Origin of the sequence: Micromonospora sp. NPDC049102 (assembly GCF_043197485.1) — a bacterium.
Lineage (GTDB): Bacteria > Actinomycetota > Actinomycetes > Mycobacteriales > Micromonosporaceae > Micromonospora.
The window spans coordinates 1-100,568 of sequence record NZ_JBICTE010000025.1 but is presented as its reverse complement, the minus strand read 5'-3'; the positions used below and the strand labels follow the sequence as shown (position 1 = coordinate 100,568).

Genomic DNA, 100,568 nt, shown 5'->3' with positions numbered 1-100,568 from the left:
GCATGCTCCGCCGTCTCACCCGAGGCGAACCCGCCACCCGCCAACAACGCCGCACCTTCAACACACCCGACTGACAGCAATGTGAAACGCGCTCTTAGCGAAGCGACGCGATGCGGATTTTGGCCACCCGGTCAAGGTTCGCGCAATTTTCGGCACCTTCAAGACATCCCCATCGCGTGGGAGAAAGGTCACGGCCCGTGACGGATCATTACGTGTGATCCATCACGGGCCCGACCAAATTTCTGGCGCCATCAAGCCATTAGCTGTTGCGGGCCAGGGTGTCTTGTTCACCAGCCGGGGATCTTCACCATGGGAAATCACCTCCTTGTTATTACGCAGACGAGTGGCATGGCTGCGGCGAGTGCCCACCGGGCTCCCGCCGTCAGCGACGAGATGCAAACAGGAGCGAGTGAAAAAACTCTTCATTGCTTCTGTACACAGTGAATCAAACATTAGCCGAATATAAATGGAAATTTTTCTATAAATTAGAATTTGCGCGGAGCCTAGGGCAAGGAGAAGCGAGTGTTTTCGCCGATATTCCGCAACGGAGAGTTCCGTGCTATGGCGGTCACCGAATCGCTGTCTGTCATCGGAGACCAACTCTCGCGGGTGGCGCTCGCGCTGCTGGTCTTCGGACGGACCGGATCAGCCATGCTGAGTGGCCTGACGTACGCGATGACATTCCTGCCGACCGTGGCGGGCGGCTTCCTGTTGTCGTCGCAGGCTGACCGTCGACCCCGCCGTGGGCTGCTGGTTGCGATCAACACGTTCAGGGCGGTGTTGGTGCTGGCGATGGCAGTCCCGGGTATGCCGCTTCCGGTTCTGTGCATACTGGTCGCAGCCTCGGCGTTTCTCACCGGACCGTACAACGCGGCCAACCTGTCGCTGCTTCGTGACGTGGTCCCGCAGGAGCAGTACGGAACGGCCATGGCCCTGCGGCAGGCGCTTTCCCAGACCGGTCAGCTCGTCGGCTTCGCCTCGGGTGGCTTCCTGGCCACGATCTTCAGCCCGGCAAGCTGCCTGCTGATCGACAGCGCGACGTTCGCACTCTGCGCACTGGGGATCCGACTGTTCGTCAAGAAGCGTCCGGCAGCTCTGTCCAAAGGGGATGAGCCCGCCGCCACCACGAGCATCGGCGTCGTGTGGGGGACACCAGCGCGACGCGTGATCATTCTGTCGACGTTCGCTGGCCTCTTTCTCACAGCTCCGGAGGCCCTCGCCGCACCTCTGGTGGCCGAACGCGGACTCGGTTCTCAGTGGGTCGGCATCTTCATGGCCTCCGGCGGACTGTGCTCCGTGGCCGCGCTGGCCATCTTCGCCAGGTTCGTGGCATCAGAACGGTACGCACGGGTGCTTCCCGCCGTGTTCCTGGTCCCGGGCCTGCCGCTACTACCGGTCGGTTGGCTGCACAACCCGATCCTGCTGCTGATTCTCATCGGAGCGAGCGGGGCCGCTTGGTCGCTCCTCACCGTCATCGCAGTGACGTCGTTCGCGGGCCTGTTGTCCGACGCCGAACGGGGCCGAGGGATGGGGGTCGCGGGGTCGATGAACCTGACTTCCGCAGGCGTCGGCGCCGCTCTCGCTGGCGTACTCGCCGACCAGGTGGGTTCCGCCATCGCCATCTCCATCCTCGGCGCTGCCGCGATCGTCTTCGCGCTGCGACCAGCCACGCGATGGCACCGCCTCGCTCCAGCCGCGCCCGTCTCTCAAGAGCTCGTGGCGCAGCCGTCCTGAGCTGTCGCCGGGTCGATGACGATCAGTCGAGAGCCCTTCGCACCGCCCGTTTTTGATCATCCGGGACGCTGCTGTGCAGGTTGGGCCAGTTCAGCCTGCTTGCTCGGTGAGCATCAGGCCGGCGGTGGCACGGTTATCCGCTGCGCCCCGGTGTAGACGTTCATCGTCGGACCGCGCAGGAAGCCGACGAGCGTCATCCCCGCCTCCTCGGCCAGCTCGACGGCGAGAGTGCTCGGCGCGGACACCGCGGCCAGCAGCGGCAGGCCCACCATCCACGCCTTCTGGGTCAGCTCGAAGCTCGCCCGGCCGGACACGAGCAGCAGATGCCCGGCCAACGGCAGGCGGCGTTCCCGTACCGCCCAGCCGATCACCTTGTCCACGGCGTTGTGCCGGCCCACGTCCTCCCGGAGCACCACCAGCTCACCGGTCGGGGTGAACAGCCCCGCCGCGTGCAGCCCGCCGGTGCGGTCGAAGGCGCGCTGGGCGGCACGCAGCCGGTCGGGCAGCTCCGCGAGGAGGGCGGCCGGCACGGCGAGCGGGTCCGCCGTGACGTCGAACAGCGACCGCGTCCGGATCGCGTCGATGCTGGCCTTGCCGCAGACCCCGCAGGAGCTGGTCGTGTAGAAGTTGCGGGACGGGTCGGTGGTCGGCTCCGGCACGCCCGGGGCGAGCACCACGTCCACCACGTTGTACGTGTTCGGGGTCTCCGCGCCGGCGCAGAGCTGCGCGGTCAGCACATCGTCGGTCGAGCGGATCAGCCCCTCGGCCAGCAGGAAACCGACCGCCAGGTCCAGGTCGTCCCCTGGGGTGCGCATGGTGACGGCGAGCGGCTTGCGTCGACCCGGGCCGCCCGGGCCGACCCGGATCTCCAGCGGCTCCTCCACCGAGAGGTTGTCGGGCCGCCGGACGGCTGCGCGCCCGTCGGCCGCGTCCAGGTCGATCCGCAGTACGCGCCGTCGGTCAGTCGCCCGTCCCATCCCGCCATCCTGCACCCAACACCGGCACGCCCGCACGGCCGCCGGTCATCGGGCACCGTGAGCAACCGGGCAGATCGCGCCAGGCACGCGCCGGCACCGGGCGGTCGAGCGTCGGCACGGCTACCGTGACCGGGTGGGGACGTACGCCGCCGTGGTGCTCGCGGGTGGGGCCGCCCGACGGATGGGCGGGGTGGACAAGCCCGCGCTTCCGGTCGGCGGCCGATCGATGCGTGACCGGGTGCTGGCTGCGGTCGGCGACGCCACGCCCTGCGTGCTGGTCGGTCCCGGTGGCGGCGTTCCGGACGGCGTGCGGGTGACCCGCGAGGATCCTCCCGGAGGCGGGCCCGTCGCCGCGACGGCGGCCGGCTTGGCGCTGCTCGACTTCGACACGACGCTTGTCGCGCTGCTCGCCGCCGACCTGCCGCTGCTCACCCGCGCCGCGATCGGCGACCTGCTCAACCACCTCGCCCCACCCACCACCCCGCCATCCGCCGGCCGGCCCGACAGCCTGTCCGGTCCGGGAGCCCTGGCCGACAGCCCGGCACCCGCCGCCCTGGCCGACAGCCCGTCCGGCCGGCGAGCCGGCGCTGTCCCCGACCGCGAGCGGCCGGCCGACGGGGTGTGCTTCGTCGACGCGAACGGCCGGCGGCAGTCACTCTGTGGGGTGTGGCGGGTCGACGCGCTGCGGGCCGGGCTGCTGCGGCTGGCCGCCGAACGGGGCGGCAGTCTGGTCGGTGCCTCGATGCGGGCGCTGTTCGCTGGTCTGGCGGTTCGCGAGGTGCCGTGGGCCGGTGACGGTCCACCGCCGTGGTTCGACTGCGACACTGACGAGGACGTACGCCGGGCGGAGGAGTGGGTGCGATGACGGTGTTGGACGACTGGGTCACGGCGGCCTGCGCCGAGGTGGGTCTGGACCCGACCGACGTGCCCGTGTCGGCGGTGCTGGACCTGGCCCGCGACGTTGCCCACCAGGTGGTGCGACCCGGTGCGCCGGTCAGCGCGTACCTCCTCGGGTTGGCCGTCGGTCGCGGCGCCGACCCGGCGGACGCGGCGGCCCGGCTCAGCGCTCTCGCGGCCGACTGGCCGGTCCGGCTGGACGCCGAACTCGCCGATCCCACGTCCTGACCTGCCGCGCCGCGCACCGAGGACGTGGCCGACTCCGGTGCGGGGCGACGGCCGGTGTCCGATCCCGGTCCGGGCTGATTCGACGCCCGGACGGCGTGGGTAGGGTGATCGGAACGGACGGAGGCGATCATGACGGCTGACCACCCCTCGGCGTCGGACGGAGAGCCCGGCGGTACACCCGAGCCGGCGGAGTCGATCCTGCTCGACGGCCCCAGCACCACCGACCTGCGCGCCAAGGTCACGGAGGCGTGGCGGGAGTTCGCCCGGATGCTCGCCCTGCGGCTGCGGGAACTGCCGGCTGGCGCGCACCTCGAACTGACCCTCGACCCCACCGCCTCCGGTACGGGGGACGCCGTCTACTCGATCAGCGTCGACGCGACCGAGGACGGCGGCCTCTCCGCTCGGGCGGTCGGTAACGCCGCCCTGCCGCAGGGCTACCGGCTGGACCGCGCGGCCGTGGCGGACATGGTGGCGCTCGGCTGGTCCCCGCCCGGCGTGGTGGCCGGCTCCGGCGGCTCGTTCGGGCTGGACGCCACGACGGCGGACGCCAACCGGATCGCTCCGCTGCTGTCCCGGACGCTGCGCGACGTGTACGGCGCACCGCACCCGGCCTTCCTCGTCTACCTGGTGCACGACGCCGAGGGTGAGCCGTTGGCCGTGGAGCCGTTGGGCACCGCGCGCAGCGAGTTCGGACCGGACGCCGACGTGGAGGGCGACCTCCAGGAGGCGCTGGCCGAGGCGGCTGCCGAGCGGGACGACGTGCTCGACCTGCCGGAGCGCGTCCGCACCGTGGTGTCCACGATGCTCAAGTCCGACGCCGAGCGGTTGCAGATCGACTCGGACGGCGACATCACCATCCGGGCCGGCTCGGCGATGGTCTTCGTACGGGTGCGGGACAACCCGCCCCTGGTGGACGTCTTCTCCCCGGTCCTCACCGAGGTCGAGCCGACCGAACGGCTCTACGTCAAGCTGTCGGAGCTGACCAACCGGATGCCGATCGGTCGGCTGTACTGCGCCGACGACACGGTCTGGGCCTCGATCCCGGTTTTCGGCCGTAACTTCCAGGCGACCCATCTCATGCTGGCGGTGCAGGTGATGACCGGTCTCGCCGACGAGTTGGACGATCGTCTCCACGGCGAGTTCGGGGGCAAGCGCTTCTTCGGCGAGGGCGACAAGTCGGTCCGCGGTGACGATTCCCAGCACCGCACCGGGATGTATCTCTAGCTCACGTCGAGCAGGGTCTTGCCGACCGTCGCCCGCCCCTCGACGGCGGCGTGCGCGTCGGCGGCCCGTTCGAGGGGGAAGCGCTGGCCGATGAGCGGCCGGAGCTGCCCGGCCGCCGCGTCCGCCAGGACTGCGACGGTGTACGCCCGTAGTCGCGCGGGTGGCACGTCCGGCCGGATCAGCGTGATCCGGCGTTCGGCGGCGGCATCCGGCGTCACGGGGGACCATTCGCCGCCGGCCAACCCGTAGCTGATCATCCGGCCGCCCGAGTCAGCAGCTCGAACGCCGTCCGGGCGACCGGACCGCCGACGCCGTCGAAGACCACGTCGACTCCGCCCATCTCCTCGCGGACGCGGTCGGCCCACTCCGGCTGCAGGTAGTCGACCGCCACGTCGGCGCCCAACCCGGGTAGCAGTGCCACCTTGCGCGGTCCGCCGGCCACGCCGACCACGCGTGCGCCGGCCCGTGTCGCGATCTGGACGAGCATGCTCCCCACGCCACCCGCCGCGGCCTCGGGACCGCCGAACTCACGTAACCAGATCGCCCGCATGGAATCTCCCTGGTGTCGTGCCAGGAAGCACGAGTCCAACACCTGAACCACGGTTGAGGTCAAGCGCCGGTGGACGGCCCGACGCCGGGGGATTCGACCAGCCGGGACAGCACGATGGTGCTGCGGGTGGACGTCACGAACGATTCGGCGCGCAGTCGCTCGAGTGCCGCCTCGAGATGGGCGATGTCGGCGGCCCGCAGGTGCACCAGCGCGTCCGCCTCGCCGGAGACGGTGTACGCGCCGACCACCTCGGGGTGACGGCGGGCGGCCACGCCGATCTGCGCGGGGGTGGTCCGGCCGGCGCAGAACAGCTCGACGAACGCCTCGGTGGTCCAGCCGACGGCCGCCGGGTCAACGACGGCGGTGAATCCCCGGATGACGCCGGTGGCGCGCAGTCGGTCGACCCGGCGCTTGACCGCCGGGGCGGAGAGTGACACCCGGGTGCCGATGTCGGCGTACGAGGCACGGGCATCAGCGACGAGCAACGCAATGATCCGCTGGTCAACGGCGTCTATCTGCAACGTTCCGCCTCTGGAAAGCAATGGTTGTGGCTGTTACGAAAGTTCAACGATACCTACTGTTGGTGACCGTGAACCAACAGCGAGTCCCGCGAAAGCGGACATATCTCATGTGCTCGCCGGAGCATTTCGCGGTCGAGTACACGATCAACCCGTGGATGGACGTGACCACCCCGGTCGACCGGGACCTGGCCGTCAAACAGTGGGACCGGCTGCGCGAGGCGCTGGTCGGCCTCGGCCACGAGGTGCACCTGCTCACGCCGGAGCCGGGGCTGCCCGACATGGTGTACGCCGCCAACGGCGCCTTCGTGGTCGACGGCAGCGTCTATGGCGCGCGGTTCAAGCACGAGCAGCGGGCTAGCGAGGCCGCCGCGCACCACGCGTTCTACGAGCAGCAGGGCTGGCGGTTCGTCGCGCCGAGCGAGACCAACGAGGGCGAGGGTGACTTCGCGTACGTGCCGGAGGCACACGGCGGGCTCGTCCTGGCCGGGCACGGCTTCCGGACCGAGATCCCGGCGCACGCGGAGGCCCAGGAGGCGTTGGGCCGGCCGGTGGTGTCGCTGCGCCTGATCGACCCGCGCTTCTACCACCTGGACGTGGCGCTCGCCGTGCTGGACGACGCGAACGTCGTGTACTTTCCGGGCGCGTTCTCCGCGGCGAGCCAGCGGGTGCTGACGCAACTCTTCCCGGACGCGGTGATCGCCGACGACGAGGACGCGATGGCCTTCGGGCTCAACCTGGTCAGCGACGGCGCGAACGTGGTGCTCAACAGCGAGGCGACCCGGCTGGCCGGCAAGCTCAAGGCGGCCGGCTACACCCCGGTCCCGGTCGAGCTGGCCGAGCTGAAGAAGGGCGGCGGCAGCGTGAAGTGCTGCATCGCCGAACTGCGGCACTGACCCGAACACTGCCGCGTACGGCAGGGGCCGGCCTCCCGTCGGAGGCCGGCCCCTGTTGCTTCGCCTGGTGGGCGCTCAGCCCAGCGTGGCCAGCTCGTTGATCAGCACGTTCGACATGACCTGACCGTCGCGCTGGACCTCCCGCAGGTACCACTTCTGCTGCGGGGTACGCGGCTGGTTGAACTGCCAGATGCCGCGCGGGCTGTCGATCTGGCCGATCCGGCCCAGCGCAAGGTTGACCTGTTGCGGGGTGGGCGCCCCGCCGGTCAGCTGGATCGCCTGGTCGAGCACCTGTGCCGCGTCGTACGACGCCATGGCGTAGGTGGTCGGGGTGGTCTGGTGTTTCTTGCGGTACGCCGAGGCGAAGACCCGGTTCGACGTGCTGTTGAGGTCGGCCGAGTAGTTCAGGGCGGTCTTTATGCCCAGCGCGTCCCGGTCCAGGCTCTCCAACACGGTGCCCTCGGTGAGGAAGCCGGGGGCGTAGACGGGCCCGGGGAACTGTTCGCGCAGTTGCTTGATGAACTCCACGGCGGCCGCGCCCGCGTAGAAGCAGAACACGGCGGTCGGCTTCTTGCGCAGCGCCTTCTCGATGTCCGCCGCGTAGGTGGTCTTGCCCGGGTTCGGGGTGGGGTTGGTGTTGGTGACCGGGTCCGCGATGCGCGGGTCGCTGGGGCCGAACTCCTGCCGGAAGCCACGCACGACGTCCGGGCTGCCCACGTTCTCCGGCACGATGATCGCGACCCGGCCGTTCGCCGGTAGCTGGTCGCGCAGGTAGCGGCCCAACGCGCGCCCGGCCTCGTCCAGCACGTACGAGGTACGCCAGATGTAGAGGACGCCCTGCAGGCTGCTCGGCGAGGCGTTGGACCCGATGAGCGGGATTCGGGCGTCCTCGACGGTGTCGCGGATGCCGACCATCACCGACGAGTTGACCACGCCGGTGAGCGCCAGCACGTTCTGCTTGAGGAGCTGGTCGACGGCGGCCTTACCGGTCTTGGCGGTCTCACCCTCGTCGGCCGTCAGCAGCTCGACCGGATGGCCGCCCAGTTGCTGGTTGTGCAAATCGAGGAAGAGCCGGAAGCCGTTGGTGATGTCGTCACCGATGGACTTGAAGCCGCCGGCCTTCGGTGCGATCAGACCGATCTTGATTGGACCCTTGGTTTGCGTCGGCTGGGGGTCGGTGTCGGAGCCGCACGCTGCGGCGAATCCGGTCGTACCGAGCGCGGCCAACAGTTGGAGCGCCCGCCTGCGATTCATCTGCGACACCGAATTCCTTCCCAGAAGCGTTGCAGGGCGAACAGCGCCCCACCGGCGTTCTACCTGCTCGGGCGACGCTGCGTCAATGGCTAGTGATCATCGTGCAAGGACCGCAATGCATCAAGCAGTCGGGGCCACGCCGGAGACTCCGGGTCGATCAGCCCGAAATGCTCGCATCCGGGCAGCTCAACAAGGGAAATATCGGACCCTGCGGCACGAGTAACCGTGACGAAATCCCGGCTCAGCGAGGCCGGTACCTGCTGATCCAGAGAGCCGTGCACGACTACTGTTCGTGTCCGCATCGGTACCAATGATCGTGGATCTGCCATCGCGTACCGCTCCGGCACCTCCGCTGGGCCACCGCCGAGCAGCGCGGCCACCGCCCCGGAGTCCAGGTCCAGCCGGTACGCCTCGGCGAGATCGGCCACCGGAGCCAGGGCCAGCACCCCCCGCACCGTCGACGGCGCGGTTGCCGCCGCGAACAGCGCCAAGTGGCCACCGGCGGAATGACCGATCAGGATCGGCGCGGACGCGCTCACCCGGTCGGGCAGAGCCTCGGCGACCAACTCCGGCAGCGCCGCGACCCCGGCCAGGACGTCGGTCAACGTGCCCGGCCAGCCACCGCCCGGCTGCCCGGTACGTCGGTACTCCAACTGCGCCACCGGGTACCCCTGGGCCGCCAGCGCGGCGGCCAGCGGCCCGGTGTGCCGTCGGTCGTACTCGGCCCGCCAGAAACCGCCGTGCACCACCACGACCAGCGGTCGGGCCGGGCCGTCACCCGCCGGACGGCGCAGGTCGGCAATCTGGTCGGGGTGGTCGCCGTAGGCCACCGTCAGGTCCGCCGCCGGCGCGGGCCGGGTCAGCACGGCGCGTGGGTCGGCAGGCATGGCGCGACGGTAGCGCGCCCCGCGCGGGTGGTTCGGTCCTGGGAGTCGGTCCCGGGCGGCATGGGTCACGCCGCCTGGGTAAAGATGGACCCCATGACCGCTGAGCAGAACGACCAGCCCGGCCCCGACGACTCCGGCCACTCCGGCACCGTGGTGGTGGTCGGTCCGGACGGGCGGCCGATCGGCACCGTGCAGACCGAGGAGGGGCAGGGCGAGGACCCAACCCGCCTGGTCGAGCAGCCGGCCAAGGTGATGCGGATCGGCAGCATGATCAAGCAGCTCCTGGAGGAGGTCAAGGCAGCCCCGCTGGACGACGCCAGCCGCCACCGGATGCGGGAGATCCACCAGCGCTCCATCGTCGAGCTGAAGGAGGGCCTCGCGCCCGAGCTGCGCGACGAGCTGGAGCGGATCTCGCTGCCCTTCACCGAGGACAAGGCGCCCAGCGAGAGCGAGCTGCGCATCGCACACGCCCAGCTCGTCGGCTGGCTGGAGGGCCTGTTCCACGGCATCCAGGCCGCCCTGGTCGCCCAGCAGATGGCCGCTCGGGTCCAGTTGGAGCAGATGCGCGGCGGCCGCCAGGCGCTGCCCAGCGGCCCCGGTGGCGTCGTCCCCGGCATGCCGGGCATCGGCCAGCCGGGCGGCGGTGAGGGTCACAACACCGGTCAGTACCTCTGACCGGTCACTCGACCCCGAAGACCTTCTCGAGGTACGCGGCCACGCCGTCCTCGGAGTTCGTACCGGTCACCTCGTCGGCGACCGCGAGGACGGCGGGGTGCGCGTTGGCCACCGCCACGCCGCGCCCCGCCCAACTCAGCATCGGCACGTCGTTGGGCATGTCGCCGAAGGCCACCACGTCCGCCGCGGCCACCCCGAGCCGGTCGCAGTACCAGTCGAGCCCGGCCGCCTTGGTCACCCCGGTCGCGGATATCTCCACCAGGCCCGACGACGACGAGTGCGTCGCCTCGGCCAGCCCCACCAGCGCCGCCGCCACCACCGCGACGAACGCGTCCGGATCCTGCTCGCCGGCGCGGGCGAGCAGCTTCACCGCCGGGAGCGAGAGCAACTCCTCCGGCGTCTCGATCGGCCGGATGGCGTTCGAGTCGGCGTCCCAGCGCAGCGGGTACTCCGTCTCGTGCCGCATCTCGCGGCTGTCCATGATCTCCACGGCGAAGCGGATACCGGGCACCTCGGCCCGCAGGCGCTCGGCCACCTCGGCCAGGTGCTGCGGCGCGAGCGGATCGGCCCGTAGCACCTCGTCCCGCACCGGGTCGTAGACCACCGCACCGTTGGCGCAGACCGCCGGCAGCGGCGCGTCCAGCTGGTCGTACACCATCTGCAGCCAACGGACCGGGCGGCCGGTGACCAGGACGACCGGCGTGTCTCGCGCGGTGAGCCGCGCGAGCATGGCGGCGGTGCGGGGGCTGAGCGTGTGGTCGTCGCGGATGAGCGTGCCGTCGATGTCGGTGGCTACCAGCCGAGGGGTGTCTCCCATCACCGGGACAGTAGCCGGTCCAGGTACACCGCCACCCCGTCGTCGTCGTTGCGCAGGGTCACCTCGTCGGCGGCGGCGCGGACGTCCGGGTGCGCGTTCGCCACCGCCACCCGCGACCAGCCAGCCCACTCGAACATCGGCAGGTCGTTGGGCATGTCACCGAAGACCAGGACGTCGGCCGGGTCGACGCCGAGACTCTGCGCCACCACCGTCAGCCCGGTCGCCTTGTCCGTCCCGGGCGGGCAGATCTCGATGAAGCCGAGCCCGGCCTGGGTGAGCGTGGCGACCTGCGGCGAGACGATCCGACGGGCCACCGCCAGCAGTTCGTCGACGTGGTGGTCGGCGGTCCGGGCGAACGCCTTGATCACGTCACAGGAGAGGCATTCAGCGCGGCTGCGCGCCTCGAACCGGTCCTGGTAGGGCCAGCTCTCGTGATAGTCACCCCAGAGCGGGGCGTCGTGCTCGTCGGACGCCTCGACCATCACGGTCAGCGGGCCGACCTCGGCCTCCAGATCGGCGAGCAGCCGGGCCAGCACCTCGGCGGGCAGGCGCTCGTCGCGGAGCACCACCGGGCCCGTCGGGTCGCTCTGGTCGACCACACGTCCGCCGCCGGCCATCACCAGGAAGTCGGCGGCGCGGATGTCGTTACGCGTCAGCTCGGTCAGTCGGGGGCCGCGTCCGGTCGCGCCGACCACCGGAATTCCGGCGGCCCGCACCCGGTCGAGCACCCCATGGGTGTACGCGGAGACGGTGTCATCGCTGCGGACGAGCGTTCCGTCGAGGTCGGTCGCGATCAGCTTGGGCAGTCCCGGGCGGGTCATCGTTCCTCCTTCGCCCACCGCCGTCGCAGCCAACCGTGCGGTCCTGGTGGAGACCCGGCGTGACGGCGGGCAGCAACCGTACCTCGCGGAACGGGTCGCAACCATGGCTTCCCGGCGAATCGGACACCAACGCGCGGCACCCGGCAGGTGTCCACCCCTACCCCGGGGTGGCATGCCGTGCGGGCGCTCAGGACGGGTGTTCGGGGCGGGCGAAGGGGGCGGCCGGTTGCACCGTCAGGTCGGCGGGCGCGGGTAGGCCACCGTCGCCCGGCACCGGATCCCGATGGCGGCGCCAGGATCGCATCACAGATACGTCGGCGCGAGCGTCATCGTCAGGCTGCCCGGCGGACGTGCCGGCCGGGACGGCCCACGTCAGGCGCAGAGCCGCGGCGAAGAGGACACACGTGACGAATGCCAGCACGAGGCCGCGGCCGTACTCGACCCGGAAGCCCTCCTGGGCGGAGTAGAGCAGGGTCCGCTCGCTGAGGTCGTCGAACGTCGCCGTGGCGGCCACCAGCAACGCCAGCAGCGCGCCGGCCAGCGTGACCCCGGCGAGTCGCGCGTTGGTACGGACCGTCGCCGTACCCCCCAACGCCAGGGCCACGGCGCAGGCCAGGCCGAGTAGTCCGGCCAGATAGGCGATCCCGAAGCCGCCGACCTCGGACACGCCGGCGGGCACCTCGATCGTGCTGGTCCCGTCCGGACCGGCGTTGGGCATGGTCGTCAGCACCCACTCGCCGAGCATCGACGCGACCCCGGCGACCGCGCCGAGGCCGGCCAGCAGCAGCGGCAGGCGAGGATCCCGGGTCAGACCGGCCAGGGGGTTGGCGAATCGGCGAGCCCGCGCGGGCTCGTCGCCACCCCACTCGATCACGGCCGGCGCGTCGGACGGCTCGCCCTGGCGCGGAATGGGCAGATCCTCGGGCATCGGCCATCCCTCCGCCGGTCACGGGCCTGCGTCGAATCATGGCACAGCCCTTCGCGGCGGCGCTGCCGTCGACGCCGCGCGGGTCCGCCCACGGTCGCCACGATCCGTCGGCGTCGCCGGTCGGGGTGACGGGAATCGCAGGGCGGTCGTCGGTGCCGGTCGGTCGCCCGCTGGTCACCTTTCCGCTAGCGTTCTCAACATGCCTATCCGTACCGCTTCCGCACAATGGCAGGGCAATCTCACCGAGGGTTCGGGCACCGTCCGCACCGGTAAGGGCGGCCTCTCCGGCAACTACTCCTTCAAGTCGCGCTTCGAGGAGGGTGAGGGCACCAACCCCGAGGAGCTGATCGCCGCCGCGCACGCGGGCTGCTTCTCGATGGCGTTCTCGAAGGCCCTCGCCGACGCCGGCACGACGCCCACCTCGGTCGAGACCACCGCGAAGGTCCACCTGGACAAGACCGACGCCGGGTTCAGCGTGACCCGGATCGACCTCGAGACCGTCGGCCAGGTGCCCGGCGTCGACGAGGCCGAGTTCACCAAGCTCGCCGAGGCCGCCAAGGCCAACTGCCCGATCTCCCGCCTGCTCTCGCCGGGCGCCGAGATCACCCTCACCGCCCGCCTGGCCTCCTGACCCGGCGACCCGCACACGTGGACCCCGGCCCGGGTCGCCGAGCGCGACCCGGCCGAGTGGTCCCGCGTCGGGCAGAATGGACGGCGTGCCGGTGGAGATGACCCGCGAGCGCTTCGAGGAGCTGGTCGCTGACGCCCTCGACGAGGTGCCCGAGGAACTTCTCGGCCTGATGAACAACGTGGTGATCCTGGTCGAGGACGACCCGCCCCCGGGTGAGTCCGACCTGCTCGGTCTCTACGAGGGGCACGCACTCACCAATCGGGGCTGGGACTACTCCGGCGTACTGCCGGACCGGATCTTCATCTACCGGCACCCGATCCTGCGGATCTGCGACACCGACGAGGACGTCGTCGACGAGGTCGCGGTGACCGTGGTGCACGAGATCGCCCACCACTTCGGCATCGACGACGCCCGGCTGCACGCCCTGGGTTGGGGCTGACGCGGCGGAACCCGTACGCCTCGCTGAACCGATCGCCTCCGGTTGCCGTGGTCACCTACGGTCGGTGCAGCGACCACGACCCTTTCAGGAGGCACCTTTCATGCGCAGCGAGCTGTTCTCGGCGGAGAACCTGGAGAAGGAGTCGGCGCAGGCGGGCATGCGCCTGCAGAACTCCAAGATGTTGAAGATCGAGCTCAACGGCGAGGCGATGGCCCGGGTCGGCTCGATGGTCGCCTACCAGGGCAACGTCCAGTTCCAGGCCCTGGGCTCGGGTGGCCTCGGCAAGTTCCTCAAGCAGAAGCTGACCGGCGAGGGCGTCCCGCTGATGAAGGTCACCGGCCAGGGTGACGTCTTCCTCGCCGAGCTGGCCAAGGACGTGCACATCATCGACCTGGAGCCGGGCGACGCGCTGTCCATCAACGGTTCCAGCGTTCTCGCGTTCGACTCGACCCTCCAGTACGACATCAGGATGGTCGGCGGCGCCGGCATGGCCTCCTCGTCGGGGCTGTTCAACTGCGTGTTCAGCGGGTACGGCCGAATCGCGATCACGACCAAGGGCACCCCGGTGGTGCTCAACGTGGACGCCCCGACGTACGTCGACCCGCAGGCTGCCGTCTGCTGGTCGGCCAACCTCCAGACCGGCTACCACCGCGCCGAGCAGCTTGGCCTCGGCACGCTGCTGGGCCGGCGCACCGGCGAGTCGTTCACGATGAGTTTCGCGGGCCAGGGCTTCGTGGTGGTGCAGCCGTCCGAGGAGCCGCCCGTCATGGGCAGCGGTCAGCAGCAGCAGGAGGGTGGTCTGCTCGGCGGTCTGTTGAGCTGAGCGCCGACCCGGAGGGGGCGCGCTTACCGGGCGTGTCCCCAGGGCCAGGCTGTCCGCCCGCTCAGCTCATCTCGCCGGCGCGCAGTCGGGCCAACCAGGCCGTCGAGTCGGCGTAGTCGACGTCCGAGAGGCCGGCCGGCGCGGGCACCCGCCGCTCGCCGGCCTCGACCCAACGGTGTCGGGGATAGGACCCCAGAAAACGGACGTCCGCGCACACCCGGCGCAGCCCCTGCAACGCCTCACCCAGGCGTACGTCGGCCACGTGCCCGGTGCAGTCGAGGAAGAAGACGTACCGGCCCAGCGCCTCCCCGGTCGGGCGGGACTCGATGCGGGTCAGGTTCACCCCCCGTACGGCCAGCTCCATCAACACCGACAGCAGCGCGCCGACCCGGTCGTGGGCGATGTAGACGGCCAGCGAGGTGAGGTCGTCGCCGGTCGGCGGCGGGGGTGGGCCGGGACGGGAGACCAGCACGAAACGGGTCACCGCGTCCGGATGGTCGGCGATCTTGTCGGCGAGCAACGCCAGCCGGTGCCGGGCCGCCCCGATCGGTGCGCAGATCGCCGCATCGTACTCGCCGGACCCGGCGCCGGCCGCTGCCGCGCCGTTGGAGAGGACGTCGACGACCGTGGCGTCGGGCAGATGGTTCCGCAGCCAGCCCCGACACTGGGTGGACGCCTGCGGGTGTGCCGCGATCGAGCGGACCGTCGACAGCGCGGTACCCGTACGCGCGGCGAGAACGAACTCGACCGGCAGGATCACCTCCCGGGTGATCACCAGCGGCTCGCCCTCGGCCATCTCGTCGAGGGTGACGCCGACCGCCCCGCCGATCGAGTTCTCCAGCGGTACGAGCGCCGCGTCGGCCTCCCCGGCCCGGATGCTGTCCAGAGCCTCCCCGACACTGCGCGCCGACGTACGGGTGCCGTGTTCGGCGGCGGGGATGGTGCGCAGGGCCTGCTCGGCGAAGGTCCCCTCGGGGCCGAGGTAGACGAAGCGCGAAGGTGGTGTTCCGGGCATGCCGCCCAGACTACGCACCCGGCCCGAGCGTCGAAGCAGCATCGCAGGCGAGCGTACGGATGCCGACCGGCCCGGTGGCCCGGACCTCGATGGTGCACACGTCCGTGCCGGCGGTGATCAACTCCAGGGCCTCCGACCGACCCTGGGTGACGACCTGGAGCTCCTCGTGCCCGGTGACCTCCACCACGGTGTACTGCCAATCGCCGGCGCACAGCGGCCCGCTGCGGACCCGGACCCCGACGTTGTCCGGGAGCACCGACGCCCGACCGCGCAGCAACTGCACCACCCGCTGCCCGGTCGGCCCGTTCCGGCAGGCCGTGGCCACCAGGCCGGGGTCCGGGGTGGCCGAGCCGGTGGTGGGTGGCGGCGCGGTCGGCGCGGACGAGGGTGTGCCCGTCGGGACGCCGGTCGGGCCGGACGCCGTCGGGCTGCCGGCCCCGGTGGGCACACCAACGGGGTCGCGCAGCTCGGGAGGTGCCCCGCAGCCGGTCAGCGCTCCGATCGCGAGGAGCGCCAGCAGCGCGGCCGCCGCTGGTGCGGCGGCGCTGGGGGCAGCGGGGTGACGGGGTGGGGTGAACGGCACGGGCCGATCCTCGGGACAATGGGGGTACGTCGCGGCCGGGGTGGCCGAGCCCATCGTATGGGGAGCGGCCGGCCGGGTGAAGGTCAGCCGAGGATGCGGTGTCCGGCGCGTTCCAACGCGGCGGTGCCCTCGGTCAGCCGGACGGCCGGCACGAGCACGTAGTCGGTGTCGAAGGTGGAGAAGGTGACCACGCTGACCCGGGCCGCGGCGAGCGGGTCGACGAGCGCCGCGAGCGTCCCCGTGCCGGCAACGCCCGTCGGGCCGGCGACGCGTAGGCAACGCCAGGTGGTCTCCACCACGGCGTCGGCGGGCACCCGGTCGGCAGGGCAGATGAGCGAGATCCCGTCGGCGGTCCAGCTCACCGTGACCACGTCAGCGCGGCCCAGTCCGCTCGACAACACGTCCGGGAGGGCGGTGCCGGCACCCAGCCGGCACACGGCGTACTTCCCGGGCAGCAGGGCGATATCGAGCATGAGGGCACCTTACGGCGTGGAGCCCAGCCCATCCGGGCATCGCCGCGTGCGGCGAACGACACATCCCGCCGCTGGTCAGACCTCGGAGAAGAAGGTGAGCGATCCGGCGACGGCACCGTCGGTGAGCAGCGGAGTGGAGATCGCGTCGACGGTCGCGTCAGGGCAGCCGGCGGAGGCGGCCTGTACCCGCAGCAGTCCACGGGCGAGGCGGCCGGAGGAGAGCGCCAGCAGGGGCGGGATCTTGTCGATCTCGGCCTCGGTCAGCTCGCCCCGGTTGGCGGTGAAATCCAGGAGGCGCAGGCCGCCGTCGAGCAGCGGGCGCCCGATCAGGCCGGCCGGTTCGCCCAGGCAGAGCAGCTGGCAGCCGGCCGTGGAGATGGCCACCACGCGGGTGTCGGCGTCGATCAGCAGGCAGGGCTCGTCGGCCCGGCCGACCGTCGAGGACCACTGGCCGACATTGTCCAACTCCAGCTCTGTCGAGGCTCGCGCCGACGGCACCAACACTTCCGAGAGCGAGAGTTCGACGTGGGCCACCGCGCCTCCTATGTACAACGACGGACTGTCCACGCTAGCCGGTCGACGACGGAATCACCGAGCGAGCCAGGTCACCGCGCCGCAGCGGAGAACCCGGGCGGCCGGCGACGGCGCGGGGGCCGGTGGGTAGGTGGGGGACCGGGGCCGCGTGGCGCCGCCGGTGACGTTACCGGCGGTGGGCCGCCTTGTCAGCGGCCGTTCGGCCCTCCTCGTACCACCGGTAGTCGGCCGATGGACGGTAAGTGCCGTTCAGCCACGTGCTCGGGTGCTGTGCCACCCGGGCCAGCTTCTCGGCGGTGATCGGACTGATCCGGTTGCCGCCGGCCACGAGGAGCCGGTCCAGTTCCCGGTGGGTGGCCATGAGGCAGTCCTTCGGGAGGCCGTAGACGCTGATCACGCCGGAACCCACGAAGGTCAGCACGGGCGTCACCGGGATGGTCAACCCGACCGCGTCGGAGAGGGCCTTGCTGGCCCGCTTGGCGTCGCGCCGGGCCTCCGTGACGTACGGGGGCCGCTTACCGTTGATCTGCACGACGTCCCCGGCGACGAGCACCCGGGCCCGGCCGTGGTCGGCGATGGTGACCGCGAACAGACCGCTCGGCCCGATGGCGAGGAAACCGGCGCGGTCGTCCTGGGAGCGGTCGAGCAGGACGTCCGCCACGTCGGTGCGGGGCCACTCGATGACGTGCCAGGACGGCCCGAGGTGGTCGAGCTGGCCGAGCGCCCGTGCACCGGCCGCCTCCAACCGACGGGCACCCCGCTCGGCGCGACGCCGGCGGGCCCATTCGAGTGGTGTGGGGCGGACCGGTTCGAGAGCCCCTGGCGCCTCGACGCGGGGGTGGGGCACCGCGATGGGCGGCAGTGCCCGGGCGGTCGGTACGGCTCGTCGTGCGGGAAAGACAGTCATCGTCGTCGACCTCCGGCAAAAGGTCCCTCGAAGTTATCTTCTCACTACCCTACGTTGCCACTCCGGGTGTTCTGCAAGCCGGAGCGCCGGAGTGACTGTGGATGAATGCCATATTCATCCACAGTTCTTTTCTCGGATGCCGCCAAACCCTGCCCTACGCTGCGGTGGTGACCCACTACGTCGACAGTGAAGTCGGCCGGCTCGGCACCGTGCTGCTGCACCGGCCCGGCCCGGAACTGGCCCGGCTCACCCCTCGCAACAACGACTCGCTCCTGTTCGACGCGATCCCCTGGGTCGGCCGCGCACAGGAGGAGCACGACGCCTTCGCGGCTGCGCTGCGCGAGCGCGGCGTCGAGGTGCTCTACCTCGCCACCCTGCTGGCCGAGACACTGGCCGTCGAGGACGCTCGCGCCGAACTGACCGAGCAGGTGCTGCGCTCGCGGCGGCTCGGCGACACGCTGCGCACCAGGGTCGCCGACCACCTGGCCTATCTGGACCCGGTCGCGTTGGCCGACGTCCTCACCGCCGGACTGGCCCACGAGGAGCTGCGGATCAGCTCGGAGCGGCCGGGCGGGCTCGTCTACACCCTGATGGACCGGCACGACTTCGTCATCGACCCGTTGCCCAACCTGCTCTTCACCCGGGACTCGTCGCTGTGGATCGGCGACCGCGTCGGTGTCACCAGCCTCGCCATGCCGGCCCGCCGTCGGGAGACCAGCCTGACCGACGCCATCTACCGACACCACCCACGGTTCGCCGGCACCGAGTTCGTCTACCGCCCCGACCTCGAACATCTGGAGGGCGGGGACGTGCTGCTGCTCGCACCCGGCGTGCTGGCGGTCGGCGTGGGCGAGCGGACCACCCCGGCGGGCGCGGAACGTCTCGGCCGGCAGGTCTTCGCCGCCGGGCTGGCGCACACCATCCTGGTCGTGCCGATCGCCCAGAAACGCGCCACGATGCACCTGGACACCGTCTGCACGATGGTCGACGTCGACGCCGTACTGATGTATCCGAACATCGCCAGCACCCTCTCGGCGTACACCGTCATCGCCGGCGCGGACGGCGAGGATCCGCGGGTGGACGGCCCGGCGCCGTTCCTGCGGGCCGCCGCCGACGCGATGGACCTGGACCAGCTCCGGGTCATCGACACCGGCCTGGACCCGGTCACCGCCGAACGTGAGCAGTGGGACGACGGCAACAACACCCTCGCCCTGGCGCCCCGGCTGACTGTCGGCTACGAACGCAACACCGAGACCAACGCCCAGTTGGAGCGGGCCGGCATCGAGGTCATCCCGATCGCCGGTTCGGAGCTGGGCTCCGGCCGGGGTGGCCCCCGCTGCATGTCCTGTCCGATGGACCGCGAACCGCTGCGCGGTGGGATCAGCGCAGGGTGAGCTGACGGCCGAGCAGCCCCTGGCGGGCGCGGCGGCCGGCGGCGTCCAACACCTCGGTGCTGGCGAGAGCCTCCGCGTACCGCTTGGCGAACTGCGCGACCGGGTCCTCCCACTCGGCGGCCGGCGTCTCCTCCGGCAGGTCCCACACGGGAACGAGCCGGCCGTGGGCGCGGAACATCCCGGCGAACCTGGTCTGGTCGCCGAGCGTCAGAGTGCCGGCGGCGCCGAGCCGGGCCAGCGCGTCGAGGGCGGCATCCTCGTCGTCCGGCAGCACCCAGCGCACGTGTGCCTTCTCGGGCACCCGGCACCAGTACGCGGCCTTCGCGGAGGTCATCCGCACGGTCGGGTAGATGGCGGCGTTGGCCCGCTCCAGGGACGCCTGGACGCCCGGATCGTCGGCCGCGCCAGGATCGAGCCAGAACTCGAACCCGTCGTGCATGCTGATCTCCAGCGGACCGTCCACGAGGATGTCCTGGAGTCGCGGTCCGGGGCCGGGCAGCGGCGGCACGGACACCTGACCGCCCGGCTCGGCCCGCAGGGCGCTGAGCAACGCGTCGGCCAGGTCTCGGGAGACGTCGCCGGACTGCTGGTGCCGCTGCAGGCCGATGAGCACCTGGCCGTCCGGCTTGCTCACGGCCGGCGCGGCCATCGGCAGCACCGTGGCCAGGGTGACCGACCGGTCGCCGAACTCCTCGACCAGGGCGGGCGCCAGTCGCAGCGGGGCGGACGCGGCGGGCACCAGCTCGCGCAGCGCGATCCACTCGGACTCGTCGACCAGCCCCTCGAACGGTCGCGGCACGAAGATGTCCCGCACCTTGTCCCGGCGGGGAGTGGTGTCGCTGGCTACTCGCTGGCTCTTTCGACGCTTGCTCACGGCGTCACAGCCTAGAGCCCTCGGCCCCGCACCGTGGCCCAGACCCGCCACCGGAGCCGGACCCACCCCGGGTGGTCAGTTCGCCGCGACCAGCCTGGGGCTGGGGTCGAACTCCGCCCAGACGCGCTGGCCCATGCCGTCACGCTCGACGCCCCAGCGGGTCGCCAGGCCGGCCACGATGTGCAGGCCGCGCCCGTCCGCCGCGTCCTGGCCGGCGATACGGATACGGGGGCCGGTGCTCGCGCCGCCGTCGGTCACCCGCAGCTGGATCCGTGGGCCCTCGCCCGACGGCCGCAGCCGCCACGCCACCCGGACCACGCCGCCGGGCAGTGGACGCGCGTGCCGGACCGAGTTGCCCACCAGCTCGGCGAGCACCGCGATGAGATCCGCGAGAAGCGCCGGGGGTACGACGTCGGCCAGATCGTTGGCGAGCCGATGCCGGGCCAGCCGTGCGCCGACGGGGTGATGGGGAACCACCACGCACCACGCCCGGTCCCTCGCCGCTGCCGCTGCCACCGTCGCCTCCACGTCGTGCCACCGCTGGTCAACCGCGCGGTAGGCGCACCTCTGCGACCGTACCGCCGTCGGTCCTCGGACGTAGGGATACCCATCCATTCTGTTGTTCAACGATCCGGCGGACGAGATAGAGGCCGAGCCCCGCTCCGGGATAGCCGCGTCGGTCACCGGACTCGCCCTGCCAGAACCGGTCGAACGCCCGTTCCACGTGCTCCGGCCGGATGCTGATGCCGCGGTCACTGACCCGGAACGCGACCAACTGGCCGTCGGCACCGGCGGTGACCTCGATGGGCGAGCCCGGCGGCGAGTACTTGCCGGCGTTCGTCACCAACTCGGTCAGCACGGTCGCCAGGCTGGGACGGTGGCCGAGCGCCTTGGGCAGGTCGGCCGGCAGGCGCAGCGTCAGCCGGTGCCGCAGCTCTGCCGGCAGGTCCACGATGGCGGCGCGCAGCGCCTCACCCAGGTCGAACGGGGTGGGCGGTTCGTCCCCCGGTCCCGTCTCGGCCGCCGAGGAGAGCAGACGGTCGACCAGCCGGGCCAGCTCGTTGGCCCGTTGCCCGATCACCCGGGCGGCCTGCCGCCGGTCGGCGTCGGTCAGCGACTCCCAGTGGTCGGTGAGGGTGTCCGCGTACCCCTTGATGACGGTGACCGGCGTGCGCAGCTCGTGGCTGGTCACGGCGACGAACAGCTCCCGGTCGTGATCGCGGCGCTGCTGGTCGGTGATGTCCCGGAAGGTGACCACCCGCAGCGCGCCCGGGCCGGGCAGATCACCGGAGGTGATGCGCAGCCAGCGCCCGTCCGGCAGCCGGTGGTCGCGGACCTGGCCCGAAGGTGGCAACGGAAACGGCAACGGCCCGTTCAACGCCTGCTCCGCCGTCCGACTGGTGACCTGCACGGCGGCCGGGTTCCACAGCCGGACGTGGCCGTCCCGGTCGACCACCGCCAGCCCGTCGGCGAGTGCCGCCACCACCGGCCCGTCGCCGTGCACCGGCAGCCCGCTCTGGTCGCCGTACCTGTGCGCGATGCACGAGGCGAGGTACGCGATCACTCCCTGCTGCTCGGCACCCGGCTCGTCGTCGCCCGGATAGAAGGCGTGCAGGCTGCCGACGGTGTGGCCGCCGATCTCGGCCCGGCCGACCACCATCCGGCGCAGTCCGCTGCCGGCCAGCTCGGCGGCGAGCTTGCCGCTCAGGTCGGTGACCCGGACCTGGCTCACCCGGGGCCCGGAGAGCAGACGGACGGTGTCCGGGTCGTCCGCCGCGAGCGGGCGGCCGACCGCCCACTCCGCCGCGCCGGTCGCCGCGATCACCCGCCCGCCGGTGGGACCGAACTCGACGAACGCCATTCCGCTCGCGCCCAGCGCCGGTTGGGTCAACCGGAGTAGCTGGATGAGGACCGGTAGGCCCGCTTCCCCAGCGTTGATCATCTCGATCACGACGGTGTGGCCGGCGAGAAGAGCGGGAAAATCGATACGCTCCGGCATGTGCCGAGTCTGCCCCGCCGGCCCGGCTTTCGGCACCCCCGGTCGTCGCCCAGGCGTAGGCGTAGGTGCTGTCGGCGGTCGGCACGCCGGACGGCCAGCTTGGCGTTGCGGCCCGTTCAGCGGTCCCGGCGGGCCAGAACGTGCGCGGGGCGGTCGGTGATGATCCCGTCCACCTCCTCGGCCAACACCATCTCCATGTCGGCCGGGTCGTTGACCGTCCAGACGTACACCTGGTTGCCGGCGGCGCGCAGCGCGGGCAGCAGGCGGGGGCGGGCCCGGAGCAGGCCGATGCCCGGCCCGGCGATGCGGGCGCCGAACGGCAGCCGGCCCAGCCGGAGCCAGGGCGGAAGCACCTCCAGCAGCAGCACCGTGGGCAGCGCCGGGGCCAGCTCCCGGACCCGCCGCACCGCCAGCGGTGAGAACGACATGACGGTCACCTGGACCGGGTCGTCCGGTGCCGGATCGGCCAGTCCGTACTGACGCAGCAGGTCGACCAGCCGCCGCTCCACCTGCGAGCCGTAGCGGGACGGGTGCTTCGTCTCCACCAGCAGCCGCACCGGCCGTCCGGCGGCGAGCACCGCGTCGAGCAGACGGGGCAGGGTCAACAGCCGGGTGTGTGACTCGTCCGGTGGCAGGTCACCGCTCGGCGCGCTGCCCGGATGCCACGAGCCGAAGTCCAGTGCCTCCAACTCGGCGAGGGTGCGCGCGCTGACCAGGCCGCGACCGTTGCTCGTACGGTCCAGCCGGCGGTCGTGTACGCAGACCAGATGCCCGTCCCGGGTCAGCCGGACGTCGCACTCCAGCCCGTCGGCACCCTCGTCGAGGGCGCGCAGGTAGGCGGCGAGGGTGTGCTCCGGGAGGTCGTACGAGGCGCCGCGGTGCGCGAAGACCAGTGGTCCGCCCATCCCGCCCGCCTCAGATGACCTGGCCGGGCTGCCCGTTCGCGTCGACCACTCCTCGGCCGACCGCTGCCCACTGGCGCATCCCGCCGTCGGCGTTGCGCACCTGCCCCCAGCCGTTGTTGACCAGGTAGGCGACGACCTGGGCGGAACGTCCGCCGGAGCGGCAGATGACGGCGACGTCCCGGTCGGTGGGCACCTCGGCCAGCCGCGCGGGCAGCTCCATCATCGGCAGGTGGTGGGCGGTGGGGGCGTGGCCGGCCGCCCATTCGTCGGCCTCCCGCACGTCGAGCAGGTAGGTGTCGTCGGTGATCTCGGTCACGGGCACGGTGGGAACCTGGGGTCCGAACACAGGAAGCAACACTAGATCCTCGCGGGCCGGATCGGCACCGACCCGGCCGTCGCCACTGTCACAACCGCGTCACCCAGCGCAGGTTGGCCTGCGCCCAGGCGGGTACGCGGGCGCGCCGGACCGCCTCGAACAGCCCGTTGCCGCCGTTGTCGAGCACCACGTACGAGACCTGGTCGATGGTCTGCGGCGACGAGGGCACCTGGACGCCGCGCATCCCGTCGGGCGGCAGCGCGCGGAGCGCGAGGAGCAGATCCTCCAGGGGTACGCCGTTGGTGTCGACCGTCAACGAGCCCCCCACCGCGCGGAGCACCTGGTCCAGCTTGACCGGGTTGTTGCGCAGGTCGGCGTCGCCGGCGCTGTCCAGCATCGCCCGCAGGAGCTGCTGCTGGTGGCGCTGCCGGTCGTAGTCGCCCCCGGGCAGGCCGTAGCGCTGTCGTACGTAGTCCAGCGCCTGTGCCCCGTCCATCCGCTGGCAGCCGGTCGAGAAGACCCGGTTGGTGTGGATCGAGCGGACCTCGGTGTCGACGCACATCTGCACCCCGCCGAGGAGGTCGATAACCTTCCGGAAGCCGGAGAAGTCGATGAGCGCGGCGCCGTCGAACCGGATGCCGGTGAGCCGGTTCAGGGTGGTCGAGAGCAGTCGGGTGCCGGCCGGCCCGCCGCCGCCGTGCTCGTACGCGGCGTTGATCTTGTCGGGGCCGCCGCCGAAGCCGTTCGCGGGCGGGATGGCGACCAGCAGGTCACGCGGGATGGAGACCAGGTACGCCTCGCGCCGCCCGGCGGGCACGTGCACGATGAGGATGGTGTCGGAGCGTTGGTCCGGTTCGCTGCTGCCGGCGCGTCGGTCGGTGCCGATCAGCAGGTAGTTGAGCGCCCCGTCCAGGTCGGTCCGGTCGGTGCGGGCGTCGGCGTCGAGCAACTGCTCCTTGGTCACCGTGCGTTCGTACCGGTGGGTCAGTGTCCTGAGGCCGACCACGGCGAGCCCGGCCAGCAGGACGAGGGCGAGGCCGATGCCGAGCAGGAAGCGTGGCCAGCGGGCGCGGTGTGGCCCGGCCGGGTGTGCCCGGCCGGCCGCGTTCCGTCCCCACCTGGGCGTGACCGCCTCCCCGCAGCCGATACATGAGGTCTCTTCACCTCAGGCTACGGAACGTGAGGGGGCGATCGTCGGGCTTTACGCGAACGCGGCTGGGTGAAAACTCTCGGTTACTTTCCCTGCCGTAGTCGGTGGGGAGTGCGCGCAGATCGGGAGCAGCACGGCAGAACACCTTGGTCCTGCGGCATTACGCCGATCACAGAGCGTAACCGCTTATATTGATGGATCAACTGTTCGTCTAGACCTTCGGCTTACTCTCAGTAACGGTGGCTACAAATCTGTCCACTGTCTCTGGGTGGCGCAGGGTTTGGTGGCCGTCGAGGATCGGCCGGCCGTTCCTTCACATGTGGGCAAGCAGGAGTATCGATGGCGATCAAGTGTCGCGAATTCGTGGCCACGTGGCTACCGCAGGGCATGTACGTGGGCCTGGAACAGGGCTCGGTGCCGCCCGAGGTGTTCGACGCCCAGGCAGTGCCCGGCGCGCACCTGCTGCACGTGGCACCGGAATCGGTCAACTCCGCAGCGGTCCGGGACATGCTGTTGGCGCAACCGCCGGGCGTGCTGGCACGGATGGTGGACGGGTCGGCGCGGTCGCTCGCCGTGGGGCTCGACAAGGCCGGCGCGTTCGCTCGTGCGGACGCACTGGGCCTTCCCGTGCTTGTTCCCGGCAACGCGCTCGCCGGGGGCAACAACGAGCGGATATTGGCGATCGACGCTCAAAACAGCCCCGCGTGGACCCCGGCCGATACGACAAACGTACTGGTGTTGCCGGAGTCCCACCTACTCACCGAACACCCCGCCACTAGCGGTGAGTTCGACGCCAGCCTGTCGCAGGTGCTGATCGGCCCCCCGATGCTCAGCCAGGTCCGATTTATCGATGCCGACAAGGCCGAATTGGGTATACCACCGCTGATCCTCGACACTCTCATCGACCGGGTCGGCGGCATCGTTGGTGTCGACGAACTCGCCACCTCAGCCGCGGAGGCGTCGCCCGTGCAGGGTGAGGGGATGGGGCTCTGGCGGGCCCTGGCAGTGCTCAAGATCGGCGAGGCCAGGGTGGTCACCGTCGGCGGCGCGCGCGGCGACGAGCCCGTGACGACCCTGCTGGCGCTGCGGTTCCCCGCCGGCGTCGGGCTCCTGCACGACACCCCGTCGGGCGTACGGGCCGCGACTCTGCCTCGGCGTCCGGCCGCGCTGAGCATTGCCCAGGCGGACGTGTCGGAGAAGGCGACCGCCCTGGTCGACGGTTCCGCGTTGGCGTATCCCTGGCTGAGAAGCGTCAATCCTGAGCGGGAGGCGGCTCCGACTGCTGATGCCTTCACGCTGAACTGCGTCATCACCGCGATCGCCGTCGACCTGTCGCTGATCGACGGCCACGGTCACCAGGCCAGCGGCGTGGACAACGCCACCGGACCGCGAGATCGGGGACTGCCGGAGACCTACCTGGCGAACTATCAGGCGCAGACGCTCGGCTTGCCCGACGGGGAGAGCCGGGTCTACTCGTACGGGAGCCTCGAAGCCGTCCGCGACGTGATGGCCGCCGCCCCGCAGGGTGCCCGTGGCCTCGTGCTGATCTACGGCGAGGACGCCCGCACGTCGCACGCGTTCAACGTGGTGCACGGCCCGTACGGCGTCAGATTCCTCGACGGTCAGCGCGGCGGCCTCGCCCGGCCCCCGCAGGTGATCACTGACGTCGCGTTCCTACCCCTCACCGACAACATCAAAGTCCCAAACGAACATCCGCTCACCGTCTTGTCACCGGACCGCCGCGCCGGCGCCATCGGATTTGAAGCGGAAACACGCTACAGCACCGATGTCCCGATCAGGATGGCCGCATACGAGGGCGTTGTGGAGATTGCGACCTCACGCAACCTCGACATTCATCTTGAACCTGAACCCCGCGCAAACGTAACAATGATTGAGTTGGTGTCGAAGCCGTACAATGTCCTCGACGGCGAGACCCGCCACCGGCCGCGCGACGAGGTGTGGCGTGACTTCACGCGGACGCTGCGACGAATGGCTGATGCGTCGCCGCTGCCCGCCCCACTGAATTCGGTGTTCGACGAGGGCAGCGGCTTCACGGACGCGGATGCTGGAATTCTCGACGATTACAATTTGAGAGAATATCTGCCGGAAGAGGATCGCGTCTTTGATCCGTCAGCGAGTATGTACGTGCAATACACCGTGGGTGTTCCGCTGGCAGGTGTCAGTCAATTGCTGCAATTCGCTGTGCAACGCACTGGGGTCATCGGCCGCATAAAACTGGTTCAGCGTGCGTTGGAGTTCGCCGATGGAGTGGCGGAGATCTATCGATCGCGGACGCGTACCACAGAGGTGACCGGCGGCGGACCACAACCCACCGCTGCCTCGCTGGCGCGTGACGTCATGGAGATTCGTGGCCTGGCGGCTCTGGTGTACGCGCACGTTGTCGCTCCCGTACTGGACCGTGTCGAACGGCTTGCGGAGAAGCGGTCGAGATTGGTCAAGAATCAGCTGCTGGTGGCCTCTCGAACTTCCCTGGCAGCTATCCGGGACCTACTGTCCGAACGGGCACAGAACTGGCTGGAGACGAATGCGAGTGAGCTGAGGAACCAGCTCACCAGGCACGCCATGGGATCGTTCGCTCAGCTTCAACCGTATGTGAATTCGGTCGGAGGTGGCAGTTTCCTCAACCACATCATGAAGGGATCCGACGGCGACTACCTCTTGAGTGGTCTGCTCGACAACGCGCTACTCAGGCAATCTGAGTCCAATCGCGAACTCACTCAGGACAAAGTTTTCGGCATTCGCACGCATGTCAGCGCGGCGGACTTGGCCCGCGCCGGTGATCGCCTCATTCTGATGGAACTCCGCAGGCACGGAAGCGTTCCACGTTCCGGTTTGGCCGACATTGTGCGTGACCTCGTTGGCCTTGAAACCCACGTCCGTCATGTTGCCCGTTCCACGGCAGCCATCCAGGCTGCGACTAGCAGCGAACAACACATCATCGGCTCGTTCCCCTTCAAGTGGCGCAGCAGTGACCTGACAGGTGAGCATCGTTCGGAGGTGGAGAGGGTCGCACGGCGGATCGTGCAGCGGATCGTGGCCAGCGGCTCGGCGGCGAAGGTCCTCGTGGAGGGCGGTGGAAAGAACAGCGGAAGCGAGGCCGGAGCGCAACGGGCGGAAGCCGTGGCCGAAGCTCTCGCGGCGTCCGCGCGAGCGCACCTGGACGGCGTGGGCCTGGCGCACTCATTGATCACCGTCCAGCACCTGAGCAGAGGCGATGGTGTCAGCGTAAGCCCGCACCCCGCGCAACGCGCTGCGGCCGCCGCGAACCAGCGCACCGTGGTGCTGTGGCTGGAGCCTCCGGCGGAGCAACAAACCACTCAGACGCGGGCGTGGGACATCCGAACCACACGTTTCGGCTCCGCGGGCGCCGACGTCGAGACACGGGAAGTGCCGTCGGACTACACCAACGAGTCACTGCGCACGGCGTACCCCTGGCTTGGCCAGATCAACCCGGGTCGTGCCGCCGGCGGCGAGTACGCGACCAACTGCATCATGGCCGCGCTCTCCCTGGACCTCTCGTTGCGCGAGGGGCAGGTCTATGAGACGGCCACCACCGAGCCGTTGGACGGCGGCGACCTGCTCAACTATCAGCAGCAGGTGCTGGATCTGGCCGATGATCAGCACCGGGTGTACGAAATTCCGACCATTGAGGCGGCCGTGGAGGCACTGCGGGCGGCTGCCCCCGAGTCGCGGGCGCTGATCGCCGTGCGCCGACCTGAGAGTCAGGTCAGCCACGTGTTCGTCGGCATCCGCGATGGGCGCGGAGTCGCCGTCGTCGACCCCCAAACGGGTCGTCTGGGGCGGCTGCCCCTGGACACGACCGGTCTGGCGCTCATTCCGCTGTCGCACGACATCGCGCCGTCGACGCTCACGTCGCGGGCCGTGGACGTCCCTCCGGTGATCGTGTCGGTGCAGTCGGACCCCTCAGGAGACGGTGCCCACCTGGACGCCGCTACCCGAGACCTATTGGCCACCCTTTCCGCCCGAGCCGTCGCCGCCGCGCGTCGGAGCGGTCCGATCGACGTTCAGGTCGACGGTGGCTGGAGCGGAACTACGCCAGGTGCCGGCAACGCCGCCGCGCCGTCCCAAGCCCTTCGTGTGCAAGCGGTACTTGATCATTTGATGCCCCTCATCCGGCGGGGCCTCGCGGAGCTCGGTCTACACCGAGACACGGTCACCGTCGACGTTGTCCGCCGCGGACCGCAGACGTCTTCGGCGACGACGGACGCGACCTCGGGTGCTGGCGTGGACCAGCACGCAGTCACGGTCCGGTTGCTACCCGCGCGACGGATGCCTGCGGCGGACCCGTCCAGTGCGGACCAGCACCTGGTTGTCAGCGTCAATGAGCTGCTGGTCCAGCACAACCGCAATGCCTCGGCCGCAGTGATTCTCGACGCCCGCGACGCGCATCCGATACGACAGACCGACGTCCGCGGGATCGCCAGCGCCGTGGCTGATCGGATCCGCTCCGGCGGTCTGTCCGATCGGATGCTCGGCGGATCACGGCGAGGCGTGGATCCGCAGGACGGCCTCCAACTGTCCGGTGCCGGGCAGGCGATCCGCGGGCCGCAACAGGCTCAGCTGGCGGGCGGCAGTTCGACGGCACCGCGGTCGCTCGCAGATATGCGGGCGCTCCCGCATCCGATGCGTGGACACCTGCTCGGGCTGGCGGCGGCTGATGGTTCGGTCTCGCTCCAGGCGGTGGCGGACGCACGGCCTGACGTGAGGACGCTCTTCCTTCGATTCACAAACAGTGGGGTGGACGTAGGGCCAATCGACGAGTTGACGCGTAACGAGCGGCGGCTGGGCATCCTTCCCGGAGGACGTAACAAGCCTCGCAGACCGGTGCGGATCATCATCAACACGCCTGACGGCGAGGCTGGTGAGGCGGTGCTAGACCAGCTTCGCCGCGCGTTCCGCGATACCGGCCGGGAGGCGTTCGTGCCGGCGCCCGGCAACAGAGTGGCGCTGTTTATGGGCGATCTGGCGGTTGTGAACAGCCAGCGGGAACCCGGACGATGGGTGTCGGTCGGCGCGAAACGGCCGGCTGAACCTCGCCACTACACAACGGACTCCGGTGGCCTACTGGGTCGGCCCATGACCGACCCGCGATTCCTGCCCACCGAGGACGAGCTTGTCTGGTGGATGGTTCGCGATTCGACGTTGCCGGCCTCGCTGGAGCGACCGGCTGGTGAGTCGATCAGGTCATTCGGGCTGGAGTTGGAATTCGCCTTAGAACCTGGGATGCCTGAGCAGGAGGCTGCCGTACGTCGAAGCCGGATGGTCGATGATCTGCGTGCCTTGGGATTGACTATGGAATACCTTTTCAGGGACGCACATTCTGCGCGAGAAGAGGGCTACAATTCGCGACGGTCTGGCTGGAATCTCGAGTTGGACGAATCTGTTTCTGGTGAATTGGTGTCGCCGATCCTTCCGTACCAGCGAGCTTCCGATGAAGAGCGCTCGCGAGTCTGGCGCGATGTCGCATTGGCGCTCGCCGTGATCCGCCGCCACGGCGGGAGGTCGAGCACCAAGGTCGGGGGCCACGTGCACCTCGGCGTTGGAGATTACCAACGCGACGTGGCTGTCATGCAGCGGCTGATCGACGTATTTCGGGGGCACCAGGATATCCTGTACCGGCTGGCCACCATACCAGGCCAGCGCCTGCACCGCGGCACATTTTACGCCGAGCCGCTCGCCCCACCCGCAGCGTCCGGCCAGCAACGCGATTGGCCCGAATTTGACCTTCGCCGCAACGGCGGGGTCATCACCCGCGACATCGCTCTCAACGCTACGCCGCTTTTCGATGCCCTCGCGGAGCATCGGCCAGCCAAGGACGACCACATTGAGGTCAGGATCTTCGACGGCGATCTGAGTCTCGGTGGAGTGCAACTGCGCACCGAGCTCAGCCGTGCCTTGGCGGACAAAGCCACCGAGCCTCCCGGTCCTGTTCCTCAGTATTCGACACTGGGTGAACACTTCCTACGCTGGGATCCGGATAAGTCGGAAGACAGAGCTGCCCTGGAGCAGATACTGGATTTGCTGCCGGCCGAAGCGACGGCAGCCCGCCTGCGCGTGACAGAGCTATGGCGGCAAACCGCCTGGCAGATGCCGATCACGGTACGTGCCCGTCACCTTGGCGGTCTCTTCTTTCCGAGGCAAAAGCCTGACCGCAGCGAGTGGCAAATCTTTTCGCCGATCGCCGAGCGCAATTTTCGTCAACCCACCATCGTCTACCAGCCAATGATCGGGAAATTCCAACCTGCGAACCCCGTTGCGCTCTCGAGCCTGCTAAATCAGTGGAGGCCAGCCGGTGCTGGGGCGACGCCGGCCATCGCCCACGGGGTCGTGATCGCCCTCGCAAGGACACCGGTCGATCATCTCGGGATATTGCCCAGGACTCTTGGTGTGTCGGTGGTCCAGCCGAGGGGCAATCAGTGGTCGGTCCAGGCGATATCCGGGCGAGGATGGCTGTCGGCGAGCGGATGGGAGTTGCTCACCCGAGACGTCGCCGGCTTCCCAATTACCCGGCCTCTCGGTAGGGAATTCGGCCCGCAGGAATTGGAGTGGGTGTTAGGCGAACTACTGACCATCGGTCCTGTGTCTTCGGCTCCGGTCGCCGGTACGACTACCGGCCGGCGCTTCGGTCTCCTCCTCGGTTCGGAGCAACCGCAACTGTCGCAGGGGGATCTGGCGGGGGTGCCCCGTGTGGACTCGGTCGGGGATGGCTCATGGCTGGGTGATGACGCGCAGCCGGTCATGTGGCAGCCCTTGCCAGGCGCTCGTGGTGGCTGGGCTCTGTTGCCTGATCATGAATTGGCGCAGGTCGGCGACCTTGAGCTTCCCGGCGAGGGTGCCAGCGTGCCGGTGGTGGTTCACCCGGCAGTGAACGGGACGGTCCGGGTGCCGGTACGCGATCTGGATGGTGTGGAGCAGGATGCTGCTGCGTCGACGCCGATGGTTGGCGGCTCGGTGCGGGAGGTGCGTCTGACTGCCGAGCAGTTGGCACCATTGCTGGATCGGCGGCTACCACCGGGTGCGCCGGTGGCGTTGCTGTCCTGCAGGGCCGGCGAGCTGTCGGACGGGTTCGCCCGCCAGCTCGCCACGGCCCTCGGACGAGACGTTGTCGCGCCGACCAGGGATCTGGTCGTCGAGCCGCCTGGCGGCCAGACACGCCTGTTCACCGTCGACGGCGAGAGTTGGGTGCTGTTCACTCCCGACTATGACGACGGTTGGGACGTCATCAACGACGAGATCGACGGTTTCGTCGACGATGACGGAGTGGCCCATTTGAGCGAACGCGCCAGCTATCCGTTCGACGGGATTGCCGCGGTCACCCTACCGCCGAGTTGGTCGGTGCGGTTGTCCGATGGGGTCACCGAGCAGCACCCTAACGTGTACGTGATCGGCGAGTCTGCCGCGCCTGCCTTGCAGAGGTTGATCAATGAGCTGGCGAAGGTGGCCAACGTCGATCACCCCGTGGTCGTGCTTGGCGCCCCGCATCCCGGCAAGCCCGCGCTCGCGTCCGACGTCGCCGGGTTGAACTACACGCTCGAGCAACTCGCTCAACGTGAGCGACTACCGGTGGTGGTCGCCCGTGGCATGATCACCAGTGAGTTGCTGACCGTGGTGCAGCGGTACGGTGCCACGATCCTGCACCCGACCACGCAACGGCCCGACAATGCGGGTATCGGTCTCGACATGTACTGGAAGGCAACCGCCTCCCGGAGAGACGAGCGTACGGCCGCCTCCGTGCATCTCTGGCCGGGGATCACCGCGGATGTCCTGCGTAGCGCTGTCACCCTCTCCCGTCCCACCTCGGCGGTCGCGCGGGTCGAGGACACCCTCGGTGAGCTGATCTGGGCCGCTGACCTCACCACCGCCCGCCGTGTCTTCGACACCGCTCGGCAACGCTGGTCACCTGAGCAGATGCGCGACAACCTCGCCCGCGTCGAGCAGATGATCGAACGGGTGCCCGACCAGCCCGACCTGAGCCGCTACGCGCCGGTCCTCGAGTTCGGCGCGACAGGCCACGCCGACATCGTCTTCGACTACGCCCTGGCCGACCCGGCGGACCAGCCCACAACACTGCTCACCGCCGTGGGCACCCTCGACACCGTCGGACTGCTCGACGCCGACCTCGACGGCGGCCTCAGCACCGGACGCTTGGTCGCCATGGTCACCGCGGTCGGCACCACCGACATCAGCGCATCCGTGCTCACCGTCATCGGCGACATCAAGGCAGGACGGTTCACCGACGCCAACACCTTCATCGAACGCAACCGCGACCGACTCACCATCGAACAGAAACAACACTGGGTCGACGCGATCACCAACCTGCGTGAGTTCCCCACCATGCAGAACATGCCCGAACAGCCAACAGCCGATCACCTCCTGCAACTCGCCCAAGGCGTGCTCAACTGCTGACCAAGCCCTGAACCCGAGCCTCCGGGTCGAACTCGCGCAGAGGGGGTCCTCGTTCCGTATCGAGGACCCCCTGCTGGGTGTGTTGCGTGAGAGCCGCGCCGCCGTCACTTGCGGCCGGAGATCACCTCGGGGTGGTTGAAGACGAACTCGGCGAGCTTGTCCTGCTTGACCGCCTCGAACATCTGCATGGTCTCCGCGTTCAACGCCTCACGGTTGTTGCTGTTGCCGTTGAAGCTGCCGTTGTTGGTCTTCAGCATCGTCAGCTCGTTCGCGGTGACCCCACGCATGGTGAAGATGAAGTCCTCGATCGGCACGCCGCCGGTGTCCAGGACGAAGGCCTTGCCGGCTGCCTTGATCAACGAGTTCATCTTGGCCGGGTTGGTCAGCATGCCGCCGTCGGTGGCCTTGCGGGCCATCGCCTTGATCAGCTGCTGCTGGTTCTGCTGCCGGTCGTAGTCGCCGCCGGGGAGGCCGTAGCGCTGCCGGGCGTAGTCGAGGGCGGCCCAGCCCTCCATCTCCTGGCAGCCCTTCTTGTGCACCACCGGGGTCATCGACTTGCCGGTCTTCTTGGCGTCGGCGTTCCACATCGGCTTGCCGTCGACGAACGACATGTGCTTCGACTTGACCTCGTGGCTGACGCAGATCTTGACCGTGCCCAGCGTGTCGATGACGTTCTTGAAGCCACCGAAGTTGATGATCGCCGCGCCGTCGAAGCTGACTCCGGTGAGGCGCTTGATCGTCTGGGCCATCAGCTGGGCGCCACCCTCCCAGCCGCCACCGTTGCGGGCGCCGGCTTGGAACGCGGCATTGATCTTGTCGGTGCCGCCGGCGAAGCCGCTCTTCTTGAAGGGCGGGATCTGCGCCTCGGTGTCCCGGGGAATCGAGATCAGGTACGCCTGGTCGTGCGAGGCCGGGATGTGCAGGATGATGATGCTGTCCGACCGGACGTCGTCGGCGGCCCACCGCTCCCGGGCGTCCACGCCCAGCAGCAGCATGTCGATCGGGCCGTCCAGGCTCGCGCCACCCTCGGCGTCGGACTTGCTGGCGTCACCGAGCAGGTTGCGCTGGGCGATGTCGCCGGTGGCCTGACCGATCAGCACCTTCGTGCCGACGATGGCCACCCCGCTGCTGAGCATCAGCACCGCACCGAAGATCACGGTCAGGCGGGCCCAGAGCGGGTCCTTGCGCCGGGGACGCTTCTTCGCCGGCCCCTTACCGCCTGTCCGGCTGTCGCCACCACCCGGTGGACGACCGCCCGGACCACCGCCCGACGGGCCTGGCTGCACCGGTATGGACGCGGCGATCCGGCCGCTCGGCGCGGCGGACCTGGTGGACGGAGGGCGACGGCTGGCCTGAACCGGCATTCGTGCTCCAGCTCGTGATCAGGAGGGGGCGGCACCACTGTACGTACATCGATTCGACTTTGCGAGTTCATCTGCACTCAATAGGACGACAGGCTCAGTCAACCGGGCGATCGGCTTCACTCGATGGCCGAAACGGTGAGTCCGTCTCGCGTCCAGCCGACCGCCCGTGCCGCCCCGGTGCTCAGCCGCCGTCGGTGCTCTTCGGCGGGTTGGCCTTCACCCAGTCCGCCATGGTGTCGGCCGACATCGCCTGGTACATCGCCAGCGCCTTCTCCCGGTTCGAGACCACCACCGACTCGCCGTTGATCGTGTCGCTGCCCGAGTTCGGGCTGGTCAGGAACGTGAGGTTCTCACCCCGCAGGTTGCGGAACTGCACCGCCATATCGGTCAACGAGAAGTCCTGGTCGACGGTCACCGCCGCGGTCACCGATTTGAGGAAGTCGTTGAGCTTCTTCGGGTTCGCCAGGGTGCCGGTGCTCGCCGCCTTGTCCATCAGCGCCCGCAGGAACTCCTGCTGGTGCCGCATCCGGGCGAAGTCACCCTCGGGGAACTGCTTACGCTGCCGGATCCAGTCCAGCGCCTCCGAGCCGTCCATGTGGTTGGTGCCCTTGGTGAACGTCCGGTACGGCTTGTGGATCGAGGTGATCGTCCGCTCCACCTTCAGGTCCACGCCGCCGAGGGCGTCGGTGACCTCCTTGAAGCCGCCGAAGTCGATTGCCATCACGTGGTCGATCCGGACGTCGGTGAAGCACTCCACGGTGCGGACCGCCAACGGCAGACCACCGAAGGCGAACGCCGCGTTGATCTTCGCGCGCTGGCCGGAGCCGCAGTCCGCGCCGGCGCTCTCCGGGATCGGCACGTACAGGTCGCGCGGAATGGAGACCAGGTACGCCTGCTGGTGGTCGGCCGAAATGTGCATCACGATGATCGTGTCGGCCCGCCACTGGCTCTTGGAGTCGACCGGCGCGTCCGGGTCCCGGGAGTCGCTGCCGACCAGCAGGATGTTCAACGCGCCGTCGACGGGCTTCGCCGGCCGACCGCCGGTGATCTGCGCGAACGGGTCGGTGCGGGCCAGGTCGTCGTTGAGGTTGCGCGCGTACAGCCACGCGCCCAGGCCGCCGAGCAGCGCCAGCACCAGCACCGCGACACCGGCCACCAGCCCGATCCGGCCCCACCGCGGCCGAGGGCCACGACGTCCGGGCCCGCCGGCGCCACCGGGCCCGCCAGGTCCCGTGGGCCCCGACGGCCCGCCCGGGCCGGGCTGCTGCTCGTCGTACGACGGATACCAGCGCGCCTCTGTCGGACGCGCACGTCCGGAGGCGCCCCGGTCGGGGCCGGGCACCGAGGCGCGCCCGGCGCTGCGGTGCAGATACGGATGAGGAACGCCGGCAGGGGTCGCTGACATGCAACTCAGGGTACGTAGCGGGAGCCACTACCGCCCTCAGGTGACACTCAGCGATCGGCGGCCTGCCGGGAGCTGGTTACCCTAGCCGCGCCCGGAAGTACTCGATCGTGCGTCGCAGGCCGTCTTCGGGCGTCACGGTCGGCTCGTATCCGAGCAGTTCACGGGCGAGGGTCAGATCGGGGCGGCGCATCTCCGGGTCGTCCGAACTGCGCGTGATGTACGTCACCTGCGAGCTGCTGTCGGAGAGCGACACGATCAACTCGGCGAGTTGACGCATGGACATCTCGTGTTCGGTGCCGCAGTTGACCGGGCCGGTCTCGGTCGAGTCGAGCAGCAGCAGGATGCCCCGCACCAGGTCCTCGACGAAGCAGATCGACCGGGTCTGGTTGCCGGTGCCGTGCACGGTGATCGGCTCGCCGCGCAGCGCCTGGGAGATGAAGGTGGGGATGGCGCGACCGTCGTCCGGGCGCATCCGCGGGCCGTACGTGTTGAAGATCCGCACGATCGCGGCGTCCAGCCCCCGGTACCGGTGGTACGCCATCGTGGCCGCCTCGGAGAAGCGCTTCGCCTCGTCGTAGACGCTGCGGACGCCGATGGGGTTGACGTTGCCCCAGTAGGTCTCGCGCTGCGGGTGCTCCTTCGGGTCCCCGTACGCCTCGGAGGTGGAGGCCATCAGGAACCGGGCGCCGTCGGCGACCGCCCGCTCCAGCAGATGCAGGGTGCCCACCGAGCCGACCCGGAGGATCTCCACGGGCAGTTGCGCGAAGTCGGTGGGGCTGGCCGGCGAGGCCATGTGCAGGATCGCGTCGAAGCGCTCGGCGAGGGCCGGGTGGTGCGTCGGCAGGCCGTCGGAGAGGTCGGCTTCGACCAGGGTGAAGGTTGGCCGGTCCAGCAGGTGGGCGACGTTCTCCTTGGACCCGGTGACGAAGTTGTCCAGGGCCACCACCGTGCAGCCCCGGGCGATCAGGGAGTCGACCAGGTGCGACGGGACGAACCCGGCGCCGCCGGTGACGAGAACGCGGTGACCGGAACCGAAGCGCTCAGCAACCTTCATGCCGGTCAGCCTACCGACCCTCCTGAACAGCGAGAGGCCCCCTGTTGACGCGTGGCGTCAACAGGGGGCCGTGCCGCGTGTCAGTGGGCGCCGGAGCCCGTGAGGGCGCGCACCTCCAGCTCCGCGTACTTCTCCTCGTCGTGCTCCTTGGAGATGACGGTGCCGATCCAGCCGCACAGGAACCCGAACGGGATGGACAGGATGCCCGGGTTGGACAGCGGGAACCACTGCCAGTCGTGGTCCGGGAACATCGACGTCGCCGCGCCCGAGACCACCGGTGAGAAGAACACCAGCACCACTGCCGAGACCAGACCGCCGTAGATCGCCCACACCGCTCCGGAGGTGTTGAACCGCCGCCAGAACAGGCTGTAGAGGATCGCTGGCAGGTTGCCCGAGGCGGCGACCGCGAAGGCCAGCGCCACGAGGAACGCCACGTTGAGGTTCTGCGCGTAGATCGACAGCAGGATGGAGATCGCGCCGATCACCAGGGCGGAGATCCGGGCGACTCGTACCTCCTGGCGCTCCGACGTCTCGCCCTTCTTCAGGACGTTGGCGTAGAAGTCGTGCGCCAGGCTGGACGAGGAGGCCAGGGTCAACCCGGCGACCACGGCCAGGATGGTGGCGAAGGCGACCGCCGCGATGATCGCCAGCAGGGCCGCGCCACCCAGTTCACCGCCGAAGAACTCCAGGCCGAGCGCCTCGGCCAGCTGCGGTGCGGCCGTGTTGCCGGCCTTGTCCTGCGCGATGATCGCCGGACCACCCACCATCGCCGCCGCGCCGAAGCCGAGGGCCAGGGTGAGCAGGTAGAAGGTGCCGATGATGCCGATCGCCCAGAGCACGCTCTTGCGGGCCGCCTTGGCGGTCGGCACGGTGTAGAAGCGGATCAGGATGTGCGGCAGGCCGGCCGTGCCGAGCACCAGCGCGATGCCGAGCGACAGCAGGTCCATCTTGTTGTAGAACGTCTGCGTGGAGTTCCCGGCGACCTCCACGCCGTACCGCAGGCCCGGTCCCAGGAGTTTGTCGCCCTTGCCGGAGGCCGCCGCGGCGGCGCCGAGCAGCTCCGACAGGTTGAAGTGGAACTTGGCCAGCACCAGCACGGTCATCAGCAGCGCGCCGGTCATCAGCAGGAACGCCTTGACGATCTGCACGTACGTGGTGCCCTTCATGCCACCCACGGTCACGTAAATGATCATCAGGGCGCCGACCATGATGATGGTTGCCACCTTGGCGGTGGCCGCGTCCATGCCGAGGAAGGTGGTGCCCGGCTTGATGCCCAGCAGCAGCGCGACAAGCGCGCCGGCGCCCACCATCTGGGCGAGCAGGTAGAAGATCGACACCGTGATGGTGGAGACCGCCGCCGCCGTCCGCACCGGACGCTGCCGCATCCGGAAGGCCAGCACGTCGGCCATCGTGTACCGGCCCGAGTTGCGCAGCAGCTCCGCGACCAGCAGGAGCGCCACCAGCCAGGCGACCAGGAAGCCGATCGAGTAGAGGAAGCCGTCGTAGCCGTAGAGCGCGATGATGCCGGCGATGCCGAGGAACGAGGCGGCCGACATGTAGTCGCCACCGATCGCCATGCCGTTCTGGAATCCGGAGAAGGACCGGCCGCCCGCGTAGAAGTCGGTGGCCGTCTTCGTCTGCCGGCTGGCCCAGATGGTGATGCCCAGCGTCACCGCCACGAACACCAGGAACAATGTGATGGTCAGATTGCGGGCCGTGTGGTTACCCGCCTCGGCCGCGAGGAGCAGGTCAGCCGCGTGGACCGTTCTCATGGGTCACCTCCCCGATCTCGGCACGGATCCGGTCGGCGACCGGGTCTATCTTCCGGTCCGCGTACCGGGAGTAGAGCCAGGCGATCACGAACGTCGAGACGAACTGGAGCAGGCCGAAGACCAGCGCAACGTTGATGTTGCTGCCGAACAGCTTCGTGCCCATGAAGCCCCGGGCGTAGGCGCAGAGAATGACGTAGAGCGCGTACCACAGGAAGAACGCGACGGTCATCGGGAAGACGAAGCCGCGCAGCGCGCGCCGCAGCCCGGCGAACTCGTCCGACTGTTGTACGGCCAGGTACTTGTCCGGCTGGGAAGCGGTAGGCGCGGGTGTGTCCGTGGACATCTGTGGATCACCACCTTCACAGGCGTCGGGGGTAGTTCCGCGCACCGTAGAGAGCACGCTCCCCGACAAGGAAGGTCGAGATCGACGCCGGTCGTCGAGTGCGCCGAGCGGTTGGCTGGGTGCGCCGAGTGACCCACGTCACCCCGGTGACCGGTCGCGCGTCGAAGGCCCCTGGTCAGGCCGGCAGCTCGTGGTACCGCCCCCGGTAGTGCAGCAGCGGCATGGTGTCCGCGCTCAGGTCGACGGCCTCGATGGTGGCCTCCACCAGCAGCCCCCAGCCGTACTCCCGGGCGGTGTCGAGCCGGCACCCCGCCCAGCCGCCGGCGTCGGACGGCACCGGCCCGTAGGGCGTGTCGGTCCACGAACCGGTGGCGAAGAGCCCTCCCGGCGCGGGAAAGAGGCCGGCGAAGCGATCGGCGAGCTGCCGGTGTGGCGGTCCGAGCGGCGCGACGGCGAACCGACCCGCCTCCTCGACGGCGGCCCAGAGGTCGGACTCCGGATCGATCAGCCCGAGCAGCCGGTCCGGCTCCCCCTCCGCGACAAGTGTCGACGAGACCGTCAGCCCCGCCGGACCGGGTGCCGTCCAGAGCGTGACCGGCGCGGCGAGCCGACCTCGCAGCCGGCGGGTCGGTGACCGCTGTCCGGTCGGCACCGCGAACGGATCGGTGTGGTGGATCTCGGCGCCCGGCTCATGATTCACGTGAAACATTGTGCCGCCCCGATCCCGCACCCAACCCAGGAAGCGCGCGTGCAGGTCGGCCGGTCGCCCGTTCAGCCGGGCGAGCTGGTCGCCCGCCTCCGCCATCAACGTGCCCAGGTAGAACAGCAGCGCCGTGCGGTCGTCCCGGTACTCGGCCAGCAACGCGAGCCGCGCCGGTTGGCAGGGCCACGGCGCGCCGCAGCCCCGGCACCGCCACAGCGGTCGCATGGGCAGGTGCGGCCGACTCAAGACGTACCCCCGGCGGGGTGTGTCCTGCCGGCGGCCCGCGTGTCTCCGGCGGCCTGCGTCGGGCCCGCCGCGCCGCCGCGTGCCGGCTCGATCGCGCCCGGCACGGCCGTCGCCGCCAGGTTCCTCATCGAGTACGACCACCGCGCCCCGCCCCGACCAGGGATGAATCCGAGCACGGGTGACCTCCTCCCAGTCGAGAAAGGGCCGCCCCGATCGGGGGAATGACCGGGGCGGCCCGACGCAGGACCGACCGCCGGGTCATCGCCTCCACCAGCCGGGCCGCGCGCCTTCCACCCTGGACGGCGCGGCGCGGACAGGGGAGGATTCCAGGGCTTACTACGCAGCGCGGTCACGTACTTACCAGAGAGGTAAGGATGAACATCGAGATGTGGGTACGGGCGCTGAAGGCCGCCCGAGCCGGTGCCGAGGTGTCCCAGGAGGCTTTGGCGACCCTCATCAGGTGGAGTCCGTCCACCGTGGCCGCCATCGAGACCGGCCGCCGCCGACCGACGATGGAATTCGCGGTGGCCGCCGACGAGGCCCTGGCCACCGGCGGCCTCCTCGCCGAACTCCTCAAGGCTGCGGATCAGGAGCACGGCCCGTCCTGGTTCGTCCCGTGGCGCGGCTACGAGCAGCGGGCCACGCGTCTGCGGGCCTTCGAGGCGTGTCTCGTGCCCGGCCTGGTGCAGACCGAGGAGTATGCCCGCGCCGTCATCTCGGCGGGTGGATTGCAGCCGCCAGCCGTGGTCGACGAACTTGTCGCCGTTCGCTTGGAACGTCAACGGCTCTTGTCCCAGGAGGTGCCGCCGCACTGCGTCTTCGTCGTGGACGAAATGGGCCTGCATCGCCCCGTGGGCGGTCACGCCGTGCTCAATGCCCAACTCGGTCGACTGCTCGAGGTGGCAGACCTTCCGTTCGTGCGATTGCACGTCATTCCATTGAGCGTCGGCGAGCATGTCGGGTTCGGTGGCGGCTTCGTGTTCGCCGACCTGCCCGACGGAGACCGGGTGCTCTACCTGGAGAATGCCGCTCGCGGACACGTCATGGACGACCCGCAGATGCTCCGATTGATTGATCGCAAATGGGATAGTCTGCTGGGCGAAGCACTGTCCACAGGTGCGTCGATGGACCTGATTCGGAAGCTGAAGGTGACACCATGATGATGATTGAGCCGCGCTGGCGCACCTCCACCCGGTCGACCGACTCCGGCGGCAACTGCGTCGAGGTGGCGGACAATCTGCCGGGTGTCGTGCTGGTGCGGGACAGCAAGGATCGGTCCGGGCCGGTGCTCACGTTCAGCCCGTCGGCCTGGGTCGATTTCCTCGCTGCCCACGCATCTCGCGGCCCGGCCGCCTAAATGACCCACCATCGCTGGCAATCTTGGACAGTTTCCGTTAGCAGCTAACGGAAACTGTCCAAGATCTACCCTGTCGGCTGCGAAATCGGTCGTCTAGCGACGCGGTGTGACGGTGGCGAGCAGTTCCGGCTGACGCCGGTCCAGGACGTCGCCGGCCAGGTACGCGCCGAGCAGCGCCGCGCCCAGCCCGTACGCCGTGCCGAACGGGAGGGCCAGCCAGAGCCAGGCGTCGCCGAGCAGCGCGGCGGCCACCACCATCGGCACTCCGACGACCGCCGTGGTGACCATGGCCAACAGGGTGAGCAGCCCCTTTGCCATGCCCGCGCCGCTGTTCATTCCGAACGGGTTGCTCGTCTCCGGCAGCGAGTACGCCCCGAGCACCGAGACGGTGCTGTTCACCGCCAACCCGGCGCCGTAGGTGGCGACCAGACTGCCCACCATGAGCCCGATCCACGCCGGTCGACTGAGCAGTACCGACAGCACCACCGCGACGAGCACCAGCATCGGCAGGACGTACAGCGAGAACGCGGTCATCCGCGCGCGCAGCTCGACCCGGCCGGGGACGCCGGCCACGACGTTCGCGGCGTACGCGCTGCCGTCGAAGCCGAACTGGTTGGCCAGGGTCGCCGAGGCGACTATGCCGACGATGAGCAGGGAGAGGGTGACCACGACCGGTGAGCTGTCGCCGGCAGCCGCCGTGAACCCGCCGTTCTCGGGGGACGCGAAGTCTCCACCCATGACGTTGACCAGGACGGGCACGAAGATGCCGACCACCGCGATCGTGATCAGGTTGGCTCGGCGGCGGGCGTCCCGCCACCAGTAACGGGCGTCCCGGGCGACAAGCGCGCCGAACCGGTCCCGCCGTACCCAGGCGGTGGCCCGGGGGAACAGTTGGGCGACCGCGCCCCCGCCGACTTCGCGTCGGGCCGGCGCCCTGCCAGCGGTCGCCGAGCCGACCATCGCCGACTCCAACGACCGCGACCACCAGGCCAGCAGGGCAGCGATCGTCGCCACCGTGATCAGCAGTTTGAGCGGGGCCGCCCACACCCGTCCCTGTGCCACGTCGATACCGGCGGTCCACGGAGCCCCGAACGGCGTCCACCCGAGCACCGAGGCCGGCCCGGTCAGTCGGTTCCAGTCCGTCTGGCGCAGCGCCGCCAGGCCGAAGACCTGCAACGGGCCGAGCAGCGCGGCGGTCACCGCCAGCAGCACGGCCGCCAGGTCCCGCACCCGGCGGGACCGCAGCATGCTGGCGAAGGCGCTGGTCACCGCCCGGCTGGCGGCCACACAGAGCAACAACCCGGCGAGTACGCCAAGCACGGCCACCAGGCCTGCGGACCAACCGCCCAGCGCCCACGCGGTCAGCACCAGCCCCAGCGAGGCGATCGACGCCGCCAGCACCGGCACGCTGACCAGCGCGGCGGCGAACAACCCGACGACCAGGGTGCGGCGCGGCAGCGGCAGCAGCGCGAACCGGGCCGGGTCCAGTGTCTCGTCCACCCCGAAGAAGACGAGTGGCAGCAGCAGCCAGCCGAGCACCAGCAGGCCACCGCCAGCGGCGGCGACCAGCACCGCGTACCGCCCGTTGCCCGTCATGCCGGGCGCGGCGAACAGGAAGAACCCACTGGCCGCGAACCAGAGGCCGACCAGCGCCCCGCCGACGAACATGGCGATCCGCCAGCCCTGGCCCCGGAAGTTGTTGCCCATCACCCGCAGCTTGAGCCGTACGAAGTGTCGCGCGGAGACCGTTCGCGCCGGAGCGGCGGGCGCGGCAGGCGCGGTGGCCGCGCTCACCTGGACAGCCACGACAACTCGTCACCGGTCGCGGTGCGCCCGCCGACCACCTCGACGAAGACCTGCTCCAGGGAACGGCCCCCGCGAACGTCGGCGATCGTGCCGACCCGCTTGATGGTGCCCTGGGCCAGGATCGCCACGTGCGAGCACAACCGCTCGACGACCTCCATCACGTGGCTGGAGAAGACCACCGTGCCGCCGCCGGCCGCGTAACGGGTGAGAATGTCGCGGATCAGCGCGGCCGACACCGGGTCGACCGCCTCGAACGGCTCGTCCAGCACCAGCACCCGCGGACCGTGCAGCAACGCGCACGCCAGCCCGATCTTCTTCTTCATGCCTGCCGAGTAGTCCACCACCAGCGTCCGGCCGGCGTCGCCGAGCGCCAGGACGTCCAGCAGTTCGGCGGCCCGCTGGTCGATCACCGCCGGGTCCATCCCCCGCAGCAGCCCGTTGTACGCCAACAGTTCGGCACCGCTGAGCCGGTCGAACAGCCGTACACCGTCGGGCATCACGCCGAGCAACTGCTTGGCCGCGACCGGATCGCGCCACACGTCCTGGCCTAGCACCCACGCCGACCCGGCGTCCGGGCGCAGCAGCCCGACCGCCATCGACAGGGTGGTGGTCTTACCGGCACCGTTCGGGCCGAGCAGCCCGTAGAAGGAGCCGGCCGGCACGTCCAGATCGACGCCGGCGACCGCGACCGTGCCGTCGAACCGTTTTGCCAGACCACGCAGCACGAGTGCGGGATGCTCACCAGTCATGGCCCGACGTTATCCGCCGACCGCCAGATCCGCCGTCCGGCGACAGGCGGATCCACGATCATTCCCAAGACGTAGTCCCTGTTCCGGCGTACAAGGCGTAGTTGTGCGATCCACCAACTTCTGAAGTAGTGTTGATGTCGTGTCGATGCCCTCGGAATCCGTGCCGTTCTCGGAGTTGCTGCGGCAGCCGGCCGAGACGACTGAGCGACTGGCTCGCGCTCGCGCTGTGCGTCTGCGCCGCCGGGACGCAGCCGATCTTGTCCTGATGTCGGCCGACCGGGCCGCAGCCGAGGGTGAGGTTGTGGATCTGACCGCCCGGTTGCTGGCCAGCGTGGTGCGCCGGGATCCCACCCTGGTGCGTGAGGCGCTGCCGACCGTGCTGCCGTGGGTGCGCTTCCTGCCGCCTGAAGATCGCGAGCAGATGGCCACCGAGTTCGTCGAGACGGCGGAGGCGGCTGCGGCGGTCGGGAACACCGCAGCCCTGTCGCAGTTGCTCAGCGAGTGGCGGCACAGCGCCGAGATCCACGCCGACCCCGATCTGCACCGCGTCCTTGCCGCGCCCAGCTTCGACGACTTCGGGGCGGTGCCCCGGCCGACCGCCGAGTGAGCGTCAAGCGCGGCGACCGGGCAGCGCCGCCACCCCGCCCTGGCGGTTACGCCCTGCGATTCGCCACCAACGACGCGGCCAAGGGCTGGGAGGAACTGTGCCGTCAGGCCGCCGCCAATACCCGGGCGGCCTTCGACGCCATCGAATCCGACCCCTGCCCGTCTCCGCCGACCAGTAGGCAGCACCCTCTCAAGGGCTCGCTCGCCACCGCCAGCCACAACGGGAGGGACGCTGTCACAGTGGCAGTACGAGGTCACCGCCGACGGTCGCATCTGGTATCTCCCCGACCATGACATCCGCACTTGTTGGGTCAAACACGCTGGCACGGGCCACCCCAGAGCCACCGACTGGACACCACCCGACAGTCACAGCCCCGGGTACGGGTGCGTCCGCCCGTTCTCGCTCTCCCACTCGACGACCGCTCGCGTGCGGTCCGGGTCCTCGGCGAGCAGCCGCCAGTAGACAGCAGCTCCGACATGGACCTGCTCAAATCCGAGGGGTTTGCCGCGATCAGCAGTGTAGTAATCCCGCGACCGTCACCTCAGCCCCGAAACCGCCCCACCCTCGCGCCGATCTTGCGCTTTCGGTTGCCCGAATGCGAAGAATGCCCGTCATGCCGCCACACAAAGTGCAAGATCGCGGGGGCGGCGGGGGTGGGGGGTGTTAGAGGCGTAGGGCTTCGGGGGTGTGGAGGCGGAGCATGGTGGCGGCTACGTCGGCCGGTGCTCGGCGGCGGGTCGCCATCGACACGACGACCATCACGGTGAACGCCAGTGGCACCGTCCAGGCGGCCGGTTGTGCGGTGAGGGTGGCGGGCCAACCCGACAGCGGCGGACCGAGGACGGTCACCAGCACCGCGCCGATCGCCGCCCCGCCGCCGACCAGCACACCGGCTGCCGCGCCCAGGTCGGTCAGCCCTCGCCACCAGATGCCGAGCACCAGCAGCGGGCAGAAGCTCGACGCGGCGACGGCGAAGGCCAACCCGACCACCTGTGACACGTCCAGGCCGGAGACGTGCAGGGCCAGCACCGCCGGTACGCCTCCGGCGATGACGGTCGCCAACCGGAAGCCGCGCACCGAGCCACGGCCGAGGACGTCCGTCGAGATCACCCCGGCGACGCTGGTCAGCAGGCCCGACGAGGTGGAGAGGAAGGCCGCGAACGCTCCCGCCGCGACCAGTGCGGCGAGCAGCCGCCCGGCCAGCCCGTCGCCGAGGACCGCGCCGGGTAGCAGGACCACCACCGCGTCGGTCTGCCCGCTGACGAGCAGTTGCGGTGTGTAGATCCGGCCCAGCACCCCGTACAGGGTGGGCAGCAGGTAGAACACACCGACCAGTGCCAGGACCACGAGCGTCGTCCGGCGCGCCGCCGCTCCGTCGGGGTTGGTGTAGAAGCGGACCAGCACGTGCGGCAGGCCCATCGTGCCCAGGAACGTGGCCAGGATCAGCGAGTACGTTCCGAACAGGCCCCGGTCGTCCGAGCCGGCGGCGCTGGGCAGCAGCCAGTCCGCCGCGTCGGTGGCCACCCCGGACACCTCCGGCACCGGGTCGCCCGCCGCGAAGGACAGTTCGTCGCCGGGGCGTACCTCACGGATGTCGCCATCGGCCAGGGTGAGGGTCGCGCGGTGCTCGACCACGACGGTGGTCGCGGTCCGGAACGTCGGCCCGTCCGGCGGCGTCACCGCCGGGCGGGCATCGGCCTGCCACTGCAGCGCCAGGAAGATCACGGGTACGGCGAGAGCGGTCAACTTGAGCCAGTACTGGAACGCCTGGACGAAGGTGATGGCCCGCATCCCGCCCAACGCCACGTTCGCGGTGACCACGGCCGCGACCAGAAGAGCACCCACGGGGTACGGGGAGCCGGCGACCGTGGCGAGGGTGAGGCCGGCACCCTGCAACTGCGGCACCAGGTAGAGCCAGCCGATGAAGATCACGAAGGTGGTGGCGAGGATGCGTAGGCGCCGTGATCCCAGTCGCAGCTCGCAGAAGTCGGGCAGTGTGAACGCGCCGGAGCGGCGCAGCGGCGCGGCCACGAACAGCAGCAGAGCCAGATAGCCGGCGGCGAAGCCGACCGGATACCAGAGCACGTCCACGCCGTACTTGAGAACCAGGCCCGCGATGCCGAGGAAGCTCGCCGCCGACAGGTACTCCCCACCGATGGCGGCGGCGTTCCAGGTCGGACTGATCGCCCGCGAGGCGACCAGGAAGTCGGACGTCGTCCGGGCCAGCCGCAGCCCGTAGAGGCCGATGCCGACGGTGACCAGGGTGACCGCGACGATGGCCGGAACCACGTAGTCGTTGCCCACGTCAGTGCTCCGGCCGCTGCACCAGGTCGGTGAAGTCCTGCTCGTTGCGTTCGGCCAGCCGCACGTACGCCCAGCCCACCGCGATCAGGAACGGGAACGCGGCCACCCCGAGCAGCAGCCACGGCAGGTTGACGCCGGCCACCGTGGTCCGGCCGAGCGACGGTGCGATGGCGAACAGCCAGGGCAAACCGCCCAGCCCGATGACGACCACCAACGACAGCCGCAACGCCAGCGCGAGCTGGGCCCGGACCAGGCCACGGACCAGCGCCTCGCCGACCTGGGTCTGCTGGGCCAGCTCGGCGCGGGTCCGCTCGGCGCGGGTGTCCTGCCGGGTGATGTCGGCCAACACGATCCGCGCCCGCCGGGGTGGCGGGACCGCACCGCCCGACCCCACGTCAGGGAGTTGCTTGGCCACCCCGGCAGTCTTGCCCGCCTCGCGCGATTGTCAAGCGTCACCGCTCACTGGTAGCGCAGGCCGAAGCAGTGCGACGCGGGGCCGGTCACCGGGATCCTGTCCAGCTCACGGCGGGCGCGCTCCCGTCCGACGTTCGTCGCCCACAGGCCGTCCCGGGGCAGGTCGGTCGCGAGCCGGTTCAGCGCGCAGATCCGTACCGGTTCGGGCAGCCGGGCCAGGGCCGGTACGGCGTCCGCCGACAGGCCGGACACGTAGCCGACGTCCAACCGGCCGGTCTCCAGGTACCGGTCGACGTTCCGGTCGGCGATGAGTCGGTCCGGGTTGACCAGGGCCAACCCGAGCAGTGCCAGCACCGCCGTGCCGATCACCAGGCGGGGCAGCCAGGTGGCCCGTAGCCGTACCACTGCCACGCCGACCAGCACGAACAGCAGACCGAGCCACAGCTCGACGGTCGCCACGACGAGCCGCAGTCGGGTGGCGCCGTACGCGTCGGCGTAGACCTGCATCCGGTACAGCGCCGAGGCCACGATCACCAGGCTGAGCGCGGTGAGCGCCCCGAGCAGGGCGCGGACCAGCAGTCGGTCGGTACGCGTGGCCTTCGGTGCGCGACGGGCGGCGACGGCGATCACCAGCAGGGTGAGCCCGGTGACGGCGAGCAGTTGCCAGAACCCGCTCCGCGCGTACTGCGCGTAGGTGAGCCCCGACGTGCGCAGCACGTGTCCCGCGCCGCCGAACAGCACCGCCAACTGGACCAGTACGAAAGCGGCGAACAGGGCGTCGAGCAGCACCAGCGGAAGGGTCCACTCCAGCCGGTGAGCCGGACGGGACGGTCCCGGCCGCAGCCCTTCCAGGTCGGGCGGCCGACTGACCAGGTACGCCGCCCCGAGCAGACCGCCGCCGATCAGCAGCAGACGGAACATCCAACCGGTGACACCGGGCACCGAGATGTCGGGCAGCAGACCGGTGACCAGGTCGGCGAAGACCGCGTCGGCCGACGCGAAGAGCAGCCCGAACAGCAGGAGCAGGCCGGCGGAGACGGTCAGGCTGGTCAGGACCCGTCCGACGCCGATGCCCGAGCCGGCCGGTCGGGTGTCGCGCAGCCCGCGTACCGCCCAGGGGAGCGCCCGTACCGTCGCGGCCGGCGGCAGCGTCGCCGCCAGCAGCATCCCGAGCGGGCTCCGCCCGCCGGTCACCGCGAGTGTCCCGGTGACCGCGGCACCGAGTAGGCAGAGGACGAAGAGCCAGCCGGCCGCGCGGACCGTGCCCACGCCCACCAGGGCGACCGTCGCGGCAGCCCAGACGACCTGGGCCGCCCGCCCCGATGCCCCCGTGGCATCGGGACGGACGGTGGCCGCCGCAGTGGTCGCGGTGGGTGGAGTTGCCGGGGTGGGCGGCGCGGTCTGCGGCCGGGATCGCACGACGGTGGCTGTGCCGAGCGCGGCGGTGGCGGCCAGCGCGGCCACCAGCCAACCGAGTCCGGGGCGAACCACCGTGAGCGTCGAGGCACCGACGACGGCCGCCACCGTCAGGGCCGCCAGGACCAGCGGACGTGCGGCCCCGGACGGGCCGGGCCAGCGCCGCGCGATCAGTGACGGTGGCCGGGGCACGACCGGTAGGGCAGCCATCGGCTGAGGCCACGCGGGCGCCGGTCGTCCCGCTGGCCCGGCGGCCGGCGGCGTCGCCGGGCCGGCCGTCGGCGGTGTCGCCGGGCCGGCCGTCGGCGGTGTCGCCGGGCCGGTGGTCGAAGGCGGATTGCTGCCAGGGGTGGTCATGCGACCTCTCCTCGGTGTGGTCTGTCATTCGGGATGGTGACCTGGATGCGGCAGCCCGGCCGGGGGCCCTTGACGGCGCCGACCGGGTCGAGGACCGCGATCCGACCGCCGTGCAGTTCGACGACCCAGCGGGCGATGGCGAGCCCGAGGCCGGTTCCACCGTCGGCTGCGCGGTCGCCACGGGTGAACCGCTCGAACACCCGGGAACGCTCGGCCGTCGGGATGCCCTGTCCCTCGTCGCTCACCTCGAAGTGGAGTTCGCCGGCGTGCTCCTCGGCGCTCACCCGGACGGTGCCGCCGGCTGGGCTGTGCCGCGCCGCGTTGTCGAGCAGGTTCGTGAACACCTGGTGCAGCCGCCACGGGTCCGCGTGCACGGTCAACGGCGTCGCCAACTCGCGGAGCCGGAAGTCGACGTCCAGCCCGGCGCCGGCCGCGCTCGCGGTGGCGTGCTCCACCGCCTCGTCGAGGAAGTCCCCCACGTCGATCTGGACCCGGCGCAGCGGCACCACCCCGGCGTCGAGACGGGACAGGTCGAGCAGGTCGGCGACGAGATGCCCGAGCCGCTCGGTCTGGGACAGCGCCGCGCGCAGGGCCGCCGGTTCCGGCTCGGCCACCCCGTCCACCATGTTCTCCAGGACACCCTGCAAGGCAGTGATCGGAGTACGCAGCTCGTGGGAGACGTTGGCGATCAGCTCACGCCGTCGCTGGTCCGCCGCGTGCAGATCCTCGGCCATCTTGTTGAACGCCTGGGCCAGCTCGCCCACCTCGTCGCGGGACGTGGCGCGTACCCGACGGGTGTAGTCGCCGCGGGCCATCACCCCGGCGGCGGCCGTCATCTCGCGCAGCGGCGAGGTCATCCCGTGGGCGAGCACCTGCGAGGTGACCAGCGCGATGCAGATGGCGGTGATCGCCGTGCCCGGTGGGAGCCAGCCGATGCCGTACCAGAAGTAGCCGATGGCCACGGCCCAGGAGGCGACCAGCAGGACACCGAGCTTCATCTTTATCGAGCGGACCGGATCGAGAGGCCGGGGAAGCACCCGCTCCAGCCAGTCCAGGAGCCGGCCGGTCACGCGGGCACCTCCAGGGCGTACCCGACACCGTGGACGGTCCGGATCAGGTCGGCGCCGAGCTTTCGGCGTAGCGCCTTGACGTGGCTGTCCACGGTGCGGGTGCCGGTGCCCTCGGCCCAACCCCACACGTCGGCGAGCAGCCGCTCCCGGGGGAGGACCGTGCGGGGTCGCCCGGCGAGGTGCAGCAGGAGGTCGAACTCGGTGGGCGTGAGGTGCACGTCCGCACCGGCGCGGCGAACCCGCCGCTCGGCTTCGTTGATCTCGATGTCGCCGAGGCGGATGGCGGGTGGCGCGGGGGTCGCGGCCCGTTCCATGCGGCGCAGCAGCACGTGTACGCGGGCAGCCAGCTCGCGCATCGAGAACGGCTTGGTGAGGTAGTCGTCCGCGCCGACCGCGAGCCCGACCAGCAGATCCGTCTCGTCGTCGCGGGCGGTGAGCATCAGCACCGGAACCGGCCGGACCGCCTGGATACGCCGGCACACCTCCAGGCCGTCGAAGCCGGGCAGCATCACGTCGAGGACGACGAGATCCGGCTGTCCGGCCCGGAACCGTTCGACGGCGCTGGGGCCGTCCGCGGCGATCTCCACGAGGAAGCCCTCGGCGCGGAGTCGGGCGGCGACCGACTCCGCGATGGTGCGTTCGTCCTCGACGACCAGGACGCGGCGTTCTTTCATGGGGTCTGACTGTAGGGAGCCACCGTGGAGATCAGTGGGTGGCATTGTGAATAACCTGTGGAGAACCGATCAGCCCTGTGGATAACTCGGTGGTGCTGCCGGTCGGCCTCTTTCGGCCGCTCCCGGGGTCAGTCCAGGCCGACGCGTTCCGGGCGGGCCGAGGCGGAGCCGAGCCAGGTGTGCGGGTTGCCGTACCAGCACCAGCCCAGCTTCGGCGCGCCCTGGCTGATCCACAGTGCCGGCACCCGCTTGTCACCGCAGCGCGAGCCGACCAGGGAGAAGCACCTGTTGCTGGCCAGTGCATCCGGGTACAGCGTGATGAAGGCGAGCCCCTCGTCGATGGTGAGCGGAAGTCGACCCTGGGCGGTCATGCCCTCCATCGCCGCGGCCGGGGCGAGGTTGCGGAACTCCTCGCCGCGGTCGACGTCGAAGAGGAGGTACGCCGGCCCGGCGGGCACCTCCAACTCCTTGATGGGGTCGAAGCGCGGCAGGTCGCCCTCGGCGTAGTGGCGGTCGAGGAAGCCGGGCTTGCGCTTGCCGGCCAGGGTGGTGAGTTCGAGTCGGGGCTCCACGCCGATCAGGTCCCGAGTGACGACCAGCAGGAAGGGCACCCGGGCGTCGGTGGGCGCGGGCAGGCCGGAGGCGCCGTCGACCGCTCGGGATCGCAGCGGGGCGACCAGGTCGCGGAAGGCGCTCTCGGGCATGCCGGCCAGGGCCGGGTAGCCCAGTTGCACCAGGCGGTCGAGTTGACTGTCGAACTCGGTCTCGGCGTCGAACAGGGTTGCGGTCACGGCGCGGCCTCCCGGATGTCGTACCAGTTATCGTACGACGTACGGGAACGGTGGGAGTATTCCCTCCTCAGCGACTCCAGTCCTGCTTCGCCGCCCTGACCAGCTTGTCCTTCAGCTCCCGCGTGTGCCGCCGGCTCACCGGCAGCTCGGTGGAGTCGACCACCACCACGTAGCCGGAGTTGACCAGGCGCAGCTCCGCGATCAACTTCAACTGCACCAGGTACGACCGGTGCACCCGCACGAAACCGGCATCCGCCCACCGCTCGGCGAGCGTGGCCAGTGAGACCCGCACCAGGTGCGACCCCTCGGCGGTGTGCAGCCGGGCGTAGTCACCCTGCGCCTCCACCCACCGCACCGCCGAGCGGGGCAGCATCCGGGTCGTACCGGCCAGCTCGATCGGAATGGTCGGGTCCTCCTCCGCCCGGGCCAGCGCCGCCGGATGCGACGGCACCACCCGCGACCCGATCACCCGCCGCAACGACTCGGCCAGCCGCTCGGCGCGTACCGGTTTGCGCACGTAGTCCGTGGCGCCCAGGTCGAAGGCGTCCACCGCGCCGTCGTCGTACGCGGTGACGAAGACGATCGCCGGCGGCCGGGCGAACCGTCGCAGCACCCGTGCCAGCTCCATGCCGTCCAGGCCGGGCATCCGGATGTCCAGGAAGACCACGTCCACGTCACCGTCGCGGAGCAGTCGCAGCGCCTCGGTGGCGTCCCCGGCGGTGTGCAGGCGGGCCACCCGAGGATCGGCCCGCAGGTGGTAAGCCAACTCGTCGAGCGCGGGCGGCTCGTCGTCCACCGCCAACACGCGCAAAAAACCGGAGGCGTTCACTGGGCTGCCCGCATTCGCTCGCTGCGCTCGCTCACGAACCGGCCCGTACGCCCGGGTGGAACTTCGGCACCCGCACGCTCACCCGCGTGCCCGACCCCAGCCCGGTCTCCACGACCAGACCGAACCGGTCACCGAAGACCGAGCGCAGCCGCTCGTCGACGTTCGAGAGGCCGACGTGCTGGTCCGTGTCGTCACCCGGGTCGCCGGTGCTGCGGGCCAGCTCGGCGATGCCGGCGGTCAGCGCGGTCGGATCCATACCCACCCCGTCGTCCTCCACCGTGATGTGGCATTCGGCGCCCGCGTCCCGGGCCTCGATGCTCACCATGCCCGTGCCCGGCTTGCGGGACAACCCGTGCCGGACGGCGTTCTCCACCAACGGCTGGAGACACAGGAACGGCAGTGTCACCGGCAGTACCTCCGGCGCGATCTGCAACCGCACCTGCAACCGGTCGCCGAAGCGGGCCCGCTCGATCGTCAGGTACCGGTCGATCGACCGCAGCTCCTCTGCGAGGGTGGTGAACTCCCCGTGCGCCCGGAACGAGTACCTCGTGAACTCCGCGAACTCCAGGATCAACTCCCGGGCGCGCTCCGGATCGGTGCGGACGAACGAGCCGATCGCGGTCAACGCGTTGTAGATGAAGTGCGGGCTGATCTGTGCCCGCAACGCCCGGATCTCAGCCCGCGCCAGCCGCTCCCGGGAGGAGTCCAGCTCGGCGAGGGCGAGCTGGTTGCCGGCCCAGTGCGCGGTCTCCAGGGTCGCCTGCACCAGCCCCGGCTCCGGCGCGTTGTCGGCGATCGCCACCAGCGCCCCGACCACCCGGGCGTCGGCGCCGTGCAGGGGCGCGACCACCGCACCCCGGATGGGGCAGTCCACCCGATCGCAGCGCAGGTCGGACTCCCCGAGCACAGTCGAACGCCCGGAGGTGATGGATCGCTGGGCCGCCGCGAGCAGTTGCTCGCCGTGGTGCGTGCCGCGTCCGTCGAGGGCGAGCACCTCGTCGGCGTCCGTGAGCGCCAGCCCGACCGCACCCACCAGGGCCCGCAGATGGCGTACGGCCTTCGCCGCCCCCGCCGCGCTCAGTCCCGCCCGCAGCGGCTCGGCGGCCAGTCCGGCGGTGTGCAGCACCTCGTAGGTGGCCCGCTGGGTGGCGGTGGCGATGCCGCGCCGGGCGCGTAGTCGCAGCACCGCCAGCAGGGCCGCGGTCAGCGCGGTGACCAGCGAGACGACGCCGACGACGGCGGAGAGGTTGCCACCCACGCAGCGATCCTGACGGCTCGCCGCGGTTCGCGCTAGTACGCGCCCTTGCGGGCGAGCACCACACCGACGGTGCGCCACAGAATGCTCAGGTCGTACGCCAGCGACCAGTTGTCGACGTAGTAGAGGTCCAGCCGGACCGCCTCGTCCCACGACAGGTCGGAGCGGCCGGAGACCTGCCACAGCCCGGTCATGCCCGGGCGCACCAGCAGGCGGCGTCGTACGTCGCCCAGGAAGTCGCCGTCGTCGGCCGGCAGCGGGCGTGGCCCGACCAGCGACATCTCACCCCAGAGCACGTTGATCAACTGCGGCAGCTCGTCCAGCGACGAGGCCCGCAGGAAGCGACCCACCGGGAAGACCCGAGGATCCTGCTTCATCTTGAACAGCATGCCGTCGGTCTCGTTCTGGTCGGTGAGGCTGGCCAGCCGGTCCTCGGCGTCGACGTACATCGTCCGGAACTTCCACACCCGGAACGTGCGCCCCTCGTGCCCCACCCGGGGCTGGCGGAAGAAGACCGGCCCGGGGTCGGAGATCCGGATCGCCACCGCGATCGAGATGAAGAGCGGGACCAGCAGCAGCAGGCCGAGGCCGGCGGCGACCCGGTCCATCAGGTTCTTGGCCAGCAGCGCCGGCCCGGAGAGCGTCGGCTCCTCGACGTGCAGCAGCGGCAGACCCTCGATCGGCCGGATGTGCACGCGCGGGCCAGCGATGTCGGTCAGCTGCGGGGCGACCACCAGATCAACCCCGGAGCCTTCGAGCTGCCAGGCCAGTCGGCGCAGCTCACCGGGCTCCGCGCTGGCCGACCCACAGACCGCGATGGTGTCCCCACCGACCTCACGGACCAGGGCCAGGACGTCGCGGCCGGCATGCACCGGCACCGGCGTGGGCACCCCGCGGGCCGCCGCGTAACCGTCGGTGATGTGGATGGCGACCGGCATCAGCCCGGCGGCGGGGCTTCGGGTGACCGCCGCGTAGACCTCCAGGCACTCCGGCAGGGTGCCGACCAGCACCATCCGGTGCGCGGCCTGACCGGCCCGCCGACGGATGTAGTGCAGCGCCCAGCGGGCCACGAATCGGCCCCACAGGATCAGGAGCAGCGCTCCGAGCAACGCCGTGCCGACCGTCCACCGCGACAGCGCGGTCTTGGTGGCGAAGGCGAGGAAGGAGACGCTGGCCGCGACCGTGACGGCGGCCCGGATCACCCGCTTGAACTCGTCCGGGCCGAGCCCCAGATAGCGCCGGTCGTACGCCCGGTTGCTCCAGAGGATGACCATCCAGCCGAGGGGGAGCAGCAGGTAGGAGATGGTGTGGAACCAGGTCGGGTCCTGGTTGGTGCCGGAGAAACCGGAGGCGGCCTGGTCGAAGAGTTGGATCGCGATCCAACTGGCGAACGCCGCCGCGCCGAAGTCGAGGAGCAGCAGGATCGCGGTGTAGGGGCGGTGCCACCGGGAGACGCGGCGTCGCGCCCTGGCCCACGCCGACCGAGGGACGCCGTTGTGTGACGGCGGCGTCGGCGGCTGGATCTCGAAGCTGTCGACGTGCCGCACGAGTCTGCTCCGGCCTTCGTTGGATACCGGGCGCTGGAGGCTTGCCGTCACCTCACCCATGTCCTCCCGCATGACACGTGCCGCTCACTCGCAGTGAGGGCCCGGGTCGCCCACCGTCCCAGTCTCCCACGCGGGTCCCAACTGGTCGCCGCCCCGCAGGAGATTGGCGACCGCTGGTGTCGGCGGGATCTGGCCGGCTCCGCACCATTTCAGAAGCCGGGGACCGGGCCACTATACCGATGGATGTGCGTGTGGCGAGAACGGTGGACGGGAGGTTCGACTCACTCGGGTCGATTCCGCTCCGTAGTCGCCACGTGGGCTTACTCACCGTACGAGTCGGGACAACCGTCGGTCAGCAAGCGGCTTGCCGCCCGTCTGACACGTCGCGCAGTACTGCAGGCTCGAGTCGGCGAACGAGACCTCTCGGACGGTGTCCCCACAGACCGGGCAGGGCAGCCCGGTGCGGGCGTGCACCTTCAGCCCGGACCGCTTCTCGCCCTTCAGTTCCGCCGCGCGCTGACCGAGGGACCGCTCGACCGCGTCGCCGAGCACCTGGCGGGTCGCCGCGTGCAGGGTGGCGAACTGGGCGTCCGTGAGCCGGTCGGTGATCGCGAACGGAGAGAGCTTCGCGGCGTGCAGGATCTCGTCGGAGTACGCGTTGCCCACCCCGGACAGCACCGACTGGTCGGTCAACACCCCCTTGACCTGCCCGCGCCGGCTGCGCAGCCGCTCGACGAAGGTGGGCAGGTCGGCGGCGAGCGCGTCCGGGCCCAGCTTGGCCACCCCGGGCACCGTCGCCGGATCGGTGACCAGATATGCGGCCAGCTTCTTCTGCGTACCGGCCTCGGTGAGGTCGAAGCCGGAGCCGTCGTCGAGCCGGACCCGGACGGCGATCGGACCCTTGCCCGGGCGCAGCGGCGTTGAGGACGGGAACGCCTCCCGGTAGTGCAGCCAGCCCGCCCGCGCCAGGTGCACCACGAGATGCAGGTCACCTTCGATGACGACGTCGAGGAACTTGCCGTGCCGACGGGCGTCGACCACCGTCCGCCCGGCGACCGCGGAGGGTGCCGGGTCGTACGTCTTCAGGGCGCTTATCGCGGCGATCTCCAGCCGGTCGACACGCCGCCCCACCGCGCGCTGTCGCAGGTAACCCGCGAGCGCTTCAACCTCCGGTAGTTCGGGCACCAGCCAACGGTAGCCTTCTTTCCCGTGAGCGTGAGGAATGAGCTTGCGAGTCCCGCAATCGCGAATGAAAGGCAAGCTCAGTGAGAATCGTGGTGGCGCACAACCGGTACCGGGAAGCCCAGCCCTCCGGTGAGAACACGATCGTCGACTCGGAGATCGCCCAGCTCACGGCCGCTGGCGTCGAGGTGCTGCCCTTCATCCGCAGCTCGGACGAGATCCCGTCGATGTCGAAGGCCGCCAAGGCGCTGCTGCCGATCTCACCGATCTGGGCGCCGCGTGCCCAGCAGGACCTGGGCCGGCTGCTCAACGAGCACCGACCGGACGTTCTGCACCTGCACAACCCGTACCCCCTGATTTCGCCCTGGGTGGTGCGGACCGCGCACCGGCACGGCGTGCCTGTCGTGCAGACGGTGCACAACTACCGGCAGGTCTGCTCGTCGGGGATCTACTTCCGCGACGGGGTGATCTGCCAGGACTGCAAGGGTCGGGCGCTGGGCGTGCCGGCGATCAAGCACCGGTGCTACCGCGACTCGGCGGCGCAGAGCGCGCTGATGGCGACCACCCTGGCCGTGCACCGGGGCACCTGGCGCTCGGTGGACCGCTACATCGCGCTCACCACGGCCATCGCCGACCACCTGCGGGACTACGGCATTCCGGACGAACGCATCGTGGTGAAGCCGAACTCCGTACCCGATCCGGGTCGGCCCGCGCCGCTGGGTGACGGCTTCCTCTACATGGCCCGGCTCTCGCCCGAGAAGGGTGTCGACCTGCTGCTGGACGCCTGGCGTCGCCATCCGGTGGGCACCCTGGGCACGCTGCGCGTGGCCGGAGACGGTGAGCTGCGCCCGCTGGTCGAGGCCGCCGCCGCCGCGCGACCCGACGTGCTCTACCTCGGCCAACTCGACCGCGCCGGAGTGCGCGCCGCCGTCGAGGCGAGCGCCGTGGTGATCGCGGCCTCGATGTGGCACGACGTGCTGCCTACCGTGATCATCGAGGCGTTGGCCAGCGGTCGGCCGGTGCTCGGCACCGCGCTGGGCGGCATCCCGTACCTCGTGGGTGCGGATGCTCCGCACGAGCCCGCCGGCACCGGCCCGGCCGAGACCGCTTCCGCCGTCGCCGGGCAGGGGCCGGCACCGCTGCCAGCCGGCGTGGTCACCGGCACCGCTGGCTGGGTGGTGCCGCCGGAGCCGGCGGCGCTGGCCGCTGCGCTCCCGGTCGCGCGGGCCGGTGCCGCCGCGCTCTCCGCGCGGGCCCGCCTGCGGTACGAGCAGACCTTCCACCCCGACGTGGTCACGAAGCGCCTCCTTGACGTCTATGCCGGGCTTTCCCCCGTTGCCTGATCTTCCGCTTCGCGGGGATCAGCGGCGGCGAAGATGACGTTTCGGGCGGCGATCGACACCGGGCAGTGCCTGGTCCGACAAACCCGACAGCTCCGGCCCAGGGCATTGGTTCAATTGCCAACGTCCTGGGCCGGAAGCAGGGTACGACCGCACAGGGCCGCGTCACTCGCAGATGGACTGCTTCGGGTCGCACGAGAGAGCCGCGGCGGAGGCCATGTCATTCATGTCCACAAAGGTCCCCCACGATTGCGGCGGGACGTAGACGTGCTTCCCCGGGGAAGCACCGCCGACATTCTCGTACACAGACAGGTAGAAGTCGGTAGCGTTCACCACGGACGAGGCAGAGTCATTCAGATTCGCAGGTAGACTGCTTCGGGTCGCACGAGAGAGCAGCGGCGGAGGCCATGTCATTCATCTCCACAAGGTTCCCCCACGCTCGCGGTCGGACGTAGACCCACTTCCCCGGGGAAGCACCGCCGACATTCTCGTACACGGACAGGTAGAAGTCGGTGTTGTTCACCACGGACGAGGCAGAGTCATTCAGATTCTTACCGTTGGTGTACAGCCCCTGCCTGAAGTCCAAGACCGCATTGGGGTAACCGCCCCCATGGCGCGGGCTGAGCGAGGCGAGGACCGCGACACTGCCTGTTTCGCCGCTGTGCTCGTAGAAGCAGACCTCGTCACTTCGGCACTGGTACACCGCCTGAGCAGGCGTGGCGGCCACCAATGTGCCGGCAGTAGCCACCACCCCCGCGACAAGGCTCCCCAGGACTCGGTTCCGCTTCATCAAATCCTCCGTTGCTTCTCGACAGCTCACACACGTGCAACTGCCACTCAAAGATGAAGCATCCCGATAAATAGATTCTGTAGTATTTCTTGATCCACTTAGGACAGAGTCGCGTCGTGGCCGCGGTCGGCATGACGTACCGCCGGCCGGACGTCTCCTGTCACCGGCAAGCGGGTGTTCGATCCTGGTGGACACCGTGTCCACGGTCGCGCCACAGGGTTCTCACAGGGAGGCGCGGGCGGAGAAGGCGATGCTGGCGAGCAGGAAACCGCCGTTGACGATGGTGAACGCGACCAGCACCCAGAGGACGAGCGCGGGGGCCACGGCCAGCACCAGGGCGGCCACGAAGACGACCGCGCCGTAGTCGCGGACCAGCTTCACGAGGCGTACGGGCAGCGAGGTCGAGGTGACCATGCTGGCGGCGTTCGGACCGGCCTGCATGACCGAGGTGACCAGGTTGACCATCCAGGTACCCGCGAAGGTGGCCACCAGCCAGGTCGGGGTGGACGGCTCCTGCGCCACGGCGGTGGCGGCGAGCGCCGCCACCAGGGCGATCTGCGCGGCCACGTCGCAGAGGATGTCGATCCGCGCACCGGCGGGGCTGCCCTGGCCGGTGACCCGGGCGAGCTGCCCGTCGGCGCAGTCCAGGGAGTATGCGACCTGCCAGCCGACGAGCGCGATCAGGCCGACCACCCAGGCCGGTACGTCCCCGTCGGCGACCGGCCCGGCGAGCGCGATCACGGAGACCGACGTGGCCAGCCCGAGCACCAGGTTGGTGAGGGTCAGCGCGGTCGGACGCAGCCCGAGCCGTTGCGCGACCAGCGCGAAGACGGCGCCCAGCCACTGGCTGATCGACTCGCTGAACAGGCCGCCACCCCGGTTCACCCGGTGGAAGTCGGCGACTGTGGGACGGGGCTCAGCCAAGCTGGTCGCGGATTGCACCGGCGTAGTCTGCCAGCCGCTCCCGCGTCTCGGTAGGCGACAGGGCCAGGTGCTCGAGGATCGTGTAGCGGTCCGGTCGGGTACGCGGCGCGAACCGCACCGCCTCGACGAACTGGTCGTCGGTGAGCGCCACCTCGGCGGGAAGCCGGGGCAGGCCGTGCCGGGCCAGGCAGGCCGACATCTCCCCGAAGCGGCGCAGGTCCCCGCGCAGCCAGGTGCAGAACAGCGCACCCAACCCGGCCAGTTCGCCGTGCGAGGCGGTCCCCGGAAAGAGCGAGTCGACCGCGTGCATGATCTCGTGGCAGCCGCCGCTGGACGGACGGCTGGTGCCGCAGACCGCCATCGCGAGGCCGCTGGAGATCAGTGCCTCGGCGAGCACTGTGACGAACGCGTCGTCGCTCATGTCGCCGGGGTGGTTGAGCACCGCTTCGGCGCCCGCCCGGGCCAGCGAGGCGGCCAGTCCGTCCACCGGCTCACCGCGTACCCGCCGGGCCAGCTCCCAGTCGGCGAGCGCGCTGATGTTGCTGATCACGTCGCCGATGCCGGCCCGGTTGTGTCGGTCCGGACCACTTTCCACGAAGTCGAGGTCGACGATCACCGCGATCGGGATGTGTACCCCGTAGGAGCCCTTGATCCCGTCGGTGATGAGGCTGGCGACCGGGGAGCCGATCCCGTCGTTGGCGAGGCTCGTCGCCACCGACACCATCGGCAGCCCTCGTCGGGTGGCCGCGTACTTGGCCACGTCTATCGTCTTGCCGCCGCCGATGCCGACGACCGCGTCGTACGAGCGGGCCCGGAGCTTGCCGCCCAGGTCGTCGGCGGCGTCCAGGGTCGCCCCGGCGACGGTGAACACGTCGGCGGACCGCAGGGACGGACGGATCAGGTCCGCGATCTGGGCACCCTGACCGGGGCCGACCACCACCGCGACGTCGCCCCCGGCGGAGATCCGTCCGTCGGCCAGGATCGCGCCCAGATCGGCGACCGCCCCGCGTCGCACGTCGATGTGCAGCGGGGTGAGGACGCTGCGAGCTAGTAGCGGCACGCGATCTCCCGCGCGCGGGCCAGGTCGGCGTGGTTGTCGACCTCCACCCACGGGACGTCGCCGATCGGCGCGGCGCGCACCTCGCCGCCCCGGTCGGCGAACTCCTGGTAGCCGTCCTCGTAGTAGAGGTTCGGGTCCCGCCGCCAGGTCGCCTCCAGCGCGTCGGCGAGGGCGTCGGCGACCTGCGGCTCGATCAGGGTCGCGCCGATGTACTCCCCGTACGCCTCGCCCGGGTCCATGATCTTGGTGATGCGGGTGAGCTGGCCGGCGGCGTCGAAGGTGGTCTTCATCTCCTCCTCGGCCAGCGGCTTGAGGGTGTCCACCGCGAGCAGGATGCCCGGGCCGCGCTCGGCAAGCAGGGTCTTCTCGATGCTCACCGGGTGCACGGTGTCCCCGTTGACAAGCAGCACCCCGCGCGCGAAGTACTCCCGGGCCAGCCAGAGGGAGTACGCGTTGTTCCACTCCTCGGCCTTGTCGTTGTGCACCAGGGTGAGCGTGACCCCGTACTTCTTCTCCAGGTCGGCCTGCCGCTCGCGGACCGCGTCCGCCGCGTAGCCGACCACGATCACGATGTCGGTGAGCCCGACCTCGGCGAGGTTGCCCAGCGCGATGTCCAGGATCGTGATCTCACCGTCCACCGGCACCAACGCCTTCGGCAGGGTGTCGGTGTACGGGCGCAGCCGGCGCCCTGCTCCGGCCGCGAGCACCATTCCGATCATCGCGAGATCCTCCCTCGTCCTGCTCCTGTCACCGGTGGAGGATAGCCCCGGGCGGGCCGGCGACTCCGGCCAACCGGTCAGCCCGGTAGGGCCGCCAGGTCGGCCAGCATGGTCAACCGCTCCTCGGCGGAGAGCACGGCGTACGGGCCGGCGGCCCGACGGTCGGTCTCCAGCTCGATGGCGAGCCGCTCGGGGCCGGCGGGCAGGGCGGTGACGCTCGACCCGGTGTGTCCGGCGGCCGTCCAGGCGGCGGCGTGCGCATCGGCACGGTGGTAGCGCAGCGTGCCGAGCCGGTTGAGCAGCAACACACCGGGCGGGATGCCGTCGGGCTCGTGCGGGGGCGCCATCGCGGTGAACGCCGGCCAGTCCCGGTCGTCGTCGGCGTCGACGAGCACCAGGGCGTACGTCAGCAGCCGGCCGAGAGCCGCGACGAGCCGCGCGACCCGTTCGTCGTGCCCCGCCCACAGCTCCTCGGTGACCTCGGCGTGCACCTGGTACAGCTCGCCGAGGAAGGTGGTGCCGCGCTCGGTGGCGGACAGTCGTCCGTCCGGGCGGCGGTGGATCGTGCCATATGCGACCTGCTTGTCCACCGTGCGGCGAGTGACGACGGGGTCGCGGTAGCGCGTGATGGCGGCGAATCCGGGTTCGTCGACGGCACCGCCCGGCGCTGCCAGGCGGGTCCGCAGCTCGACCAGGAGACCCGTGGCGGCCGGTCCGCCGTACCGCTGGCTCAGCTCGGCGCCACCCCAGTCGTGGCCGGCGAGCATGCCGGCGCGGAAGACCCGGTCCACGGCCGGGGCGAGCAGCCCGGCGGTCCGGTGCGGCGCAAGCTCGACGGTGTTCACCGACCGATCGACCGCAACGCGCCGGCGCGGCGCAGGGGCTCGGTGATCACGCCTCGACAGTAGCGAGCGCCGCCGCATCCCGACGATGTCCGGTCTTGTCCTGCAAACATCCACGGACGACCATGTCCGTACCGAATGCCACGGTCCCAAAGGGGTGATGCGTGATGCAGGTACGGGAAGCAATGTCCAGCCAGGTCCTCGTCGTCGGTCCGGAGCACACGCTCCGTCAGGCGGCCCGGATGATGTCGGCCCGCGGTGTCGGGTCGGCGGTCGTGATCGACCCCGAGTCCGAGGGGGTCGGCATCATGACCGAACGCGACGTGTTGAAGGCCATCGGCGCGGGTCTCGACTGCGACTGCCGGACCTGTACGCCCCGGAGGCGTTCTACTCCATGCCGGGTGCCACGGTCCGACCGATCGAGCTGCCCGCGCTGCTGCGGACCTGGACGGGGGCCTTTCCGGATCTGCGCATCGACCCGCTGGGCGCGGTGCGTACGTCCGGTGGCGCGGCCGTGGAGCTGCGCCTCAGCGGCACCCACACCGGCACGTTGCACTCGCCGTACGGCACCGTCGCTCCGACCGGCCGGTCGGTGAGCTGGGAGGTGGCCGACGTGGTCCGGGCGCGCCGGGGCAGGATCGTCGCCTGGCGCTCCTACTTCGACTGGAGTGTGCTCCTCGACTCGCTCGGCGTGCAGTTTGACGGCCTTTCCCGGGCGGCGCAGCACGACTCGCTCGCACTTCCGGTCTGATCTGCCGCCGACCGGAGGGGGAACGTCACCCGTCCCGGTGGCTCAGGATGCGGACATCGCCGTGCCGTCGGCGCGTCCCCCGCCGCCGCCCGTACGCTCAATATCCATGACCGCCGAGCAGTTGATCTCCTTTGCCCGTGGGGCCCCCTCGCTGGACATCGTCGATGTCGAAGGGCTCAAGGCCGCCGCCGTACGTGCCTTCGACGCCGATCCCGCGGGGGTCACGGCGTACGGCACCTCCGTCGGCTACGTTCCGCTGCGTAAGTGGATCGCCGAGAAGCACGGGGTCGCGGCCGACCAGGTGCTGGTCACGAACGGGTCGCTCCAGGCCGACGCCTTCCTCTTCGACCACCTGATCCGCCCCGGCGACGCGGTGGTCGTCGAGCGTCCGACGTACGACCGCACGCTGCTCAACCTCCAGCGGATGGGCAGCGAACTGCACGGCGTCACCGTGCAGCCGGACGGCCTGGACACCGCCGAGCTGCGCAAGCTGCTGGAGTCGGGCGTGCGCCCGCGGCTCGCGCACGTCATCCCGAACTACCAGAACCCGGCCGGCGTGACGCTGTCGCTGGACAAGCGCCGCGAGCTGCTCGACCTGGCCGCCGAGTACAACTTCACGATCTTCGAGGACGACCCGTACGCGGACATCCGCTTCCGGGGTGACGCTCTGCCGTCGATGCTCTCGCTGGACACCCGCAACGTCGTCGTGCACGCGTCGAGCTTCACGAAGACGGTCTGCCCGGGCGTACGCGTCGGCTACCTGGTCGGCCCGGCGGATCTGATCGCCGACATCGCCAAGAACGCCACGAGCCTCTACATCTCGCCCGGCATGGTGTCGCAGGCGATCGTGCACCAGTTCTGTGTCTCCGGCGACATCGACCGCTCGATCGAGACCGTCCGGGCGGCGCTCGGCGAGCGGGCCCAGGTGCTCGCCGAGTCGTTGCGCCGGCACCTGCCGCAGGCCCGGTTCGTCGAGCCCGACGGCGGCTACTTCCTGTGGGTGGAATTCCCCGAGGACGTGCTGGTGGACCGGCTCGCCCCGGCGGCGGCCGAGCGCGGCGTAGCCGTCGTCAAGGGCAGCGACTTCGTCGTCGACGGCGGGCGGCACGCCCTGCGGCTGGCCTTCTCGGCGGTGACGGCCGACCGGATCGACGAGGGCGTACGCCGGCTCGCCGAGGCCGTCGAGGCCAGCCGAAGCTGATCCTTCTGTCGGGTTTCCGACAGAAAGGCGATGCCGGCCGTCCCAGGGCTCCCCAGCGGGCGGCCGGCAGCCCCACAATGCTGCGAGCGTCATCCGTCAGGTGTAGCGGGGATCACCCCGACCACCTCCGGGTCACGCGCGCAGCAAAACCCCCGCCCCCACGGGCGCCGGGTGGGCCGTGTCGTCCCTTCACCCCCCTGATGCGGCCCGGCCCGCCCGGCGCCGCACCCGCGACCGCCGTCACACCTGCCGGTGGCCACCATCGGCGTAGCCTGCAAGCCGCAGGCGAGCGCGGGGAGGTGTCGCGATGACGGATCGGGCAGAGCGGGGCCGGACGGCGCCGTTGAACACATCTCGGGTGCTGCGACCCCGAGCGTGGCCGTCCCCGGTCCGGGCGGTGACCCGGATGCTCAACGCCGACGGTTCCCCACCCACCCCGTCGTCCACCGGCACCGGGCGCAGCGGGGTGGTCGACTGTGCGCTCTACATCGACGGCAAGCGGCAGCCCGGCGACTGGACGTACGCCGAGGCACTGGAGGCCGCACGCCGCGAGGAGCACGGCTTCGTCTGGATCGGGCTGCACCAGCCCGAGCTGGCCGAGATGACCGCCATCGCGGAGACGTACGGCCTGCACGAGCTGGCCGTCGAGGATGCCGTGAAGGCTGAGCAGCGGCCCAAGCTGGAGCGCTTCGGCGACGTCAGTTTCCTGGTGCTGCGCACTGCCCGCTACTGCGAGCACACCGAGCTGACCGAGACCTCCGAGGTGGTCGAGACCGGTCAGGTGATGCTCTTCATCGGCCCGAACTTCCTGATCAGTGTCCGGCACGGTGACGCCTGCCGGCTCTCCCCGGTCCGGGCGGACCTGGAGACCAAGCAGGAGCTGCTGCTCCAGGGCCCGTGGGCGGTGGCGTACGGGGTGACCGACCGGGTGGTCGACCTCTACCTCGAGGTGGCCGAGCAGCTCGAGGACGACCTGGACCAGCTTGAGGCCGAGGTCTTCGACCGCAACAGTCACGGGCGCATCCAGCGGATCTACCAGATGAAGCGTGAGCTGGTGGAGTTCAAGCGGGCGGTGATCCCCTTGCAGCGGCCGCTGATGAACCTGACCTCGCAGGTCAACCGGGACGTACCCAAGGAGATCCGCAAGTACTTCCGGGACGTGCAGGACCACCTGAGCCGCACGGTCGAGCAGGTGAACTCGTACGACGATCTGCTGAACTCGATCCTCCAGGCGCGGCTGGCCCAGGTGTCCGTCGACCAGAACAACGACATGCGCAAGATCGCCGCGTGGGCGGCCATTGCCGCCGTCTGGACCTCGATCGCCGGCGTCGAGGGCATGAACTTCGAGAACATGCCCGAGCTGAAGATGGTGTACGGCTATCCGGTGGCACTGGCCCTCATGCTCGGCGTCTCGCTAGCCCTCTACCGCTGGTTCCGCCGTAACGGCTGGCTCTGACCGGCCCGCACTGCCGACACGGGCAGCGCACGGAAAAAGTGCCGGCGACACACGCAGGGGAACGCGAAGAGCGCCGGCGCGCGGGGAAGGCCCGCGCTGCCGGCGCTCGGTGCGTTGCTGTCGGTGTCAGCGGCGGCCGTTGGTGCGGGCGGTGTCCTTGCCCAGCGCCTTGGTGAGATCGTCGGCCGGGCGTCCCGAAACGTCCTTGGCGCCCTCGGCGACCGACGGGATCTTGTCGGTCGGGCGAACGCTGGTCTGCTTGGTCGCGGTGGCCGGGCCGGTGGTGCTGGCGCTGTCGCCGCCGGCCACCGCCGAGCTGCCCGCGCCGGTCATACCGGAGATGGCGGACCCGTCCGACCCCTTGGTCGCCGCCGGGGTGCGCACCTCGATCGAGTCGACCTCGTTGCGCATCGGCTCCAGGGTGCGGGTCGGGTCGTACTCGGCCCACTCCTGCTGCTCGCGGCGGCGGCGCAGGGCGACGGCCCCGGCCAGGCCGGCGATGGCGCCCGCGGCCAGCAGGCCGGTCATCATCGAGCCACGACGGCGAGGCTGCTTCTTCTTACCGGTGATCCGCATGGTCTTCGACTTGGCCTTCCTGGTCAGCGGCCCTGCCTGCGCGGCGCCGTCACGGGCCGCCGCGGTCAGCGGTGCCAGCGTGGTGAGTGTCGTCCCCCAACCGGTCGACGCACGGTCGCGCACCTTCACCGCGGCCGGCCCGACGTAGCCCCGGGCCACCTGGACCCGCGGGCCGACGGTCGCGCCCGCGCCCTTGGCGGCGTGGTTGGCTGCCTGCATCAGGTGGCTGATGCTCTGGTTCAGCTCTGCCTTGGCGAGCTGGCCCTGGGACTTACGCCGCCTGATTCCAAACACGGTCCTACCTCCTGGGAGTTGTTCCTTCGTCATCCTCCACCTTCGGATGCCTCCGCGATGCCAGATCGGGCACATGGGAGGATCCGCATGGAACTGACCAACAAGTGAGGAGTACCCGTGGCCGAGGCTGTCTACGCCACCCTGCACACCAACGCTGGCCCGATCCGGCTGGAGCTCTTCCCGAACCACGCGCCGAAGACCGTCCGCAACTTCGTCGACCTGGCCGAGGGCAACCAGGAGTACACCGACCCGCGCACCGGTCAGCCGGGCAGCGGGCCGTACTACGACGGCACCATCTCGCACCGTGTGATCAGCGGTTTCATGGTCCAGATGGGCGACCCGACCGGCACCGGCCGGGGCGGGCCGGGCTACAAGTTCGCCGACGAGTTCCACCCGGACCTGCGGTTCGACCGTCCGTACCTGCTGGCGATGGCGAACGCCGGACCGGGCACCAACGGTTCGCAGTTCTTCATCACGGTGTCCCCGACGCCGCACCTCAACAACCGGCACACCATCTTCGGCCAGGTCGCCGACGAGGAGTCGGTGAAGGTCGTCGACTCGATCGCGAACACCCCGACCGGCCCGAGCGACCGTCCGTTGCAGGACGTCGTCATCGAGCGGGTCGAGATCGAGCGGTCTGCTGCCTGACGGCAGCGCGAGGTACCTTTGCTCGCATGATTGAGCGCTCCGGAGCACCGAGCCGGCCGGCGTCGGTGCGTGGCGCGGTGGCGGACGGAGGGTCGACCCGGTGAGCGAGTCCCCGCCGACCACCCCGGTCTGCTACCGGCACCCCGGTCGGGAGACCTACATCCGGTGCACCCGCTGCGACCGGCCGATCTGTCCGGAGTGCATGCGGGAGGCGTCCGTCGGGCACCAGTGCCCGGAGTGCGTCAACGAGGGACGTCGTAGTGTCCGGCCGGCGCGTACCGCCTTCGGTGGCGGTGCCGCTGGCCGGCACGGCTACGTCACCAAGGGCCTCATCACCCTGAACGTGCTGCTCTTCCTGCTCTCGATCGCCTCCGCCCGGTCCGGGAGCGCGGTGGTGGGCGGGTCGGGCCTCGGCGGGCTGATGGGTGACGGCACGCCGCTCACCGCCTGGGGTTCGGTGTACGGGCTCACGCCGCCCGGTTACCTCCCGGACGGCATCGCCGACGGTGACTACTACCGGCTGTTCACCGCGATGTTCCTGCACTACGGCGTGATCCACCTGCTGCTCAACATGTGGGCGCTGTGGATCCTCGGCCGAGGGCTGGAGGCCAACCTCGGGCCGCTGCGCTTCGGCGCGCTCTACCTGATCGGTGGTCTGGGTGGAAACGTGGCGGCCTATCTGTTCAGCCGACCCGACCAGGCCACGGCAGGTGCGTCCACGGCCATCTTCGGCCTGTTCGCCGCGCTGATCATCGTCCATCGCAAGCTCGGTCGGGACATCTCCCAGGTCATCCCCATCCTGGTGATCAACCTGGTGTTCACGCTGACCGTGCCGGGCATCTCGATCCCCGGGCACCTCGGCGGCCTGGTGGCCGGCGGGGCGATGGCGGCGGTGCTGGCGTACGCGCCACGGGAGCGACGCACGCCGGTGCAGGTCGCCGGTGGCGCGATCATCCTGCTGATCCTGCTCGCCCTGGTCGTCTTCCGCACCGCGCAACTGCTCAACTGACCGGGCGGGCGGCCCGCAGCGCCCCGGCCACCTCTTCCGGGGTGGCCCCCAGGTCGTACCTGCCGAACAGGTGCAGTGACTCGCCCGCGTCGACCTCCAGGACCTCGCCGGTCAACCCCAGCCGTTGCCGGCGGTCCACGTTGATCGCCTCGACCGTCGACCAGGGCAGCAGCCGCCGGCCGGCGAAGCCGTGGATGACGGTGAGTCCCACCGGGTCCACCGCCAACCGGACCGGCGCCACCAGGTCCCGTACCGCCCAGGCGGCCAGTGCGGCGGCGGCGACGCCGGCCACGACCAGCCGCACCGGATCGCCGTCGGCGAAGAGCAGGCCGAGGGCTACCAGCAGAACCGCGCCGGCCAGCTTCGCCGCCGGCAGGCTCGCCGGCACCCGCCACGTCCGGTTGGGGGTGATCTCATCCATCCGCCCAGCATGCCGGGGGACGGACGGCCGGTCCACCGACGACGTAGGATCGGGGCAGCCCAAGTTACCGGGGAGTAAACATGAGTGACGCGGTCATCGTCGGCGCGGTACGCACCCCGGTCGGGCGGCGCAAGGGTGGTCTCGCCGACGTCCACCCGGTCGACCTCTCGGCGCACGTGCTGCGCGCCCTCGCCGAGCGCACCGGCCTGGACCCGGCGCAGGTCGACGACGTCTTCTGGGGCTGTGTGTCGCAGGTCGGCGAGCAGTCGTGGAACATCGCCCGCAACGCCGTGCTCGCCGCCGGCTGGCCGGAGACGGTGCCCGGCACCACTGTGGACCGGCAGTGCGGTTCCAGCCAGCAGGCTCTGCACTTCGCCGCCGCGACCGTGCTCTCCGGCCAGGCCGATCTGGTGGTCGCCGGCGGGGTGGAGTCGATGACCCGGGTGCCGATGGGTTCCAGCGTGGCGGAGGGCATGCCGTTCAGCGACCAGCTCCGGGCCCGCTACCGGGGGGTGGAGGGCTTCGCGGACGACGCGCCGCTGCCGTTCAACCAGGGCGTCGGAGCCGAGCTGATCGCGCGGCGCTGGCGCTTGTCGCGTACGCAGCTCGACGAGTTCGCCCTCGCCAGCCACGAGAAGGCCGCCGCCGCGCAGGACGCCGGGGCGTTCGAAGCGGAGCTGACGGCGGTGCCCCTCGACGGCGGTGGCACGTTCGCGGCCGACGAGGGCATCCGCCGGGACACCTCGCTGGACCGGCTCGCCGAGCTGCCCACCCCGTTCCGTACCGACGGTGTGGTCACCGCCGGGTCCGCGTCGCAGATCTCCGACGGCGCCGCCGCGCTCGCGGTGACCACGTCCGACTGGGCGAGCCGGCACGGCCTGCGCCCGTTGGCCCGCATCCACACCGCAGTGGTCGCCGCCGACGACCCGGTCACCATGCTCACCGCACCCATCCCGGCCACCGCGAAGGCGCTGCGCCGCGCGGGGCTGGGCATCGAGGAGATCGGGGTGTACGAGGTGAACGAGGCGTTCGCCCCCGTCCCGCTGGCCTGGTTGGCGGAGACCGAGGCGGACCCGGAGCGGCTGAACCCGCGCGGTGGGGCCATCGCCCTCGGGCACCCGCTCGGCGGCTCCGGTGCCCGGATCATGACGACGATGCTCGCGCACATGCGGGACAACGGGCTCCGCTACGGCCTGCAGACCATGTGCGAGGGCGGCGGCATGGCCAACGCGACCATCGTGGAGCTCGTCTGATCCTTACCGCGACGGCGGCTCCGCGAGGGCGGGGAGCGCTCGCCGAGAACCGCCGAACGAGTGATCGGAACGACGCGAAGATCAGTGCACCGTCTCTTTACACTCGTAAACGGTGTTGGCCAGCTTCTCGAGCTGATCGACCTTGTCGCGCATGACGGCGTCACGCACCGCCGGCTGGCCCGCCCGTGACCGGTGAGCAGTCGAAGATGGCGGTAGCGAGTCGGTAGTATTGCTCCGCTTTATCGACGTTGTTTCGCGCGAGTTCGCCCAGGGCGTCGCCCCATTCCTGCTTCTCGGCGACCGTCGGGCGGTCCTTTAGATGTTCGACCGCTTTTTCCAGGCCCTCGGTCTCCAGGATGTGGATCGCTTCCATAACAATTTTCGCGCCAGTTACCGGGTCGCCGGACTCGCTGATGAGCAGCACCCGCTGATGGATGGAGACGCCACGACTCTGGCCGTCGAGCAACAATTTCTTTCGGGCCGGAGCTTCCAGCTTCTCCTGATAGTCGAACACGTATTCAGCCGTGCTCGGCAGCGCACCGAGTTCGCCCACCAGCGGTATGTAACCACGGAAATAGCGGTCGCCCTCGTTTTTGTCGACGATCGCTATCAGTTCTCTAAGCGCCTGCGGAGCGCTCAGCTGAGCCCTGAGGTTAGTTAGGGCAGTCATCTTCGCGGCTCGGTCCGACTTGAGTAGAAGCAGGGCGACGGCTGGGCTAGTCCTGTCCTTACTCCGCGCTGCGTGCCTGATTGCCGTCTCGAGTAGCTCTTCGGTCAGGGCAGCTATTGGTTTCTCGTCAATGGTGCTGCCGTTGCTGAGACGTATTTCCCAGCCGCTGTCCAGGCCTGTCAGGACGCGAGGCACGATACTGAAGCCGAACTCCTCCGACAGGCGCGCGAGGGGGGCGTCAACTCGCGTCTCGGTCACCACGACAATTCGCTGTTTGTTGAGGGAGAACAGCTGAACCAGACGTCGAAGGTCGCTTATGTCCTCGCCCGACGCAGGCTTACCCCGCTCGCCGCCCAGGAAGATGACCGGGTCACCATCTTTGCCGGTGATACTACGAACTTGATCTGCCGTCGCCGGCCCCGGTTTGGGGCCGGTCCAGTATAGGCGCTTGTCTTCATTCTCCGCGAGACTGCCCGGCGGCAACCCCATGTCATTGGTTAGCGGGCCGTCTTCAACGCCTTGTTGTGTCGGTGCCTCGGGCGCCGTCACCTGGCCGATAGCACCGTCGGGTAGATTGAGCGACAAACTCGGTGCCCATGCCGCCTTGGTGATCGAGGTGCTCGACTGCACGGCGGCCGGCGCTACCGCGTGGTCGGCCCCGCCCACCGGGGTCGAGGTTTCGACGCGGGATCCGGCACCGCCGCTCTTGGGCAGCGCCAGGAACCTATCGGCAATCGCCTTCGCGTGGAGTGTCGATACGGCCGATTGGGCGAGGCTGCCGAGAGACAGTGACGTGAGTGATCTGCTTGCTTTGACAATGGCGGCCGGTGCTTGCGGGAGGTTGCTCTTCCGCAAGATGTCGTTGACACTCTCGACCAGTTTCCGATCAGATATAGTCAGGGGCTCGATTTCCAGCAGGCGCGTGCTGATCAGGACTGTGTTGTCGGCCAGGGGTTGCCCAGGATTGGGGGCGGCCTCCGTTACCACGACGTCGTCGACACGCTTCTGAAGGGCGAGGTTCGCTATCACGTCAGTCATGAGTTGAATAAGCACACGACGGACGTCGCGTCGGTCGTTGCCGGTAGCCACCAACTCCAGCGAGCCGTGGGCTGAGCTATCCACGACACGGTACGCCAAATCGCGCAGGGCTGCGAGCATCGGTGCTGAAAGAGGGCCGCCGGGCGGTTCGACCGTCATCTCGATCTTTACCGGGTCAATTGCTGGCGCCAATCGGCTGATCCACCTCACGACGGCCTGGCGATGTGAGGTGACCGTTGCCGGTCTGATGGTCGTGTAGTCGGCACCCCGAGTGATTGGCGGGTGCAGCAGAAGGCTGCCCTTCACCCCGCCTAGAAGGTCTTGTAGCCGCCGGCTCACGGCGATAGCCCGGCTGGACCCGTTTTGCCTGGCTCCTGCGCCGCCGAATCCGAAAATGCTACCCGTACCGTTCGCGCCGCCCTCCACGAAAACATCGACCTGGAGTCCGCGCCGTAGATCGTCCTTGATCGCTTCGGCGGCTGTCGCCAGTTCGCTGGGTGTCACGGGCAGGTCGATTTGTCTCTCGGCGAAGTCGACCGTCACCCACGGCTGAGGAATACGAACGGGCAGTGCGAACGCGGTGCGGTTCAGGACCGCGTGGGTCGAATCGATATTGAGTGCCAACTCCACAGTTCGTGGAAGGTGAACCGTGTGTTCCTGGTTGTTTGAATTGATTAGGCGGGAGTAGGTTACGGTCCGGATGCGTTCCCGGAAGCCGGGCAAAGCGAGGAGGAAGCCAACGACTGCTTCCCATGCTGCGTCAGGGTTCGGGAGTTTCTTGAGTAAGGGTTCAACAGCCAGCAGATGAAGGTTGCCCCTGCGGTTCGCCAGCTCTCGAATCAGGTAGGTCACGGCCTGGCGCAGGGCGGGTAGCACCACAGGCGTCCGCCATGGTCCGACGAACTCGAGGTTCAGGTCGTACACCTCGGGCGATCGCTCCGGCAACCAGGTCATTGAGAATCTTGACTCGACGTTCGCACTGGGTATTTGCGGTACACTGCGGACAGTGTGCCCGATGGCGTCGATTAGGGCATCATGATTTGTAGCGCCGCTCCGTTCCATGATCGACCTGGTGTGCATGTCTGATAGGTCGTCAAGGTAATAACGAGCGTGCACGTCTTGCCGCTCGAATAAGAGGGGGTGCAGACTCTCGTTTTGTAGGGTTAGGCCAAAAAGGTCCTTGCGATAGTTGTTGCCCAAAATTTCGATCAGCCGGTGCGCCGCCGGATGGCTCCGCGCGAACATCACCGACGAAGTGTTCATGCCTCCGCCCGCCGCCGCCTCCACGTCGAGAGCGAATCCGTATCGCGTGAAGGTGCCGTAGAGGTCCTTCACGCTTTTAACCTCATTGTCGGCATCGATCCCAATGCCACCGAATCGGTAGAGGACTTCCGGCAGCGAGATGTCCTTGGCTTCGGCGTACCCTGTGGTCGTGCCTTTCGACAGCGCGAGCTGGAACTCGGGCATCAAGCGCATCGGGGTTGTCGTGTTGAAGACTTCATGCACATTGACCAGAATAATACCGAACTCTGCTGCCCATTCCTTCATGCGGCGGACCGAGGCAGTGGGCGACCGGAATTCTGCACGGGTCGTCGTCGTCCACAGAACAAACATGAATTTGTCAGCCGTGGCCGCGATGGCCGACGCAGTGATGTGTTCCACGAAATCGTACTTATTTCGGCGCCAACGGTTTAGGTTGCTCCCGTACCAGAAGCTGTGCACGATTTTCGGCATTTCCGCCTGGGCCAAAATGGAGCCCTGCTGTTCCGTTTTGACCGCCTCCGGGCCCATCCACAACACATCGGCGGCTCGCCACACCGTTTCCTGGTCGTAGCTCAGCTCGGCCAAATCTACTGGTTCGGATGCTTTGGTCAGGTCGAGCCGACGAAACAGGTCGACCAATCCCTCCGTGGGAACGCCGTCAAAGGGCTGCTGCTTGAGGAACTCCGGTTGTGGTGGCAGGTCGCGCAGCCCGAACGGATCACTGCCCCACAACCAAAGGCGGTCCAGCGGTTGCCGCTCCCAGCCCGGGCGACGTCGTCCGTGTAGAAAGTCATGCCACAACCAGCCGAGCATCTGGGGGGAGTCGGCGTAGGCGAAGGCCTGGGCGAGCGTGCTCTTGTCGAGCCAGTTTCCCAACGGGATGGCCGAACTGCTCCGCGGTGCCATCGATGCCCCGTTGTCGAGAGTGGCCGAGAATTCTGGGAGGACGAGTGTCCAGCCAGCCTCGTTGTGCCAACCGGTAGCCGGATCGAAGGTGAACCCGCTCTGCAATGTCGGTGTCAGCGCATGGATGAGAGGGCGTCCCGTTTGATGGACCAGTGCTTCGATGGTGTCGTCGTGCCCGAGCACGACGACGACGGCCCGGTCGGGCAGCGTCCGTCCGTCCAGCAGGGCTTCCAAGCGGTCGACTGGCGTGGAGAAGGTCCATATGTCATCGCTGATATTGTCCGGTGCGATACCGATTACCGGGCGGTTGTGGCTCTTGGCGAGAGCGTCGAGCTGTCTCCATTGCGCGTTGAGCCGAGTCGCACCGAGCACGTGCACGCCGGCTTCCTCGATTGCCTCGACGCTGCGCTGGTTTGCTGCCCACAGGGTCGGTGTCTGCTCGGACTGCTCAAGGAGTCTGCTCAACGCATTTCGCGCGGTCGCCCGACCGTTGGCTTCAGCGGGGGTTCCCCGCAACTCGGCGATCTCGTTTCGGTAAGCGGAATTTTTAATCTCTTTGAGGAGGGCGTAATTGCTTAGCGCCTTCGAGGCGCCGATTGCCCGTTCGCCGTAGCTGCGTACCTCGAGGGCGATGAGCGGCAGACGCGTTGTGGCATCTTTCAGGAAGAAGCCGCTGACGTTCAGGCTACGCTGCTGGGTAATGGTGGGCCGGGGGCTTGGCCGCAGCCCTTGGTTGAGATAGTCGAGCACCGTGTAGCTGTGCTGCTCTTGCTCCGGGGTTTCGCCTTCCAGATGGTATGGCTGGTGGGCGAGGGTGGCGAGATTGACGGGCACATCTCGGGCTTGCAGGATGCTGCGAAGGCGGTCGACGTGTTCGGCCTTGGGGTTCATTTCCTCAATAGCTTGCTGCGCCGAGCCTGTGAAGGTCTCCACGATGAATGTGTAGTCGTCCACCAGATAGCGGCGAACGTCATTTGGCAGATGGGCGAGAAGTTGGGGCATCGCTACGATCGCTGCTACCGCGATATGGTCTTTGGCCAGCCCGCCAGCGGCGATAGCGTGCATGAGACCTGCTGCGTTGGAGTAGAGTAGAGCGGCATAGCCGGACAGCAATCGTGGGGTTCCGCCGTTCTGAAGACTTATGAAAATCTCATTTTCTTCCTTCCTCGACAGTGACAACAACCGCGTCGCGCGTTCATGCCATGCCGAGGACCTCCCCTGCTGCCCGGGGGGGAGTTTTTTGTCGACGAACTCGCGCCATGCGAAATATCGAACGGCGAGCTTTCCGCCGAGAGTCAAACCGTCGGAAAGATGTCGCTTCGACGATCCTGGCCAGATGTGGCTATTCGCGCTCTGGAGGAAAAGGTGGAGTCTGTCAGGCTCTATTTGTATGTGGGCATAAGACCGGGTGCCGCGTTCATTGTCGGTGGGTTGCCGACTGATCCGGCTGATCGGGCCGAACCCGTAAACTACGAATCCCTCATCTCGAGGGAAAAGGTCCGTCAGACTCAGATGCGGACTCGGTGCTCCCGCTTCGGATTGCTGGGCGGCGAGCGCGGTCTCCATTCGGTGCAATGCTGCTTCTACTGCCCCTGAACTCCAGTCGCGGTCGCCTCTCAACTGAGTTTGAACGCCGGCGACGACCTCGGGAGCCATGATGTATTCGCTCTGCGGCTGTGGCACCCCGGACTGCCGGGCCAGCGCTTCGGTTCGGTACAGCCGCCCCTTTGCCCCGACGTAGACCTTTGTCGACTCCGCGACGACGATGAGCGGATGACTCAGGTGATAAACCAAAACCTCGACCGCCGAAGCCGTCTCCGGCCGCCTACCGTCGAACGTGATCGTGGTGGCGAAGTCACTCGCAATCTCGGGGCCGGTGTAGCTGTGGTGACCCGTGCCGAGAGCCAGCGCCAGGTCGGCTTCGGACGTGTTGACGTCGGAGGCGTGTAGGGCAATGAGGTGAAGCTCCGGCATCACCAGGACGTAGCCGGCGGGGTCCGGGGCGTTGGTACGGCGTGCCTCGGCGTCGAACAGCCAGACCGCTTTGTTGTCCGTGCGGGCCAGGGCGTCGCCTGGAACACGGACCGGTAGGTGCAGCGAGTTGGCGAGGTCGATCGCCTTGGGGAGGTCCAGCTCGGCGAGCACCGACGCGGACGGGGCGTGAACTGCCCGCTTGATCACGTCCGGCGGCTGCGCCAACAGTGCGGTCGCGGCCACCTCGGGTGCGGCGTGCGGCGCAATGTGAACCAGGTGCTGGCCCGGCACCGGCTGGGCGAGCAGCACCCCCGGTGGCACTGATCTCGGTTCCGGGCTCAGGAACACACCGGAACGCACGTGCGTCGTGAGGAACTCGGGACACTGCGTGCCTTCGACTGCCGGCATCGACAAACCCCTTCACGTGGCCCCATGCTCGAACATCGCTCTGGTCTCGCGACGGGCATGGCGTGTACATGAGGATGGGCACGCACCGGCCACGATCGTGTGTGAGGGCAATTGAAGATCGTGCGGTGGACCACGTCGAAGCCTAGACGGAGTAGGGCCCGACACGCCGGTTGGTGGGGACGGGCGAAAGATGGCGAGGACCAGTTTGTGACGACCGACCTCACTGCCGTTCCGCCCCCGACCTCATAGCTGAGAGCCTATGCCTGCTGATCGTCGCGGACAGGGGACACGTGTCCGCGGAGCTGGACCGGTGGCTGGCAGATCGCGGAGTGTGATCAGTCACAGTGTCGTACCGCGACCGCGTCCACGCCCGACTTGTTCCTACTGCCAATGCGTCGTTAGGACTCGTCTAGGGTGCCCACCGTGACGACGATCACCGGCACCTCCGACTGGTCCAGCCAGGCGTGGCAGCGGCGGGCCCGGTCCTGGGTCGACGAGCAACTCGCGAGCGCCGGCCTGCGGGCCGGTGGGCCGGTCGAGCCGCGGGTCCGACCGTGGTCGCTGGTCTGGCGGGTGCCGACCGACGACGGGCCGGTCTGGTTCAAGGCCAACAACTCCGGCACGGCGCACGAGGCGGTCCTGATCGCGACGCTGGCCTCGCTGACGCCCGAGCGGGTGCTGACCCCGCTCGCAGTGGACCGGCAGCGGGGTTGGTCGTTGCTTCCCGACGGCGGGGAGTCGCTGCGTGACGTGCTGGGCCGCGATCCCGACCTGCGGCACTGGGAGCGGGCCCTGCCCGGGTACGCGGCGCTGCAACTCGCCACCGCGCCGCACGTCGACGAGCTGGTCGCCCTGGGCGTGCCGGACCACCGTCCGGAGGTGCTGGCCGGGCTGTTCGCCGACCTGCTCGACGATTCCGGGTCGCTGCGCGTCGGCGCGGAGGGCGGGCTCGCCGTCGAGACGTACGAGCGGCTGCGGGCGGAGGTTCCGGCGTACGCGCGGCGGTGTCGCCGGCTCGCGGACTTCGGTATCGGGGCCACCGTGCAGCACGACGACCTGCACGACGGCAACGTCTTCGCCAGCGGGGCCGGTTACCGCTACTTCGACTGGGGAGACGCCTCGGTGGCGCACCCGTTCGGCACGCTGCTGGTGACCCTGCGCTCCATCCGGTACGCCACCGCGCTGTCGGCCGACGACGCCAGCCTGGTCCGGCTGCGGGACGCCTACCTGGAGGCGTGGACCGACCGCTACGACCGTCGAACCCTCGTCGAGGCCGCCGACCTGGCGATGAACCTGGGCGCGGTGAGTCGGTCGCTCTCCTGGCGGCGGGCCCTGGACACGACCGATCCGGCCCGCGCGGAGTACGCCGAGGCGGTGCCCGGGTGGCTGGCTGAGCTGTTCGCTGCCACCCCGCTTCGGCCGGAAAGCTGACCGGCATCCGTCCCGGTCGGAAATCGGACAGGCAGTGCGACGGGATGGCGTGGAACTTCCAAAAATCCTCCGTGACCCACGTCACCCCGCCGGGGACGTCGTTGGGCAGGTCATGGACGTCTTCTCCCGAACGTTCCTCCCGGCCGCCACCGAGGCCGGCCTGGCCGTGCAGACCGTCAGCCGGCACATGCCGGTGTTCCGCCGCTGCGTCGGCTCCGGCGACGCCACCATCCTGGTCACCCGTTGCAGCCGTCCCGACCGTCCGGTCACCGGCGACTACCTGCTGCTGCTCACCCACCGCCGGCTGGTGGTGACCCAGCAGACCCGGCTGCTGCACCGGCTGCGCCTGCACCTCAACACCGAGCTGCGCGAGCTGAGCAACGTCACCTGGAGCCCCGACCCCCGGCTGCACTCGGTCGAGCTGGCCGCGACCGCGATCGACGGCATCCGCGAGCGGTTCCTCATCCGCACCACCCACCCGAAGCAGGTGTGGCAGCTCGACGCGCTGCTCAACCATGCCTTCCGGACCCGCCTGCGGGCGCCCCGCGAACGGGTCCTGGCCACCATCGGCGACGCGCCCGCCGCCGTACGGCCCAACGTGTTCCGCCCCGCCGTCGCACGCTGACGCCGGAACCGGCCTTTACCGAACTCGAACACGCACCGATCGCGCCGGGCCAGCGGGTCGGCAATCATGGGCCGGTGACCGTGGAACCGCCGCACCGTGGGCTCGTCCTCGTTGTCGAGGACGAGCCGGCCATCGCCGACCTGGTACGGCTCTACCTGGGCCGCGACGGGTTCGGCGTCCACCTGGAACGCGACGGTGCGGCCGGCCTGAGCGCCGCCCGCCGACTGCGCCCGGTGGCCTGCGTCCTGGACATCGCCCTGCCCGGCCTGCCCGGCACGGAGGTCTGCCGACGGCTGCGCGAGGCCGGCGACTGGACGCCTGTCATCTTCCTCACCGCCCGTGACGACGAGGTCGACCGGATCGTCGGGCTGGAGTTGGGCGCCGACGACTACGTGACGAAGCCGTTCAGCCCGCGCGAGCTGGTCGCCCGGGTGCGCGCCGTCCTGCGCCGCTCCGCCGGTGGCCCGGAGGGCGCGGAACGCCCCCGCGTCGTCGGCCCGGTGACCCTCGACCCGGCCCGCCGGACGGTCACCGCCGGGGGCGTACCGGTGCAGCTCACCTCGACCGAGTTCGACCTGCTGGCGCATCTCATGGCCCGGCCGGGGCGGGTCTTCACCCGCGAGGAGCTGCTGGCGGGAGTCTGGGGGTACGCCGCGCACGCCGGCACCCGGACCGTCGACGTGCACGTCGCACAGGTACGCGCGAAGCTCGGCTCGGCCAGCGTCATCCGCACCCACCGTGGCGTCGGGTACGCGGTCGATGCCTGAGCAACAGGTACGCGCCGAGTCGCCGACGATGGCACTGCCGGTGATCGGCGCACGACCTCCGGCCACACCCCGACGCCGCCGGTTCGGCCGGACACTGACCGCCCGTGCGGTGCTGGTCACCTGCGCGGTGGCACTGGTGTCGGTGCTCGTCACGGCGATCGTCGCCGTGCCGTTGGCGATCCGTGGCGCGGAGCGACGTGATCAGGAGGCCCTCGCCGCCCAGGCGCGACTCGCCGCCGAGGTGCTGCGCACCCGGCTGGACCGGGGGCGCACCGCCGACGAGGAGCGGCTCATCCAGCAACTCCGTGACCAGGACATCGACGCGTACCTGATCCGCCGCGGGACCGTCGACCGGCAGGGTCTGCCGCCACGCGTGGTGCAGCGGATCGGGCAGGGGCGCAACGTGTCGGCTCGCCGGGCGGTCAACGGCCACCGCGCCCTGGTGGAGGGCCGCGCGCTGCCCGGCGGCAACGGGGTGGTGCTGTCCCGCGCCACGTCGAACGGTCTGTGGGCGCAGGTGCTGCTCAGCCTGTGGCTGCCGCTGCTGGCCGGGCTGGCCGCCGGGGTGGTGGCCGGCCTCCTGCTGGCCCGCCGACTAGCCCGACCCATCCGCGTCGCGGCCACCGCCGCCGCCCGGCTGCGCGCCGGGGACCGTGCCGTACGGGTGCCGGTCGAGCCGCCGGACGAGGTCGCCGACCTGGCCGAGGCACTGAACGGCCTGGCCGCCGCGCTGACCACCAGCGAGGGCCGACAGCGCGAGTTCCTGCTGTCCGTGTCGCACGAGCTGCGGACGCCGCTGACCGCCATCCGGGGGTACGCCGAGGCGCTCGCCGACGGGGTCATCGAGGCGGACGGCAGCGCCGACACCGGCCGGACGATGCTGGCCGAGGCCCAGCACCTCGACCGGCTGATCGGTGACCTGCTGGCGCTGGCCCGGCTGGAGGCCGCCGACTTCCCGTTGGAACCGGTACCCGTCGACCTGACCGGGTTGGCCGCCGACGCCGAGCCGACCTGGTCCGGGCGGTGCGCCGCCGTGGGTGTGCCGTTCCACCTGGAGACGCCGGGTCGGCCGGTGTCCGCGTACACCGATCCGGGTCGGATTCGGCAGGTGCTGGACGGGCTGCTGGAGAACGCGCTGCGGGTCGTACCCCCGGGGGCGCCGGTGGTGCTCGCGGTCCGGCCGGTCGGTGCGGACCCGGCGGCCGGCGGTGTGTTGGAGGTCCGCGACGGCGGGCCCGGCTTCACCGACGACGACCTTGCGGTGGCGTTCGAGCGGGGGGCGCTGCACGAGCGGTACCGGGGGGTGCGCAAGGTGGGCAGCGGGCTGGGGTTGGCGCTGGCCGCCGGGCTGGTGCGCCGGCTCGGCGGGGAGATCGTCGCCGGCCACGCCCCCGAAGGCGGTGCCGCCTTCACGGTCCAACTGCCCGGTGATCCTTACCGGACCCGAACATCGGCCTGACGGTCCGCTCGTGCTCGCGGGAAAGGCTGGGGACTCCACGAACGAGAGGGAGAGTCATGCCACGTTGGGGATTCGTCACCGGCACCACGGCGCTGTTCGCGGCGGTGGCGCTCGGCGTCAGCGGGTGCGGCGCGGCCGAGGTGGCCAGCCAGCCCGCGCGGGACGCGGCCGTCGAGGTCGCCGCCGCGATGGGCGTGGAAGGTCAGGCACTGACCGCGATGGGCTTCGACCCCGCCGACCTGGACGTGCAGACCGTCGCCGCCCCGGCGACGCCCGGGCCCTCCCCCACGGCCGCCGAGAAGGGGAAGCAGAAGCGCGGCGAGGAGATGCGCAAGCGCCACCAGGCCCGCGTGCTGCTGCGCAGGAACACCCTGCACGGTGAGGCGGTGGTGCAGACCAAGGACAACGGTACGCAGACCGTGGTCGTGCAGCGTGGCGAGGTGACCGTCGTCGACGGTGACTCGATGACCGTCAAGTCCACGGACGGCTTCACGATGACGTGGACCTTCGGTGAGGACCTGCGCGTCGTCGAGAAGCGGTCGACGGTGCAGCCCAGCGAGGTCAAGGTCGGCACGAAGGTCGGCGTCGCCGGCGCCAAGGACGGTGACAAGGGCGTCGCCCGGCTCGTCCTCATCCCGCGCACCAAGTGAGCAGCAGGGCCCCGCACGTACGGCGGGGCCCTTCCATGTCGTCGTCTCAGCGGCCCGGGGGTAGGGCGTAGCCGACGTAGTCGCGGAACTCCAACCGCCACCCGGCCGGCACCAGCTTGGCGCAGGCCGGCTGGCTGCCGGTGCAGACGATGGCGTCCACCGAGGCCGGGTCGGCCGGCGGCCGTTCCGGCAGGACCGACTGCAACGACACCAGATCCGGCGAGCTGCCGTCCGGCTGGCGCAGCAGCAGCCACCACGGGTACTCCCAGTCGTCGTTGCGCTCCACCAACCCGATCCGGCGGGCACCGCTGTCCCGCACCGCCGCGGCGGCCCAGCGGAACTCGTCGGCCCACTCCGGACGGCGCAGGAACCGGGTGTCCCAGTCCGAGGTGGTGAAGACCGAGCCCGAGCCGACGAGCCGGCGCGGGAAGCCGTACGACAGCGCGAGCACTCCGGCCAACGCCGAGGTGGCCAGCACGACGACTGTCGCCACGGCGGCAACCGACCGCCGCCCCCGACCCGCCTCGGCCGGATTCGTCGCCCGGTCGGCGGGGCGACGCAGGAGCGCGTCCAACCACCGGCCGGCGAGCGGAACGGCGAGCACCAGGGCGTAGAGGATCAGCCGATTGCCCCACGGCTGCCACTTGATCATCGAGGTGTGCAGCAGCACGGCGGCCAGCACCACCACGGCGTACGCCCGCAGCGGCCCGACCTGCGCCGGATCGATCCGGCGCGGGCGGACGAGGGCGACGAGCGCGCCGAGCAGCGCCAGCGATCCGGCGATCGGGAACGCGACCCGATCCTCGTCCGGATACCAGGCGGGCACCGGGAACACCTCCTGGCCGAAGGTGATCGCCCGGTCCTGGGGGTCGACGCCGATCGCCTCCGCGCCGCCGATGATCGCGTCCGCGCCGGCGACCCGCAGCGGCGCGACCGGGGTGTCGAAGGCCGTGTGCCCGATCCGCAGCGCGTTGACCAGGATCGACGCCGGATCGTGCCGTTCCATGGGAATCGACTCACGCAGCCGGGGTGGGCCCAACGGGTGCCCGAACTCGGCCGTCACCCGGGCCAGGAACGGGCCGACGACGAGCGCCGCGACCGCCAGGACCAGCACCGAGCCACCGACGACCCGGAACACCCCGCGAACCGCCCCCACCCGACCGGCCGCAGACCCGACGGCTGCTGATTTGACGGCTGCTTCCCGGCCGGCCGCCTCGGTGGCCGATGCCCGGTCGGCCAGGGCCAGCCGGAGCTGCGCCAGAGCCCACAGCACCAGCAGCGGGCCCACCGCGATCAGGCCACTGGTCTTGGTCACCGCGGTCAGTCCGGTGGCCGCGCCCAGACCGAGCACGGTTCCCCAGCCGGTCCGTCGGCGCAGCCCGTCCAGCGCGAGGGTCGCCGCACACGCCACCCACGCCGCGCAGACCAGGTCGGTCTGGGTGCTGGTGGCCTGTAGCGCGACCATCGGGGTGCTGGCCAGCACGAACGCGGTGATCAACTGGGCCCGTCGGCCGCCGCCGAGCTGCGCGGTGATCCGCGCGGCCACCAGTAGGCAGAGCACCCCGGCGGCCCACTGCACCAGGTTGTGCAGCGCGTCGGAGCCGGTGAGCAGGCGCAGGTGCAGCAGCAGGTACTCCGCGCCGGGCGGGATCGTCACCTGCCGGTGGATGGCCGTGGGCCAGAAGTCGAGGTCGCCCTGGGCCACCCAGTGCTCGACCTTCGGCAGGTGGTACGTCTGCGAGTCGAAGTTGTTCGGCTCGGCCAGCAGTGCGATCAGCAGTTCCAGCAACACCAGAGCGCCGATGCCGCCCGCGAGCAGCCGCTCGCCCCGACCCGCCGTACGCCAGCTCTCGGTTGCCCGGGCGAGCAGTCTGGCGCGTACTCCCTCGGTCTGGGCCGGTGCGGCGTCGCGCCCGACCACCAGGCCGTCGTCGGCGGCCGGGGTGGGCGTGCCCGGGCCGACGCCGACGGTCACCGCCGCGCCGACCGGCACCGGCCGCGGCGGCACGGCGGCCAGGTGGGCGACCGGGGTGTCCCGCCGCCAGCGCAGACCCACCGCCGTCGCGGAGGCAAGGAGGAAGAGCAGCCAGGCGGCGACGAACGCCGGCCTGGTCAGCGCGTGCAGCGCGCCGAGCACCTCGACGACGAGCACCGCGTACGCCCCGGTGACCAGCGCGGCACGCACCGCGGCGAGCCGTGTCGGCGTCACCGCATCGACCCCGCGCGGCTTCGACGCGACCGTGAGCAGGAGCACCGAGGTGGCGGGGAGCACCACGAGCAGGGAGCCGGCAGCCGACATGGCGGGAAGTAAACACCATCGGGCTGAGACCGCCACGCCGACTGTCCGACGGTGGCGGCCACCGTCGGGCTGACCAGCCAGGCTAGGCTATGCCCGACGTGTTGTCGCCACCGTGGAGATTCCCGTGAAGCTCTCGATCCTCATGCCGGTCTACAACGAGGAAGAACGCATCGCGGATGCCCTCAAGCAGGCATTGGCGGTGGACTACCCCTGCGAGATCGAGCTGGTCGTGGTCGACGACGGCAGCCGCGACGGTACCGGTGAGGTCCTCGGTCGCGCCGACGACGCGCGCCTGCGGGTCATCACCCACCAGCGCAACGCGGGCAAGGGCGCGGCCATCAAGACGGCTGTCGACAGCGCCGAGGGTGAGTACATGGTCATTCTCGACGCCGACCTGGAGTACGACCCGCAGGACATCCCCAAGCTGCTCGCCCCGGTGCTCGACGGGCGGGCCACGGTGGTCTACGGCAATCGCACCTTCGGCAGCCACAGCGCCTACAGCTTCTGGTACGTGATGGGCAACAAGGGCGTCACGATGGCGGCGAACGTCCTCTTCAACTCGTACATCGGCGACCTGGAGACCTGCTTCAAGCTGATGCCGGTGGAGCTCTACCGGTCGCTGGAGGTGCGCTCGCGCGGCTTCGGCATGGAGGCCGAGGTGACCGGCAAGCTGCTGCGTCGCCGCATCCGCCCGTACGAGGTGCCGATCAGCTACCGGGCCCGTGGCCGCGAAGAGGGCAAGAAGATCACCTGGAAGGACGGCGTCGAGGCGATCTGGATCCTCGGTCGCGAGCGCGCCCGCCGTCGTCCCGCGGTGTCGTCCGCGCGCTGAGCACCGGTAACCTCGAATTGAAGTCCACTTCAATTCGAGGACCCGGTGATGCAGGACGCGTTGACGATCGGTGAGCTGTCCGTACGCTCCGGGGTGGCGCCGTCCGCGCTGCGTTACTACGAGCGGCTCGGCCTGATCCGCGCCGACCGCACCGGCGGAAACCAGCGCCGCTACGCCCGCGCCGAGCTGCGGCGGGTCGCCTTCATCCGGATCTCCCAGCAGGTCGGCGTCTCGCTCGACGAGATCCGCGACGCGCTCGAATCGCTGCCCGGGAGCCGCACCCCCAGCCCGCAGGACTGGGAGCGCCTCTCCGCCAGCTGGCGCAGCCGGCTCGACGAGAAGATCCGACTCCTCACCAAGCTCCGCGACGACCTCGACGGCTGCATCGGCTGCGGCTGCCTGTCGATGCAACGCTGCATGCTCTACAACCCGGGCGACACCCTCGCCGCACAGGGTCCGGGCGCCCGCCTCATGCTGCCGCCCGCCTCACCCGAGGCGGAGTAGCACCTTCCCGACGTGGTCGCTCGACTCGACCAGGCGGTGCGCCTCGGCCGCCTCGGCCATCGGCAGCCGCCGGTCCACCACCGGCCACACCGCGCCGGCCGCGACCAACGGCCACACCTCGTCGCGTACGCCCCGGACGATCGCCGCCTTCTCGGCCAGCGGCCGGGACCGCAGCGCGGTCGCCGACACACTGGCCCTCTTGGTCAACAACGCGCCCAGATCCAGCTCGGCCTTGCGGCCACCCTGCATCCCGATCACCACGAGCCGACCGCCGGTCGCCAGCGCGGCGACGTTCCGCCCCAGGTAGGACCCGCCCATGATGTCGAGGATGACGTCCACCCCATGACCGTCGGTGGCCGTGCGCACCTCCTCGACGAAGTCCTGCTCCGCGTAGTCGATCGTGTGCGCCGCGCCCAACTCGCGCAGCCGGGAATGCTTGGTCGCGCGGGCGGTCGCCAGCACCGTGGCACCGAGCGCCGACCCGAACTGGATCGCGAACGTGCCGATCCCACTTCCCCCGCCGTGCACCAGCAGCGTGTCGCCAGCGTCGAGCCGGCCCACCCCCACCACGTTCGACCAGACCGTGCAGGCCACCTCCGGCAGCGCCGCGGCGTCGACCAGGTCGACGCCGGCCGGCACGGGCAGCAACTGCCCGGCGGGCACCGCGACACGCTCGGCGTACCCGCCGCCGGCCAGCAGCGCGCACACCTCCTCGCCGACAGCCCACCCGGTCACCTCCGGGCCGATCGCGTCGATCACCCCGGAACACTCCAGGCCGAGGTACGCGGGCGCGCCCGGCGGCGGCGGATAGTGCCCCTGCCGTTGCAGCAGGTCCGCGCGGTTGACCCCGCTGGCCCGCACCCTGACGATCACCTCGCCCGGGCCGGGCTCGGGGTCGGGGACCTCGGCCCAGACCAGCGCGTCGGGTCCACCGGGCTGCGGAACGGTGATGGCTCGCATGACTCCAGTCTCACCCGCCGCGCTCTGCGCCGCAGACGCACCCCTCGCGCGGCGGCTCGTCCGGCCGTGGTCGGCTTGGTCAACTCGGCTGCCGCGAAGTCGGGCGGTCCGCAGGCTTGGTCAACTCGGCTTCCGCGAAGTCGGGCGGTCCGCAGGCTTGGTCAACTCGGCTTCCGCGAAATCGCGGCATCCCAGCGCACGCGACGCCCCGGTTTCCAGGGACCCGAGTCGATCAACGCCACAGTGGACGCCGGAGCCGCCGCCTGGCCGGCGCTTTTCGGGGAGGGGACGCCGAGCCGGCCGGCGCGTGTCGTGGCAGACTGTTGACGGCCGCGCACCTGCGGGTGGTGGTCCGGGAGGGTTCGCCTAGTGGCCGATGGCGCTGGTCTTGAAAACCGGTAAGGCAGCGATGTCTTCGTGGGTTCGAATCCCACACCCTCCGCCCCTTGGGCAGCCGTCAGGTTGTCGGCAGGTAGATCGCGATCCAATCTCTCAGTCGTTTCAGCACCAGCGGACGCACGTCGACCATCTCAATCCGGTCCGCGACCACCGTTGGGTCAACGAGACCGGCCCGGATCAGCGCGTCGGCGAAGGCGTGGTCCTTCTCCCTGCCAGCTACCAGCTTTGACACGACGCAGTCGTGCGGTTCGATCGTGTAGCCGCGCCCCGGTTGGGTGCTCCGGGACTCCACCAGGATCAGACGATCCCGCCACCCATCGGGCAGCCTCGCCGTCGACACGCTCACGCCCTGGGCGTAGTAGCCGTTCGTTTCGTGGAACAGGGAGAACTCGCCGATTGCCCCGTCGACCTGGTCTGCTTTGTGGTCGTCCGGGTCGTCGAAGAATGCGACGTGAACCTCCATGGAGGCGGTGGCTTCCAGCGGAAGTCTGCTCTCCGGGATCGCCCCCAGCACGGACTGGCTGCCGATGACGAGGACGTCCAGATCTCCGACGATCTGGCACGCCGACCGCAGGACGTGCTCCAGTTGCTCGCGTCTCACGCCGCTCGCTCCCAGCCACTGCGGGTGAAGGACTCAAGAACCTTCTTGCGCTGTGGCTGCGACAGGACCCCGGCGAACGGTGAGTTCTGTCTCAGCTCTACCGCTTCCGGATCATCAGAGGTCAGCGCCTTGAGAACGGCGTTGACACCATCGTCGGTCCTGTCCTGCCAACGCTTCAGCCACACCTCGGTCATCGTGCCTCGGTGCTGCCGCAGGAGTCGGTCGAGATTCTCCCGAACCTTACTGAGTACGGCGTCCGGGTCGGTGACCAGACTGCCCGCTACCGCCTGGTGCAGCCACAGCGACTTGAGCTGATCACGAGTCAGTTCCGGTCTGGGGTGCAGCAGCGCCTCGACCTGGTCCCGCTTGATCCTCCGATGCTTGCCGACCTTGACGAACGGAAGCTCGCCACGCTCGCAGAGGTTGCAGTAGGGCGAGCACGCCGCCGGTCATGTCGATGACGAGCGCCCCCGCCCACAGCAGGATCTGCGGAGTGCCGCCGAATGCCGCGCCGAGGACGAGCGGGATGAAGGAGAGCGTGGTGGTGAGGGAGTAGAGCCGGACGGTCCGGAGCATCCGGGGCTCGTCGGACGCCACCCAGTGGAAGAGACTGAACTGGACCGCCCGCACCACGACGTACGCCACCACCAGGGTCAGCTGCGGCATCCTCGTACCGGGGCCGGTCTCCCAGACCTCGGGGACGACGAGCGCGATGAGGAAGATGGCACCCATCGCCACGGTGACGCCGGCGCAGATCGGCCCGACGTCGATCCGGACGGAGTTGCCCAGTCAGGCGTAGGCCAACCAGGAGTTCCACAGCAGCATGAGGACGAGCAGTCCCTGCACCAGGGTCACCGGCGCGGGTCGTTCGCTCATGAAGGAGGTGGCCCGGATGAGCCCGAAGGCGAGTACCAGGTCGAAGAAGACCTCGAACGGTGTCGGTCGGTGCGTCTCCGTCGTGACCACTGGCCGCACCATCAGGCCATCTTCACCGTACGCACCAGCAGCGGTCCCGCGCCTGGCTCCTGGTCGCCCCGGTGGGTCCGCGGCTATGTCCCCTCGGGCTCGTCCCGTCGGGCCTCGCGGATCGTCGTGTCGGCGAGTCGTTCGACGGCGCGTCGACGCTCCTCTGCGAGCGCCTGCTCGTCCGGCTTGCGTAGGACGCCGACGACGGCGACCAGAAAGTCTCGCCAGATGCTGAGCAAGGATTCCCCCCCCGTGGGACGTTGCAGGGGCACCACCCTAGCCCGCCCCCGTGATCCGGCACACCCCGACCAATCGGTCGTTCCACGGCGTGGAAAGGGGTATGAAGAGGCAGGTATCTGCCCACTCCGGAAGGACCCGTCCCGATGACCCTGGAACGACCGATCGCCCCGGACCCGTACGAGCTGCTGCCGACCGTCCCTTCGTTCACGCTGACCAGTGACGATGTGCAGAACGGCGAGCCGATGGACATCCGGCACGCGCACGGCAGCGCCGGCGGTGAGAACATCTCCCCGCAGCTGGCCTGGTCGGACTTCCCCGCCGAGACCAAGAGCTTCACCGTCACCTGCTACGACCCGGACGCGCCGACCGGCAGCGGCTTCTGGCACTGGGTGCTGGTGAACGTGCCGGTCGACGTCACGCAGCTGCCCACCGGTGCCGGGGGCGCGGCGGGCACCGATCTCGGGGGCGCGTTCTCGGTCCGCAACGACTACGGCGCGCAGGGCTACGGGGGTGCGGCGCCGCCGCCCGGTGACCGCCCCCACCGGTACGTCTTCGCGGTGCACGCTCTCGACGTCGACCGCCTGGATGTGACCCCGGACGCGAGCCCGGCCTACGTCGGCTTCAACCTGACCTTCCACACCCTGGCGCGAGCGGTAATCCGCCCAACACACCAGACCAAGGAGTAACCCTCGCCCCCTGGCCGCGCCGATCTTGCACTTTCTGCGCCGACGAAACCCATACAAGGGACGAGTCGACGACCGAAAGTGCAAGATCGGCGGAGGGAGGGTGGGGGTGGGTGGGGGGTGCGTGGGTCAGGCCGGGACTCGGGCCACTGCGAAGACGGACTGGCCGAACGGGGGGCGGACGACCTGTTCGGCGGCCTTGGTGGCGGGGAGGACCAGGGTGTCGTAGACCTTGACCATGGGGCCTTCCTTCGGCATCAGGCGGAAGACCTTGGTGGCCATGAAGTAACCGATCAACCCGAGCGCGTTGGCGTAGTGGATTTTCTCCACCGTCAGGCCGGCCTCGGTCATCGCCGCAGCGAGCGTCTTCTTCGTGTAGCGGCGGACGTGGCCGGTGGCGATGTCGGCGGGGCTCATGGCGAACTGGAACGCGGGCACGATGATGATCACCGCACCGGCGGGTCGGACCAGGTCGCGCATGCTCCGCAGCGCGCCCACGTGGTCGTCGATGTGCTCCAGGACGTTGTACGAGACGGCGGCGCTGTAGTTGCCCCGGTCGCTGTGCGGTAGCAGCATCTGCCGGACGTCGATGCCCGGCTGGGCGGACAGCCGCTCCTTGAGCTGCACGAGCCGGTCGGGGTCGGCCTCGGTGGCGGTGAACCGGGGCAGTCGCTGCGACCATTCCAGCGCGTAGTCGCCGAGGCCGCTGCCGATCTCGATGGGGTCGTCACCGAGGTACGGCACCGCCAGTTCGACGAACCAACGACGGTGGTTCACGGCCGTCGCCAGGCCTTCCAGCACCTCGGACTGGACGCGCTGATCCCCAGTGATTTCTGCCATGCGTCGATTCCTCACGATATGAACTCGACCCGTGCCTGGACCGACAGAGTGAATCATCCGCTTGGATGGCGAAGGAAACGGGGGAGCGGTTGGCCGAATTGCGGTCGGGGGGTGGGCACGTGATCGGCGGTCGGCGAACCCGGCACATAGTACGGCAGTACCCCGAAACATGTCACGGCACCCTCATACGCTGACTACCCTATGAATTGTCATGACTACTCCCGAATCGGACGCTCCCGGCGACGGCCCGACCACCGCATCGCAGGCGGAGGAGCCCGGCGGTGATCGGTTGCGCCGCAACGGGAAGTGGGTCGATCTGGCGGTCGTGCTGAGCTTCGTGGTGCTCGGCTTCTGGGTCACCGGGCGTCTCTGGTGGAACCCGGGCAGTGGAGTGCGCGACAACCGCTCGGACCAGTCGCAGTTCGAATGGATGATGGCGCACGGTGCGCGGGTGGTCACGCAATTCGCGTACCCGTTCCATTCGGACCGGATGAACGTGCCGGACGGTGTCAACCTGATGGCAAATACGTCCGTATTATCTATTTCATTACCGATGACGCCGATAACCCTGCTGTTCGGACCACGTGCGGCATTCCTGCTCTTTCTCACTCTCGGAATGATCGCCACTGCCACGGCCTGGTACTTCCTGCTCTCCCGGGTCCTGGTCCGGAGCCGGGGGCCGGCCTGGCTCGGTGCCGGCTTCTGCGCGTTCGCACCGGCCATGGTCTCGCACGCCAACGGGCACCCGAACATCGTGTCGCAGTTCGTCGTCCCACTGATCATCTGGCGCACGCTGCGGCTCGCCGACGCCGGCCGCTGGCTGCGTAACGGTGTGCTGCTCGCGCTGGTGATCGTCTGGCAGGCGTTCCTCAATCTGGAGATCCTGCTGATGACCGCCATCGGGATCGGGGTGATCGTCGGGGTGCTGGCCCTCGCTCGCCCCGCTCTGCGGTCACGGATCCGACCCTTCCTCGCCGGCCTCGCCGTCACCGCCGTGGTCGCCGGCCTGCTGCTCGCGTACCCGCTGTATGTGCAGTTCTTCGGACCCGGCGCCTACTCCGGGCTGTCCAGCCTGATCCGTGGTTACTCCAGCGACCTCGCGTCGTTCGTGGCGTACTCCCGGGAGTCGCTGGCCGGCAGCCCGCGCACCGCCGCGGGCCTGGCCAAGAACCCGACCGAGGAGAACAGCTTCTTCGGCTGGTCGCTGCTCGTGCTGGTGGTCGCCCTCGTCTGGTGGCTGCGGCGGTCGGCGGTGGTGCTCGCGCTGGCCGGGCTCGGGCTGCTCTTCACCGTGCTCTCGCTCGGCCGGGAGATCCGCTTCGACGGGCGCGGCACTGGCGTGCCCGGGCCCTGGGCGGCGCTGGAAAACCTGCCGATCCTGCACTCGGTGGTGCCGACCCGGTGGGCGCTGGCGATCACTCCGATCGTCGGGGTGCTGCTCGCCTACGGCGCCGAGCGTGCCCGGGAGTTGGCCGGTACACGTCCGGCCGCCCGACCGCAGATCCGCTTCGCCACCGCGACCGTGCTGACGATGGCCCTGCTGCCGATCCTGCCGACCCCGCTGCCCGTGGTCCAGCTGGACCCGGTCCCCACCTTCGTGACCAGTGGGGCATGGCGGCCGTACGTGGCTGGTGGGCGCAGTGTGGTGACCCTGCCGCTGCCGGACACCAACTACGCGGAGCCGCTGCGCTGGTCGGCCGCGACCCGGCTGGACATGCCGCTGGCCCGGGGCTACTTCCTCGGCCCGGACACCCGCCCGAGCGCTCAGCCGCCGAAGGTCGCGCTGTTCACCGCGCCGCCCCGGCCCACCAGCAGTTTCTTCGCCACCATCCGGCGCACCGGCGCGGTGCCGCCGATCACGCCGCAGAGTCGGGTCAAGGCGGTCGACGACCTGCGCTACTGGCGAGCCGGCGTGGTGATCCTCGGACCGCACGAGCACGAGATGGAGTTGCGCCGTGGGATGACCGAGCTGACCGGTATCCAACCGACCTTCACCGGCGGCGTCTGGGTGTGGGACGTCCGACCGTTGACCGACTGATCGGCGGGATCGCGCCCGGTCAGCCCTGTCGGACGCAGCAGCCCTGGCAGACCTTGGGGCTGGGCAGTGTGAAGGCCAGGCAGCACGTGCGGCGCTGGACGCTGGGCTCGCCGGTCGGGCCGGGGACCAGCTCGACAAGGTCGGCCAGGTCGAGCGCGCCGAGCAGGGTGTCGATGCTCTCCACCGTCGAGCCGGGCAGCCCGTCCGCGGCGCGCAGGACGCCGTGCGCGATGCCGGAGGCGACCGAACCGAGCAGCGTCCTGGTGCCCACCCGTACCTCCGCCTGGATCGCCGCGATCAGCGGAGCGAGGTGGGCGTCGAGCAGTGAGGCGCGCAGCGCGGCCAGCAGCTCCGCCTCGCCGGCGACGACGCGTACCTGCGGCAGGCCGGACAGCGCCAGCGGGTCGCTCGGCAGCACCGCCACGGTGGTGCCGTGGCGCAGGCCCAGCGTGATCAGTGGGCGGTGGTCCTCGAAGTGGATCAGCACGTCGGAGGGGTCGAGCAGCGGCACCCGGCGGGCCGAGGCCCAACCGAGCACGACCGGCAGCGCCGTCCAGTAGCTGTACGACTTCCAGGCCAGCGCGGCGCAGGCGTGCGGCGTGCCGCCCCAGCGGACGCTCGCCGCGCGCAGCAGCTCCGGCAGGCGGGTGCCGTCGATCAGGGTGGTGGCGGGCGCCCAGCCGAACTCGTCGTCGACGAGCAGGCCCCGGGCGAGCCCGGGAAGGTCGTCGGTGCCGAACATCGCCCGTAGCGCGGCGGTGACGGGCGCGAGCGGCGTGGCGGCCACGTCCCGCCTCGGCATCACCGCTGTCACCTGAGCCGTCCCCCGTCCGAGTGGCCGGAAGCGTGCCCCGGCGGACGGCCAGATGCCGTCCGAAGCTAAGGCTAGCCTAACCACGCCCGTCGGTATACGCGAGTCGCTGTAATCCGAGCGACAGGGGCAGCCGTATCCGGGCAGACGGGGAGGTCCGGACCGCGTACCGCGATCCGGGGCCTCGTCGACGCTCGGCACGAGATGTCAAGCAGTGTGTCGGGAACATGCCAGTCAAGTGTGCGTCTGGCCACGGAACGTGAAACTGATACTCCCGGCCGCGAGGAAGCCGATGACCTCACCCCTCGAACGGGCTGCCGAGTCCTTTGCGGCCGAGCTTGCCCGGCAGCGTGCCGGGCGGGGCCTCTCCAAGAAGCAACTGGCCGTGCTGATGGGCTTCGACCCGTCCTACGTGAGTCACGTCGAGGGCCGTCGACACCGCCCGACCGAGGATTTCGCCCGCCGTGCCGAGGCCGTCCTGGAGGCCAGCGGCGCGATCTGGCAGCGTTTCCGGGAGTACGACGACCTCCGGCACGCCCGCTCCGGCCATCCGCAGCGCGAGCCTGCGCTGCCCGGCCAGTGGCTTCCCCCCGGCACCGGCCTGGTGGTGGAGCGGGAACTGGCCACCCTCATCCACACCGACAACGGCTACCGGTGCGTCATCCACCGCGAGCTGTACAACGCGGGCACCGACCCGGTCACCCGCTACCTCGTACGCGTGGCGGTCGACCGCTATCCGAACGATCCCGGTCGCTCCAACCGGCACCACCGGGCGCACCCGCTCACCTTCGCCGAACTGCAACTACAGGCCCGACGCGACGACGGCACCGGCGATCCGGAGCCGATGCACTGGCGGGCGAAACACGACCGGGACGCGTTCAAGGAGATCTGGCTCCTCTTCGAGAACAGCGAACGCCGGTTCCCGCTCTACCCCGGCGACCGGACCAGCATCGAGTACGCGTACAGCGTCGGACACGAGAAGTGGGGCCCCTGGTTCCAGCGGGCCGTCCGGCTGCCCACCCGGCACCTCGCCGTACGCCTGGATCTGCCGGCGGCGCTCGACCCGCAGGTCTGGGGCGTGGAGACCTCGCTCTCCGCGGAGGAGGGCCCGCTGCGGACCGCCCCGCAGCGACACGACGAGGACGACCGGGCGATCTTCGGCTGGCAGACCGACGACCCGCCGCTCAACGCCCGCTACCGGATGCAGTGGCGTTTCCGGGCTCGGCCGGACACCGACCCGGACGCCGGCACCGGCAGCACCCGGGTCCGCCCCAGCGACCGGATGCGCGGGATCGGCATCGTGCAGCGCGGCGACGATCTCCTCCGCCAGCCGGTTCGACAGTTCGACCTGCCCGGCGAGGAGCAGGTGGCCCGGGGCATCGTGGAGCGCCTCACCATGGCGCTGTCCCGGCTCGACGAGCTGCACCCGTTCAGCAAGGGAGTGGGCATCGCCGCACCGCAGCTCGGCATCGGCCGGGCCGCCGCCGTCGTCCGGCCCCCCGACCGCTCGGCGGAACCGGTCGTCCTGCTCAACCCCCGGGTGGTCGACGCCGACCCGGAGACCGACGAGCAGTACGAGGGGTGCCTCTCCTTCTTCGACCACCGAGGTCTGGTGCCCCGCCCGCTGCGACTCGACGTCGAACACGCCCAGTGGGACGGCAGTCGGATCATCACGTCGTTCGAGTTCGGCATGGCCCGGCTCGTCGCGCACGAGATCGACCACCTACAGGGCCGGCTCTACGTCGACCGGATGGCACCCGGCGTGCCGCTGGTGCCGGTCGAGGAGTACCGCGAGACCGGGCGCCCCTGGCGCTACTGAGACCTGGTGCTACTGACTCAGGGAGGGGGACCGGGGCGCGCGCCCCAGGGGGCAGGGGCACGCGCCCCGGTGTGGGGGGAGGAACGTCTAGAGATCGCCGAACGTGTCGTAGCGGATGTTCGGCGGTGGTACCTCGTCGGCGGCCAGCACCTGCAGGGTCGAGCGGACCATCTGCGCCGACCCGGATACGTAACAGTCGTGGGTCGTCCACGGGCCGTACCGGGCCACCACGTCCGCGATGTCGCCCAGCTCGCCGTCGAAGTCCGGGTCGTCGCTGCACGCCGCGGTGACCGACAACCACGGGTGTGCCGCCACCAGGTCCTGAAAACCGGCCAGCCCGTACAGGTCGGACGCCTGCTGGGCGCCGTAGAAGACGTGCACCCACCGCGTCCGGTTGTAGGTGGCCAACTCCTCCACCAGCGCTTTGATCGGCGCGAGCCCGACGCCGCCGGCCACGCAGAGGATGTCCCGCTCGGAGGAGCGGTCCAGGGTCATCGACCCCATCGGCGCCGCCAGGCGCAGCAGCTGCCCGGGCCGCACCCGCCGGACCAGCGCGCCGGACACCCATCCCGCGCCGGGGCTCCGTACGTGGAACTCCAGCACGTTGTCGTCGTTCGGAGCGTTCGCCACCGAGTAGTTCCGCCACACTCTCGGGTGGAAGCGGGGCAGTTCCAGGCTCACGTACTGGCCCGCCTGCCAGGGCAGTGGATGTTGCAGGGCCCGGCAGGTCAGCACGGCGATGTCCGGGCCGTGGCGCTCGTGCGTCAGCACCTCGGCGTGCCAGAACGGCGGGTTGTCGTCGTCTGCCGCCCCGGCGACCATCTTCGCCGCGATGGCCGCGTACGCGTCCCGCCACGCCTGGTCGTACTCCAGGTTCCAGCCGTCGCCGGCCGTGCTGCGCAGCGCGTCGAGCAGCGCGACGCCCATCGTGGCGTAGTGCCGGTCGTCGACGTGGTACTTGCGGTGGTCGCGGCCCAGCGCGCGCAGGAACTCGTCGAAGCTCTCCGGATCGCCCACGGTGTGGATCGCCGTGATGATCGCTTCCAGCAGGCGGTCACCCTGGCCGGTCATCTGCACCGGGAAGAGCTGCCGTAGAGCGGGGTCGAGCAGGAACACCCGAGCGTAGAAGTGCCCGGTCAGCCGCTCCCGGTCCTCCTCGACCAGGGTCCAGCTCTCCTTCAGCAACCGTGCGACGTTGTCCACCGGTGCTCCTTCTCCAGACGACAGCGGATCGGGCACCGATAGAATCTCCACGGAGCGTGCACATCGGTCGCACAGAATGTGCGATCGGTTCATGCCGACCGATCGGTGCTGCCTGCCATGCCGTCCGTCGGGCACAGTGGTGCGGTGACCGTTGAGCTGACCCGCCCGGTGTCCCGCCGGCTGCTGGGGACCGAAACGTTGCTGGTCCTTGGCCTGTCCCTTGGCCAGTCCGCCGTCTACGCGGTGGTCTCGATCATCGCGAAGCTGACCGCCGAGGGGCCGCTGTCCAAGCAGACCGCGTCACTGAACACCTCCGCGTCGGCCCGCCCCTGGCTGGACCTGACGTACCAGCTCCTCGGCATCGTGTTCGCGCTGCTTCCGGTGCTGCTCGCCGTACACCTGCTCAGTCGGGACCCCGGCGACCCGGCGCGGACCCTCGGCCTGGACGCGCGGCGGCCCGGCCAGGATCTGGCGCGCGGCGCCGGCCTGGCCGCGCTGATCGGCCTGCCCGGCCTGGCCCTGTTCTGGGTGGCGGCGCACCTCGGCCTCAACGCCACGCTGGTGCCGGCGGCGCTGCCGAAGGTCTGGTGGGCGATCCCGGTGCTGATCCTCGCCGCCGTGCAGAACGCCGTGCTGGAGGAGGTGATCGTGGTCGGCTACCTGGTCACCCGGCTGCGCCAGCTCCAGTGGCGGCTGGCCGCGATCATCGCGGCCAGCGCGCTGCTGCGCGGCTCCTACCACCTCTACCAGGGCTTCGGCGCGTTCGTCGGCAACGCGGTGATGGGCGTCGTGTTCAGCCTCTTCTACCTGCGTACCCGCCGGGTGATGCCCCTGGTCATCGCGCACACCGTGCTCGACGTGGTCGCCTTCGTCGGCTACGCGTCGCTGCCCCGGGAATGGTTCGACTGGCTGTGACGGGTCAGCGCCAGCTCGTCCGGTAGGCGGCCACCGCCCGCGCCGCCAGCCGGTCGGCCGCCGCCGCGTCGCCCAACGTGGCGGCCACCACGGCCGCGCCCGGCACCAGCCGGGACGCCAACCGCAGCGCCACCCAGCCGCCGGCCTGCGCGGTGAGCGGCGCGGCCAGCCGCCACGCGGCCTCCGCAGCCCTCGGCCACGTCCCCTCCACCGGATCGCCGGCCTCCCGCGCACCGGCCAGCGCCGCCCGCGCGCTCGCCGCGTCCGGATGCACCTGGGTCAACACCAGCAACTCCTCGGCCCGATCGGGGTGCGACGGGTTCCGGCCGTAGGCCGCCGCCAGGTGCAGCACCAGGTTCGACTGGGTCCACAGCACCGACACCAGCTCCGCCAACGGCGCGAAGAGCCCCGCCAGCGCCGCCGCAGCCCCTCCCACCCCCGCCGCCCGCACGTACCGCCGGGTCGCCAGGCGGGCCAGACCGTCCGCCGAAGCGTCCGGGTAGCGGTCCCGCAGCCGCCGCGCCCACTCGGCGGCGCCCGGACCGAGCGTCCGGACCGCCTCCAGCGCCAGCAACTCCGGAGCGAAGCCGGGGTGGTCGCGTAGGCGAACGGCCACGGCCCGCAAGTCCGGTTCCGGGGTACGAGGTGAAGCCGCCTCTGGGTCAGCCGATGAGACCGCCGCTGCGGCCGGCTGGGGGGTGATCGCGGAAGTCGCTTCTGGCGTGGGCGCCGGTGCGACCGCGGGTGCACCCGCCTTCGCCGTGGCGGCACTGCGCGGGGTGGCCCTCTCCGGTGTTACCTCGCGCGGGGTGGACCCGGGCGGCGTGGCTGGGTCCGGAGTCGGCTTGTCCTGGGTCGTCGAGCGCGAGGTTGCCTTGCCCGGGGTCTTCCTGCTCGGGGTCGTGGCGCGGGTGGGCGTGGCGCGGGTGGGCGTGGCGCGCTTGCGAGGGATCGGCGTGGTCTCGGCCGGTTCGGGTGTGGCAGGCGTCGCATCCGGGACGGCCGGCGCTGGCGGGGGTGGTGTCGGTGCGACGGCAGCCGTGCTGGTGGCGGTCTTGCGCGGTCGGGGAGCCCGCTTCCTCGGTGGCTGGACCGTCGGTTCCTGCACCGGGCCGGCCTGCGCCGCGTTCTCGACGGCGGGCGGTTCGGCCGGGGTGCTCTCCGCGTCGGCGGGGGCGGGCGTCGGCTGTCGAGGCAAGGGCCGGTCCGGCTCCGGTGGCTGGAAGATCACCGGTGCCGCCTTGGCTCGGCGGGGACGCGGGCTCGCCGGTGCCGCAGGCGCGGTCTCGGCGGACTGCTCGGTCACCTGCGGCGGCGTGAACGTGGCCCGCGCCGGGCGCCGACGCGTACGCTCAGCAGGCTCTTGGCGGGTCGGTTCGCTGGGCGGCTGCTCCTGCATATCGATGGAGCGTAGTCCCGATCACGTCGCCGCACAGCGGGGAAATACCGTGGCGGCGTGCCTCGGTCGGCGTACCCCGGAAGTCGTTTTGCCCCCGGTGGGTGCCGACCTGTATCCTCGGGCGCGGTGGTCTGCGGGCCACCAGGGAGACTTCGCCTAGTCTGGTCTATGGCGCCGCACTGCTAATGCGGTTGGGGTCTTAAAGCCCCTCCCGGGTTCGAATCCCGGAGTCTCCGCGCGAAAGCCGGGTGTGTATGCTGGCTTAGCACGAGCGCCCGTAGCTCAATGGATAGAGCATCTGACTACGGATCAGAAGGTTAGGGGTTCGAGTCCCTTCGGGCGCACTGTTTGACCAGGCAATATTCAACTTCATCTTGGTGTTGTTGATCTCTGTGGGTCATGTGTGGGTCACGTTTGTGACCCACGTCGGAGGCCCTGGTCAAGCCGTTGACCTGGCCTTTTGGTCAGAACGCAGCGGATTCGCGCAGATCCTACTTCGGGTCAGGCGAATCCGCCGTTTGTCGTATTGAGATCACCCGATCGGCCGACCCGTCGTCTTGTTGCTTACCGCCTACCTTGTCTCGGTGCGGTGGTGGAGCTGATGTCCAAGAGCAAGGCCGGTCAGGTGTACAGGCGCTGCGGGTGCCGGTGCGAGCAGACGAAGCAACAGCTTGGGGCGCGGTGTCCCCTTCGCGTGGAGCTGGATCATGGCCGCTGGTACTTCGCCGTCCAGGTAACTAACCTGGACGATCGGCGAGTACGTATCCGCAGGGGCGGCTTCCGCAGCAGTTGGGAGGCGGAGCGTGCCTCCTGGGAGTTCCTCCAGTTGCCCGACGCGCAGGCTGCCTCTGAGTGGTGGACGTTGGGACGCTGGTTGGAGTACTGGCTGTCGGAGTTGGACGGTCAGCTGCGCCCTACAACCCTGATGAACTACCGCAGCATCGTGAAAAATCACCTGCTCCCCAAGGTGAGCAAGCTCCGTATGCCTGAGTTGCGGACTCGGCACCTTCAACGAGCGATGGACTCCATAGCTCGCCAACGCACGGCAGGGGGGCACACGCTCTCGCCGGGCACGCTGGACCGTATCCGCGCGGTACTCCGCAGCGCCCTGTCCGAAGCGCGGCGACGAGGCGTTCTCAAGACCAACTCGAATCCAGCGCGGGGGCTACGGCTTCCTAATGGTGCCCGGCCGCGGGCTGTGTTGTGGGACGACGATCACGAGGAAGTCTGGCGTGAGACCGGGATCAGGCCTCGGGTTGCCGTATGGGACCTGCCGCACGTGGGCAAGTTCCTCGAGTCGACGCGCAACGACCCGATGTTCGCACTGTGGTGGCTGGTGGCGCTGCATGGCCTGCGTCGGGGTGAAGTAGCGGGACTGCGCTGGGAGGATGTCGACCTGGCGGCGGGGCGGCTGACGGTTCGGGAACAGGTCATCGTCCTGCGCGGGATGGAGATCACGGGGCCTCCGAAGTCAGCAGCCGGAGTGCGTGTCATCGAGCTTGACGAGTTCACCGTCGAGGTGCTGCGGGCACTGTGGAACGAACAGCGGCGCCGGTTCGGATCGCCGTCGCCGAAGGCGCGGATGTTCCGGCACGCGAACGGGCGCGTCGTCCGTCCTGACTGGCTGACCCGGCGCTTTGCCCGCTTGGTAGAGGAGTTGGGGCTTCCACCGGTGCGCCTGCACGATTTGCGGCACGGCGCAACGGGTATCGCTCTGGCCTCAGGATCGGACCTGAAGGTCATCCAGGAAAAGCTAGGGCATTCAACGCCGATCACCACCATCGAGATCTATGCGTGCGTGATCAAGAGCTTGGCGCAAGCTTCGGTCCGTGCGGCAGCAGAGCTGCTCCTCTCGCACGTCGGTCGCCGCCGCCTGTCCTTTGGTAGCGCTTCTCAGGCCTGAAATGGTCGCGTCCGGGCTGGTGAGGCCTCGAACGAGGAACAACGTCCGTGCCTTGCGGGTTTGATCCGAGCTCCGGTCCTGTTCCTCGGCCTCACCTCTTCCGCCTTGGCGTCTGTCTGACGAGATCGTCGTTGTTGCCGCCCCCGAGTGCCGGCCGCGCGGCGGGTGCAGCAGCTGAAAGCTGAAGCCGGCCTTCTGCCATGCCGCCCTTTCCATCGTCACGTAGGCGGCAGATGACCCTGCGTGCGATCGCAAATGGTGCTGCCGTCCGGGCTCCCTGGCCGGTTCAACAGGTTGAGTCGCGATCGTACTGACTAGGGCCGATCTTGAGGCGTCGCGACTCCACTGCCGTGGCTGACCGTGGCATTCATAACTTCTTTCGAGGTCCAGATCGATCCCGCTGGTTCTCGATCACCGCTCAAGCACCGAAATCTTCGACGGGTTGCAGCTTCACCGATGCGTTGAGTAGTTGTTGATCAACGCGTTGAGCAGCTGATGTGGATGCGTGTTGGGGGGTCGAGCGGGCCTATGGTGCGGGCGGACTATCGGCGATGTCCACCTATGCCGAGGTCCTCTTCGCGTTGGTGCCTGCCCTTGACTCTGGCAGCTCTCTCTTTCTTGCGGATGCCGACGCTAGCCTGACGGGCTGCCGGGACGGTCCGTCCTGACCGAGCTATAGCCTTGTGGCGATATGGAATTTCGCATACTTGGGCCGTTTGAGGCGATCGACGACGGGAAGCTTGTGCAGCTCGGGCGGCGGCGCCGCCAAGAGCGCCTCGTCCTCGCCACCCTGCTCATCGACGCAGATCGCCTGGTCTCCATGGAACGCATCTTCGAGGTGCTGTGGGCCAGCCAAACGCCGAGGTCGGCGCGTAGCGCCGTCCAGACTTACGTCAACAGAGTCCGAAGTGATTTGGCACCCTACGGGGTCCAGATCGTCACCAGAGGCGATCGCTACCTCCTGCGGACGGAGGGCCATCGCATCGATGCTGCGAACTTCGGCGACATTGCGAAACGGGCCTTTCTCACACCGGACCCCCGCGAACAGGTGCATATCCTCGATCAAGCCTTGGCACTCTGGCGCGGACCGCTCCTCGCTGACCTAACCGACGACGTGGCACGCCAACGTCTCGGCGGTCCACTGATCGATCTATGGTTCACCTGCCTTGAGACACGGGCCGCGGCTCAGTTGGCCAGGCGACAACACTTGCGTGTCATCAGCGAACTGGCCAACGTCGTCGATCAGCATCCGGCCCGTGAGGCTCTTGTCAGCAGCCTCATGACCGCCCTATATCGAGCAGGCAGACAGGCCGAGGCGCTGCACCTCTACGAAACCACGAGGACGACGCTCCTCCGAGATCTCGGCGTTGAGCCAGGACGGCAACTGCGCGAACTGCACCGCCGGATCCTGCGCGTCGAGCACCCTCCACACCAACTCCGCCACCTAGTACGGCAGCCGCCGTTCGTGATCATGGTTGGAGTTCGATGGTGAGTCGGCGGGCGTAGTGGGCTCGTCTGGCTCGTGCTTGGTGTCGGCGT

At 69.9% G+C, this 100,568-nt stretch carries 90 protein-coding genes, 3 tRNA genes and 2 pseudogenes; 38 read left to right on the top strand and 57 right to left on the bottom strand.

What is annotated here, in order from left to right; all coding sequences use genetic code 11:
• Positions 1–522: 522 nt before the first annotated feature.
• Entirely contained in the window at positions 523–1,734 is a 1,212-nt protein-coding gene (locus ACGFH9_RS22520; protein ID WP_393222429.1) for an MFS transporter, read from the top strand.
• A 113-nt stretch (positions 1,735–1,847) separates the two neighbouring features.
• On the opposite strand, the gene fdhD is transcribed toward ACGFH9_RS22520, so the two are convergent.
• Positions 1,848–2,711, bottom strand: coding sequence for a formate dehydrogenase accessory sulfurtransferase FdhD (fdhD, locus tag ACGFH9_RS22515; RefSeq protein WP_393222427.1), 864 nt, complete (start codon positions 2,709–2,711; stop codon positions 1,848–1,850).
• A gap of 133 nt (positions 2,712–2,844) precedes the next feature.
• On the opposite strand from fdhD, the gene ACGFH9_RS22510 reads away from it, so the two are divergent.
• The 3 genes from ACGFH9_RS22510 (at position 2,845) to ACGFH9_RS22500 (ending at position 5,060) form a co-directional block, all read left to right on the top strand.
• The gene (locus ACGFH9_RS22510) at positions 2,845–3,576 is read left to right on the top strand and encodes a molybdenum cofactor guanylyltransferase (protein ID WP_393222424.1); all 732 of its coding nucleotides are present in this window, start codon (positions 2,845–2,847) and stop codon (positions 3,574–3,576) included.
• The gene (locus ACGFH9_RS22505) at positions 3,573–3,836 is read left to right on the top strand and encodes a DUF6457 domain-containing protein (RefSeq protein WP_393222421.1); all 264 of its coding nucleotides are present in this window, start codon (positions 3,573–3,575) and stop codon (positions 3,834–3,836) included. Before ACGFH9_RS22510 ends, ACGFH9_RS22505 begins: the two co-directional genes overlap by 4 nt.
• Before the next feature lie 129 nt (positions 3,837–3,965).
• Positions 3,966–5,060 (top strand): hypothetical protein, encoded by a 1,095-nt coding sequence (locus tag ACGFH9_RS22500; protein ID WP_393222418.1) that lies wholly within the window; start codon positions 3,966–3,968, stop codon positions 5,058–5,060.
• On the opposite strand, the gene ACGFH9_RS22495 is transcribed toward ACGFH9_RS22500, so the two are convergent.
• Genes ACGFH9_RS22495 through ACGFH9_RS22485 form a run of 3 tightly spaced genes read right to left on the bottom strand, consistent with a single transcriptional unit; the run spans position 5,057 to position 6,131 of the window.
• Positions 5,057–5,317 carry a zinc-binding dehydrogenase gene (locus ACGFH9_RS22495; RefSeq protein ID WP_393222416.1) on the bottom strand — a complete coding sequence of 87 codons (261 nt, stop codon included), beginning with the start codon at positions 5,315–5,317 and terminating at the stop codon, positions 5,057–5,059. The genes ACGFH9_RS22500 and ACGFH9_RS22495 overlap by 4 nt on opposite strands.
• The gene (locus ACGFH9_RS22490; protein ID WP_393222414.1) at positions 5,314–5,610 is read right to left on the bottom strand and encodes a zinc-binding dehydrogenase; all 297 of its coding nucleotides are present in this window, start codon (positions 5,608–5,610) and stop codon (positions 5,314–5,316) included. The genes ACGFH9_RS22495 and ACGFH9_RS22490 overlap by 4 nt, the downstream gene beginning before the upstream one ends.
• 59 nt (positions 5,611–5,669) lie before the next feature.
• Entirely contained in the window at positions 5,670–6,131 is a 462-nt protein-coding gene (locus ACGFH9_RS22485) for an Lrp/AsnC family transcriptional regulator (protein WP_354814963.1), read from the bottom strand.
• A 59-nt stretch (positions 6,132–6,190) separates the two neighbouring features.
• Here ACGFH9_RS22485 and ddaH point away from each other — a divergent pair, with 59 nt between their 5' ends.
• The gene (ddaH, locus tag ACGFH9_RS22480; RefSeq protein WP_393222412.1) at positions 6,191–7,024 is read left to right on the top strand and encodes a dimethylargininase; all 834 of its coding nucleotides are present in this window, start codon (positions 6,191–6,193) and stop codon (positions 7,022–7,024) included.
• A 75-nt stretch (positions 7,025–7,099) separates the two neighbouring features.
• Here ddaH and ACGFH9_RS22475 read toward each other — a convergent pair whose 3' ends face one another.
• Together ACGFH9_RS22475 and ACGFH9_RS22470 are read right to left on the bottom strand one after the other, a co-directional pair.
• Positions 7,100–8,287, bottom strand: a complete 1,188-nt coding sequence (locus ACGFH9_RS22475; protein WP_393222410.1) for an ABC transporter substrate-binding protein — start codon at positions 8,285–8,287, stop codon at positions 7,100–7,102.
• 80 nt (positions 8,288–8,367) lie between these two features.
• Complete coding sequence (locus ACGFH9_RS22470) at positions 8,368–9,165, bottom strand: alpha/beta hydrolase family protein (protein WP_393222408.1); 798 nt, start codon at positions 9,163–9,165, stop codon at positions 8,368–8,370.
• A gap of 60 nt (positions 9,166–9,225) precedes the next feature.
• Here ACGFH9_RS22470 and ACGFH9_RS22465 point away from each other — a divergent pair, with 60 nt between their 5' ends.
• The gene (locus tag ACGFH9_RS22465; protein WP_393222405.1) at positions 9,226–9,840 is read left to right on the top strand and encodes a bacterial proteasome activator family protein; all 615 of its coding nucleotides are present in this window, start codon (positions 9,226–9,228) and stop codon (positions 9,838–9,840) included.
• A gap of 4 nt (positions 9,841–9,844) precedes the next feature.
• Here the strand turns inward: ACGFH9_RS22465 and ACGFH9_RS22460 are convergent, their stop codons facing one another.
• From ACGFH9_RS22460 to ACGFH9_RS22450, 3 genes are all read right to left on the bottom strand, one after another.
• Entirely contained in the window at positions 9,845–10,657 is an 813-nt protein-coding gene (locus ACGFH9_RS22460; RefSeq protein WP_393222403.1) for an HAD family hydrolase, read from the bottom strand.
• Positions 10,657–11,478, bottom strand: coding sequence for an HAD hydrolase family protein (locus tag ACGFH9_RS22455; RefSeq protein WP_355240358.1), 822 nt, complete (start codon positions 11,476–11,478; stop codon positions 10,657–10,659). Before ACGFH9_RS22455 ends, ACGFH9_RS22460 begins: the two co-directional genes overlap by 1 nt.
• A 187-nt stretch (positions 11,479–11,665) precedes the next feature.
• Entirely contained in the window at positions 11,666–12,406 is a 741-nt protein-coding gene (locus ACGFH9_RS22450) for a hypothetical protein (RefSeq protein ID WP_393222399.1), read from the bottom strand.
• Between the two features lie 199 nt (positions 12,407–12,605).
• On the opposite strand from ACGFH9_RS22450, the gene ACGFH9_RS22445 reads away from it, so the two are divergent.
• The 3 genes from ACGFH9_RS22445 (at position 12,606) to ACGFH9_RS22435 (ending at position 14,299) form a co-directional block, all read left to right on the top strand.
• Positions 12,606–13,037, top strand: coding sequence for an OsmC family protein (locus ACGFH9_RS22445; protein ID WP_355240364.1), 432 nt, complete (start codon positions 12,606–12,608; stop codon positions 13,035–13,037).
• Positions 13,038–13,128: 91 nt separating this feature from the next.
• Positions 13,129–13,476, top strand: a complete 348-nt coding sequence (locus tag ACGFH9_RS22440; RefSeq protein WP_355619130.1) for a metallopeptidase family protein — start codon at positions 13,129–13,131, stop codon at positions 13,474–13,476.
• 100 nt (positions 13,477–13,576) lie between these two features.
• Positions 13,577–14,299, top strand: coding sequence for an AIM24 family protein (locus ACGFH9_RS22435; RefSeq protein ID WP_234582643.1), 723 nt, complete (start codon positions 13,577–13,579; stop codon positions 14,297–14,299).
• Positions 14,300–14,360: 61 nt separating this feature from the next.
• Here the strand turns inward: ACGFH9_RS22435 and pheA are convergent, their stop codons facing one another.
• From pheA to ACGFH9_RS22410, 5 genes are all read right to left on the bottom strand, one after another.
• Positions 14,361–15,314, bottom strand: a complete 954-nt coding sequence (gene pheA, locus ACGFH9_RS22430; protein WP_393222395.1) for a prephenate dehydratase — start codon at positions 15,312–15,314, stop codon at positions 14,361–14,363.
• 10 nt (positions 15,315–15,324) lie between these two features.
• Complete coding sequence (locus ACGFH9_RS22425; RefSeq protein ID WP_393222392.1) at positions 15,325–15,897, bottom strand: hypothetical protein; 573 nt, start codon at positions 15,895–15,897, stop codon at positions 15,325–15,327.
• 83 nt (positions 15,898–15,980) lie between these two features.
• The gene (locus ACGFH9_RS22420) at positions 15,981–16,370 is read right to left on the bottom strand and encodes an ACT domain-containing protein (protein ID WP_355240376.1); all 390 of its coding nucleotides are present in this window, start codon (positions 16,368–16,370) and stop codon (positions 15,981–15,983) included.
• A gap of 75 nt (positions 16,371–16,445) precedes the next feature.
• Entirely contained in the window at positions 16,446–16,904 is a 459-nt protein-coding gene (locus ACGFH9_RS22415; protein ID WP_393222389.1) for a hypothetical protein, read from the bottom strand.
• 166 nt (positions 16,905–17,070) lie between these two features.
• The gene (locus tag ACGFH9_RS22410; RefSeq protein WP_393222386.1) at positions 17,071–17,811 is read right to left on the bottom strand and encodes a hypothetical protein; all 741 of its coding nucleotides are present in this window, start codon (positions 17,809–17,811) and stop codon (positions 17,071–17,073) included.
• 164 nt (positions 17,812–17,975) lie between these two features.
• Here ACGFH9_RS22410 and ACGFH9_RS22405 point away from each other — a divergent pair, with 164 nt between their 5' ends.
• Complete coding sequence (locus ACGFH9_RS22405; protein WP_393222384.1) at positions 17,976–19,205, top strand: arginine deiminase; 1,230 nt, start codon at positions 17,976–17,978, stop codon at positions 19,203–19,205.
• Here the strand turns inward: ACGFH9_RS22405 and ACGFH9_RS22400 are convergent.
• The 6 genes from ACGFH9_RS22400 to ACGFH9_RS22375 form a co-directional block, all read right to left on the bottom strand.
• Positions 19,192–20,079, bottom strand: a complete 888-nt coding sequence (locus tag ACGFH9_RS22400; RefSeq protein WP_393222381.1) for a DUF5926 family protein — start codon at positions 20,077–20,079, stop codon at positions 19,192–19,194. The genes ACGFH9_RS22405 and ACGFH9_RS22400 overlap by 14 nt on opposite strands.
• Before the next feature lie 75 nt (positions 20,080–20,154).
• Positions 20,155–20,559 (bottom strand): ATP-binding protein, encoded by a 405-nt coding sequence (locus tag ACGFH9_RS22395; protein ID WP_393222440.1) that lies wholly within the window; start codon positions 20,557–20,559, stop codon positions 20,155–20,157.
• 64 nt (positions 20,560–20,623) lie between these two features.
• A complete protein-coding gene (locus tag ACGFH9_RS22390) occupies positions 20,624–22,078 on the bottom strand; it encodes an ATP-binding protein (RefSeq protein WP_393222378.1) in 1,455 nt (484 codons plus the stop codon).
• 116 nt (positions 22,079–22,194) lie between these two features.
• Positions 22,195–22,983, bottom strand: coding sequence for a glycerophosphodiester phosphodiesterase (locus tag ACGFH9_RS22385; protein ID WP_393222375.1), 789 nt, complete (start codon positions 22,981–22,983; stop codon positions 22,195–22,197).
• A gap of 10 nt (positions 22,984–22,993) precedes the next feature.
• On the bottom strand, positions 22,994–23,329 hold the full coding sequence (locus ACGFH9_RS22380; RefSeq protein ID WP_393222372.1) for a rhodanese-like domain-containing protein: 336 nt from the start codon (positions 23,327–23,329) through the stop codon (positions 22,994–22,996).
• A gap of 58 nt (positions 23,330–23,387) precedes the next feature.
• Positions 23,388–24,350, bottom strand: coding sequence for an LCP family protein (locus tag ACGFH9_RS22375; protein ID WP_393222437.1), 963 nt, complete (start codon positions 24,348–24,350; stop codon positions 23,388–23,390).
• A gap of 438 nt (positions 24,351–24,788) precedes the next feature.
• Between ACGFH9_RS22375 and ACGFH9_RS22370 the strand changes: the two genes are divergently transcribed.
• The gene (locus ACGFH9_RS22370) at positions 24,789–32,897 is read left to right on the top strand and encodes a toxin glutamine deamidase domain-containing protein (RefSeq protein WP_393222369.1); all 8,109 of its coding nucleotides are present in this window, start codon (positions 24,789–24,791) and stop codon (positions 32,895–32,897) included.
• 104 nt (positions 32,898–33,001) lie between these two features.
• On the opposite strand, the gene ACGFH9_RS22365 is transcribed toward ACGFH9_RS22370, so the two are convergent.
• From ACGFH9_RS22365 to ACGFH9_RS22340, 6 genes are all read right to left on the bottom strand, one after another.
• On the bottom strand, positions 33,002–34,261 hold the full coding sequence (locus tag ACGFH9_RS22365; RefSeq protein WP_393222366.1) for an LCP family protein: 1,260 nt from the start codon (positions 34,259–34,261) through the stop codon (positions 33,002–33,004).
• 181 nt (positions 34,262–34,442) lie between these two features.
• Positions 34,443–35,666, bottom strand: coding sequence for an LCP family protein (locus ACGFH9_RS22360; protein ID WP_393222364.1), 1,224 nt, complete (start codon positions 35,664–35,666; stop codon positions 34,443–34,445).
• A gap of 76 nt (positions 35,667–35,742) precedes the next feature.
• Positions 35,743–36,720 carry an NAD-dependent epimerase/dehydratase family protein gene (locus ACGFH9_RS22355; RefSeq protein WP_355240412.1) on the bottom strand — a complete coding sequence of 326 codons (978 nt, stop codon included), beginning with the start codon at positions 36,718–36,720 and terminating at the stop codon, positions 35,743–35,745.
• Between the two features lie 80 nt (positions 36,721–36,800).
• A complete protein-coding gene (locus ACGFH9_RS22350; protein ID WP_393222360.1) occupies positions 36,801–38,492 on the bottom strand; it encodes a cation acetate symporter in 1,692 nt (563 codons plus the stop codon).
• Entirely contained in the window at positions 38,470–38,835 is a 366-nt protein-coding gene (locus ACGFH9_RS22345; RefSeq protein WP_393222357.1) for a DUF485 domain-containing protein, read from the bottom strand. The genes ACGFH9_RS22350 and ACGFH9_RS22345 overlap by 23 nt, the downstream gene beginning before the upstream one ends.
• Before the next feature lie 175 nt (positions 38,836–39,010).
• The gene (locus ACGFH9_RS22340) at positions 39,011–39,763 is read right to left on the bottom strand and encodes a flavin reductase family protein (RefSeq protein WP_393222435.1); all 753 of its coding nucleotides are present in this window, start codon (positions 39,761–39,763) and stop codon (positions 39,011–39,013) included.
• Between the two features lie 395 nt (positions 39,764–40,158).
• Here ACGFH9_RS22340 and ACGFH9_RS22335 point away from each other — a divergent pair, with 395 nt between their 5' ends.
• A complete protein-coding gene (locus ACGFH9_RS22335; RefSeq protein ID WP_393222354.1) occupies positions 40,159–40,944 on the top strand; it encodes a Scr1 family TA system antitoxin-like transcriptional regulator in 786 nt (261 codons plus the stop codon).
• Complete coding sequence (locus tag ACGFH9_RS22330) at positions 40,941–41,141, top strand: DUF397 domain-containing protein (protein ID WP_393222352.1); 201 nt, start codon at positions 40,941–40,943, stop codon at positions 41,139–41,141. Before ACGFH9_RS22335 ends, ACGFH9_RS22330 begins: the two co-directional genes overlap by 4 nt.
• 93 nt (positions 41,142–41,234) lie before the next feature.
• Here the strand turns inward: ACGFH9_RS22330 and ACGFH9_RS22325 are convergent, their stop codons facing one another.
• Positions 41,235–42,947, bottom strand: a complete 1,713-nt coding sequence (locus ACGFH9_RS22325; protein WP_393222349.1) for an ABC transporter permease — start codon at positions 42,945–42,947, stop codon at positions 41,235–41,237.
• Positions 42,932–43,696: an ABC transporter ATP-binding protein gene (locus ACGFH9_RS22320; RefSeq protein WP_393222347.1), complete on the bottom strand. Its 765-nt coding sequence runs from the start codon at positions 43,694–43,696 to the stop codon at positions 42,932–42,934. Before ACGFH9_RS22320 ends, ACGFH9_RS22325 begins: the two co-directional genes overlap by 16 nt.
• A 145-nt stretch (positions 43,697–43,841) precedes the next feature.
• Here ACGFH9_RS22320 and ACGFH9_RS22315 point away from each other — a divergent pair, with 145 nt between their 5' ends.
• Positions 43,842–44,303, top strand: a complete 462-nt coding sequence (locus ACGFH9_RS22315) for a hypothetical protein (RefSeq protein WP_393222432.1) — start codon at positions 43,842–43,844, stop codon at positions 44,301–44,303.
• A 663-nt stretch (positions 44,304–44,966) separates the two neighbouring features.
• Here the strand turns inward: ACGFH9_RS22315 and ACGFH9_RS22310 are convergent.
• The 10 genes from ACGFH9_RS22310 to ACGFH9_RS22265 form a co-directional block, all read right to left on the bottom strand.
• Positions 44,967–46,607 carry a cation acetate symporter gene (locus ACGFH9_RS22310; protein WP_393222345.1) on the bottom strand — a complete coding sequence of 547 codons (1,641 nt, stop codon included), beginning with the start codon at positions 46,605–46,607 and terminating at the stop codon, positions 44,967–44,969.
• 1 nt (position 46,608) lies between these two features.
• A complete protein-coding gene (locus tag ACGFH9_RS22305) occupies positions 46,609–47,022 on the bottom strand; it encodes a hypothetical protein (RefSeq protein WP_355240433.1) in 414 nt (137 codons plus the stop codon).
• Between the two features lie 44 nt (positions 47,023–47,066).
• Positions 47,067–48,647 (bottom strand): DUF4153 domain-containing protein, encoded by a 1,581-nt coding sequence (locus tag ACGFH9_RS22300; protein WP_393222342.1) that lies wholly within the window; start codon positions 48,645–48,647, stop codon positions 47,067–47,069.
• A gap of 143 nt (positions 48,648–48,790) precedes the next feature.
• Positions 48,791–49,864 (bottom strand): sensor histidine kinase, encoded by a 1,074-nt coding sequence (locus ACGFH9_RS22295; RefSeq protein ID WP_393222339.1) that lies wholly within the window; start codon positions 49,862–49,864, stop codon positions 48,791–48,793.
• Complete coding sequence (locus ACGFH9_RS22290; protein ID WP_355240438.1) at positions 49,861–50,538, bottom strand: response regulator transcription factor; 678 nt, start codon at positions 50,536–50,538, stop codon at positions 49,861–49,863. Before ACGFH9_RS22290 ends, ACGFH9_RS22295 begins: the two co-directional genes overlap by 4 nt.
• Positions 50,539–50,666: 128 nt before the next feature.
• Positions 50,667–51,329, bottom strand: a complete 663-nt coding sequence (locus ACGFH9_RS22285; RefSeq protein ID WP_393222336.1) for a DUF5701 family protein — start codon at positions 51,327–51,329, stop codon at positions 50,667–50,669.
• 67 nt (positions 51,330–51,396) lie between these two features.
• Positions 51,397–52,158: a LytTR family DNA-binding domain-containing protein gene (locus ACGFH9_RS22280; RefSeq protein ID WP_007453674.1), complete on the bottom strand. Its 762-nt coding sequence runs from the start codon at positions 52,156–52,158 to the stop codon at positions 51,397–51,399.
• Between the two features lie 31 nt (positions 52,159–52,189).
• A complete protein-coding gene (locus tag ACGFH9_RS22275) occupies positions 52,190–53,416 on the bottom strand; it encodes a sensor histidine kinase (protein WP_393222333.1) in 1,227 nt (408 codons plus the stop codon).
• A gap of 32 nt (positions 53,417–53,448) precedes the next feature.
• Entirely contained in the window at positions 53,449–55,020 is a 1,572-nt protein-coding gene (locus ACGFH9_RS22270; protein WP_355240705.1) for a sugar transferase, read from the bottom strand.
• A 264-nt stretch (positions 55,021–55,284) separates the two neighbouring features.
• Positions 55,285–56,145 (bottom strand): Fpg/Nei family DNA glycosylase, encoded by an 861-nt coding sequence (locus ACGFH9_RS22265; protein WP_393222331.1) that lies wholly within the window; start codon positions 56,143–56,145, stop codon positions 55,285–55,287.
• Between the two features lie 80 nt (positions 56,146–56,225).
• On the opposite strand from ACGFH9_RS22265, the gene ACGFH9_RS22260 reads away from it, so the two are divergent.
• The gene (locus ACGFH9_RS22260) at positions 56,226–57,485 is read left to right on the top strand and encodes a glycosyltransferase (RefSeq protein ID WP_393222329.1); all 1,260 of its coding nucleotides are present in this window, start codon (positions 56,226–56,228) and stop codon (positions 57,483–57,485) included.
• Between the two features lie 346 nt (positions 57,486–57,831).
• Here ACGFH9_RS22260 and ACGFH9_RS22255 read toward each other — a convergent pair whose 3' ends face one another.
• From ACGFH9_RS22255 to ACGFH9_RS22235, 5 genes are all read right to left on the bottom strand, one after another.
• A complete protein-coding gene (locus ACGFH9_RS22255; protein ID WP_393222326.1) occupies positions 57,832–58,272 on the bottom strand; it encodes a peptidase inhibitor family I36 protein in 441 nt (146 codons plus the stop codon).
• A 222-nt stretch (positions 58,273–58,494) separates the two neighbouring features.
• Entirely contained in the window at positions 58,495–59,214 is a 720-nt protein-coding gene (locus tag ACGFH9_RS22250; RefSeq protein WP_393222323.1) for a CDP-alcohol phosphatidyltransferase family protein, read from the bottom strand.
• Entirely contained in the window at positions 59,189–60,256 is a 1,068-nt protein-coding gene (locus ACGFH9_RS22245) for an iron-containing alcohol dehydrogenase family protein (protein WP_393222320.1), read from the bottom strand. The genes ACGFH9_RS22250 and ACGFH9_RS22245 overlap by 26 nt, the downstream gene beginning before the upstream one ends.
• The gene (locus tag ACGFH9_RS22240) at positions 60,244–60,975 is read right to left on the bottom strand and encodes a sugar phosphate nucleotidyltransferase (RefSeq protein WP_204942587.1); all 732 of its coding nucleotides are present in this window, start codon (positions 60,973–60,975) and stop codon (positions 60,244–60,246) included. The genes ACGFH9_RS22245 and ACGFH9_RS22240 overlap by 13 nt, the downstream gene beginning before the upstream one ends.
• A gap of 77 nt (positions 60,976–61,052) precedes the next feature.
• A complete protein-coding gene (locus tag ACGFH9_RS22235; RefSeq protein WP_393222316.1) occupies positions 61,053–61,820 on the bottom strand; it encodes a hypothetical protein in 768 nt (255 codons plus the stop codon).
• Positions 61,821–61,984: 164 nt separating this feature from the next.
• On the opposite strand from ACGFH9_RS22235, the pseudogene ACGFH9_RS22230 reads away from it, so the two are divergent.
• The 4 genes and pseudogenes from ACGFH9_RS22230 to corA form a co-directional block, all read left to right on the top strand.
• Positions 61,985–62,176 (top strand): annotated as a pseudogene (locus ACGFH9_RS22230) (cyclic nucleotide-binding/CBS domain-containing protein); the annotation flags it as partial.
• 35 nt (positions 62,177–62,211) lie between these two features.
• On the top strand, positions 62,212–62,568 hold the full coding sequence (locus ACGFH9_RS22225; protein ID WP_393222313.1) for an ester cyclase: 357 nt from the start codon (positions 62,212–62,214) through the stop codon (positions 62,566–62,568).
• Positions 62,569–62,674: 106 nt separating this feature from the next.
• Positions 62,675–63,769: a PLP-dependent aminotransferase family protein gene (locus ACGFH9_RS22220; protein WP_393222310.1), complete on the top strand. Its 1,095-nt coding sequence runs from the start codon at positions 62,675–62,677 to the stop codon at positions 63,767–63,769.
• Between the two features lie 307 nt (positions 63,770–64,076).
• Positions 64,077–65,225: a magnesium/cobalt transporter CorA gene (gene corA / locus ACGFH9_RS22215; protein WP_393222307.1), complete on the top strand. Its 1,149-nt coding sequence runs from the start codon at positions 64,077–64,079 to the stop codon at positions 65,223–65,225.
• A 126-nt stretch (positions 65,226–65,351) separates the two neighbouring features.
• Here the strand turns inward: corA and ACGFH9_RS22210 are convergent, their stop codons facing one another.
• Positions 65,352–66,128, bottom strand: a complete 777-nt coding sequence (locus ACGFH9_RS22210) for a hypothetical protein (RefSeq protein WP_393222304.1) — start codon at positions 66,126–66,128, stop codon at positions 65,352–65,354.
• 84 nt (positions 66,129–66,212) lie between these two features.
• On the opposite strand from ACGFH9_RS22210, the gene ACGFH9_RS22205 reads away from it, so the two are divergent.
• Positions 66,213–66,743 (top strand): peptidylprolyl isomerase, encoded by a 531-nt coding sequence (locus ACGFH9_RS22205; RefSeq protein ID WP_355240484.1) that lies wholly within the window; start codon positions 66,213–66,215, stop codon positions 66,741–66,743.
• Between the two features lie 100 nt (positions 66,744–66,843).
• Positions 66,844–67,752, top strand: a complete 909-nt coding sequence (locus tag ACGFH9_RS22200; protein WP_393222302.1) for a rhomboid family intramembrane serine protease — start codon at positions 66,844–66,846, stop codon at positions 67,750–67,752.
• Here the strand turns inward: ACGFH9_RS22200 and ACGFH9_RS22195 are convergent.
• The gene (locus ACGFH9_RS22195) at positions 67,745–68,173 is read right to left on the bottom strand and encodes a PH domain-containing protein (protein WP_393222299.1); all 429 of its coding nucleotides are present in this window, start codon (positions 68,171–68,173) and stop codon (positions 67,745–67,747) included. The two genes, ACGFH9_RS22200 and ACGFH9_RS22195, sit on opposite strands and share 8 nt — an antisense overlap.
• A gap of 80 nt (positions 68,174–68,253) precedes the next feature.
• Between ACGFH9_RS22195 and ACGFH9_RS22190 the strand changes: the two genes are divergently transcribed.
• Positions 68,254–69,426, top strand: coding sequence for a thiolase family protein (locus tag ACGFH9_RS22190; RefSeq protein WP_393222296.1), 1,173 nt, complete (start codon positions 68,254–68,256; stop codon positions 69,424–69,426).
• Positions 69,427–69,586: 160 nt separating this feature from the next.
• On the opposite strand, the gene ACGFH9_RS22185 is transcribed toward ACGFH9_RS22190, so the two are convergent.
• Entirely contained in the window at positions 69,587–75,685 is a 6,099-nt protein-coding gene (locus ACGFH9_RS22185) for a hypothetical protein (protein ID WP_393222294.1), read from the bottom strand.
• Positions 75,686–76,108: 423 nt separating this feature from the next.
• On the opposite strand from ACGFH9_RS22185, the gene ACGFH9_RS22180 reads away from it, so the two are divergent.
• The 5 genes from ACGFH9_RS22180 to ACGFH9_RS22160 all read left to right on the top strand — a co-directional run bounded on the left by ACGFH9_RS22180 (position 76,109) and on the right by ACGFH9_RS22160 (position 80,617).
• Positions 76,109–77,116 carry an aminoglycoside phosphotransferase family protein gene (locus ACGFH9_RS22180; RefSeq protein WP_393222291.1) on the top strand — a complete coding sequence of 336 codons (1,008 nt, stop codon included), beginning with the start codon at positions 76,109–76,111 and terminating at the stop codon, positions 77,114–77,116.
• A gap of 112 nt (positions 77,117–77,228) precedes the next feature.
• Positions 77,229–77,741, top strand: coding sequence for a hypothetical protein (locus tag ACGFH9_RS22175; protein ID WP_393222288.1), 513 nt, complete (start codon positions 77,229–77,231; stop codon positions 77,739–77,741).
• 74 nt (positions 77,742–77,815) lie between these two features.
• Positions 77,816–78,508: a response regulator transcription factor gene (locus tag ACGFH9_RS22170; RefSeq protein ID WP_393222285.1), complete on the top strand. Its 693-nt coding sequence runs from the start codon at positions 77,816–77,818 to the stop codon at positions 78,506–78,508.
• Complete coding sequence (locus ACGFH9_RS22165; RefSeq protein WP_393222282.1) at positions 78,501–79,967, top strand: histidine kinase dimerization/phospho-acceptor domain-containing protein; 1,467 nt, start codon at positions 78,501–78,503, stop codon at positions 79,965–79,967. The genes ACGFH9_RS22170 and ACGFH9_RS22165 overlap by 8 nt, the downstream gene beginning before the upstream one ends.
• 56 nt (positions 79,968–80,023) lie before the next feature.
• Positions 80,024–80,617: a hypothetical protein gene (locus ACGFH9_RS22160; RefSeq protein WP_393222280.1), complete on the top strand. Its 594-nt coding sequence runs from the start codon at positions 80,024–80,026 to the stop codon at positions 80,615–80,617.
• A gap of 46 nt (positions 80,618–80,663) precedes the next feature.
• On the opposite strand, the gene ACGFH9_RS22155 is transcribed toward ACGFH9_RS22160, so the two are convergent.
• Positions 80,664–82,916 carry a hypothetical protein gene (locus tag ACGFH9_RS22155; RefSeq protein ID WP_393222277.1) on the bottom strand — a complete coding sequence of 751 codons (2,253 nt, stop codon included), beginning with the start codon at positions 82,914–82,916 and terminating at the stop codon, positions 80,664–80,666.
• A 124-nt stretch (positions 82,917–83,040) separates the two neighbouring features.
• On the opposite strand from ACGFH9_RS22155, the gene ACGFH9_RS22150 reads away from it, so the two are divergent.
• Together ACGFH9_RS22150 and soxR are read left to right on the top strand one after the other, a co-directional pair.
• A complete protein-coding gene (locus tag ACGFH9_RS22150) occupies positions 83,041–83,748 on the top strand; it encodes a glycosyltransferase family 2 protein (RefSeq protein ID WP_355240514.1) in 708 nt (235 codons plus the stop codon).
• A 48-nt stretch (positions 83,749–83,796) separates the two neighbouring features.
• Positions 83,797–84,252, top strand: a complete 456-nt coding sequence (soxR, locus tag ACGFH9_RS22145; protein WP_393222275.1) for a redox-sensitive transcriptional activator SoxR — start codon at positions 83,797–83,799, stop codon at positions 84,250–84,252.
• Here the strand turns inward: soxR and ACGFH9_RS22140 are convergent.
• The gene (locus tag ACGFH9_RS22140; protein ID WP_393222272.1) at positions 84,235–85,212 is read right to left on the bottom strand and encodes an NAD(P)H-quinone oxidoreductase; all 978 of its coding nucleotides are present in this window, start codon (positions 85,210–85,212) and stop codon (positions 84,235–84,237) included. The two genes, soxR and ACGFH9_RS22140, sit on opposite strands and share 18 nt — an antisense overlap.
• A 355-nt stretch (positions 85,213–85,567) precedes the next feature.
• Between ACGFH9_RS22140 and ACGFH9_RS22135 the strand changes: the two genes are divergently transcribed.
• Positions 85,568–85,654: transfer RNA gene (locus tag ACGFH9_RS22135), tRNA-Ser, on the top strand.
• A gap of 15 nt (positions 85,655–85,669) precedes the next feature.
• Here ACGFH9_RS22135 and ACGFH9_RS22130 read toward each other — a convergent pair.
• The 5 genes and pseudogenes from ACGFH9_RS22130 to ACGFH9_RS22110 form a co-directional block, all read right to left on the bottom strand.
• Positions 85,670–86,212, bottom strand: a complete 543-nt coding sequence (locus ACGFH9_RS22130; protein WP_393222270.1) for a DUF6036 family nucleotidyltransferase — start codon at positions 86,210–86,212, stop codon at positions 85,670–85,672.
• Complete coding sequence (locus tag ACGFH9_RS22125; protein ID WP_393222267.1) at positions 86,209–86,406, bottom strand: hypothetical protein; 198 nt, start codon at positions 86,404–86,406, stop codon at positions 86,209–86,211. Before ACGFH9_RS22125 ends, ACGFH9_RS22130 begins: the two co-directional genes overlap by 4 nt.
• A gap of 283 nt (positions 86,407–86,689) precedes the next feature.
• Positions 86,690–86,944: pseudogene (locus tag ACGFH9_RS22120) on the bottom strand (low temperature requirement protein A); the annotation flags it as partial.
• Between the two features lie 57 nt (positions 86,945–87,001).
• Positions 87,002–87,190, bottom strand: a complete 189-nt coding sequence (locus ACGFH9_RS22115) for a low temperature requirement protein A (RefSeq protein WP_393222265.1) — start codon at positions 87,188–87,190, stop codon at positions 87,002–87,004.
• A 71-nt stretch (positions 87,191–87,261) separates the two neighbouring features.
• Entirely contained in the window at positions 87,262–87,417 is a 156-nt protein-coding gene (locus ACGFH9_RS22110; protein WP_393222262.1) for a hypothetical protein, read from the bottom strand.
• Positions 87,418–87,561: 144 nt separating this feature from the next.
• On the opposite strand from ACGFH9_RS22110, the gene ACGFH9_RS22105 reads away from it, so the two are divergent.
• Positions 87,562–88,104 (top strand): YbhB/YbcL family Raf kinase inhibitor-like protein, encoded by a 543-nt coding sequence (locus ACGFH9_RS22105; RefSeq protein WP_393222260.1) that lies wholly within the window; start codon positions 87,562–87,564, stop codon positions 88,102–88,104.
• 126 nt (positions 88,105–88,230) lie between these two features.
• On the opposite strand, the gene ACGFH9_RS22100 is transcribed toward ACGFH9_RS22105, so the two are convergent.
• Positions 88,231–88,941, bottom strand: a complete 711-nt coding sequence (locus tag ACGFH9_RS22100; RefSeq protein ID WP_393222257.1) for a class I SAM-dependent methyltransferase — start codon at positions 88,939–88,941, stop codon at positions 88,231–88,233.
• A 211-nt stretch (positions 88,942–89,152) separates the two neighbouring features.
• Here ACGFH9_RS22100 and ACGFH9_RS22095 point away from each other — a divergent pair, with 211 nt between their 5' ends.
• Positions 89,153–90,979 (top strand): hypothetical protein, encoded by a 1,827-nt coding sequence (locus tag ACGFH9_RS22095; RefSeq protein ID WP_393222255.1) that lies wholly within the window; start codon positions 89,153–89,155, stop codon positions 90,977–90,979.
• 19 nt (positions 90,980–90,998) lie between these two features.
• Here the strand turns inward: ACGFH9_RS22095 and ACGFH9_RS22090 are convergent, their stop codons facing one another.
• Complete coding sequence (locus ACGFH9_RS22090) at positions 90,999–91,781, bottom strand: IucA/IucC family C-terminal-domain containing protein (protein ID WP_393222252.1); 783 nt, start codon at positions 91,779–91,781, stop codon at positions 90,999–91,001.
• Between the two features lie 301 nt (positions 91,782–92,082).
• Between ACGFH9_RS22090 and ACGFH9_RS22085 the strand changes: the two genes are divergently transcribed.
• Complete coding sequence (locus tag ACGFH9_RS22085; RefSeq protein WP_393222249.1) at positions 92,083–93,609, top strand: peptide deformylase; 1,527 nt, start codon at positions 92,083–92,085, stop codon at positions 93,607–93,609.
• 87 nt (positions 93,610–93,696) lie between these two features.
• Here ACGFH9_RS22085 and ACGFH9_RS22080 read toward each other — a convergent pair whose 3' ends face one another.
• Entirely contained in the window at positions 93,697–94,812 is a 1,116-nt protein-coding gene (locus ACGFH9_RS22080) for a globin domain-containing protein (protein ID WP_393222247.1), read from the bottom strand.
• Positions 94,813–94,956: 144 nt separating this feature from the next.
• On the opposite strand from ACGFH9_RS22080, the gene ACGFH9_RS22075 reads away from it, so the two are divergent.
• The gene (locus ACGFH9_RS22075) at positions 94,957–95,727 is read left to right on the top strand and encodes a CPBP family intramembrane glutamic endopeptidase (protein WP_393222245.1); all 771 of its coding nucleotides are present in this window, start codon (positions 94,957–94,959) and stop codon (positions 95,725–95,727) included.
• A 4-nt stretch (positions 95,728–95,731) separates the two neighbouring features.
• On the opposite strand, the gene ACGFH9_RS22070 is transcribed toward ACGFH9_RS22075, so the two are convergent.
• Complete coding sequence (locus tag ACGFH9_RS22070; RefSeq protein ID WP_393222242.1) at positions 95,732–97,033, bottom strand: hypothetical protein; 1,302 nt, start codon at positions 97,031–97,033, stop codon at positions 95,732–95,734.
• Positions 97,034–97,271: 238 nt separating this feature from the next.
• Here ACGFH9_RS22070 and ACGFH9_RS22065 point away from each other — a divergent pair.
• From ACGFH9_RS22065 to ACGFH9_RS22050, 4 genes are all read left to right on the top strand, one after another.
• Positions 97,272–97,362, top strand: a tRNA-Ser gene (locus ACGFH9_RS22065).
• Positions 97,363–97,397: 35 nt separating this feature from the next.
• Positions 97,398–97,470, top strand: a tRNA-Arg gene (locus ACGFH9_RS22060).
• A 350-nt stretch (positions 97,471–97,820) separates the two neighbouring features.
• Positions 97,821–99,029, top strand: a complete 1,209-nt coding sequence (gene xerC / locus ACGFH9_RS22055; RefSeq protein WP_393222240.1) for a tyrosine recombinase XerC — start codon at positions 97,821–97,823, stop codon at positions 99,027–99,029.
• Positions 99,030–99,720: 691 nt separating this feature from the next.
• Positions 99,721–100,521, top strand: coding sequence for a BTAD domain-containing putative transcriptional regulator (locus ACGFH9_RS22050; RefSeq protein ID WP_393222237.1), 801 nt, complete (start codon positions 99,721–99,723; stop codon positions 100,519–100,521).
• Positions 100,522–100,568 lie beyond the last annotated feature (47 nt).

Excerpts from the sequence above, each read along its gene's own strand:
- fdhD (WP_393222427.1), bottom strand. The coding sequence starts at position 2,711 with ATGGGACGGGCGACTGACCGACGGCGCGTACTGCGGATCGACCTGGAC.
- ACGFH9_RS22505 (WP_393222421.1), top strand. The coding sequence starts at position 3,573 with ATGACGGTGTTGGACGACTGGGTCACGGCGGCCTGCGCCGAGGTGGGT.
- ACGFH9_RS22500 (WP_393222418.1), top strand. The coding sequence starts at position 3,966 with ATGACGGCTGACCACCCCTCGGCGTCGGACGGAGAGCCCGGCGGTACA.
- ACGFH9_RS22495 (WP_393222416.1), bottom strand. The coding sequence starts at position 5,317 with ATGATCAGCTACGGGTTGGCCGGCGGCGAATGGTCCCCCGTGACGCCG.
- ACGFH9_RS22490 (WP_393222414.1), bottom strand. The coding sequence starts at position 5,610 with ATGCGGGCGATCTGGTTACGTGAGTTCGGCGGTCCCGAGGCCGCGGCG.
- ACGFH9_RS22470 (WP_393222408.1), bottom strand. The coding sequence starts at position 9,165 with ATGCCTGCCGACCCACGCGCCGTGCTGACCCGGCCCGCGCCGGCGGCG.
- ACGFH9_RS22465 (WP_393222405.1), top strand. The coding sequence starts at position 9,226 with ATGGGTCACGCCGCCTGGGTAAAGATGGACCCCATGACCGCTGAGCAG.
- ACGFH9_RS22460 (WP_393222403.1), bottom strand. The coding sequence starts at position 10,657 with ATGGGAGACACCCCTCGGCTGGTAGCCACCGACATCGACGGCACGCTC.
- ACGFH9_RS22455 (WP_355240358.1), bottom strand. The coding sequence starts at position 11,478 with ATGACCCGCCCGGGACTGCCCAAGCTGATCGCGACCGACCTCGACGGA.
- ACGFH9_RS22450 (WP_393222399.1), bottom strand. The coding sequence starts at position 12,406 with ATGCCCGAGGATCTGCCCATTCCGCGCCAGGGCGAGCCGTCCGACGCG.
- ACGFH9_RS22445 (WP_355240364.1), top strand. The coding sequence starts at position 12,606 with ATGCCTATCCGTACCGCTTCCGCACAATGGCAGGGCAATCTCACCGAG.
- ACGFH9_RS22435 (WP_234582643.1), top strand. The coding sequence starts at position 13,577 with ATGCGCAGCGAGCTGTTCTCGGCGGAGAACCTGGAGAAGGAGTCGGCG.
- pheA (WP_393222395.1), bottom strand. The coding sequence starts at position 15,314 with ATGCCCGGAACACCACCTTCGCGCTTCGTCTACCTCGGCCCCGAGGGG.
- ACGFH9_RS22420 (WP_355240376.1), bottom strand. The coding sequence starts at position 16,370 with ATGCTCGATATCGCCCTGCTGCCCGGGAAGTACGCCGTGTGCCGGCTG.
- ACGFH9_RS22410 (WP_393222386.1), bottom strand. The coding sequence starts at position 17,811 with ATGACTGTCTTTCCCGCACGACGAGCCGTACCGACCGCCCGGGCACTG.
- ACGFH9_RS22390 (WP_393222378.1), bottom strand. The coding sequence starts at position 22,078 with ATGCCGGAGCGTATCGATTTTCCCGCTCTTCTCGCCGGCCACACCGTC.
- ACGFH9_RS22385 (WP_393222375.1), bottom strand. The coding sequence starts at position 22,983 with ATGGGCGGACCACTGGTCTTCGCGCACCGCGGCGCCTCGTACGACCTC.
- ACGFH9_RS22370 (WP_393222369.1), top strand. The coding sequence starts at position 24,789 with ATGGCGATCAAGTGTCGCGAATTCGTGGCCACGTGGCTACCGCAGGGC.
- ACGFH9_RS22365 (WP_393222366.1), bottom strand. The coding sequence starts at position 34,261 with ATGCCGGTTCAGGCCAGCCGTCGCCCTCCGTCCACCAGGTCCGCCGCG.
- ACGFH9_RS22360 (WP_393222364.1), bottom strand. The coding sequence starts at position 35,666 with ATGTCAGCGACCCCTGCCGGCGTTCCTCATCCGTATCTGCACCGCAGC.
- ACGFH9_RS22355 (WP_355240412.1), bottom strand. The coding sequence starts at position 36,720 with ATGAAGGTTGCTGAGCGCTTCGGTTCCGGTCACCGCGTTCTCGTCACC.
- ACGFH9_RS22350 (WP_393222360.1), bottom strand. The coding sequence starts at position 38,492 with ATGAGAACGGTCCACGCGGCTGACCTGCTCCTCGCGGCCGAGGCGGGT.
- ACGFH9_RS22345 (WP_393222357.1), bottom strand. The coding sequence starts at position 38,835 with ATGTCCACGGACACACCCGCGCCTACCGCTTCCCAGCCGGACAAGTAC.
- ACGFH9_RS22340 (WP_393222435.1), bottom strand. The coding sequence starts at position 39,763 with ATGCGACCGCTGTGGCGGTGCCGGGGCTGCGGCGCGCCGTGGCCCTGC.
- ACGFH9_RS22335 (WP_393222354.1), top strand. The coding sequence starts at position 40,159 with ATGAACATCGAGATGTGGGTACGGGCGCTGAAGGCCGCCCGAGCCGGT.
- ACGFH9_RS22330 (WP_393222352.1), top strand. The coding sequence starts at position 40,941 with ATGATGATGATTGAGCCGCGCTGGCGCACCTCCACCCGGTCGACCGAC.
- ACGFH9_RS22320 (WP_393222347.1), bottom strand. The coding sequence starts at position 43,696 with ATGACTGGTGAGCATCCCGCACTCGTGCTGCGTGGTCTGGCAAAACGG.
- ACGFH9_RS22315 (WP_393222432.1), top strand. The coding sequence starts at position 43,842 with ATGCCCTCGGAATCCGTGCCGTTCTCGGAGTTGCTGCGGCAGCCGGCC.
- ACGFH9_RS22300 (WP_393222342.1), bottom strand. The coding sequence starts at position 48,647 with ATGGCTGCCCTACCGGTCGTGCCCCGGCCACCGTCACTGATCGCGCGG.
- ACGFH9_RS22290 (WP_355240438.1), bottom strand. The coding sequence starts at position 50,538 with ATGAAAGAACGCCGCGTCCTGGTCGTCGAGGACGAACGCACCATCGCG.
- ACGFH9_RS22270 (WP_355240705.1), bottom strand. The coding sequence starts at position 55,020 with ATGGGTGAGGTGACGGCAAGCCTCCAGCGCCCGGTATCCAACGAAGGC.
- ACGFH9_RS22255 (WP_393222326.1), bottom strand. The coding sequence starts at position 58,272 with ATGAAGCGGAACCGAGTCCTGGGGAGCCTTGTCGCGGGGGTGGTGGCT.
- ACGFH9_RS22240 (WP_204942587.1), bottom strand. The coding sequence starts at position 60,975 with ATGATCGGAATGGTGCTCGCGGCCGGAGCAGGGCGCCGGCTGCGCCCG.
- ACGFH9_RS22225 (WP_393222313.1), top strand. The coding sequence starts at position 62,212 with ATGCCGGGTGCCACGGTCCGACCGATCGAGCTGCCCGCGCTGCTGCGG.
- ACGFH9_RS22220 (WP_393222310.1), top strand. The coding sequence starts at position 62,675 with ATGACCGCCGAGCAGTTGATCTCCTTTGCCCGTGGGGCCCCCTCGCTG.
- corA (WP_393222307.1), top strand. The coding sequence starts at position 64,077 with ATGACGGATCGGGCAGAGCGGGGCCGGACGGCGCCGTTGAACACATCT.
- ACGFH9_RS22210 (WP_393222304.1), bottom strand. The coding sequence starts at position 66,128 with ATGACGAAGGAACAACTCCCAGGAGGTAGGACCGTGTTTGGAATCAGG.
- ACGFH9_RS22195 (WP_393222299.1), bottom strand. The coding sequence starts at position 68,173 with ATGGATGAGATCACCCCCAACCGGACGTGGCGGGTGCCGGCGAGCCTG.
- ACGFH9_RS22190 (WP_393222296.1), top strand. The coding sequence starts at position 68,254 with ATGAGTGACGCGGTCATCGTCGGCGCGGTACGCACCCCGGTCGGGCGG.
- ACGFH9_RS22185 (WP_393222294.1), bottom strand. The coding sequence starts at position 75,685 with ATGCCGGCAGTCGAAGGCACGCAGTGTCCCGAGTTCCTCACGACGCAC.
- ACGFH9_RS22175 (WP_393222288.1), top strand. The coding sequence starts at position 77,229 with ATGGACGTCTTCTCCCGAACGTTCCTCCCGGCCGCCACCGAGGCCGGC.
- ACGFH9_RS22165 (WP_393222282.1), top strand. The coding sequence starts at position 78,501 with ATGCCTGAGCAACAGGTACGCGCCGAGTCGCCGACGATGGCACTGCCG.
- ACGFH9_RS22160 (WP_393222280.1), top strand. The coding sequence starts at position 80,024 with ATGCCACGTTGGGGATTCGTCACCGGCACCACGGCGCTGTTCGCGGCG.
- ACGFH9_RS22155 (WP_393222277.1), bottom strand. The coding sequence starts at position 82,916 with ATGTCGGCTGCCGGCTCCCTGCTCGTGGTGCTCCCCGCCACCTCGGTG.
- soxR (WP_393222275.1), top strand. The coding sequence starts at position 83,797 with ATGCAGGACGCGTTGACGATCGGTGAGCTGTCCGTACGCTCCGGGGTG.
- ACGFH9_RS22140 (WP_393222272.1), bottom strand. The coding sequence starts at position 85,212 with ATGCGAGCCATCACCGTTCCGCAGCCCGGTGGACCCGACGCGCTGGTC.
- ACGFH9_RS22125 (WP_393222267.1), bottom strand. The coding sequence starts at position 86,406 with ATGACCGAGGTGTGGCTGAAGCGTTGGCAGGACAGGACCGACGATGGT.
- ACGFH9_RS22115 (WP_393222265.1), bottom strand. The coding sequence starts at position 87,190 with ATGGTGCGGCCAGTGGTCACGACGGAGACGCACCGACCGACACCGTTC.
- ACGFH9_RS22105 (WP_393222260.1), top strand. The coding sequence starts at position 87,562 with ATGACCCTGGAACGACCGATCGCCCCGGACCCGTACGAGCTGCTGCCG.
- ACGFH9_RS22100 (WP_393222257.1), bottom strand. The coding sequence starts at position 88,941 with ATGGCAGAAATCACTGGGGATCAGCGCGTCCAGTCCGAGGTGCTGGAA.
- ACGFH9_RS22095 (WP_393222255.1), top strand. The coding sequence starts at position 89,153 with ATGACTACTCCCGAATCGGACGCTCCCGGCGACGGCCCGACCACCGCA.
- ACGFH9_RS22090 (WP_393222252.1), bottom strand. The coding sequence starts at position 91,781 with ATGCCGAGGCGGGACGTGGCCGCCACGCCGCTCGCGCCCGTCACCGCC.
- ACGFH9_RS22085 (WP_393222249.1), top strand. The coding sequence starts at position 92,083 with ATGACCTCACCCCTCGAACGGGCTGCCGAGTCCTTTGCGGCCGAGCTT.
- ACGFH9_RS22050 (WP_393222237.1), top strand. The coding sequence starts at position 99,721 with ATGGAATTTCGCATACTTGGGCCGTTTGAGGCGATCGACGACGGGAAG.